At 62.1% G+C, this 110536-nt stretch carries 112 protein-coding genes, 3 tRNA genes and 1 pseudogene (2 of these 116 cut by a window edge); 55 read left to right on the top strand and 61 right to left on the bottom strand.

Translation table 11 applies throughout. The features are described from left to right. The 14 genes from LDZ23_RS05320 to LDZ23_RS05255 all read right to left on the bottom strand — a co-directional run. Positions 1-285 carry the 5' portion of a MerR family transcriptional regulator gene (locus LDZ23_RS05320; RefSeq protein ID WP_008350188.1) on the bottom strand. It extends 96 nt beyond the left edge of the window, so only the first 285 of its 381 coding nucleotides appear in the window; its start codon is at positions 283-285; the stop codon falls past the left edge of the window. A gap of 89 nt (positions 286-374) precedes the next feature. Continuing rightward, entirely contained in the window at positions 375-779 is a 405-nt protein-coding gene (locus LDZ23_RS05315) for an integration host factor subunit alpha (RefSeq protein ID WP_008350190.1), read from the bottom strand. A 65-nt stretch (positions 780-844) separates the two neighbouring features. Next, complete coding sequence (gene pheT, locus LDZ23_RS05310; RefSeq protein WP_244807940.1) at positions 845-3277, bottom strand: phenylalanine--tRNA ligase subunit beta; 2433 nt, start codon at positions 3275-3277, stop codon at positions 845-847. Between the two features lie 77 nt (positions 3278-3354). Beyond that, on the bottom strand, positions 3355-4368 hold the full coding sequence (gene pheS / locus LDZ23_RS05305; RefSeq protein WP_033537244.1) for a phenylalanine--tRNA ligase subunit alpha: 1014 nt from the start codon (positions 4366-4368) through the stop codon (positions 3355-3357). A 203-nt stretch (positions 4369-4571) separates the two neighbouring features. Continuing rightward, complete coding sequence (rplT, locus tag LDZ23_RS05300) at positions 4572-4931, bottom strand: 50S ribosomal protein L20 (RefSeq protein WP_008350196.1); 360 nt, start codon at positions 4929-4931, stop codon at positions 4572-4574. A gap of 25 nt (positions 4932-4956) precedes the next feature. Next, on the bottom strand, positions 4957-5154 hold the full coding sequence (gene rpmI / locus LDZ23_RS05295) for a 50S ribosomal protein L35 (RefSeq protein ID WP_004191477.1): 198 nt from the start codon (positions 5152-5154) through the stop codon (positions 4957-4959). 234 nt (positions 5155-5388) lie between these two features. Continuing rightward, a complete protein-coding gene (gene infC / locus LDZ23_RS05290; protein WP_075583511.1) occupies positions 5389-5916 on the bottom strand; it encodes a translation initiation factor IF-3 in 528 nt (175 codons plus the stop codon). Between the two features lie 47 nt (positions 5917-5963). Continuing rightward, positions 5964-7871, bottom strand: a complete 1908-nt coding sequence (gene thrS, locus LDZ23_RS05285; protein WP_244807939.1) for a threonine--tRNA ligase — start codon at positions 7869-7871, stop codon at positions 5964-5966. Between the two features lie 291 nt (positions 7872-8162). Further along, positions 8163-8239, bottom strand: a tRNA-Val gene (locus tag LDZ23_RS05280). Positions 8240-8338: 99 nt separating this feature from the next. After that, positions 8339-10561: a RelA/SpoT family protein gene (locus LDZ23_RS05275; protein WP_034472050.1), complete on the bottom strand. Its 2223-nt coding sequence runs from the start codon at positions 10559-10561 to the stop codon at positions 8339-8341. A 32-nt stretch (positions 10562-10593) separates the two neighbouring features. Beyond that, a complete protein-coding gene (locus tag LDZ23_RS05270) occupies positions 10594-10947 on the bottom strand; it encodes a RidA family protein (protein ID WP_008350311.1) in 354 nt (117 codons plus the stop codon). A gap of 73 nt (positions 10948-11020) precedes the next feature. Then, a complete protein-coding gene (locus tag LDZ23_RS05265) occupies positions 11021-11941 on the bottom strand; it encodes an alpha/beta fold hydrolase (RefSeq protein WP_244807938.1) in 921 nt (306 codons plus the stop codon). Positions 11942-12143: 202 nt separating this feature from the next. Next, complete coding sequence (locus LDZ23_RS05260) at positions 12144-12785, bottom strand: CoA transferase subunit B (protein WP_008350316.1); 642 nt, start codon at positions 12783-12785, stop codon at positions 12144-12146. A gap of 2 nt (positions 12786-12787) precedes the next feature. Next, on the bottom strand, positions 12788-13492 hold the full coding sequence (locus LDZ23_RS05255; protein WP_008350318.1) for a CoA transferase subunit A: 705 nt from the start codon (positions 13490-13492) through the stop codon (positions 12788-12790). A 217-nt stretch (positions 13493-13709) separates the two neighbouring features. Here LDZ23_RS05255 and LDZ23_RS05250 point away from each other — a divergent pair, with 217 nt between their 5' ends. Then, positions 13710-14255, top strand: coding sequence for a LuxR C-terminal-related transcriptional regulator (locus LDZ23_RS05250; protein WP_244807937.1), 546 nt, complete (start codon positions 13710-13712; stop codon positions 14253-14255). A gap of 10 nt (positions 14256-14265) precedes the next feature. Here the strand turns inward: LDZ23_RS05250 and LDZ23_RS05245 are convergent, their stop codons facing one another. Further along, positions 14266-14703: an acyl-CoA thioesterase gene (locus LDZ23_RS05245; protein WP_008350323.1), complete on the bottom strand. Its 438-nt coding sequence runs from the start codon at positions 14701-14703 to the stop codon at positions 14266-14268. A 17-nt stretch (positions 14704-14720) separates the two neighbouring features. Next, a complete protein-coding gene (locus LDZ23_RS05240) occupies positions 14721-15500 on the bottom strand; it encodes an SDR family oxidoreductase (protein WP_008350325.1) in 780 nt (259 codons plus the stop codon). Positions 15501-15703: 203 nt separating this feature from the next. Here LDZ23_RS05240 and LDZ23_RS05235 point away from each other — a divergent pair, with 203 nt between their 5' ends. Next, positions 15704-17377: an electron transfer flavoprotein-ubiquinone oxidoreductase gene (locus LDZ23_RS05235; RefSeq protein ID WP_244807936.1), complete on the top strand. Its 1674-nt coding sequence runs from the start codon at positions 15704-15706 to the stop codon at positions 17375-17377. Between the two features lie 42 nt (positions 17378-17419). Here the strand turns inward: LDZ23_RS05235 and aroC are convergent, their stop codons facing one another. From aroC to LDZ23_RS05220, 3 genes are all read right to left on the bottom strand, one after another. Continuing rightward, entirely contained in the window at positions 17420-18526 is a 1107-nt protein-coding gene (gene aroC / locus LDZ23_RS05230) for a chorismate synthase (protein WP_034472056.1), read from the bottom strand. A 52-nt stretch (positions 18527-18578) separates the two neighbouring features. After that, a complete protein-coding gene (locus tag LDZ23_RS05225; protein ID WP_244807935.1) occupies positions 18579-20519 on the bottom strand; it encodes an MFS transporter in 1941 nt (646 codons plus the stop codon). A 183-nt stretch (positions 20520-20702) separates the two neighbouring features. Next, positions 20703-21155 (bottom strand): CBS domain-containing protein, encoded by a 453-nt coding sequence (locus tag LDZ23_RS05220; RefSeq protein ID WP_008350333.1) that lies wholly within the window; start codon positions 21153-21155, stop codon positions 20703-20705. Positions 21156-21404: 249 nt separating this feature from the next. On the opposite strand from LDZ23_RS05220, the gene LDZ23_RS05215 reads away from it, so the two are divergent. The 3 genes from LDZ23_RS05215 to LDZ23_RS05205 all read left to right on the top strand — a co-directional run bounded on the left by LDZ23_RS05215 (position 21405) and on the right by LDZ23_RS05205 (position 24025). After that, positions 21405-22742, top strand: a complete 1338-nt coding sequence (locus LDZ23_RS05215; protein WP_244808108.1) for an O-acetylhomoserine aminocarboxypropyltransferase — start codon at positions 21405-21407, stop codon at positions 22740-22742. After that, a complete protein-coding gene (locus tag LDZ23_RS05210; RefSeq protein ID WP_244807934.1) occupies positions 22739-23581 on the top strand; it encodes an alpha/beta fold hydrolase in 843 nt (280 codons plus the stop codon). Before LDZ23_RS05215 ends, LDZ23_RS05210 begins: the two co-directional genes overlap by 4 nt. A 123-nt stretch (positions 23582-23704) precedes the next feature. Beyond that, complete coding sequence (locus LDZ23_RS05205) at positions 23705-24025, top strand: Mpo1-like protein (protein WP_244807933.1); 321 nt, start codon at positions 23705-23707, stop codon at positions 24023-24025. Between the two features lie 18 nt (positions 24026-24043). Here LDZ23_RS05205 and LDZ23_RS05200 read toward each other — a convergent pair whose 3' ends face one another. Continuing rightward, a complete protein-coding gene (locus LDZ23_RS05200) occupies positions 24044-25351 on the bottom strand; it encodes a YihY family inner membrane protein (protein ID WP_244807932.1) in 1308 nt (435 codons plus the stop codon). 94 nt (positions 25352-25445) lie between these two features. Between LDZ23_RS05200 and wrbA the strand changes: the two genes are divergently transcribed. From wrbA to LDZ23_RS05175, 5 genes are all read left to right on the top strand, one after another. Further along, positions 25446-26066: an NAD(P)H:quinone oxidoreductase gene (wrbA, locus tag LDZ23_RS05195; protein WP_034472067.1), complete on the top strand. Its 621-nt coding sequence runs from the start codon at positions 25446-25448 to the stop codon at positions 26064-26066. Next, complete coding sequence (locus LDZ23_RS05190; protein WP_008350344.1) at positions 26063-26458, top strand: DUF2069 domain-containing protein; 396 nt, start codon at positions 26063-26065, stop codon at positions 26456-26458. Before wrbA ends, LDZ23_RS05190 begins: the two co-directional genes overlap by 4 nt. 160 nt (positions 26459-26618) lie before the next feature. Next, on the top strand, positions 26619-28073 hold the full coding sequence (locus LDZ23_RS05185) for an FAD-binding oxidoreductase (protein WP_244807931.1): 1455 nt from the start codon (positions 26619-26621) through the stop codon (positions 28071-28073). Beyond that, entirely contained in the window at positions 28070-28873 is an 804-nt protein-coding gene (locus LDZ23_RS05180; RefSeq protein WP_244807930.1) for a metallophosphoesterase, read from the top strand. Before LDZ23_RS05185 ends, LDZ23_RS05180 begins: the two co-directional genes overlap by 4 nt. A gap of 28 nt (positions 28874-28901) precedes the next feature. Further along, entirely contained in the window at positions 28902-29612 is a 711-nt protein-coding gene (locus LDZ23_RS05175; RefSeq protein ID WP_244807929.1) for an SOS response-associated peptidase, read from the top strand. Positions 29613-29630: 18 nt separating this feature from the next. Here LDZ23_RS05175 and LDZ23_RS05170 read toward each other — a convergent pair whose 3' ends face one another. Next, positions 29631-29789 carry a hypothetical protein gene (locus tag LDZ23_RS05170; RefSeq protein WP_244807928.1) on the bottom strand — a complete coding sequence of 53 codons (159 nt, stop codon included), beginning with the start codon at positions 29787-29789 and terminating at the stop codon, positions 29631-29633. A gap of 124 nt (positions 29790-29913) precedes the next feature. Then, positions 29914-30852 carry a LysR family transcriptional regulator gene (locus LDZ23_RS05165; protein WP_244807927.1) on the bottom strand — a complete coding sequence of 313 codons (939 nt, stop codon included), beginning with the start codon at positions 30850-30852 and terminating at the stop codon, positions 29914-29916. Between the two features lie 167 nt (positions 30853-31019). Here LDZ23_RS05165 and LDZ23_RS05160 point away from each other — a divergent pair, with 167 nt between their 5' ends. From LDZ23_RS05160 to LDZ23_RS05145, 4 genes are read left to right on the top strand one after another with little or no spacing between them, the layout of a single operon-like run. Then, positions 31020-32531: an efflux transporter outer membrane subunit gene (locus tag LDZ23_RS05160; protein WP_244807926.1), complete on the top strand. Its 1512-nt coding sequence runs from the start codon at positions 31020-31022 to the stop codon at positions 32529-32531. A gap of 2 nt (positions 32532-32533) precedes the next feature. Continuing rightward, positions 32534-34735, top strand: coding sequence for an FUSC family protein (locus tag LDZ23_RS05155; RefSeq protein WP_244807925.1), 2202 nt, complete (start codon positions 32534-32536; stop codon positions 34733-34735). Next, positions 34722-34925: a DUF1656 domain-containing protein gene (locus LDZ23_RS05150; RefSeq protein ID WP_008350357.1), complete on the top strand. Its 204-nt coding sequence runs from the start codon at positions 34722-34724 to the stop codon at positions 34923-34925. Before LDZ23_RS05155 ends, LDZ23_RS05150 begins: the two co-directional genes overlap by 14 nt. Positions 34926-34966: 41 nt before the next feature. Next, positions 34967-35830 (top strand): efflux RND transporter periplasmic adaptor subunit, encoded by an 864-nt coding sequence (locus LDZ23_RS05145; RefSeq protein WP_244807924.1) that lies wholly within the window; start codon positions 34967-34969, stop codon positions 35828-35830. 66 nt (positions 35831-35896) lie between these two features. Here the strand turns inward: LDZ23_RS05145 and LDZ23_RS05140 are convergent, their stop codons facing one another. The 13 genes from LDZ23_RS05140 to LDZ23_RS05080 all read right to left on the bottom strand — a co-directional run bounded on the left by LDZ23_RS05140 (position 35897) and on the right by LDZ23_RS05080 (position 49729). Continuing rightward, complete coding sequence (locus LDZ23_RS05140) at positions 35897-36700, bottom strand: ABC transporter substrate-binding protein (protein WP_244807923.1); 804 nt, start codon at positions 36698-36700, stop codon at positions 35897-35899. Positions 36701-36823: 123 nt separating this feature from the next. Further along, entirely contained in the window at positions 36824-37840 is a 1017-nt protein-coding gene (astE, locus tag LDZ23_RS05135; RefSeq protein ID WP_244807922.1) for a succinylglutamate desuccinylase, read from the bottom strand. After that, positions 37824-39164, bottom strand: a complete 1341-nt coding sequence (gene astB, locus LDZ23_RS05130; RefSeq protein ID WP_244807921.1) for an N-succinylarginine dihydrolase — start codon at positions 39162-39164, stop codon at positions 37824-37826. Before astB ends, astE begins: the two co-directional genes overlap by 17 nt. Positions 39165-39179: 15 nt before the next feature. Continuing rightward, positions 39180-40652: a succinylglutamate-semialdehyde dehydrogenase gene (astD, locus tag LDZ23_RS05125; protein ID WP_008350362.1), complete on the bottom strand. Its 1473-nt coding sequence runs from the start codon at positions 40650-40652 to the stop codon at positions 39180-39182. A gap of 12 nt (positions 40653-40664) precedes the next feature. Continuing rightward, entirely contained in the window at positions 40665-41696 is a 1032-nt protein-coding gene (gene astA, locus LDZ23_RS05120; protein WP_244807920.1) for an arginine N-succinyltransferase, read from the bottom strand. Continuing rightward, on the bottom strand, positions 41693-42739 hold the full coding sequence (aruF, locus tag LDZ23_RS05115) for an arginine/ornithine succinyltransferase subunit alpha (RefSeq protein WP_244808107.1): 1047 nt from the start codon (positions 42737-42739) through the stop codon (positions 41693-41695). Before aruF ends, astA begins: the two co-directional genes overlap by 4 nt. 16 nt (positions 42740-42755) lie before the next feature. Next, positions 42756-43982 carry an aspartate aminotransferase family protein gene (locus tag LDZ23_RS05110; protein ID WP_034472090.1) on the bottom strand — a complete coding sequence of 409 codons (1227 nt, stop codon included), beginning with the start codon at positions 43980-43982 and terminating at the stop codon, positions 42756-42758. A 110-nt stretch (positions 43983-44092) separates the two neighbouring features. Continuing rightward, entirely contained in the window at positions 44093-45064 is a 972-nt protein-coding gene (locus tag LDZ23_RS05105; protein WP_235366349.1) for a GlxA family transcriptional regulator, read from the bottom strand. A gap of 43 nt (positions 45065-45107) precedes the next feature. Continuing rightward, the gene (locus LDZ23_RS05100) at positions 45108-45935 is read right to left on the bottom strand and encodes an ABC transporter ATP-binding protein (protein ID WP_051996525.1); all 828 of its coding nucleotides are present in this window, start codon (positions 45933-45935) and stop codon (positions 45108-45110) included. Positions 45936-45956: 21 nt separating this feature from the next. Next, positions 45957-46688 carry an ABC transporter permease gene (locus tag LDZ23_RS05095; RefSeq protein ID WP_008350370.1) on the bottom strand — a complete coding sequence of 244 codons (732 nt, stop codon included), beginning with the start codon at positions 46686-46688 and terminating at the stop codon, positions 45957-45959. Between the two features lie 23 nt (positions 46689-46711). Beyond that, on the bottom strand, positions 46712-47401 hold the full coding sequence (locus tag LDZ23_RS05090; RefSeq protein WP_008350371.1) for an ABC transporter permease: 690 nt from the start codon (positions 47399-47401) through the stop codon (positions 46712-46714). 281 nt (positions 47402-47682) lie between these two features. Beyond that, entirely contained in the window at positions 47683-48081 is a 399-nt protein-coding gene (locus tag LDZ23_RS05085; protein WP_033537211.1) for a hypothetical protein, read from the bottom strand. A gap of 61 nt (positions 48082-48142) precedes the next feature. Continuing rightward, positions 48143-49729 carry an EAL domain-containing protein gene (locus LDZ23_RS05080; protein WP_008350376.1) on the bottom strand — a complete coding sequence of 529 codons (1587 nt, stop codon included), beginning with the start codon at positions 49727-49729 and terminating at the stop codon, positions 48143-48145. Positions 49730-49999: 270 nt separating this feature from the next. On the opposite strand from LDZ23_RS05080, the gene LDZ23_RS05075 reads away from it, so the two are divergent. From LDZ23_RS05075 to rpsU, 4 genes are all read left to right on the top strand, one after another. Continuing rightward, entirely contained in the window at positions 50000-50539 is a 540-nt protein-coding gene (locus LDZ23_RS05075) for a GNAT family N-acetyltransferase (protein WP_175979942.1), read from the top strand. Between the two features lie 54 nt (positions 50540-50593). Continuing rightward, on the top strand, positions 50594-51187 hold the full coding sequence (locus LDZ23_RS05070) for an IMPACT family protein (RefSeq protein WP_175979941.1): 594 nt from the start codon (positions 50594-50596) through the stop codon (positions 51185-51187). 26 nt (positions 51188-51213) lie between these two features. Then, on the top strand, positions 51214-51522 hold the full coding sequence (locus LDZ23_RS05065; RefSeq protein WP_244808106.1) for a 2Fe-2S iron-sulfur cluster-binding protein: 309 nt from the start codon (positions 51214-51216) through the stop codon (positions 51520-51522). A 164-nt stretch (positions 51523-51686) separates the two neighbouring features. Continuing rightward, positions 51687-51899 (top strand): 30S ribosomal protein S21, encoded by a 213-nt coding sequence (gene rpsU / locus LDZ23_RS05060; RefSeq protein WP_006999077.1) that lies wholly within the window; start codon positions 51687-51689, stop codon positions 51897-51899. Between the two features lie 330 nt (positions 51900-52229). On the opposite strand, the gene LDZ23_RS05055 is transcribed toward rpsU, so the two are convergent. From LDZ23_RS05055 to LDZ23_RS05040, 4 genes are all read right to left on the bottom strand, one after another. Beyond that, positions 52230-52306 (bottom strand) — tRNA-Met (locus LDZ23_RS05055). Between the two features lie 39 nt (positions 52307-52345). Beyond that, positions 52346-53890: a peptide MFS transporter gene (locus LDZ23_RS05050; RefSeq protein WP_008350387.1), complete on the bottom strand. Its 1545-nt coding sequence runs from the start codon at positions 53888-53890 to the stop codon at positions 52346-52348. Positions 53891-54310: 420 nt separating this feature from the next. Beyond that, positions 54311-54943 (bottom strand): LysE family translocator, encoded by a 633-nt coding sequence (locus LDZ23_RS05045; protein WP_008350388.1) that lies wholly within the window; start codon positions 54941-54943, stop codon positions 54311-54313. A 66-nt stretch (positions 54944-55009) separates the two neighbouring features. Continuing rightward, positions 55010-56179, bottom strand: coding sequence for a porin (locus tag LDZ23_RS05040; RefSeq protein ID WP_244807919.1), 1170 nt, complete (start codon positions 56177-56179; stop codon positions 55010-55012). A gap of 217 nt (positions 56180-56396) precedes the next feature. Here LDZ23_RS05040 and LDZ23_RS05035 point away from each other — a divergent pair, with 217 nt between their 5' ends. Then, entirely contained in the window at positions 56397-57137 is a 741-nt protein-coding gene (locus LDZ23_RS05035; RefSeq protein ID WP_244807918.1) for an SDR family oxidoreductase, read from the top strand. A 12-nt stretch (positions 57138-57149) separates the two neighbouring features. Here the strand turns inward: LDZ23_RS05035 and LDZ23_RS05030 are convergent, their stop codons facing one another. Next, the gene (locus LDZ23_RS05030; protein WP_244807917.1) at positions 57150-57821 is read right to left on the bottom strand and encodes a ribonuclease HI family protein; all 672 of its coding nucleotides are present in this window, start codon (positions 57819-57821) and stop codon (positions 57150-57152) included. Between the two features lie 110 nt (positions 57822-57931). On the opposite strand from LDZ23_RS05030, the gene LDZ23_RS05025 reads away from it, so the two are divergent. Further along, positions 57932-58438, top strand: a complete 507-nt coding sequence (locus LDZ23_RS05025; RefSeq protein WP_008350394.1) for a PRC-barrel domain-containing protein — start codon at positions 57932-57934, stop codon at positions 58436-58438. 50 nt (positions 58439-58488) lie between these two features. Here LDZ23_RS05025 and LDZ23_RS05020 read toward each other — a convergent pair whose 3' ends face one another. Beyond that, on the bottom strand, positions 58489-58731 hold the full coding sequence (locus LDZ23_RS05020) for a hypothetical protein (protein ID WP_008350396.1): 243 nt from the start codon (positions 58729-58731) through the stop codon (positions 58489-58491). Between LDZ23_RS05020 and LDZ23_RS05015 the strand changes: the two genes are divergently transcribed. After that, a complete protein-coding gene (locus LDZ23_RS05015) occupies positions 58730-59041 on the top strand; it encodes a hypothetical protein (RefSeq protein ID WP_372492530.1) in 312 nt (103 codons plus the stop codon). The genes LDZ23_RS05020 and LDZ23_RS05015 overlap by 2 nt on opposite strands. A gap of 62 nt (positions 59042-59103) precedes the next feature. Here the strand turns inward: LDZ23_RS05015 and LDZ23_RS05010 are convergent, their stop codons facing one another. Further along, a complete protein-coding gene (locus LDZ23_RS05010; RefSeq protein WP_244807916.1) occupies positions 59104-59811 on the bottom strand; it encodes a DUF2968 domain-containing protein in 708 nt (235 codons plus the stop codon). Positions 59812-60139: 328 nt separating this feature from the next. Then, on the bottom strand, positions 60140-60715 hold the full coding sequence (locus LDZ23_RS05005; protein ID WP_008350403.1) for a hypothetical protein: 576 nt from the start codon (positions 60713-60715) through the stop codon (positions 60140-60142). 237 nt (positions 60716-60952) lie between these two features. Between LDZ23_RS05005 and LDZ23_RS05000 the strand changes: the two genes are divergently transcribed. The 3 genes from LDZ23_RS05000 (at position 60953) to LDZ23_RS04990 (ending at position 63546) form a co-directional block, all read left to right on the top strand. Next, positions 60953-61228, top strand: coding sequence for a hypothetical protein (locus LDZ23_RS05000; protein WP_244807915.1), 276 nt, complete (start codon positions 60953-60955; stop codon positions 61226-61228). A gap of 169 nt (positions 61229-61397) precedes the next feature. Next, complete coding sequence (locus LDZ23_RS04995) at positions 61398-62855, top strand: esterase-like activity of phytase family protein (RefSeq protein ID WP_244807914.1); 1458 nt, start codon at positions 61398-61400, stop codon at positions 62853-62855. Positions 62856-63027: 172 nt separating this feature from the next. Continuing rightward, positions 63028-63546, top strand: coding sequence for a hypothetical protein (locus LDZ23_RS04990; protein WP_244807913.1), 519 nt, complete (start codon positions 63028-63030; stop codon positions 63544-63546). Between the two features lie 11 nt (positions 63547-63557). Here the strand turns inward: LDZ23_RS04990 and LDZ23_RS04985 are convergent. Further along, positions 63558-65143 (bottom strand): annotated as a pseudogene (locus LDZ23_RS04985) (inorganic phosphate transporter). A 262-nt stretch (positions 65144-65405) separates the two neighbouring features. Here LDZ23_RS04985 and LDZ23_RS04980 point away from each other — a divergent pair. Further along, positions 65406-65546 (top strand): hypothetical protein, encoded by a 141-nt coding sequence (locus LDZ23_RS04980; protein WP_160297417.1) that lies wholly within the window; start codon positions 65406-65408, stop codon positions 65544-65546. A 121-nt stretch (positions 65547-65667) separates the two neighbouring features. Beyond that, positions 65668-66042 (top strand): hypothetical protein, encoded by a 375-nt coding sequence (locus LDZ23_RS04975; protein ID WP_144403848.1) that lies wholly within the window; start codon positions 65668-65670, stop codon positions 66040-66042. Positions 66043-67527: 1485 nt separating this feature from the next. On the opposite strand, the gene LDZ23_RS04970 is transcribed toward LDZ23_RS04975, so the two are convergent. Further along, the gene (locus LDZ23_RS04970) at positions 67528-67998 is read right to left on the bottom strand and encodes a ribbon-helix-helix protein, CopG family (RefSeq protein ID WP_244807912.1); all 471 of its coding nucleotides are present in this window, start codon (positions 67996-67998) and stop codon (positions 67528-67530) included. 283 nt (positions 67999-68281) lie between these two features. Between LDZ23_RS04970 and LDZ23_RS04965 the strand changes: the two genes are divergently transcribed. The 12 genes from LDZ23_RS04965 (at position 68282) to LDZ23_RS04910 (ending at position 78812) form a co-directional block, all read left to right on the top strand. Continuing rightward, positions 68282-68479 carry a hypothetical protein gene (locus LDZ23_RS04965; protein ID WP_244807911.1) on the top strand — a complete coding sequence of 66 codons (198 nt, stop codon included), beginning with the start codon at positions 68282-68284 and terminating at the stop codon, positions 68477-68479. A gap of 38 nt (positions 68480-68517) precedes the next feature. Further along, positions 68518-68745 carry a hypothetical protein gene (locus LDZ23_RS04960; protein ID WP_244807910.1) on the top strand — a complete coding sequence of 76 codons (228 nt, stop codon included), beginning with the start codon at positions 68518-68520 and terminating at the stop codon, positions 68743-68745. A 69-nt stretch (positions 68746-68814) separates the two neighbouring features. Continuing rightward, complete coding sequence (locus tag LDZ23_RS04955; protein ID WP_244807909.1) at positions 68815-69240, top strand: hypothetical protein; 426 nt, start codon at positions 68815-68817, stop codon at positions 69238-69240. After that, positions 69237-69623, top strand: coding sequence for a hypothetical protein (locus LDZ23_RS04950; protein ID WP_244807908.1), 387 nt, complete (start codon positions 69237-69239; stop codon positions 69621-69623). The genes LDZ23_RS04955 and LDZ23_RS04950 overlap by 4 nt, the downstream gene beginning before the upstream one ends. A gap of 588 nt (positions 69624-70211) precedes the next feature. Continuing rightward, entirely contained in the window at positions 70212-72818 is a 2607-nt protein-coding gene (locus LDZ23_RS04945; protein ID WP_244807907.1) for a phage tail tape measure C-terminal domain-containing protein, read from the top strand. Beyond that, positions 72818-73123: a hypothetical protein gene (locus LDZ23_RS04940; RefSeq protein WP_244807906.1), complete on the top strand. Its 306-nt coding sequence runs from the start codon at positions 72818-72820 to the stop codon at positions 73121-73123. Before LDZ23_RS04945 ends, LDZ23_RS04940 begins: the two co-directional genes overlap by 1 nt. A 418-nt stretch (positions 73124-73541) precedes the next feature. After that, positions 73542-75101 (top strand): HK97 family phage prohead protease, encoded by a 1560-nt coding sequence (locus LDZ23_RS04935; RefSeq protein WP_244807905.1) that lies wholly within the window; start codon positions 73542-73544, stop codon positions 75099-75101. A gap of 87 nt (positions 75102-75188) precedes the next feature. Further along, entirely contained in the window at positions 75189-75479 is a 291-nt protein-coding gene (locus LDZ23_RS04930) for a DUF916 domain-containing protein (protein WP_244807904.1), read from the top strand. Between the two features lie 58 nt (positions 75480-75537). Then, positions 75538-75711: a hypothetical protein gene (locus LDZ23_RS04925; RefSeq protein ID WP_244807903.1), complete on the top strand. Its 174-nt coding sequence runs from the start codon at positions 75538-75540 to the stop codon at positions 75709-75711. A 301-nt stretch (positions 75712-76012) separates the two neighbouring features. Next, entirely contained in the window at positions 76013-76486 is a 474-nt protein-coding gene (locus LDZ23_RS04920) for a hypothetical protein (protein WP_244807902.1), read from the top strand. A gap of 1000 nt (positions 76487-77486) precedes the next feature. After that, positions 77487-77888, top strand: coding sequence for an HNH endonuclease (locus LDZ23_RS04915; protein WP_342346274.1), 402 nt, complete (start codon positions 77487-77489; stop codon positions 77886-77888). A gap of 120 nt (positions 77889-78008) precedes the next feature. Further along, entirely contained in the window at positions 78009-78812 is an 804-nt protein-coding gene (locus LDZ23_RS04910; RefSeq protein ID WP_244807901.1) for a hypothetical protein, read from the top strand. A 629-nt stretch (positions 78813-79441) separates the two neighbouring features. On the opposite strand, the gene LDZ23_RS04905 is transcribed toward LDZ23_RS04910, so the two are convergent. Further along, on the bottom strand, positions 79442-80857 hold the full coding sequence (locus tag LDZ23_RS04905) for a KAP family P-loop NTPase fold protein (protein ID WP_244807900.1): 1416 nt from the start codon (positions 80855-80857) through the stop codon (positions 79442-79444). Between the two features lie 256 nt (positions 80858-81113). On the opposite strand from LDZ23_RS04905, the gene LDZ23_RS04900 reads away from it, so the two are divergent. Then, a complete protein-coding gene (locus LDZ23_RS04900; RefSeq protein WP_244807899.1) occupies positions 81114-81854 on the top strand; it encodes a hypothetical protein in 741 nt (246 codons plus the stop codon). A 53-nt stretch (positions 81855-81907) separates the two neighbouring features. Here LDZ23_RS04900 and LDZ23_RS04895 read toward each other — a convergent pair whose 3' ends face one another. Next, on the bottom strand, positions 81908-82882 hold the full coding sequence (locus LDZ23_RS04895) for a DUF4062 domain-containing protein (protein WP_244807898.1): 975 nt from the start codon (positions 82880-82882) through the stop codon (positions 81908-81910). A gap of 184 nt (positions 82883-83066) precedes the next feature. Further along, positions 83067-83408 carry a hypothetical protein gene (locus LDZ23_RS04890; RefSeq protein WP_244807897.1) on the bottom strand — a complete coding sequence of 114 codons (342 nt, stop codon included), beginning with the start codon at positions 83406-83408 and terminating at the stop codon, positions 83067-83069. Positions 83409-83709: 301 nt separating this feature from the next. Between LDZ23_RS04890 and LDZ23_RS04885 the strand changes: the two genes are divergently transcribed. Further along, a complete protein-coding gene (locus tag LDZ23_RS04885) occupies positions 83710-84903 on the top strand; it encodes a site-specific integrase (protein ID WP_244807896.1) in 1194 nt (397 codons plus the stop codon). A 48-nt stretch (positions 84904-84951) separates the two neighbouring features. On the opposite strand, the gene LDZ23_RS04880 is transcribed toward LDZ23_RS04885, so the two are convergent. The 4 genes from LDZ23_RS04880 to acs all read right to left on the bottom strand — a co-directional run bounded on the left by LDZ23_RS04880 (position 84952) and on the right by acs (position 89491). Next, positions 84952-85041 (bottom strand) — tRNA-Ser (locus tag LDZ23_RS04880). A 43-nt stretch (positions 85042-85084) separates the two neighbouring features. Then, on the bottom strand, positions 85085-87109 hold the full coding sequence (locus LDZ23_RS04875) for a sodium:solute symporter family protein (protein WP_244807895.1): 2025 nt from the start codon (positions 87107-87109) through the stop codon (positions 85085-85087). Then, the gene (locus tag LDZ23_RS04870) at positions 87106-87432 is read right to left on the bottom strand and encodes a DUF4212 domain-containing protein (protein WP_008350418.1); all 327 of its coding nucleotides are present in this window, start codon (positions 87430-87432) and stop codon (positions 87106-87108) included. Before LDZ23_RS04870 ends, LDZ23_RS04875 begins: the two co-directional genes overlap by 4 nt. 76 nt (positions 87433-87508) lie before the next feature. Beyond that, positions 87509-89491, bottom strand: a complete 1983-nt coding sequence (gene acs / locus LDZ23_RS04865) for an acetate--CoA ligase (protein WP_008350420.1) — start codon at positions 89489-89491, stop codon at positions 87509-87511. A 333-nt stretch (positions 89492-89824) separates the two neighbouring features. Between acs and LDZ23_RS04860 the strand changes: the two genes are divergently transcribed. The 9 genes from LDZ23_RS04860 to LDZ23_RS04820 all read left to right on the top strand — a co-directional run bounded on the left by LDZ23_RS04860 (position 89825) and on the right by LDZ23_RS04820 (position 97348). Continuing rightward, a complete protein-coding gene (locus LDZ23_RS04860) occupies positions 89825-90724 on the top strand; it encodes a DMT family transporter (protein WP_244807894.1) in 900 nt (299 codons plus the stop codon). Positions 90725-90927: 203 nt separating this feature from the next. Beyond that, entirely contained in the window at positions 90928-91518 is a 591-nt protein-coding gene (locus LDZ23_RS04855) for a TIGR00645 family protein (RefSeq protein ID WP_033537207.1), read from the top strand. 54 nt (positions 91519-91572) lie between these two features. Continuing rightward, positions 91573-93096 (top strand): fumarate hydratase, encoded by a 1524-nt coding sequence (locus LDZ23_RS04850; RefSeq protein ID WP_008350426.1) that lies wholly within the window; start codon positions 91573-91575, stop codon positions 93094-93096. A 205-nt stretch (positions 93097-93301) separates the two neighbouring features. After that, positions 93302-93778, top strand: a complete 477-nt coding sequence (gene bfr / locus LDZ23_RS04845) for a bacterioferritin (protein WP_008350427.1) — start codon at positions 93302-93304, stop codon at positions 93776-93778. Between the two features lie 4 nt (positions 93779-93782). Continuing rightward, a complete protein-coding gene (gene murI, locus LDZ23_RS04840; RefSeq protein WP_244807893.1) occupies positions 93783-94664 on the top strand; it encodes a glutamate racemase in 882 nt (293 codons plus the stop codon). 175 nt (positions 94665-94839) lie between these two features. Further along, positions 94840-95076, top strand: a complete 237-nt coding sequence (locus LDZ23_RS04835; protein WP_008350432.1) for a (2Fe-2S)-binding protein — start codon at positions 94840-94842, stop codon at positions 95074-95076. A 320-nt stretch (positions 95077-95396) separates the two neighbouring features. Continuing rightward, positions 95397-96128 (top strand): energy transducer TonB, encoded by a 732-nt coding sequence (locus tag LDZ23_RS04830; RefSeq protein WP_034472124.1) that lies wholly within the window; start codon positions 95397-95399, stop codon positions 96126-96128. A 32-nt stretch (positions 96129-96160) separates the two neighbouring features. Then, positions 96161-96907: a MotA/TolQ/ExbB proton channel family protein gene (locus LDZ23_RS04825; protein ID WP_008350435.1), complete on the top strand. Its 747-nt coding sequence runs from the start codon at positions 96161-96163 to the stop codon at positions 96905-96907. Between the two features lie 18 nt (positions 96908-96925). Continuing rightward, complete coding sequence (locus LDZ23_RS04820) at positions 96926-97348, top strand: ExbD/TolR family protein (RefSeq protein ID WP_008350436.1); 423 nt, start codon at positions 96926-96928, stop codon at positions 97346-97348. Between the two features lie 338 nt (positions 97349-97686). On the opposite strand, the gene LDZ23_RS04815 is transcribed toward LDZ23_RS04820, so the two are convergent. Further along, positions 97687-98649 (bottom strand): LysR family transcriptional regulator, encoded by a 963-nt coding sequence (locus LDZ23_RS04815; protein WP_008350437.1) that lies wholly within the window; start codon positions 98647-98649, stop codon positions 97687-97689. A 172-nt stretch (positions 98650-98821) separates the two neighbouring features. On the opposite strand from LDZ23_RS04815, the gene LDZ23_RS04810 reads away from it, so the two are divergent. From LDZ23_RS04810 to hemP, 4 genes are all read left to right on the top strand, one after another. Further along, positions 98822-99694 (top strand): pirin family protein, encoded by an 873-nt coding sequence (locus LDZ23_RS04810; RefSeq protein ID WP_244807892.1) that lies wholly within the window; start codon positions 98822-98824, stop codon positions 99692-99694. 128 nt (positions 99695-99822) lie between these two features. Then, complete coding sequence (locus LDZ23_RS04805; protein WP_244807891.1) at positions 99823-100221, top strand: OsmC family protein; 399 nt, start codon at positions 99823-99825, stop codon at positions 100219-100221. A gap of 40 nt (positions 100222-100261) precedes the next feature. Then, positions 100262-100750 (top strand): SRPBCC family protein, encoded by a 489-nt coding sequence (locus tag LDZ23_RS04800; RefSeq protein ID WP_244807890.1) that lies wholly within the window; start codon positions 100262-100264, stop codon positions 100748-100750. Positions 100751-100898: 148 nt separating this feature from the next. Then, positions 100899-101147: a hemin uptake protein HemP gene (hemP, locus tag LDZ23_RS04795; RefSeq protein ID WP_008350441.1), complete on the top strand. Its 249-nt coding sequence runs from the start codon at positions 100899-100901 to the stop codon at positions 101145-101147. Positions 101148-101406: 259 nt separating this feature from the next. On the opposite strand, the gene LDZ23_RS04790 is transcribed toward hemP, so the two are convergent. The 6 genes from LDZ23_RS04790 to uvrB all read right to left on the bottom strand — a co-directional run bounded on the left by LDZ23_RS04790 (position 101407) and on the right by uvrB (position 107518). Continuing rightward, a complete protein-coding gene (locus LDZ23_RS04790; RefSeq protein ID WP_008350442.1) occupies positions 101407-101820 on the bottom strand; it encodes a GlcG/HbpS family heme-binding protein in 414 nt (137 codons plus the stop codon). A gap of 38 nt (positions 101821-101858) precedes the next feature. Beyond that, entirely contained in the window at positions 101859-103262 is a 1404-nt protein-coding gene (locus LDZ23_RS04785; protein WP_200889199.1) for a 4Fe-4S binding protein, read from the bottom strand. Beyond that, positions 103259-104110, bottom strand: a complete 852-nt coding sequence (locus LDZ23_RS04780) for an FTR1 family iron permease (protein WP_008350446.1) — start codon at positions 104108-104110, stop codon at positions 103259-103261. Before LDZ23_RS04780 ends, LDZ23_RS04785 begins: the two co-directional genes overlap by 4 nt. A 66-nt stretch (positions 104111-104176) precedes the next feature. Then, positions 104177-104485 carry a cupredoxin domain-containing protein gene (locus tag LDZ23_RS04775; protein WP_404989938.1) on the bottom strand — a complete coding sequence of 103 codons (309 nt, stop codon included), beginning with the start codon at positions 104483-104485 and terminating at the stop codon, positions 104177-104179. An 88-nt stretch (positions 104486-104573) separates the two neighbouring features. Next, positions 104574-105119: an iron transporter gene (locus LDZ23_RS04770; protein WP_008350449.1), complete on the bottom strand. Its 546-nt coding sequence runs from the start codon at positions 105117-105119 to the stop codon at positions 104574-104576. A 302-nt stretch (positions 105120-105421) separates the two neighbouring features. Then, positions 105422-107518, bottom strand: coding sequence for an excinuclease ABC subunit UvrB (uvrB, locus tag LDZ23_RS04765; RefSeq protein WP_008350451.1), 2097 nt, complete (start codon positions 107516-107518; stop codon positions 105422-105424). A 332-nt stretch (positions 107519-107850) separates the two neighbouring features. On the opposite strand from uvrB, the gene LDZ23_RS04760 reads away from it, so the two are divergent. Then, on the top strand, positions 107851-109050 hold the full coding sequence (locus tag LDZ23_RS04760) for an amino acid aminotransferase (RefSeq protein ID WP_244807889.1): 1200 nt from the start codon (positions 107851-107853) through the stop codon (positions 109048-109050). Between the two features lie 75 nt (positions 109051-109125). On the opposite strand, the gene LDZ23_RS04755 is transcribed toward LDZ23_RS04760, so the two are convergent. After that, the gene (locus tag LDZ23_RS04755) at positions 109126-109344 is read right to left on the bottom strand and encodes a hypothetical protein (protein WP_244807888.1); all 219 of its coding nucleotides are present in this window, start codon (positions 109342-109344) and stop codon (positions 109126-109128) included. Between the two features lie 272 nt (positions 109345-109616). Here LDZ23_RS04755 and LDZ23_RS04750 point away from each other — a divergent pair, with 272 nt between their 5' ends. Further along, the gene (locus LDZ23_RS04750; protein WP_008350459.1) at positions 109617-110147 is read left to right on the top strand and encodes a hypothetical protein; all 531 of its coding nucleotides are present in this window, start codon (positions 109617-109619) and stop codon (positions 110145-110147) included. A gap of 55 nt (positions 110148-110202) precedes the next feature. On the opposite strand, the gene LDZ23_RS04745 is transcribed toward LDZ23_RS04750, so the two are convergent. Then, positions 110203-110536: the 3' end of a lactate utilization protein B gene (locus tag LDZ23_RS04745; RefSeq protein WP_244807887.1), read on the bottom strand. 1079 nt of this gene lie beyond the right edge of the window; 334 of the gene's 1413 nt are visible here — the last part of the coding sequence; the start codon falls outside the window, past its right edge; the stop codon is at positions 110203-110205.

Below are 110536 nucleotides of genomic sequence, written 5' to 3'. Positions count from 1 at the left end.
CATGTCCGCATCGTCGTCGATTGCACGTCCCTGCGAATCGAGCCGGTTACGCGCACCGTTGATCGTGAAGCCCTGCTCGTACAGCAACTCGCGGATGCGCCGGATCAACAAGACTTCGTGATGCTGATAGTAGCGGCGATTGCCACGCCGCTTCACCGGCCTCAGCTGCGTGAACTCCTGCTCCCAATAGCGCAGCACGTGAGGCTTGACGCCGCACAACTCGCTGACTTCGCCAATCGTGAAGTATCGCTTGGCGGGGATCGGAGGCAAGACGACTTTTTCCATCGTCGATCAACCATCGTTATAAGTGATGTCGATTGAAGCACGGTGGCCAAGCAACGCGACGCGCGAGTCATTCGCGCGCCACCGGGAAATCAGCGAGTGAGATCGGTCTCCGCTCCCGTTTCGACCAGCGCCTTCAGCTTCTGACTTGCATGAAACGTGACGACCCGCCGCGCGGCGATAGGAATGGCCTCGCCCGTCTTCGGATTGCGGCCGGGACGCTGAGGCTTGTCGCGCAACTGGAAATTGCCGAAGCCGGAAAGCTTGACGCTCTCGCCGCTCTCCAGCGCATCGCGGATGACTTCGAAGAAGGCTTCGACCATGTCCTTGGCTTCGCGCTTGTTCAGACCGACATGGTCGAACAGCATCTCCGCCAACTCGGCTTTGGTGAGCGTCGGCGTATCGCCGGGCGCGCTCGAGGTCGGAATATCTCGGGTCATGGCGCTACGCTGCGCCGAAAGAAGGGCTTCGAAATCACTCGAGTTCATTTGGTTCATATCGGTAAAACGGCGCTTGCCATATTTAAGACTTGGCGATTAAGACGGAAAGGGCCAACTGAAGGCTATCCGCGCAACCGCGCGCCGTGTACTCGAGCCAGGCGATCCACCAGCGTTTTGATAGCCGTATCGACCGTTTCGTCCTGAAGCGTGCCGCCAGTATCTTGCAACGTTACACGGAAGGCAAGACTTTTCTCATGCGCTCCCAAGCCACCGGAAGTATTTGATTTTGGACGAAATTCATCGAAAAGGGCAACCTTCGTGACGTACCTGCACGCCGCTTCCGCGCGCGCGCTTTCGAGCTCGTCGAGCAGCGCCTGAACCGCCACGTTTTGATCCACGACAATCGCGATATCGCGACGCACCGGCGGAAATTTCGACACTTCGGACGGCGCCGGCAATGCGCGATCCATCAACGCGTCGGCGTCGATTTCGAAGAGGATCGGCGCGTTCGGCAGGTCGTACTTTTGCAGCCAGCGCGGATGCAGTTCGCCGATCCAGCCGACCGCGCGCCCCGCCACCTCGATGCGCGCGCTGCGTCCCGGATGCAACGCCGGATGCTCCGCCTTAACGAAGCGCGGCACGACGGGCGCGAAGAGCGCTTCGACATCGCCCTTCACGTCGAAGAAGTCGACGTTGCGCGTGGCCACGCCCCACTGTTCCTCGACCACCGGACCATACGCGAGCCCGCCGATCATCTTCGGTTGCGCGAAGCCTTCGACCGTCAGTTCGCCCGCTTTAACCGTTGCGTCGCGATGGAACACGCGCCCCGCTTCGAACACGCGCACGCGGTCTGCGCGGCGATTCAGGTTATGACGCAGCACTTCGATGAGGCTGCCGAACATGGTCGAACGCATGACCGAGAGCTGGCTCGCGATCGGGTTCAGCAGCTTGATCGGATTATCGTTGCCGGCGAAGTCCTTCTCCCACTCGGCATCGACGAAGCTGAAGTTCACCGTCTCCGAGTAGTCGCGCGCGGCGACTTCGTGGCGCAGCGTATGGATCGAGCGCTTCGTTTCGTTCGTGATGCGCATCTCGCTGCGCGCGACCGGCGGGCGCGCCGGAATCTTCTCGAAACCGTAGATGCGCGCGACTTCCTCGATCAGGTCTTCCTCGATCTCGATATCGAAGCGATACGGCGGCGGCGTGACCTTGAAGGTGTCGCCGTCGCGCTCGAACGCGAGGTTCAGACGCGTGAAGATCTGTGCGATCTCTTCCGCGCCGATCTCTACGCCGATGATCCGATGCGCGCGCGACACGCGCATCGACACCGGATTGCGATCCGGCACGTTGACGATCTGATCGTCGACCGGACCCGCTTCGCCGCCGCAGATGTCGAGGATCAGGCGCGAGATGCGTTCGATATGCTCGACGGTCGTCGAATAATCGACGCCGCGCTCGAAGCGATGCGCCGCATCGGTCGAGAAGTTGTACTTGCGCGCGCGGCCGCGGATCGCGTCCGGCCACCAGAACGCGGCTTCGAGATAGATGTTGGTGGTGTCGAGCGAGACGGCCGTGCTGTCGCCGCCCATGATGCCCGCGAGACTTTCGACGTGACGATCGTCGGCGATCACGCCGACGGTTTCATCGAGCTCGACGGTGTTGCCGTTCAGGAGCTTCAGCGACTCGCCCTTCTTGCCCCAGCGCACTTCGATCCCGCCGTGAATCTTATCGAGATCGAACACGTGCGTCGGACGGCCGAGTTCGAGCATCACGTAATTGGAGATGTCGACGAGCGCGGAGATGCTGCGCTGGCCCGCACGTTCCAGACGCTCGACCATCCATTGCGGCGTCTTCGCGCGGGCGTTCACGCCGCGAATCACGCGGCCCGAGAAGCGCCCGCACAGATCGGGCGCGAGCACCTTGACCGGCAGCTTTTCGTCGAGCTTCGTTTCGACGGCCGGCATGTCCGGTTGCTTGAGCGGCGCGCCGGTGATCGCGGCCGTCTCGCGCGCAACGCCGAACACCGACAGGCAGTCTGCCTTGTTCGGCGTGAGCTTGATTTCGAAGACGGTGTCGTCGAGGTTGAGCGCCTCGCGAATGTCCTGGCCGACCTTGGCATCGGTCGGCAGGATCAAGAGACCGCTGTGATCTTCCGACAGCTTGAGCTCACGTGCGGAGCACAGCATGCCTTGACTGTCGACGCCGCGCAGCTTCGTCGGCTTGATCGCGAAGGGCTCGCCGCCCGCTTCGGCCGGCGGCAGCACGGCGCCGATCAGCGCGACCGGCACCTTGATGCCCGGCGACACGTTCGGCGCGCCGCACACGATATTGAGCGTCTCACCCGTGCCCGCATCGACCTGACAGACGTTGAGCTTGTCGGCGTTCGGATGCTTGGCGACTTCGAGCACTTGGCCCACGACGATCTTCGTGGTCGGCGGCGCGACCGGGCGCAGGTCTTCGACTTCGAGGCCGGCCATCGTCAGCGCGTGCGCGAGTTCGTCGGTGGAGAGCTTGGGATCGACGAAACTGCGGAGCCAGGATTCTGGGAATTGCATGTGTGTCTACGTTCGAAATGTTTGGAGTCTCACGATCGCCGCTTATCGAGGAGCGATCGTCGCGGGCGCTAAGTGCTTTACGCGAACTGACGCAGGAAACGCAGATCGTTCTCGAAGAACAGACGCAGATCCTGCACGCCGTAGCGCAGCATCGTCAGGCGCTCGAGGCCGCTGCCGAACGCGAAGCCGATATAGCGCTCCGGATCGAGGCCCATGTTGCGGATGACGGTCGGATGCACCTGCCCCGAGCCTGAGATTTCCAGCCATTTGCCCGCGTTCTTGCCGTGTTCGAACATCATGTCGATCTCGGCGGACGGCTCCGTGAACGGAAAATACGACGGGCGGAAGCGCACGAGAATGTCGTCGCGCTCGAAGAACTTCTTCAGAAAATCGGTGTAGACGCCCTTCAGATCCGCAAAGCTGATGTTCTCTTCGATCCACAGGCCTTCGACCTGGTTGAACATCGGCGAATGAGTGGCGTCGCTGTCCACGCGATACGTGCGGCCCGGCACGATCACCTTGATCGGCGGCTTGTTCATGCGCGCGTAGCGCACCTGCATCGGGCTCGTATGCGTGCGAAGCAAAAGCGGACGGCCATCCGCGTCCTTGCCGTCGACGTAGAACGTGTCCTGCATCGAGCGCGCCGGATGGTTCTCCGGGCTGTTCAGCGCCGTGAAGTTGTACCAGTCGGTCTCGATTTCCGGACCGTCGGCGACATCGAAACCGATCGTGCGGAAGATTTGTTCGACGCGCTCCCACGTACGCATCACCGGATGCAGCGTGCCCGCACCCGCGCCGCGTCCCGGTAGCGTGACGTCGATGGCTTCCGACGCGAGACGCTGATTCAGCAGCGCGTCGGCCAGCGCCTGACGGCGCGCGTTCAGCGCGGCTTCAACCTGCTGCTTTGCCTGATTGATGCGCGCGCCTTCTGTCTTCTTCGCTTCCGGATCGAGCTTGCCCAATCCCTTCAGCAATTCGGTCAGCGCGCCGGACTTGCCGAGGAACCGTGCCTTCTCGTTTTCGAGCGTGGTGGTATCGGCGGCGTGTTCAAAGGCGCTTTTCGCGTCGGCGACAATCTGGTCCAGATCCATTGATCCCATCTTTTAGCGTCGAAATTCAATCTGAGGTTCGGTTTTGCTCATCCACGCTCCACGATGGGCATGAGATGCGCAAAACCGTCCGACCAACAAAAACGGGGCTCGGTGAGAGCCCCGTTTTCTGCCTTCGCGCCGCCGTCAACGTATTTCTACGATGCGGCGACGAGGAGGCGAACCACGCAGTACTAATTTCGCAATTAGGCTGCAACGGCGGCTTTCACCTGCTTCACGATCGCAGCAAAAGCAGCCTTGTCGAACACAGCCATGTCAGCCAGAACCTTGCGGTCGAGTTCGATCGAAGCCTTCTTCAGGCCGTTGATGAACACGCTGTAGGTCATGTCGTGCTGACGCACCGCCGCGTTGATACGCGTGATCCACAGTGCGCGGAACACACGCTTCTTGTTGCGGCGATCGCGGTAGGCGTACTGGCCTGCGCGCATGACCGCCTGCTTGGCGATGCGATAGACGTTATTGCGACGGCCGCGGTAACCCTTGGCCAGACGGATGATCTTCTTGTGACGGGCCCGTGCGGTAACCCCACGTTTTACTCGAGGCATGTTGCTCTCCTTAAGTTAGATGAGGTTAGGCGAACGGCAGCATTGCGCGGACGGAGTTCAGATCGGAATCATGAACGGCCGTGGCGCCACGCAGATGGCGTTTGTTCTTGGTGGTTTTCTTGGTAAGAATGTGGCGCTTGAAGGCCTGACCGCGCTTGACGGTACCGCCCGGACGCACCACGAAGCGCTTTGCAGCACTCTTCTTGGTCTTCATCTTCGGCATGAAACAACTCCAGTTTATTAGATGGTCATGGGTGTGCGGATGATCCGCCGATACTGCCCGCGAACCCCTTCCCGCCCTTCGAAACCCACGCTCCACTTGTGTGCGAACGGTTCGGTGAAGAACCGCCGCTTTTCATGACCGGCGTCACCGAAATGACGCCGGCCTGAAACCGCCGGCAATGCCGCGCCGACCGCCTTTCGACGGCGCGCGATCCATCGCCCTACTGCTGTTCGGTTACTTGCCCTTCTTCTTCGGGGCAAGCACCATGATCATCTGACGCCCTTCCATCTTCGGCATCTGCTCGACCTGGCCATATTCGTCCAGATCGGACTTCAGGCGCTCGAGCATACGCATGCCGATTTCCTGGTGCGCCATTTCGCGACCGCGGAAACGCAACGTGATTTTCGTCTTGTCGCCGTCTTCGAGGAAGCGCGTGAGGTTGCGCAGCTTGACGTTGTAGTCACCGTCATCCGTGCCGGGGCGGAATTTGACTTCCTTCACCTGCACGATCTTCTGCTTCAACTTCGCTTCGTGCTGCTTCTTCGCTTCCGAATACTTGAACTTGCCGTAATCCATCAAACGGCAGACAGGCGGCGAAGCCTGCGGCGCGATTTCGACGAGATCCACGTCGAGTTGCTCCGATTGACGGAACGCCTCGGCCAGTTTCACGATTCCGAGCGGCTCGTTGTCCACTCCGACCAAACGCACTTCCGGCGCGGTAATCTCACCGTTGATGCGATGTGACGACTTATCAGTAGCGATGTTACGTTTCCTCTAAAAATGAAAAAACAAGCCGCGCTGCGAGTGACTTACTTGAACGTCCGCACTTCCTGCTGCAGACGTTCGAGGAATGCGTCGACCGGCATCACGCCCAGATCGACACCGCCACGAGCACGCACGGCTACGGTTTGTGCATCACGCTCCTTGTCGCCGACGACCAGCAAATACGGCACCTTTTGCAGCGTGTGCTCGCGTATTTTATAGCTAATCTTCTCATTGCGCAAATCGGACTCTACTCTAAGCCCTTGTTTTTGCAACGATTGAGCCAGATTTCCGGCATATTCGGCCTGACTTTCAGCAATATTCAGCACAACGGCCTGGATCGGCGCGAGCCACGGCGGCATTGCGCCGGCGTGATGCTCGATCAGAATGCCGAGGAAACGCTCCATTGATCCGACGATTGCGCGATGAAGCATCACCGGACGGCGGCGGCTGTTGTCTTCCGCCACGTACTCCGCGCCGAGACGCTCCGGCAGCACCATGTCGAGCTGCAGCGTGCCGCATTGCCACGAGCGGCCGAGCGCATCCTTGATGTGATACTCGATCTTCGGACCGTAAAACGCGCCCTCGCCCGCGAGCTCTTCCCACTGCAGGCCGCAGGCGGTCAGCGCTTCGCGCAGGCCCTGCTCCGCGCGATCCCAGGTTTCATCGGTGCCGGCGCGCTGTTCCGGACGCAGCGACAGCTTGATGTCGATGTGATCGAAGCCGAAATCCTTATACACGCTCATCGCGAGCGTGTTGAACGCGATCGATTCCGCGATGAACTGATCTTCGGTACAGAAGATATGTGCATCGTCCTGAACGAAGCCCCGCACGCGCATCAGACCGTGCAGCGCGCCCGACGGCTCGTTGCGATGGCACGAACCGAACTCCGCGTAACGCAGCGGCAAGTCGCGGTACGAGCGCAAGCCGTGATTGAACACCTGGACGTGGCCCGGGCAGTTCATCGGCTTGATCGCGTAGTCGCGCTTTTCCGACTCGGTCGTGAACATGTTTTCACGATAGTTCTGCCAGTGCCCCGATGCTTCCCACAGCGAACGGTCCATCACCATGGGAGTCTTGATTTCGAGATAGCCGGCTTCGTTCACGCGGCGACGCATGTACTGCTCGACCTGCTGCCATAGCGACCAGCCCTTCGGATGCCAGAACACCATGCCCGGCGCTTCGTCCTGCAGATGGAACAGGTCGAGCTGCTTGCCGAGCTTTCGGTGATCGCGCTTCTCGGCTTCTTCCAGCATGTGGAGGTACTGCTCCTGGTCTTCCTTCTTGGTCCACGCGGTGCCGTAGATGCGCTGCAGTTGCTCGTTCTTCGAATCGCCGCGCCAGTACGCGCCCGCGACTTTCATCAGCTTGAAAACCTTGAGCTTGCCGGTGGACGGCACGTGCGGGCCTCGGCACAGGTCGATGAAATTGCCGTGCGCGTAAAGCCGGATCTCGTCGCTTTCCGGAATCGATTCGATGATCTCGGCCTTGTACGCCTCGCCGATGCTCTTGAAGTACTCGACGGCCTCGTTGCGCGAGACGACGCGGCGCGACACCGGCTCGTCCTTCTTCGCGAGCTCCTGCATGCGCTTCTCGATCTTTTCGAGATCTTCGGGCGTGAACGGACGGCTGTACGAGAAATCGTAGTAGAAGCCGTTGTCGATGACCGGCCCGATGGTTACTTGCGCCTCGGGGAACAGATCCTTCACGGCATAGGCCAGCAAGTGCGCGGTCGAGTGACGCACGACATCGACGCCTTCCGGGTCTTTGTCGGTGACGATCGCGAGCGACGAATCCTTGTCGATCAGAAACGAGGTGTCGACGAGTTCGCCGTTGAGCTTGCCGGCGAGCGCCGCCTTGGCGAGGCCCGCGCCGATCGATGCCGCAACTTCCGCGACGGTCACCGGGTGGTCGTATTGTCGGACCGACCCATCAGGCAAACGTACCGAAACCATATCGTTCTCCAAGACGCCGGCACATGCCGGGCGATTCGATTAAGCATTGCCACGCGATTTCGTTTGAAATCGCAAGACAAAAAAAATGCGGCCCCGCTATCGAGGGGCCGCATTCACTTTTCACACATACCGCGAAACAATTTGGCAGAAGGCGAATATGGTCCTCGACTAGCGTCGCTCCGAAGTTGTTTCGGTCAACGTTCGACGTGCCATGTTTTTTCGCCTTTTGCGCTGCGCGCTTCTTGCGGTTTGAAACCCCGCGAACCGAAGTCCGCTGGATTTCGTTTTCGTTGGTAGGCTCGATTGGACTCGAACCAACGACCCCCACCATGTCAAGGTGGTGCTCTAACCAGCTGAGCTACGAGCCTGAAAGAAGTGAGATTATATGGAGTGTTTCAGATGTTGGCAAGCGCTTATCTTCAGAAAAATCGAAAATATTCGCCAATCCGTTCAATCCCTTCTAGATGCTACGCGCGACGCGAAGCGCGAATCACGCCCTGCACTTCGCCGAGCAGCGTGCATGCGCGTTGAATCTGCGCTGCACTCGACACTTCCACGGTGAACTGCATATACGCGACATTCCTGCGGCTCTGGCTCTTCACGCCGATCACGTTGATCTTCTCGCGCGCGAACACTTCGGAGATGTCGCGCAGCAAGCCCTGGCGATCCGCCGATTCAACCGAAAGGTCCACCGGATAAACGGACGAGCCACGCCCGTTCATCACCTCGGCGGACCAAGTCGTGTGCAGCACGCGTTCGGGCGAGCGCTCGGCCATGCGCTTGAACGTCTCGCAATCGGTCCGGTGCACCGACATGCCTTTGCCGCGCGTGACGAATCCCGCGATCGGATCGGGTGGCGCCGGGCGGCAGCAACGCGCGAGTTGCGTGAGCAGCGCATCGACACCGACGACGAGCACGCCCGTCGACGCTCCGTGCGCCACGCTTTGCCCGCTGCTGCGCTTCTCGAACTGCTCGGGCGCTTCGGGTTCGGGCTCGGGCGGCGGCGCATCGGAAAGCGCCTGCTCGATGTTGCGCAGACTGAACTCGTCCTTCGCGACGAGTGCGTAAAGCTCCTCGGGCGCCTTGAAGCCGAGTTTCGCCGCGAGCTGTTCGAGACTGACCGATGTCTTTCCCTCGCGCTGCAAGGTCTTCTCGACGATGCTCCGTCCGGCCGCGATGTTCTCCGCCGCATCCGCCGCGAGGAACCACGAGCGCACTTTCTGCCGCGCGCGGGCGCTATGCAGATAGCCGAGCTGCGGATTGAGCCAGTCGCGCGACGGACCGCCCTCCTTCACCGCGACGATCTCGACCGTCTGTCCGTTTTGCAGCGGCGTGTTGAGCGGCACCATCGCGCCATCGACGCGAGCGCCCCGACAACGATGTCCGAGCTCGCTGTGCAGGTGATATGCGAAATCGACGGCTGTCGCGCCTTGCGGCAACGCGATCACGCGCGCCTGCGGCGTCAGCACGTAGATATGGTCGTCGTCGAGCGTCGCGTCGCGCAGATGCTGCCAGCCGGGATGCTCGCCTTCGACGTCGTCCTTCCACGCGAGAAGCTGACGCAACCATGCGATCTTCTCGTCGTATTTCTCGCTCGCGGTCACCTGCCCCGCATAGCCACGCGCGCCCGCTTCCTTGTACCGCCAGTGCGCGGCCACGCCGTACTCGGCGAACTGATGCATCTCGTACGTGCGAATCTGGACTTCGAATGCGCGCCCGTCGTCGCCGATCACGACCGTATGCAGCGACTTGTAGCCGTTGGGCTTGGGACGCGAGATGTAATCGTCGAACTCACGCGGCACCGGCTGCCACAGGTTGTGCACGATGCCGAGCACGGTGTAGCAATCCTTGATGTCGCCGACGATCACGCGAAATGCGCGCACGTCGTTCAGTTCGGCGAAATCCAGCTGCTTGCCGCGCATCTTCTTCCAAATGCTGTAGATGTGCTTCGGCCGTCCGCTGACGTCCGCCTTGATGTGCGCGGTTTCCAGTTCCTTCTGCAGACGAGCGATGGCCTCGGTCACATAGGTCTCGCGCTCGACGCGCTTCTCGTCGAGCAGCTTCGCGATGCGTTTGTACGTGACCGGATCTTCGAAGCGAAACGACAGGTCTTCGAGTTCCCACTTCAGTTGCCAGATGCCGAGCCGGTTGGCGAGCGGCGCGTAAATCTCCAGCGTCTCGCGCGGCACGTCGGGCGACGGTTCGATCTTGTGCGCGGCGTAGTAGCGCAGCGTCTGCACGCGCGAGGCGAGCCGGATCAGCACCACGCGAATGTCCTGCGCGAACGCAAGCAACATCTTGCGCAACGCTTCGACCTGCGCACGGCGCGCGGCCTGCGCGTCGCGCGTGTTTTCAGGCAGTTCCGCGAGCGTCGCGCGCGAGCTGACCGAACCAAGCCGCAACAGCTTGCGTACATCGCCGACGAGCCGCTGCACTTCCGGGCCGAAGCGCTCCGCGATCACCTTCTCCGGATCGTCAAGATGCGGCGCCAGCACGAAGAGCGCCGCGGCGGCGACCGCGTGCGAATCGACGTTGAGCGTCTGCATGATGCGCGCGGTGCCGGCAGCGTGGTCCGCGAGCAGTTCGCCCGTCGAGACGCGCGCGTCCTTCGCGTGCTCGCGCACGAACGCGAGCGCGTCGTCGATGGACGGCTCGGGCAACGTTTCGGTGGGGACGGCGGTCTCGGTCATTCGGGCGATGCCAATACTTCAGACGACTCGATTCAGTTGCGCTGTGCGGCGATCACGACGATTTCCACGAGGCACGCCGGATTGGCGAGCTTCGCTTCGACGGTGGCGCGGGGCGGCGTGTTGCCTTCCGCGACCCACGAGTCCCACACGGCGTTCATGCCGGGGAAATGGATCATGTCCGAGATATAGATCTGCACCGACAGCAAGTGCGACTTGTCGCTGTTCGCCTCTTCGAGCAGGCGGTCGATGTGACCGAGCACTTCGCGCGTCTGACCGGTGATGTCCTGGTCCGTGTCCTCGGCGATCTGGCCGGCGAGATACACCGTGCCGTTGTGGATCGCGGTTTCGGAAAGGCGCGGCCCGACGTGATGACGAATGACTGCCATTGTTTGTTCCTGATCGGTTATGGTGAGAAAGGAAGCGCAAGCGGCGCGCAAGCACCTTATGTTCAGCCCAATATTATGCCCCGCTCGCGTCATCGCCGAGAAAGAACCCCCTGGCGATGGCGATTTGATCTTCGACAAGAAAGGCCGGCGCGTGACCCGCGCCCGGGATCTCGGCGCTCGTCACGGCCTGACCTTTCTCGACCATTTGCGCGACCGTCTCGCGCGACAGCAAATCCGAGCTCTCGCCGCGCACGACGAGCACCGGCGTCCTGATCGACGCGAGCGAGCGCCAAAGAAACGCCTCGCCGGCCGCATTCTGCTCATCGGTGGCCGACGTGAACGGCGTCGCGATGCCCGGGTCGTAGCGAAAGCCCCACGCACCGTCGCGCTCGTGCAGGAGCGGCGTGTTGATGCTCGCCCACTCCTCGTCGGTCAGCGGCCCGAACGACGCCGCGAGCGCCGCCGCGTGCCGCACGCCTTCGTCGAGCGATGCGAAACGCGCCGGCTTGCCGAGATACTCGCCGATACGCTGCAGCGCGACCGGTTCGATATGCGGCCCGACATCGTTGAGCAGCATCTTTCGGATCGGCGTGTTCGGCAAGCCGCCGAGCGCCATGCCGATGAGACCGCCCATCGACGTGCCGAACCAGTCCACCGTCTCGACGTTCAACCGCGCGATCAGCGTTACCATGTCCGCGACATACTGCGGCACGCCGTAGTAACGCGGATCCGCGAGCCAGTCGGACAGTCCTCGCCCGACCACGTCCGGACACACCACGCGATAGTCCCGCGCGAACGCTTGCGCGAGCTTGTCGAAGTCGCGTCCCGAGCGCGTCAGGCCGTGCACGCACAGCAGCACGCGCGGATTGGCCGGATCGCCCCACTCCGTATAGGCGATGCGATGCAGACCCGCCGGGCTCGCGCATTGCACGAAGCGCTGGCGCGGCTCGCTCAGATCGGAATGCACGGCTTCGGCGACGATGGATGCGGTCATGGAGAGGTCCTCGTGGAAGTGTCGAAACGATTGTAAAGCGCATCTCACCGGATCGAGCGGGCCTATGCCGAACGGACGACCCCTTCCCGCGTGCACAGATGCGGGCGAAACCCGCAAAAGCAAAGCGGGCGAAGCTCCGAAAGCTTCGCCCGCCCGTGTTCGCGCTCACGCCGAGAGAACCGGCGTTCGTGTCACGCCGCTATCACTTCACGCTCGTGACATCGAGCGGCGCGCCCGTCTTCTTCTGAATTTCCTCGACCGTCACGCCGTCGGCCAGCTCGACGAGCTTGAGGCCATTGTCGGTGACGTCGATCACGCCGAGATCGGTGATGATGCGATCCACGACGCCCACGCCCGTCAGCGGCAGCGAGCACTCTTCGAGGATCTTGTGCTGGTCGCCCTTCGCGACGTGTTCCATCAGCACGACGACTTTCTTCACGCCGGCGACGAGGTCCATCGCGCCGCCCATGCCCTTGATCATCTTGCCGGGGATCATCCAGTTGGCCAGATCGCCCTTCTTGCTGATCTGCATTGCGCCGAGGATCGCCAGGTTGATGTGGCCGCCGCGGATCATCGCGAACGAATCCGCCGACGAAAAGATCGACGAGCCCGGCAGCGTCGTCACGGTCTGCTTGCCGGCGTTGATGAGATCGGCGTCGACTTCGTCTTCATACGGCGACGGCCCGATGCCGAGCAGACCGTTTTCCGACTGCAGCCACACTTCCATGCCGTCCGGAACGTGATTGGCGACGAGCGTCGGCAAGCCGATACCCAGGTTCACGTAGAAGCCGTCCTGCAGTTCCTGCGCCGCGCGCGCGGCCATCTGGTCACGAGTCCAAGCCATGATTACTCTCCTTTCGCGCGGACGATGCGTTGTTCGATGCGCTTTTCCGGCTGCGCATTCAGCACGAGGCGCTGCACGTAGATGCCGGGCAGATGGATCGCGTCCGGATCGAGTTCGCCCGTCTCGACGATTTCTTCCACTTCGGCCACGGTGATCTTGCCGGCCATCGCGCACATCGGGTTGAAGTTGCGCGCGGTGCGCCGGAAGATCAGGTTGCCGGATTTATCGGCCTTCCATGCCTTGACGAGACCGACGTCTGCCGTGAGCGAATGCTCGAGCACGTAATGGTTCTCGCCGAACTGGCGCGTTTCCTTGCCTTCCGCGATCACCGTGCCGAAACCGGTGTTCGTGAAGAACGCCGGAATGCCCGCGCCGCCCGCGCGCAGCTTCTCGGCGAGCGTGCCCTGCGGCGTGAATTCGAGCTCGAGTTCGCCGGCGAGGTATTGGCGCTCGAACTCCTTGTTTTCGCCGACGTACGACGAAATCATCTTCTTGATCTGGCGCGTCTCGAGCAAGAGACCGAGGCCAAAGCCGTCGACGCCCGCGTTATTGCTGATGCAGGTGATGCCCTTGACGCCCGTATCGCGCAGCGCGGCGATGAGCGCTTCGGGAATGCCGCACAGCCCGAAACCGCCGACGGCGAACGTCTGCCCGTCCTTGACGATGTCCTCGAGCGCGGCTTTCGCGCTGGGATAGACCTTGTTCATCTGTGTGTCCCTTCCATGTTGAAACCAACTGAAAATCGGTTTTTTGATGCCGCCGATGCACTGTTCGAGCGCATCGCGCGGCCTTTTGACGTGGCACAAGCGTACTTTGTGCCGATGATCCGGCACAATACGCAAAAATACATAAGTCTTTGCCCGCGCGCGTTGGTTCCCGGCGCTTTTCGCCGCGATACGCAAGGCGCCGCGCGCCCGATCTCACATGCGTGCACTGGATTATCAAACCGCGTTTCAACTTGCGCCCGTCGGGCTCGTGCTTTCGCGCGAGCGCACGATCGAAGACTGCAACGAGCAGCTTTGCGCGATCTTCGGTTCCATGCGCGAGGCGCTCATCGGCAAGTCGTTCGAGGTGCTGTATCCCTCGCCGGACGAGTTCGCGCGCATCGGCGAGCGCATCGCCGCGCATATCAGCAAGGAAGGCACGTACAGCGACGACCGCATCATGAAGCGCAAGAACGGCGAACTGTTCTGGTGTCACGTCACCGGCCGCGCGCTCGACCGGACCGCGCCTCACGCGGCGGGCGTCTGGACATTCGAGGACTTGAGCGCGACGCGGCGGGTCGCGATCGAATTGACGCCGCGCGAGCGCGAGATCGCCGCGCAGCTCGTGACGGGCAAGACGAGCAAGCAGATCGGCCGCGTGCTCGATATCAGCCCTCGGACGGTTGATATCTACCGCGCGCGGCTCATGAGAAAGTACGACACGGGCAATGCGACCGAACTGCTGCAACGGCTGCTCGGCACCTGACCTGCGCGCTTTACGGCGCGACGGGCGCGGCGGTCTCGATGATCTGCCGCAACATGTCCGGCAGCGGCACGGACTTGCCCGCCGCGTAGTCGATCCAGACGATTTTCGCTGCGCCGCGCGCATACAGTGCGGCGGGTTCATCGGCGCGATACAGCTCGAAGCGCGTATCGAGACTGCTGCGCCCCGGCTTGCCGACGGACATGCGCCCGATCACGTCGCCGGGATACTGAAGCTGCTTCAGAAACTCCATCGACGCGTTTACGATCACCGGCCCTTGCCCGTCGCCATTGCCGCCGACGAGACCGATCTCTTCGAACCACGAGATACGCACCTGCTCCATGTAGCGGAAATAGACGGTGTTATTGACATGCCCGAAGGCGTCCATGTCGCCCCAGCGGATCGGCATGGAAAGTTCGAAGACGGTGTGGAAATCGTTATGCGTGGTCATTGCGTGCGCTAAAAAGTTCAAAGCGAAAAACCGTCGTCCGCCGAGATGACCGAGCCGTTCATGAACTGCGATTCGTCGGCGGCGAGCAGCAGCAAAAGACCGTCGAGATCGTTTGGCGAGCCCACGCGGCGGCGCGGCAGCAACGAAATGAGCTTTTGCCCCTGCTCGGTCTTCCAGTGGTGGTGGTTGATCTCGGTATCGATATAACCCGGGCAGATCGCGTTGACGTTGATGCCGTGTCGGCCCCATTCGAGCGCCATCGCCTTTGTCATCTGCACGACGGCGGCCTTGCTCATCGAGTAGAGGCCGATCTGCGGAAACACCCGCAAGCCTGCCACCGACGCCACGTTGATGATGCGATAGGCCGGCTTGGCCGCGCTGTTGCTGTTGCCGCGCATGATCATGCGCTTGGCGACCTCTTGCGCGACGAAAAACGCGCCGCGCACGTTCGTGCCGAACACGAATTCGTAGTCCGCGGGCGTGACCTCCGTCAGCTTTTGCGTGGTCGACACGCCCGAGTTATTCACGAGGATGTCGATGGTACCCGCTTCGGTCTCCGCATGCGCGATCGCCGCTTTGATGCTCTGGTAATCGGTGACGTCGAGCGAAACGACGTGCGCGGCGCCGCCCGACGCCTCGATTTCGGCGCGCAGCTCCTTCAGGCGCTCCGTGCGCCGGCTGGCGAGCACCACTTTGGCGCCCGCCTGCGACAGCACTTGCGCGAAACGCTTGCCCAAACCGCTGGACGCGCCGGTAATCAGCGCGACCTTGCCTTCCAGGTTGATCGAACGGCCCATTGTGCTTCCCTTTTTATGGTTGGCTCAGCCCGGGCAGGCACGCGGCGCGCCGATGCGGGCAATAAGCGTCAACACCGATAGCGCGGGTGTCGTGAATAATAGTACGATCGTGCTAAATTAGCGAGCTTTGGTTGCGGCCCGCTTCACCTTCCCTGAAAATACGCGATCCCGAAAGGGCATTCTAACGGCACATAGGAGCATTGATGACCCCGGCGAGCCTCAGCGAGCAATACGGTCCCCGCGAATCGATGGAATACGACGTCGTGATCGTCGGCGGCGGACCAGCCGGTTTGTCGGCGGCCATCCGGTTGAAGCAACTGGCGGAAGAAAAAGGCGTCGAAATCGGCGTGTGCGTCCTGGAGAAAGGCTCCGAAATCGGCGCGCACATCCTGTCCGGCGCGGTCATGGATCCGCGCGGCCTGTCCGAGCTCATTCCCGACTGGAAGGAAAAAGGCGCGCCGCTCGACGTCGAAGTGACCGAAGACCGGTTCCTGTTCCTGTCGCAAAACGACGCGAAGCAGGTGCCGAACTGGCTTCTCCCCGACAATTTCAAGAATCACGGCAATTACGTCATATCGCTCGCCAATGTCACGCGCTGGCTCGGCCAGCAGGCCGAGGCGGTGGGCGTCGAGATCTTCCCGGGCTTCCCGGCCGCCGAAGTCTTGTATGCGGACGACGGTTCGGTGCGCGGCGTCGTCACCGGCAACATGGGTGTCGGCAAGGACGGCGAGCCGACGGAGAATTTTCAGCTCGGCATGGAACTGCACGCGAAATACACGCTTTTCTGCGAAGGCGCGCGCGGGCATCTGGGCCGTCAGCTCATCGAGAAATTCAAGCTCAACAAGAATGCCGATCCGCAGGTGTACGGCATCGGCATCAAGGAATTGTGGGAAATCGACCCGGTCAAGCACAAGCCCGGTCTCGTGATCCACACGGCCGGCTGGCCGCTGGAACCCGACACCTACGGCGGTTCGTTCCTCTACCACATGGACAACAATCAGGTGGTGGTCGGCTTCGTCGTCGGGCTCGGGTATTCGAATCCGTATCTGTCGCCATTCGAGGAATTCCAGCGCTACAAAACGCATCCGTCGATCCGCGCGTTCCTCGAAGGCGGCAAGCGCATTTCCTACGGCGCGCGCGCGATCACCGCCGGCGGCCTGATGTCGCTGCCGAAGCTCGCGTTCCCGGGCGGCGCGCTTGCCGGCGACGACGCGGGTTTCCTCAACGTATCGCGCATCAAGGGCAGCCACGCGGCGATCAAGTCCGGCAAGATGGCCGCCGAAGCCGCGTTCGAAGCCGTTCAGGCGGGCCGCCAGAACGACGAACTCACGGCCTATCCCGAAGCGTTCGACAGTTCGTGGCTCAAGACCGAACTCTACCGCGCGCGCAACTTCAAGCAGTGGATGAGCAAGGGTCTGTACCTCGGCACGTTCATGGTCGGTCTGGAGCAAAAGGTGATGGGCGGCAACGTGCCGTGGACGCTGCATCATCAGCACTGGGATCACGAGATGCTGAAGCCGGCGTCGCAATGCAAGCCGATCGTCTATCCGAAGCCGGACGGCGAGCTCACGTTCGACCGTCTCTCGTCGGTGTTCATCTCGAACACGAACCACGAAGAGAATCAGCCCCCGCATCTGACGCTCAAGGATCCGAGCGTGCCGGTCAACGTGAACCTGCGCACGTATGCCGGTCCTGAAAGCCGCTACTGCCCCGCCGCCGTGTACGAGTTCGTCAAATCGGACGACGGCAACGAGCGCCTGCAGATCAACGCGCAGAACTGCGTGCATTGCAAGACCTGCGACATCAAGGATCCGACGCAGAACATCGTCTGGGTTACGCCGGAAGGCGGCGGCGGGCCGAACTATCCGAACATGTGAGGTCTGAAACGACAAAGGGCGCCAAATCGGCGCCCTTTTCTTTTATTTCGACGGCGCTTGAGCCGCGATCTTCGGCGTTCCGACGACCACATCGCCGCATTGCGCACGATGCCGCAGCGCGTGATCCATCAGCACCAGCGCGAGCAGCGCTTCGGCGATCGGCGTCGCGCGGATGCCGACGCACGGATCGTGACGGCCGAAGGTCTCGACCGTCGCACTGGCGCCGTCCTTGTCGATCGACTGACGCGGCGTGCGGATGCTCGACGTCGGCTTGATGGCGATCGACACCGTGATGTCCTGCCCGCTCGAAATGCCGCCGAGGATGCCGCCCGCATTGTTCGTCGCGAAGCCTTCGGGGGTCATTTCGTCGCCGTGCTGCGAGCCGCGTTGCGCGACGCTCGCGAAGCCCGCGCCGATCTCGACGGCCTTCACGGCGTTCAGGCCCATCATCGCGTGGGCGATATCGGCGTCCAGGCGATCGTAAAGCGGCTCGCCGAGACCGACCGGCACGCCCGTCGCGACGACTTCGATGCGCGCACCGACCGAATCGCCGTCGCGACGCAGGTTGTCCATGTATTCCTCGAGCTGCGGCACGATTGCTTCGTTCGCCGAGAAAAACGGATTCTCGGGCACGTGGCGCCAGTCGACGAACGGAATGTCGATTTCCCCGAGCGCGCTCATGCGGCCGTGCGTTTCGAGACCGAACTTCTCACGCAACCACTTCTTCGCAACCGCGCCGGCGGCGACGGTCGGCGCGGTCAGACGCGCCGATGACCGGCCACCGCCGCGATAGTCGCGCACGCCGTACTTCTGCCAATAGGTGTAGTCCGCGTGACCAGGACGGAAGGTCTGCGCGATGTTGCCGTAGTCCTTGCTGCGCTGATCGGTATTGCGGATCAGGAGCGCGATCGGCGTGCCGGTCGTCACGCCCTCGAACACGCCGGAAAGAATCTCGACCTGATCCGCTTCCTGCCGCTGCGTGACGTGACGCGACGTGCCGGGGCGGCGCCGGTCGAGTTCGATCTGAATATCGGCTTCGCTGAGCGCCATGCCCGGCGGGCAACCATCGATCACGCAGCCGATCGCCGGACCGTGCGACTCGCCGAAATTCGTGACGGTGAAGAGCGTGCCAAGGGTATTGCCGGACATGAGCGTCGACCTGAAAAAAGTGTCGGGGAAACCGCTATTATGCCAGCGCCGTCTACCGCCGCGCGCCGCGCAAGACCGACACGGCTTCCTGCAGATGCGCGGGCGTCGCGTCCTCTGGCGCGATCGGTTCGCCGACCGCGAGCGTCAGCCGCGTCATCGCCCCACGCTGGATCGGACGCGGCCATTGCGCATCTTCGTGGCGCGAGAACACGCTGCCCCACAGACCGCGCAGCGCCATCGGCACGACGGGCGCCGGATGGCGCCGCAGAATCTCCGAGATGCCGTGCCGGAAGGGATTGATATCCCCCGTGCGCGTCAGCTTGCCTTCGGGAAAGATGCAGACGAGATCGCCGTCATCCAAAGCCCGCGCGCAGGCGGCGTACGCGCGTTCGAGCATGTCGGCGTCTTCGTGTGCGGGCGCGATCGGAATCGCCTTCACATGCCGGAACATCCAGCCGACGAACGGCGTGCGAAAGATGCGGTGATCCATCACGAAGCGAATCGGCCGCGGACTTTCGGCCATGATGACGACCGCATCGACGAAGCTCACGTGATTGCACACGAGCACGGCCGCGCCATGCGCCGGGATGCGCTCGGCGTCGACGAGACGGATCCGATAGAACGTGTGCACCAGAATCCACGCGATGAAGCGCAGCAAGAACTCCGGCACCAGCGAATAAATATAGACCGCGACGACGACGTTGAGCAGCGCGGTCGTCAGAAAGAGTCCCGGAATGCCGACGCCCAACGACGTAAGCGCGAGCGCCATCAGCGCCGACACGATCATGAAAAACGAATTGAGGATGTTGTTCGCCGCGATGATGCGCGCGCGATGAGTCGGCTGACTGCGCGCCTGGATCAGCGCGTAGAGCGGCACGCTGTAGAAGCCGCCGAACATGGCGAGCAGAAAGAGGTCCGCGAGAATGCGCCAGTGCGGCAGCGTCATCAGGAATTCGCCGACGTTGAGCAGATGCCCGGCCGGCGCGATGCGATGGCTCGCGAAGAACAAATCGATCGCGAACACGCTGATGCCGATCGAGCCGAGCGGCACGAGCCCGATCTCGACGCGCCGCTTCGAAAGCCGCTCGCACAGTAGCGATCCCGTGCCGATGCCGATGGAAAACGTCGCGAGAAGGATGGTCACGACGTCGGGATCGGCGGAAAGCACGTCCTTCGCGAAATTGAAGAACGATGTGAGAAAGGTTGCGCCGACGAACCACAGCCACGAAATGCCGAGCAGGCTCAGAAACACCGTGCGGTCCTGCTTCGCGAGCTTCAGATTGCGCCATGTCTCCGAGACCGGATTCCAGTTGATGCGCAAGTCCGGCTGCGATGCATCCGACTTCGGCACGAACGCCGACGCTACGCGCCCGATGACAGCGAACGCGATGCACGCGATCGCGAGGAGCATCGCGCCGTGTTCCGACGCGCCCGCCGCCGCCCCGCCGATGATCGTGCCGATCAGGATCGCGACGAAGGTGCCCATCTCGACGAGTCCGTTGCCGCCGACGAGTTCATGCGAATCGAGATGCTGCGGCAGATACGCGTATTTCACGGGGCCGAAGACGGTCGAATGCACGCCCATCAAAAACGTGCACACGTAAAGCAGCGGCGCGCTGTGCAGCAGAAAACCCGCGCCGCCGATCAGCATCACGACGATCTCGAAGCTCTTCACGAGCCGCGCGAGCACGGCCTTGTCGTACTTGTCGGCGATCTGGCCGGACGTCGCGGAGAACAGCAAGAACGGCACGATGAAAATCGCGGAAATGAGAAACGCGGCGGTCTTCGGATCGACGCCGGAGAAGCGCGCGGCCTGAAACGTCACGAGCGACGTGAAGCCGACCTTGAAGACGTTGTCGTTCATTGCGCCGAGGAACTGCGTCCAGAAGAACGGCGCGAAACGGCGCTCGCGCAACAGGCGAAACTGGCCGTCGCCTTCGGCTTGGGAACGTCGGGAAGCGCGCGGCGAGGCGCGCAGCGGTTTGTCACTCATGTCTTGCGCAATAGTTGAGTTCGGCGTTGATCGCGCAATGTCCGCGGTCGAATCCGAATGGAAGGGAAACCGGGCGAAATGCTAACCCTCCCACTTGGGCCAGACGTAAAAAAGCGCGCCATGAGGGCGCGCTTCGGTGGGTCCGATGCACGCGAAGCGCGACGCCTCGCGACATCGACATGCTCAGCGTGCTTCTTCCTGCTGCTCCGGCCAGTCGCGGATATACGCCTTCAGCATGCGATTTTCGAAGCCCTGCTCTTCGACGACCGCCTTGGCGACGTCATAAAACGAGATGACGCCCATCAACTGACGCTTTTCCATGACCGGCAGATAGCGCACGTGATGTTCGAGCATCATGCGGCGCACTTCGTTTACGTCCGTTTCGGGCGTGCAGGTGAGCGGATGGTCGTCCATGACCTTGCGGATGGTCGTCGCGCCGACCGAGCCGCCATTGTTGTGCAACGTCAGGATGATTTCGCGGAAAGTCAGCATGCCGACCAGATCGCCGTACTCCATGACGACGAGCGAGCCGATATCGTGCGCGGCCATCGTGTCGATTGCGTCGGAGAGCGGCGTGTCCGGTGTCACGGTGAACAGCGTGTTGCCCTTAACTTTCAGAATGTCGCTGACTCGCATGACTGTCTCCTAGCGAAATGCCTGTTCGATTGGCCGAACGATGATGAAACCATAGGCCGATGCTATCGGAAAGGCCCGCAAAAGGAAAGCGAACGGGACGACGGTTCGCCCGCATTGGCCGAACGGACAAGGCTTTGCGCGATCGAAGGCCGCGCGTTCGCCCTAGGTTTGGGCGCGCGCATCCGATGTTAGGATGATTGACCCTCATTTTCGCCGCACGCCGGCCGTCTCGCGCGCCGGCCGCCTATGATGCCAGCCAACCGTTTCGACACGCTCGCGCTGCACGCGGGCGCCGCGCCCGATCCCGTCACCGGCGCGCGCGCGACGCCGATTTATCAGACGACGTCGTTCACCTTTCGCGACAGCGATCACGCCGCCGCGCTCTTCAACATGGAGCGCTCGGGGCACGTGTACTCGCGCATCTCGAATCCGACCGTCGCGGTGTTCGAGGAGCGCGTCGCGGCGCTCGAAGGCGGCGTCGGCGCCATCGGCACGGCGAGCGGCCAGGCCGCGCTGCATCTCACGATCGCGACGCTGATGGGCGCGGGCTCGCACATCGTCGCGTCCAGCGCGCTCTACGGCGGCTCGCACAATCTGCTGCATTACACGCTGCGGCGCTTCGGCATCGAGACGACATTCGTGAAGCCGCACGATCTCGATGCATGGCGCGCGGCGGCACGGCCGAACACGCGGCTTTTCTTCGGCGAAACGCTCGGCAATCCGGGGCTCGACGTGCTCGACATTGCGGGCGTCGCGGAAATCGCGCACGAGCACGCCGTGCCGCTGCTCGTCGATTCCACGTTCACGACGCCGTATCTGCTGCGTCCGTTCGAGCACGGCGCGGATCTCGTCTATCACTCCGCGACCAAGTTTCTCGGCGGACATGGGACGACGATCGGCGGCGTGCTCGTCGACGGCGGCACGTTCGATTTCACCGCGAGCGGACGCTTCCCCGAGTTCACCGAGCCTTACGACGGCTTACACGGCATGGTGTTCGCCGAAGAGAGCACCGTCGCGCCGTTCCTGTTGCGCGCGCGGCGCGAAGGCTTGCGCGATTTCGGCGCGTGTCTGCATCCGCAGGCGGCGTGGCAACTGCTGCAAGGCATCGAAACCTTGCCGCTACGCATGGATCGGCATGTCGCGAACACGCGCAAGGTGATCGAGTTCCTGCTGAGTTCGCCGGCAGTGGAAGGCGTGGCCTATCCCGAACTGCCGACGCATCGCGATCACGCGCTCGCCGGACGTCTCTTGCCGCGCGGCGCCGGCGCGGTCTTCAGCTTCGATCTGAAGGGCGGCGTGCCGGCGGCGCGCAAGTTCATCGAAACGCTCACGCTGTTTTCACATCTCGCGAACGTCGGCGATGCGCGCTCGCTCGTGATTCATCCAGCATCGACGACGCACTTCCGCATGGATGCCGCCGCGCTCGAAGCTGCGGGCATCGGGCCGGGGCGCATCCGTCTGTCGATCGGACTGGAAGATCCCGACGATCTCATCGACGATCTCAAGCGCGCGCTGAAAGCCGCGCAGAAAGCGGCAGAAAGCGCTCCGGACGCGAGCGCCGCCGCGCTGCTCGGGAGCCGCGCATGATCCTCGACGTCCACGGCCGCGCGGCCTATGCCTACACCGGCGGCAAGCCTCTCGACGCGACGCGCCCCGCCGTCGTGTTCATTCACGGCGCGGAACACGATCACAGCGTCTGGGCCTTGCAGACGCGCTATTTCGCGCATCACGGTTTCGGCGTGCTGGCGCTCGATCTGCCGAGTCACGGAAGAAGCGCCGGTCCCGCGCTTTCGACCATCGGCGAGTTCGCCGACTGGGTCATCGCCGTGCTCGACGCGGCCGGCGTGCAGCAAGCGCTCTTCGTCGGCCACAGCATGGGCTCGCTGATCGCACTCGATGCCGCTGGCCGCTATCCCGACCGCGCGGCGGGTCTCGCCCTGCTCGCGACGGCCGCGCCGATGGCCGTCTCCGATACGCTGCTCGACGCCGCACGCGAGCACGAGCCCGAAGCCATCGCGATGGTCAACCAATGGTCGCATTCGACGATCGCCGCGAAGCCGTCGAGTCCCGCGCCGGGCTTCTGGCTGCAAGGCGTGAATCAGCGGCTCATGGAACGCGTGAGCCTGCGCGGCGAAGCGCTGCTTTTTCACACCGATTTCAGCGCCTGCAACACCTACGCCGACGCGCTCGAACGCGCGGCCGCCGTGCGTTGCCCGGTGTGCATCGTGAGCGGCAAGCGCGACCTGATGACGCCGCCGCGCGCTGCCCGTCCGCTCGTCGATGCCTTCAGGAAAGCCGGCGCGTCCTTGAAGACCGTGGAACTCGATGCGGGCCACGCGATCATGACCGAGCAGCCCGACGCGACGCTCGATGCGCTGTTCGCTTTCGCGCTCGCGTGCGCCAGCGCGAAAGCGCCGTCGGCCTGAAAACGCGCGTGCGGCGGGCCGCGCAAGCCCGCCGTGGCTGCTTGCATGGCGCGACTGGCAGTCGCAGAATGATTCTTGCTGGCTAATCTTCAGACACCGGCACGCATCATCAGGGAGGCCGTCATGGCGCACACCGCACATGGTGAACATTTCGCGAATTTCGCCGAGTTTTATCCCTATTACCTCGAAGAGCATCGCAACCCGGTGTCGCGCAGGCTGCACTTCATCGGATCGCTGGGCGTGATCGGCTGCCTCGCGATGGCGATCGCAACCGGCGACTGGCTCTGGCTGCCCGCGGCCGTCGTCTGCGGTTACGGCTTCGCGTGGATCGGCCATTTCTTTTTCGAGAAGAACCGCCCCGCGACGTTTCGCCACCCGATCTACAGCCTGATGGGCGACTGGGTGATGTTCAAGGACATCTGCGTCGGCAGAATCTCGCTTTGATATGCGTCGAACGAAGGCTCAGGCCGGCTGCTCCGGCATCGACGAGCGCGGCACCTCGCGCAGACGCGCGCTCGTCAGCGCAGACGCGCGTGCCGCGATCAGCGAGCCGAGCGTGATTTCCAGCTTCTCGTTATCCAGCGCGTTCATCAACGCGCCGCAGTCGACCTGCGCCGCATCCAGCTTCAGTTGATATTCGAGTTCCGCGCGATCGATCACGAACTGCTCGAAGAGCATCGTCACCGTGATCTGATTCGGATTGGCGATCAGCACATAACGCGGCATGCGCGAATCCTCCAGCCTGCCGATCCAGCCGAGCGCGTCGAGCCGCGCGATCAGCCTCGTCGACGTATCGAGATCGCAGCGCGCCAGGGTCGAAAGCTGCAAGGACGTGTAGCCGGGCTTGCCCTCGTCCCGCGCATCGACGAGCCGCGCGAGGATCTCGAGTGCATCGAGCAGATCGCTGCCCGGAAAATCGCGCCGATGATATTGCCCCGTGCGAATCGCAGGCAGCGCGGATGTGACCATCGCGCCGATGAGCGCGAACATCCAGCACAGATACACCCACAGCAGAAAGACCGGCAGCGCCGCGAACGCGCCGTAGACGGCGGTGTAGGTCGGAATGCGCCGTACGTAATAGCCGAAGCCGCGCTTGCCGAGTTCGAACGCGACGGCCGCGATCAGCCCGCCGACGATCGCATCGCGCCATTCGACCTTGCAGTTCGGCATATAGACGTAGATGAACGTGAAGGCGAGCGCCGTCAGCGGCAGCGAGACGCCTGTGAGCGCCCATTCGACAATCGGCGGCATCAGGTTGTGCGAGCCCGCGAACGCGACCGAATGCGCGAACACGTACGAGGAGATCGACAGGCTGCAGCCGAAGAGAATCGGCCCGAGCGTGATGATCGACCAGTAGACGAGCACGCGCTGCGCGATCGGGCGCGCCTTCTTCACGCGCCAGATCACGTTGAACGCGGACTCGACCGTCATCATCGTCATGACGGAGGTCACGAACAGAATGATCATGCCGACGGTCGTCAGCCCCTTCGCCTTCGACGCGAACTGGTTCAGATACTTGAAGATCTGATCGTTGATCTGCGGCGGCATCAGGTGCACCGCGAGGAAGTCCTGAAGCGACGCCTGGAAGGAGCCAAAGATCGGGAACGCGGTGAAGAGCGCGAACGCGACCGTGGCGAGTGGCACGAGCGACAACACGCTCGTGAACGTGAGGCTGCCCGCCACTTGCGCGACGCGGTCTTCGCCGATGCGCCGCGCGACAAAACTGGCGAGACGCCTGACCGCCGCGAGATCGATAAAAACGTGCTGCAAACGCGTTCTCCCGTCATGGCGCCCCGCGTGCAAAGCCGCTTCTCGCCACGAAAATCACCCAATACCTATAATAGCCGTTCACTAAAAAAGCCTTATGAACGACATCCTCGTGCTTTACTACAGCCGCCACGGCGCGACGCGCGAGCTCGCACTCGCAATCGCCCAGGGCGTCGATAGCGTGGCCGGCATGCAGGCGCGTGTGCGAACCGTGCCGCCGGTTTCCACGGTCTGCGAAGCGACCCAGCCCGACATTCCCGCCGACGGACCGCCCTACGCCGAATTGCGCGATCTCGAAGAATGCGCCGGCCTCGCGCTCGGCTCGCCTACGCGCTTCGGCAACATGGCCGCGCCGCTCAAGTACTTCCTCGACGGCACCACGCCGCAATGGCTGTCCGGCGCGCTTTCGGGCAAGCCTGCCAGCGTGTTCACGTCCACCGGCAGCCTGCACGGCGGCCAGGAAAGCACGCTTCTTTCGATGATGCTGCCGCTGCTGCACCACGGCATGATGATCGTCGGCATCCCGTACACCGAATCGCGGCTCACCACGACGCAAAGCGGCGGCACGCCCTACGGCGCGTCTCATCACGCCCGCGCGGGCGGCGACGAAAATCAGCGGCACGGCATTTCCGCCGACGAGAAGGCGCTCGCAATCGCGCTCGGCGCACGGCTCGCACGCACCGCGCTCAATCTCGTGCGCGGCGCCCGTTCCGCATGACCACGCCGATCTCCACAGCACGTCCCAACGGCGCGCTCGCATCGGGCGCGCTTGCGAGCCTCGTGGCGCTCGTCGTGCTCGCGCTCGTCTGGGAGCTCTGGCTCGCGCCGCTGCGTCCGGGCGCATGGGCGCTCGCGCTGAAGGCGCTGCCGCTCGCGTGCGCGCTGCCGGGCGTCGCGCGCAAAAATCTCTACACGCTGCAATGGGCGTCGATGCTCGTGCTGCTGTATTTCGCCGAAGGCATCGTGCGCGGCATGACCGATGCGCGCCTCCCCGCGTCGCTCGCCTGGCTGGAAGCAGCGCTCGCCCTCGCGTTCTTCGTCTGCGCGCTCGCGTACGTCGCGCCCTTCAAACGCGCGGCCCGGTTGAACGCTCGTGCGGAAAAAATCTGAAACGTTCGCTTTTTTCGCCCGCGTTCTGCCCGGACGTGATGCTTTGTAGCATGAAACCTCACCGTGCGCGCGTGCCTATGCCATTCGGACGAGGGTCGCGCGCCGCTCGCCTGCGCGATACTGTGCACTACGCTCTACCGGATCCTTTGCCCATCTGCCCATGACCGCCACTCAAGCTTTCATCGCCGCGTGCGCCGACGCTCTCGGTGCATCGCATGTCCTGACCGACGCCTTCGATACCGAGCCGTACCTCGTCGACTGGCGCAAGCGCTATCGCGGCACTGCGTGCGCCGTGCTGCTGCCCGCCGATACCGCGCAGGTCGCGGCCGTGGTCCGGCTCGCTCGCGAGCATCGCGTCGCGATCGTGCCGCAGGGCGGCAACACCGGTCTCGCAGGCGGCGCAACGCCAGATTCGAGCGGGGCGCAAGCCGTCATCAGCCTGAAGCGGCTCAATCGCGTGCGCGGCGTCGATCCGCATAACAACACGATCACTGTCGAAGCGGGCGTCGTGCTCGCCGAAATCCAGGCGCGCGCCGAAGAAGCGCAACGGCTGTTCCCGTTGAGTCTCGCCGCCGAAGGCAGCTGCACCATCGGCGGCAATCTCTCGACGAACGCGGGCGGCACCGGCGTGCTGCGCTATGGCAACACGCGCGAGCTGTGTCTCGGCCTCGAAGTCGTGACGCCGCAGGGCGAAATCTGGGACGGCCTTCGCGGGCTGCGCAAGGACAACACCGGCTACGATCTGCGCGATCTCTTCATCGGGGCGGAAGGCACGCTAGGCATCATCACGGCGGCGGTCATGAAGCTGCATCCCGCGCCGGTCGCGAAGGTCACGGCGCTGGCCGGGCTCGCTTCGCCGCATGCCGCGCTCGACTTTCTCTCGCTGGCGCAGCATCACGCGGGCGCGCTTCTGACCGGCTTCGAGCTGATGTCCGATTTCTCGATGCGCCTCGTCGGCAAGCATTTCCCGCAACTGCGCTATCCGTTCGGCGAACCGCACGCGCAAACCGTGCTGCTCGAACTTTCCGACAGCGAAAGCGACGAGCACGCCCGCGCCCTCTTCGAGCGGCTGATGGAAGAAGCGCTCGAGAAGGGCATCGTGGAAGATGCCGTCGTCGCGGAAAACCTCGCGCAGTCGCAGGCTTTCTGGGATCTGCGCGAGCATATTCCGCTCGCGCAGGCCGAGGAAGGTCTGAACATCAAACATGACATCGCCGTGCCCATTTCGAGCATCGGGCGGTTCATCGAGGAAACCGATGCGATCATCGCGAAGACAGTGCCCGGCGTGCGCATGGTGACGTTCGGCCATCTCGGCGACGGCAACCTGCACTACAACGTGCAGGCGCCCGAAGGCGTCGACCCAAAGCGCTTCCTCGGCGAATTCCAGACGCCGATCAACGCGCTCGTGTATGACCAGGTGCACCGGCACCGCGGCAGCATCAGCGCGGAGCACGGCATCGGCCAGTTGAAGGTGGATGAAGCGATGCACTACAAGTCGCCGGTCGAAGTCCGTCTCATGCAGACGATCAAGGCCGCGCTCGATCCGGACAACCTGATGAATCCCGGCAAGGTCGTGCGCTGGAACGCGACGCTCGCCAAGGAGAACATCGCATGAAGATTCGCGTGCTGTCCGACCTGCATCTCGAATGCGACGAGCCGCTGGCGATTCCGTATGCACAGGCCGATCTCGTCGTGCTGGCTGGCGACATTCACAACCACGCCGAAGGTTTGCGCTGGGCCGCGGAAAATTTCGATTCCGACGTGCCCGTCGTCTACGTGCCCGGCAATCACGAATACTACGACGCCGAGTTCGGCGCGATGGAAGCGGCAATGCAGGACGCCGCGCGCAGCGTCGACAACGTGCACTATCTGAACAACGCGTCGCTGGTGGATCGGCGCGGCGCGTGGCGCGTGCTTGGCACGACGCTGTGGACCGACTTCGCGCTGTTCGGCTCCGGCGATGCGCAAATCGAAAACGCCAAGGCCGCGTGCACGAAAGTGATGCTCGACTATAAGGGCCTCATTCAACTCGCGTGGCCCGAGCCGGACGGCGAACCGCGCGAATTCGCACCGGACGATTCCCTCGCGCTGCACGAACAGTCGCGCGCATGGCTCGAGAGCGAACTCGCGAAGCCGTTCGCAGGGCAAACGATCGTCGTCACGCACCACGCGCCGATGCGCCAGAGCCTCGCGCCGCGTTACGCGGAAGATCTCGTGTCCGCGGGCTTCGTGAATCATCTGCCGTCGCTCGCGCGCGCGCCCGCGTCGTTGTGGATTCACGGCCACACGCATACGTCGTTCGATTACGAAGTGGACGGCACGCGCGTCGTGTGCAATCCGCGCGGCTACTTCAGCCGCCGCGAGCAACGGTGGGAGAATCCGGATTTCGCGTGGGACAAGGTCGTCGAAATTTGAAACGTCGCGGACTTTGCGGAGGAACGCCATGTGCGGCCGAATCAGCCAGTACCGACTGCCGATGCATTACGCGCAGCGTCTGCATCTGAGAAATCCGTTCGTGCTGGTCGATGCCGCCGACAGGCGTCCCGGCTATAACCTGTCGCCCGGCACGCATCCGCTCGCCGTCTATCCCGACGAAACCATCCGCGCGGTGCATTGGGGCTATTGCCCGCCGTGGGCGATTCAGAAGAAGCTGCCGCAGACCATCAACGCGCGCGTCGAGACGGCGGCGACGAGCGCGTATTTCAAGCATTTATGGAAGAAGGCGCGCATTCTCGTGCCGGCCGATGGCTGGTTCGAATGGCGTATCGAGCCACGCCCGGGAGACCCCGCCGCGAAGCCTTTCAAGCAGCCCTACTTCATTCAGCGCGCGGACGGCGAGCCGATGTACCTCGCCGCGCTGACGAGCATCATGCGCGACGACGACGCTGCCGCGCCCGGCGCGGGCTTCGTCATCGTGACGGCGGCGGCGGACGAAGGACTCGTCGACGTGCATGACCGGCGTCCGCTCGTGTTCGCGGCGGCAAACGCGCGCCGCTGGCTCGATCCGGACGCGTCGCCCGACGATCTCGCGGCGCTCGTCAAGTCGGACGGCGTGCCGGCGTCGCACTTCGTCTGGCACCGCGTATCGGCCGATGTGAATCGCGCGACCAATGATGAGCCGCGACTCATCGAGCCGCTCGAAGCCTCGCTGTGAAGGCTGTGTGAAGTTCGTTTAGCGCCGCGGCCGATCGTCGTCGATACGGATCGGCACCAGGCGCCGCTTCGCCTCGCGCTCCGACTGCGCGCGCATGGCGTTGAACAGATCGCGCGACGCCGGAACGGCGATCAGGACGAGAAGCGCGGCGAGTGCGAGCAAAAGAGGCGTACTCATGTGACTTATCCCGGTCAAAGATGCGTGAGAACCAGTGCAGAAAGTATCAAGCTGCGGACAAATCGTGAGTAAGCAAGTGTTGCGCCGCGGCTTTTTTCGTAACTGAACGCAGCTTCATCCGTGTTCAGGCGACGACGAATTCCTTGAGCGATTCCGCGTCGGCCGCGAGCGTGTCGGGCAGCGCCTCGCGCAGGAACTCGACCCACGTGCGGATCTTGGCATCGAGATACTGCCGCGACGGATAGAGCGCGTACACGTTCAACTCCTGCATCGTGTATTGCGGCAGCACGCGCACGAGCGTGCCCGCGCGCAAGCCCGGCAGCGCGGACGACGTCGGCAGCACGCCAATGCCCATGCTTTCGCGGATCGCGGCGACCATCGCCTCGGCGACGTTGACCGTGAACGAGGACGGCCCGAGACTCACCGTCTCCTGACCGTTCGGGCCGTCGAAAACCCAGCGGTCGGCCGGAAACACCGGCGTCATCAGATGCAGGCAGGTATGGCGCACGAGATCGGAGAGCACGTGCGGCGCGCCGTTCTTCTCGATGTACGCCGGCGACGCGCACGCGATGCTGTACACCGAGCCGAGACGCGCCGACACCAGACCCGAATCCGGCAGATCGGAAGCGAGCACGATCGACACGTCGTAGCCTTCGTCGAGCAGATCGGGCACGCGCTGCGCGAGCGTCAGATCGACCTGCACCGAAGGATGCCGCTGCTGATAGCGCGAAATCATCGGCACGACGTAGTGCTGGCCGAAGCTCGTCATCGAATGGACCTTGAGCTTGCCGGACGGACGCGCGTGCGCATCGCCGGCCTCGGCTTCCGCCTGATCGACATAGGCGAGGATTTGCTCGCAGCGTTGCAGATAGCGCTCGCCCGCTTCGGTGAGCGCGATGCGCCGCGTCGTCCGGTTCAGCAAGCGCGCGCGCAAGTGCGCCTCGAGGTCGGATACGGCGCGCGATGCGTAAGCCGTCGTCGTATTCAGATGCTGCGCGGCCGCGGTGAAGCTGCCCGCTTCCACGACCCGCACAAATACGCGCATGTTCTGAAGCGTGTCCATGCCGCTAATTCCGTCTTAAAAATCGTTCGTGACTCGGATTGTTACACGCGTAACAACAACGATTATCACATCCCTCGTAAAAATGCTTTGCATCCTTACGGGTTATTCGACAATCTGCGCAAAAATATAATCGCTTCTCGGCATCTAATTCATTTTAGGAGTGAATCGTGCGGGGACGACTGTCCAGAAGCGCTGCAGGCGCGGCCGTTCTTGCAGCACTATTAACAATCGGTGGATGCGCAAGCACGGGCAAAATCGCGCCGCAGGATTCCCTCACGGACGCGGCGACGCTCGATGCCGGCAGCGCCATTCGCGCCGCCAACGCAGACGCCCAATGGCCCGCCGAGCAATGGTGGCGCGCCTATCGCGACCCGCAACTCGACGCGTGGATCGCACGCGCGACCGCCGGCAGCCCCACGCTCGCGATGGCCGCGGCGCGCGTGCGCGAAGCGCAGCAACAGGCGGGCGTCGCGCACTCCGAGTTGCTGCCGCACGTCGACGGCTCGATGAGCATCGCTCGCAAGAACTGGCCCAACAACGATTTCTACGGCCCGGGCACGTACGCCGACACGACCACCTGGGACAACACCGCGGGCCTGTCGCTGTCGTACAACCTCGATCTCTGGCATCGCGACGACAACAACGCCGAGCGCGCACTGGACGTCGCACACGTTCGGGCCGCCGATGCCCGCGCCGCGCAACTCGAACTAGAAACGAACGTCGTGCGCGCGTATATCGGCTTTTCGCAGTCGTTCGCGCTGCTCGATATCGCGGAGCAGACGCTCGCGCAGCAGGAGCGCATCGCGGATCTCGCGCGGCGACGTTTGAAAGGCGGGCTCGGCACGCAGCTCGAAGTCAGCCAGGCCGAAGCGCCCTTGCCCGAGTACGAACGTCAGGTCGATGTCTACAAGGAAGAGATCCAACTGGCGCGCAACCAGTTGGCGGCGCTCGCCGGCGACGGCCCCGGCGCGGGCGAAGCGCTCACGCGTCCCGACCTGTCGCTCGCCACGCCGCTCCCCCTGCCCTCCGCGCTGCCGGCGGAACTCGTCGGACATCGGCCGGATATCGTCGCGGCGCGCTGGATGGTGGCCGCGCAAGCGCGTGGCATCGATGTCGCGAAGGCCGGGTTCTATCCGAACATCAATCTCGCTGCGTCGCTGACGCAGGCGTTCGCGGGCGGCGCGCTGCTCTCGTTCCTGACGCGCGACGCATCGGGCTACAGCTTCGGCCCCGCGATCTCGCTGCCGATCTTCGAAGGCGGACGCCTGCGCGCGCAGCTCGGCGCGGCATCGGCGCAATACGATCAGGCCGTCGATCATTACAACGCGACGCTCGTCGCCGCGCTCAAGGACATCGCCGATCAGGTCGTGCGCGTGCATTCGCTCGATACGCAGCTCGAAGCGTCGGGCCGCTCCGTCGCCGCCGCGCGCAAGAACTACGTTCTCGCGAACGAAGGCTACAAGCGCGGCCTCACCGATTATCTGAACGTGCTGATCGCGCAGACGCAATTGCTCAAGGCGCAGGACGGCGAGGCGCGCGTGCGCGCGCAACGCCTCGCGTCCTACGCGACGTTGACGTCGGCGCTCGGCGGCGGCATCGACGATCCGTCGAACGGGCCGCAGCAGACCGCGCTCGCGCCGTCGAAGCATATCGGGCCGTCCAGCAAGGCACGGGATTGAGCATGTCGACGCCCGCTTCTCTCATCGGACGACAGCCGCTCAAGGAGGTCGTGCTCGACTGGGCGCGCACCGACGGCCTCGCGTGGATCTACATCTTCAAGGCGGTGCTCGCGGCGCTGCTGTCGCTGTGGATCGCGATGCGCCTCGACATGGCGCAGCCGCGCACCGCGATGACCACCGTGTTCGTCGTGATGCAGCCTCAAAGCGGCATGGTGCTCGCAAAGAGCTTCTATCGTTTCTGCGGAACGATGGTCGGTCTCGTCGTGATGATGATCTTCATCAGCCTGTTCTCTCAGCAGCCGGTGCTGTTCCTCTCGGCGACGGCGCTGTGGGTCGGCGTCTGCACGGCGGGCGCGGCGCGCAATCGCAACTTCCGCTCGTACGGCTTCGTGCTCGCCGGTTACACGGCCGCGCTGATCGGCATTCCGGCGGCGCAGCATCCGGAGGCCGCGTATCTGTCGGCGCTCACGCGCGTCGGCGAAGTGACGCTCGGCATCGTGTGTTCCGGCGCGGTGAGCGCGCTCGTCTTTCCGCAGCACGCGGGCGAGCAGGTTCGCACGACGGTGCGCCGCCGCTTCGCGCAGTTCGTCGATTACGTGTGCCGCGCGCTGTCGGGCAACATGGAACGCGCGCAGATCGAGCGAACCAATCTCGCGTTCGTGTCGGATATCGTCGGCTTCGAGGCCGCGCGCAGCGTCGCCGTGTTCGAGAATCCCGAATCGCGGATGCGCGGCGGGCGGCTCGCACGTCTCAACAGCGAGTTCATGAGCGCGTCGACGCGCTTTCACGCGCTGCATCAGTTGATGAACCGGCTGCGCGAGAACGCATCGGCGACGACGATCGCCGCGCTGGAGCCGTTCTTTCGCGAAGTGCCGCCGCTCTTCTCGGTATCGGGCGAACCGGTGAAGAATGCCGCCGATGCCGCGCACGCCGCCGCGCAACTGCGCGACTACAAGGCCGCATTGCCCCGGCGCGTGCGCGCGACGCGTGCCGCGCTCGAAGCGGATCCGGACTTCGCGCAACTGGAGTTCGATACCGCGACGGAACTGCTGTATCGCTTCGTCGACGACATGCTCGCCTATGCCGAAACGTATGCGTCGCTGAGCTCGCCGTCGCACGAACGCGAGCGCTGGATCGCGCGCTACGTGCCGAAGACGAACCTGCTCGCCGCGGCGATTTCGGGCCTGCGCGGCGCGATCGTGATGTTCGTCCTGTCCGCGTTCTGGATCGCGACGGCGTGGCCGAGCGGCGGCACGATGGTGCTCAACGCGGCGGCCGTGTGCGCGCTCGCGTCGTCGTCGCCGCGTCCGACGCTCATGTCCGCGCAAATGGCGCTCGGCACGATGCTCGCGGCCGTCGCCGGGATGATCGTCGTGTTCGGCGTGTTTCCGCATATCGAGGGCTTCGCGATGATGTGCGCCGCGCTCGCGCCCGCGCTTTTGCTCGGCGCGTATCTGAGCACGCGGCGCGCGCTCGCCGGCGTGGGCATCGGCTATTGCATCTTCTTCTGCTTTCTCGCGGGGCCGGACAATCTCGTGCACTACGATCCGACCGGCTATATGAACGATGCCCTCGCGCTCGTGCTGTCGATGATCGTCGCGGCGGTCGCCTTCGCCGTCCTGCTGCCGACCGATGCGCCGTGGCTGCGGCGTCTCCTGCTCGGCGATCTGCGGCGCGAAGTCGTGAGCGCGCGCCATGGACGTCTCACGCGTCTCACGACGCACTTCGAAAGCCGCACGCGCGATCTGCTCGCGCAAATCAACGCGCTCGCGACCGGACGTCCCGACTTGCAGCGCGATGCGTTGCAATGGCTCTTCGCCGTGCTCGAATTCGGCAACGCGGTGATCGATCTGCGACGCGAGATCGCAGGGCTGTCGAACGCGCCGCAGTACGCGGCGTCGATGCCGTGGCGCCGCTCGATCGACGCGACGCTCGACGCCATCGCGCGCCTTTTCGATCGCCCGAATGCGCAGCGCTTCGACGCCACGCTCGCCGCGACCGAACGCGCGATCGACGATACGCGGAATGTGCTCGCGCGGTTCGATCTGCCGCGCGAGGAAAAGCATCGGCTGCAGCGCATCGCCAGTCATCTTCATTTTGTCCGGACCGCGCTGCTCGATCACGAATCGCCGTTCGCGCCCTTCGTGCACGGTGCGCCGGTTCGGAAACACACGCCAGAAGGAGCGGACCATGTTCCCGCGTAACGTCGCGATCCTCGAAGCCTATGTGCCGACGATCCTGCTGCTCTTCATCGCCGGCGCGATGATCACATGGGTCGTCGACCGCGCGCTCGCGCTGACGGGCCTTTATCGCGTGGTCTGGCATCCGGCGCTGTTTCGCGCGAGTCTGCTCGTCTGCATTTGCGGGACGCTCGGGCTCATCGCGTATCGCTGAATCGACATCACCTTCATACAAGCTGAAAAAGAGTTCGCATCATGATTCTCAGGAAAATCATCGGGCTGGTTTTGACGATCGCCATTTTCGCGGTCGCGCTCGTCATCGGGCGCGTGCTGTGGGTGCATTACATGGACGAGCCGTGGACGCGCGATGGCCGCGTGCGCGCGGATGTCGTCAACGTGGCGCCGGACGTGTCGGGCGCGGTCGTGCAGTTGCCGGTTCGTGACAATCAGTTCGTGAAGAAGGGCGATCTGCTGATGGAGATCGATCCGTCGCATTACCGGATCGCGGTCGAGCAGGCGCAGGCGAACGTCACCGCGCGCGCGGCCGAATTGCGCATGCGCCGTGCGGACGCCGCGCGCCGCGCCGACATGGACAGCCTCGTCGTATCGAAGGAAGCGCGCGAAAACGCGATGCAGACCGCATCGACCGCCGAAGCGCAGTTGCAGCAGGCGCAGGCCGCGCTCGATGCCGCGAAGCTCAATCTCGAACGCACCAAAGTGTTCTCGCCGGTCGACGGCTACGTCACCAACCTGAACGTGTTTCGCGGCGACTACGCGACGGCGGGCGCCGCCAAGCTCGCGATCGTCGACAGTCATTCATTCTGGGTCTATGGATACTTCGAGGAAACGAAGCTGCCGCATGTGCGTGTCGGCGACAAGGCATCGATTCGCCTGATGAGCGGCGGCGAGCTGAAGGGGCACGTCGAGAGCATTTCGCGCGGCATCTATGATCGCGACAATCCGCAAAGCCGCGAGCTGCTCGCCGACGTGAACCCGACGTTCAACTGGGTGCGGCTCGCGCAGCGCGTGCCGGTGCGCGTGCATATCGATGAAGTGCCGGATGGGGTGCTGCTGAGTGCGGGGACGACGGCGACGGTGATCGTCACGCCGTCGATGTGACCTAAAAAAAGCCCGCTCCCGGGACCACTCCCGAAGCGGGCTTGTCACATCCGGCAAACCGAAGCCTTACTTCAACACCACCTTCACATCGAAATACTTCTGCGCGAAGCGATCGATCGTCCCGTCGTCCTTCAGCTCCTTCAGCGCGCGATTGAGCGCATCTTTGAGCGCCTTGTCGTTCTTGCGCACACCGAAGCCGACGCCCGAACCCAGCAGCTTGTCATCCGCCACGGCCGGGCCAGCGAACGCGAAGCCCGCGCCCTGCGGCTGCTTCAGAAAGCCCTTCGACGCCGCTTCGGCATCCTGGAACGCCGCATCGAGACGGCCCGACGCCAGATCGGCATAAATCTGGTCCTGCGCCTGATACGACTCGACATCGATGCCCGCCGTCGCCCACTTCGCCTTCGCGTAGGTTTCCTGGATCGAGCCCTGCAGCACGCCGACGCGTTTGCCCTTCAAACCGTCGACCGTGGGCTGAATCGCGCTGCCCTTCTTCGCGATCAGCTGATTCGGGATCGTGTAGATCGGATCGGTGAAGTCGATGGCGAGCTTGCGCTTGTCGGTGATCGTCATGTCCGAGTTGATGCCGTCGAACTTGCGCGCCTGCAACGCGGGAATGAGACCGTCGAACGAATTCTCGACCCACACGCACTTCATCTTCAGCTTCGCGCACACCGCGTTGCCGATGTCGATATCGAAGCCCTGCAGCTCGCCGCTCGGCGACTTCGATTCGAACGGGGCGTAAGACGCTTCGACGCCGAAGCGCAGTTGCTTCATGTCATCGGCCGCTTGCGCGTTCGACGTGACGACGGCGGCGCCCAGCACCGCCAGCGCGGCGAGCTTGCGACCGATCAGATGCGATTTCTTCAACTTCCATCTCCTTCCATTGCGGTTCGATACAGGTGTGATGATCCGACACCGGGGCGCGATTGTAGCGCGCACCCGCGGTGCGTCGGATAAACATCGGGAAGTGAATCGATGAACCGTTGCCGGTCAATCGAGAGAGGCGAGCGTCGAATCGGTCGTATCGACGACCATCAAGCCGGCGCGCAGGCCCGGCTTGACCTTCGGATTCGGAAACACGATGCGCTCTTCGTCGTGCGACACGCGATAACGATAATCGCCGTCGCGCGCGAGCTCGGTGCCGGCGGCGAACGCGGTGAAGTTGGGCACGTCGCTCGCCACGTTCAGCACGAATTGCTCGCTCTGCTTGTCGATTTGCGCGACGACCGTGAACACGCGCAGCGGCGCGCTTTCCTTCGCCGCCTCGCCCGCAATCAGGCGACGCAACGCCGCATCCGATGCGGCAAAACGCGCGAGATCGTTCTGACCGAACGGGCGCACCTTGCCGAGTTCGAGCGTGCAGGCGAGCGCCCCCGCGTGCTGCGCAGTGAAGTGCGTGAACGTGTTGCCCTTCTCGCGATGCAGGAGCACCGCCTGCAGACGCGCATCGCGCAGCCAGTCGAACATCGCGCGGGCGAGCGGCGCGCCGGTGTGCGGCAGTAACGCGAACTGCTCGAACACCGACGCGCGAATCGCCGTATGCATGTCGATGTGCCATTTCCGATGCGTGACGCCATCGAAGAACTTCAACGCGGCGTCTTCCAGTTCAGCGGCGCGCGGTGCTTCGCGGCTGTCGCGCAAATCCGCATGACGGCTGCTGAACAGGCGATTCAGGTCGTCGTCGAGATAGCGGTCGGCGGCACGCATCGCGTCGATGTTGCCGAGGATCACGAGCATGCGCGCGACGAGCGGCGCGCGGCCGTTCGCGATATCCGCGACAAGCGAGCACAGCATTTCGATCGGCGCGGTTTCGTCGCCGTGAATGCCCGCCGACGCGAGCACGCTATGCGTCGGTTCTGTCGCGGGTTCCAGCAGCAACACGCCCTCGCCCTGCCAGGTCCAGCGCACGCCCGAAGGCGCGACGCCCTGTGCGACGGAAGGGCGCCCGCCGTTGAGCGTGAAGGCGAGGAAGTCTTCGAGCAAGGACGAATCAGCGCTGAAAGTCATAGACGGCACCGAGTCCGAGGATGGTCGTCAGTTCGTCGAGCGCGCCGCGCGATTCGGCGAGCAGTTTCGGATCGGCGAGATCGGCGGGCGCGAGGCGATCGCGGTAATGCCTGTCGATCCACGCGTCGAGTTGCGTGAAAAGCGCGTCGTTCATCCACACGCGCGGGTTCACCGCGGCGCGCTCGGCGTCATTCAGCACGACGCGCAGACGCAAACAAGCCGGCCCGCCGCCGTTCTTCATGCTTTCGCGCAGATCGAAGACGAGCACTTCGTCGATCGGCGTCTTGCGGCCGCCGAGGGAATCGAGATACGCCGCCACGCGCGCGTTCTCGCGGCATTCCTGCGGCACGACGAGCACTTGCCTGCCGTCCTCGCGCGACAACAACTGGCTATTGAAGAGATACGACGAAACCGCATCCTCGACGCTCACTTCGCTGTCCGGCACTTCGAGCGCGTGAAACGGCGTGCCTTGCGCGCCGAGCTTCTCGCGTAGCTCGTCGTAGACCTTGTGCTGATCGACGAACGCGCGCTCATGGCAAAAGAGCGTCGTGCGATTGCCGACCGCGATGACGTCGTTGTGGAACACGCCCGCATCGATCACATCGGGCGATTGCTGCGCGAACACGGTCGCATCGGCGGATAAACCGTGCAGGCGCGCGACCGCGCGGCTCGCTTCGAGCGTCTGACGCGCGGGATAGCGCTGCGGCTGCGAACCCTGGCCGTACTCGCTGCGCCCGTACACGAAGAACTCGACGCCCTTCTCGCCGTACTCGCGCGCAAAACGCGTATGGTTCGCCGCGCCTTCGTCGCCGAGCGCGGGCGTGCCGGGCAGCGCGTGATGAATGCGAAAGCGCGCTTCGTCGGCGAAGATCGCGCCAAGCGAGCGGCGCGTTTCGCCATGCTCGATCGCGCGATGCAGCTTGGCCGCGAGATTCGCCGGCGTGAAGTGGACGCGCCCGTCTTTCGTATCCGCGGACGGACTCACGGTCGCCGCATTCGCGGTCCACATCGCCGATGCGGAGCTCGCCGCCGCCAGCAGTTCCGGCGCTTCACGCGCGGCGCGGGCGATCACGCTGGCGTCGTCGCCGGAAAAGCCGACGGCGCGCAACAGCCTGATCGACGGGCGTTCGAGCGGCGGCAACACGCCCTGCCGAAAGCCGAGATCGGCGAGCCGCTTCATCTTGCGCAAGCCCTGCTTCGCGGCGGCCTTCGGATTGGCCACCGACTTCTCGTTGTTGCGCGACGCGACGTTGCCGAACGAGAGTCCCGCGTAGTTGTGCGTCGGGCCGACGAGCCCGTCGAAGTTCGCTTCGGTTGCAAGCATGTTCATTTCCGCCGCTTAGAACGTAAGTCCCGGCGATACGCTCGCCGGCATCTGCAATTGCGCGCTTTCCACCGAGGCCATCGGATACGAGCAATAGTCCGCCGCGTAGTACGCGCTCGGCCGCTGATTGCCCGAACGTCCGATGCCGCCGAACGGCGCCGCCGACGATGCGCCGTTGGTCGGCCGGTTCCAGTTGACGATGCCCGCGCGGATCGTGCGCTGGAAATGCTTCCACGCGGATTCGTCGTCGGCGAGCAGGCCCGCGGACAAGCCGTAAGCGGTGTCGTTCGCGCGCTCGATGGCTTCGTCGAACGTCTTGTAGCGCGTGACCTGCACCATCGGGCCGAAGTGCTCTTCGTCGGGGACGTCGCGCGCGTTCGTCACGTCCAGGATCGCGGGCGAGACAAAGCCGAGATGCGCCGCGCGCTGCTTCATTTCGAGCGCGGGCTTCGCGCCGGCTTCGATCAGACGCGTCTGCGCATCGACGAGACGCGCCGCCGCGCGCGCCGAGATCACGGCGCCCATGTACGGCTGCGGCTCATCGTCGTATTTCCCGACGCGAATGTTCGCGCTCACTTCGATGAAGCGCTGCATGAAGCGCTCGCCGACGGCATCGTCGGGGACGAAGAGACGGCGTGCGCAGGTGCAGCGCTGGCCCGCCGACAGAAACGCCGATTGAATCGCGTGATGCACGGCGGCATCGACATCCTCGACGTTCGCGACGACGAGCGGATTGTTGCCGCCCATCTCCAGTGCGAGCACGATTTCGGGACGTCCGCCGAACTGCTTGTGCAAGAGCGTGCCGGTATCCGAGCTGCCGGTGAAGAAAAGCCCGTCGATCTGCCGATGATTCGCAAGCGCGACGCCCGTGTCCTTTTCGCCTTGCACGAGATTGAGCACGCCTTCGGGCAAGCCAGCCTGAATCCACAGCGCGACGGTTGCGGCCGCGACGCCGGGCGCGAGTTCGGACGGCTTGAACACGACCGTATTGCCCGCGATGAGCGCCGGCACGATATGTCCGTTCGGCAGATGCCCCGGAAAGTTGTACGGCCCGAACACGGCGACGACGCCATGCGGACGATGCCGCAGCACCGCGACGCCATCGGCCATCGGCGCGCGCTTTTCGCCGGTGCGCTCGTGATACGCCTGCACGGAGATATCGACCTTCGCGGCCATCGACGCCACTTCCGTGCGCGCTTCCCACAGCGGCTTGCCGGTTTCGCGGCCGATCGCGTTTGCGAGCGCTTCCTTGTTCTCGTTGAGCAAGGCGGCGAAGCGTTTGGCGACCGCGACGCGCTCGTCGAACGACAGCGCCGACCACGACGCGAACGCGCGCCGCGCCGACGACACCGCGCGATCCACGTCTTGCGCGGATGCGCTCTTGCCCTGCCACACGGTTTCATCGGTGCCGGGATTGCGCGATGCAAACGCCGCGCCCTTGCCGTCCTGCCACTCACCGCCGATATACAACTGGTTCGAAATATCCATGTCGTGTCTCATTTACTTGGCGCGCGGATGAGAAGTCAGCACGCGCACCTGATCGCCTTCCTTCACGCGCAACGCCGCGGCTTCTTCCGCCGTCAGCAGGAACGCGCCGTCCTCGACCGCGCCCGTCGTCGCGCCGCAGCGGAAATCTTCGAGCAAGGTGTTCGATACGAGGCTTCTGGCATCGCTGCCCGTGTCGCTTCGATCGCCGATACGCACGCTCGCGATCACGCTCTCGCGCACCGTGCGCAAGTCCGCGATGTGGCATTCGAGCACCGGACCGGCATCGAAGATATCGACGTGATTCTCGTAACGCAGCCCTTCCGCCTCGAGCATCTTGCGTGCGGGCGCGGTGTCCCTGTGCGTGACGCCGACCGCCTGTTGCGCGGTCTCCGGCAGCAAGTCCAGATACACCGGATAGCGCGGCATCAGTTCGGCGACGAACGACTTCTTGCCGTGCGAGCTCAGGTAATCCGCTTCGTTGAAATCGATCTGATAGAAATGCGAGCCGACCGCGTTCCAGAACGGCGACTCGCCGTTTTCGTCGAAGTGGCCGCGCAATTCCGCGCACAAACGCTGCGGAAAGCGATCCGCGAACTGCGCGATGAACATGAAGCGCGAGCGCGACAACAGGCCGCCCACGCCCGCCGTGCGATAGCGCGGGCTGAGAAAGAGCGAACAGACTTCCGCATAACCCGTCAGATCGTGCGAGATATTGAGCAGCGACATGCGTGTCCACACGCGCATGTCCTGGCTCGCGTGCACGACCGTCGATACGCGATAGTTGTAGAACGGCTGCTCCAGCCCGACTTCCGTTTCGATGCCGCACACGCCCGCGACATCGCCGGTCGCGGTGTCTTCCATCACGAAGAAATAGCCTGCTTCGAAGGCTTGCGCTTCACCGGTCAGCGTGCGGCGCGCGCGTTCGACGCGTGCCGCGAGCGCGCCGCGATCCGGCTTGAACGTGGTGAGGCCCGGGCCCGTTTCCTGGGCGAGCGCGACGAGCGCGTCGACATCGCCCGGCTGCGTGCATCGCACGACGATCATTGCAATTCTCCCGATGCCTGATGCAACGGCACGCAACGCACCGTGTCCTTGTCTTCGACGCCGAGCGCATCGCGCGCCTGTGCGGTCAATTCGGCGCCGTCCGCGCGCGTGCCCGCGAGTCCCGCGACGATGCAACGGAACGCATGCGCGCCGCCCGCCGCGACGAGATACGGCGCGCCGCTTTCGACGGCGGCATCGCGCACGGCGCGCAATTCGCCCGAACTCGCCGACGCGCTTTTGTCGACGGCGATCGTCAGCACCGGACCGGCATCGAAAATATCGACGTAACGATCCGGCTCGAAGCCTTCCTCGAGATGAATCTCGTAGGCGAGCAGCGTGCTTTCGTTCGGCTCGCCGAGCACGCGCTGCGCATCGCCGGGCAGCAGCGGCACATAGAGCGGATAGCTCGGCATCACTTCCGCGATGAACGTGCGGCTGCGTCCGCCCGATTCCGATTCGACCTGTTCGAAGTCGCGGCCGAAGAACTTGCGTCCGACCGCGTCCCAGAACGGCGACGCGCCTGATTCGTCGGTGACGCCCAGCATCAGCGAGAAGACTTCGCTGGAGAAGCGCTTGCGATTCGCCGCGATGTAGATCATGCGTGCGCGCGACAAGAGATGCGCGGCCGCTTCGTTCGCTTCGTCGCGCAACGACGGATCGATATAAAAGCCCGTCAGACGGCTCTTGCCCGTCAGTTCGTGCGACATCGTGAGCGCGTGGATTTTTCGGTTTACCTTGAGTTCGCGCGAGGCGTGAATCAGCGCATCGTTGCGAAACGCGTAGAACGGCTCGGAATACCCCGCCGACGCGACGATGCTCGACGTGCCGAGCAACTTGCCTGTCTGCGAGTCTTCGAGCACGAAGAGATAGAACTCCTCGCCGGGAAATTCCACTTCGGCGCGAAACGAGTCTTCCGAGAGCGCGACGCGCGTTTCGAGCGCGCGCCGGTCGCGCGGCAACGAGTGCAGCACGGGCAGCGCGGCGCGCGCCATGCGTTCGAGCTCGTCGAGATCGGAGAGTCTTGCGGGGCGGACGAAGAGCATCATCGGATTCCGTTGGTCACTTGACCGCAACCGTGCCGACGACCTGCTCGATCGCCTTTTCGATGCGCGCGAAGCCTTCGTCGAGATCGGCCATCGGCATGATGAGCGACGGCGCGAAGCGCAGCACGTTCGGCCCCGCGATCAGCATGATGACGCCGTTCGCGGCCGCCGCGTTGAGCACGTCCTTCGCGCGGTCTTTGTAGCTGTCGTTCAGTTCCGCGCCGATCAGCAGGCCGCGTCCGCGTATCTCCCTGAACATGCCGAAGCGCTCGTTGATGCGCTCCAGATGCGCCTTGATCGCTTTGCTGCGTTCGGCGACACCTTCGAGCAGCTTCGGATCGCTGATGAGTTCGACGACTTTCTCCGCGATCGACGCGCCGAGCGGATTGCCGCCGTAAGTCGTGCCGTGCACGCCGACCTTGAAGTGCGCGGCGATGTCGTTCGTGGTCAGCATCACGCCGATCGGAAAGCCGTTGCCCAGCGCCTTCGCGCTCGTCAGGATGTCCGGCGTCACGCCGTACTGCATGTACGCGTAAAAGGTGCCGGTGCGGCCGACGCCGGTCTGCACTTCATCGAAAATCAGCAGCGCGCCGTGCTTGTCGCAGGCTTCGCGCAAGCCCTTCAAAAACGCGGGATCGGCGGGCAGCACGCCGCCTTCGCCTTGCACCGGCTCGACGATGACCGCGCACGTCTTCGGCCCGATGGCTTCCAGCGCCTTCGGCAAATCGTTGTACGGCAGATGACGGATGCCCGCCGGCTGCGGACCGAAGCCTTCCGCATACTTCGGCTGTCCGCCGACGCTCACCGTGAAGAACGTGCGCCCGTGGAACGACTGGGTGAACGAGATGATTTCGATCTTGTCGTCGCCGTGATTGTCGATTGCGTAACGGCGCGCGAGCTTCAGCGCCGCTTCGTTGGCTTCCGCGCCCGAATTCGCGAAGAACGCGCGGTCGGCGAAGGTGAGATCGGTCAGGCGTTTCGCGAGGCGCAACACCGGCGCGTTCGTGTAACCGTTGCCGATGTGCCAGAGCTTCTCGCCCTGCTCGTGCAGCACTTTCAGCAGTTCCGGATGACCGTGGCCCAGCGCCGTCACCGCGATACCGCCGGCGAAATCGACATAATCGCGGCCTTCGGTGTCCCAGACGCGCGAGCCGCGGCCCCGGTCGGGCACGAAATTGGCCGGCGCGAACACCGGAACCATTACTTCGTCGAACGTACCGCGATTCACATTGATGTCGGTCATGAGCCACTCCTCGGTTTGAGCATTACGTCGATATTAGGCAATCGCCCGCGTTCCGTCTTGCGCGTTCGCGACATGCTTCGATGAGCTTTTCCGCAGATACCGTGCAGCTTCTATGCCGCGCCGGGCGGCTCGATCAGCGCGCCGCCGCGCGGTTCGTCGATCGCGCCGCCGCGCTGCTTTTCGATCCAGTTACGGCGCTCCTCGCGCGGCGTCACGCCGAAACGGTCGCGATACGCATTGGAAAAATGCGCCGCCGATGAAAACCCGCACGCGAGACTGATCTGCACCACCGATTTGCTCGTGCGCTGCAGTTGCGTGCGCGCCTTCGTGAGACGCAGATTGAGGTAATACTTCGACGGCATCGCGCCGAGATACTGACGAAAAAGCCGCTCCAGCTGCCGGCGCGAAATGCCGACGAGATTCGCGATTTCATCGGTGGCGAGCGGGTCTTCGATATTCGCTTCCATCAGTTGAAGCGCGTCGTTCAGGCGCGGATGCCGCTCGCCCGGCGCCGTGACGAACGGAATGCGCTGACGCTCCGTGCCCGCGCGCAAGGTGCCGATGCCGAGCGAATCCGCGATGCGTTCGGCGAGGTCCGGGCCGTGATCGCGCGCGATCATCGCGAGCATGAAATCGATGGCCGCTTGCCCGCCGGAACAAGTAGCGCGATCGCGGTCGATTTCGAAAATCTGCTGGCTGACGATCGCGCGCTCGAACTGCTCGGTGAACTGCTGATACGTTTCCCAGTTCACCGCGACGCGATATTGCGAAAGCTGCCCGGCCATCGCGAGCCACCATACGCCGTGATGAATGCCGGAAACGAGCGGCGTACGCGGCGCGACGCGCGCGAGGCTCGCGAGAAAGAGCCGGTAATCGGCGAACTGCTGATAGCGCTCCGACACGACGATGAGCCAGTCGCAACGCACGGCGTCGTTGAACGCGCAATCGGCGGGAAGCTGTGCGCCGCCCGAAAGCGGCACCGGACGGCCGTCCCACGAACAGATGCGCCATTCGTAGAGACGATGCCCGTCGATTTCATTGGCGAGCGAAAGACTGTCGATGATCGGCCCAATGCCGCTCATCGACACCGGCGGCAGCGCGACGATCGCAACTTGCAGCGTCACGTTACTTGAGGCTGCCCGACAGGAACTGGCGCAGACGCTCGCTCTTCGGCGCGCTCAGCACTTCGGACGGCGCGCCCTCTTCTTCCGTGCGTCCCTGATGCAGGAACATGACGTGATTCGACACGTTGCGCGCGAAGCCCATTTCATGCGTGACGACGATCATCGTGCGGCCTTCTTCGGCGAGACGCTGCATCACCTTCAGCACTTCGCCGACGAGCTCGGGATCGAGCGCGGACGTGGGTTCGTCGAAGAGCATGACATCCGGATGCATCGCGAGCGCGCGCGCAATCGCGACGCGCTGCTGCTGACCGCCCGACAGATGCGACGGATACTGCTTCTCGACGCGCGGCGGCAGGCCCACTTTCTCGAGATATTCGCGCGCACGATCCTCGGCTTCCTTCTTCGATATGCCGAGCACATGCAGCGGCGCTTCCATCACGTTCTCGATGGCCGTCATGTGCGACCACAGGTTGAAGTGCTGGAAGACCATCGCGAGCTTCGTGCGTACGCGCTGCAACTGCTTGTGATCCGCGACTTCGAGATTGCCGGATTTATCGGTCTTGGTGCGAACGGCTTCGCCATCGACGATGATCTGCCCCGCGTTCGGCCGCTCCAGGAAGTTGATGCAGCGCAGAAACGTGCTCTTGCCCGAGCCGCTCGCGCCGATGATGCTGATCACATCGCCCGCTTTGGCCGCGAGCGAGACGCCCTTCAGCACTTCGTTGTCGCCGTAGCGCTTGTGAATGTCCTCGGCGACGAGCTTGGTCGCGACGTCTTTGGCGGTTGGCTGCAACGCTTTCTCCTCGGGTGATGACAGGGTGTGACGCATGGCTTCGAATTTTACCGCTCGTTAATGACGCACAGCGCGCACCGCGCCCGCCGGCCGCAGATACGCGAGCCAGCGCCGCTCGGCGCGCCGGAATGCCGCGACCAGCGCGAACGAGATCGCGACATACAGCAGCGCCGCGATGCCGAACGATTCGAACGACTGATAGGTCGCCGAATTCGCATCGCGCGCGACCTTCAGGATGTCCGGCACGGTCGCGGTGAAGGCGACGGTCGTCGCGTGCAGCATCAGGATCACTTCGTTGCTGTACAAAGGCAAGGCGCGCCGCAGCGCGGACGGCAGGATGATGCGGCGATACATCGTGAAGGTGCTCATGCCGTATGCGCGCGCCGCTTCCACTTCGCCGTGCGCGATGCCGCGAATCGCGCCGGCGAAGATTTCGGTGGTATAGGCGCAGGTGTTGAGCGCGAACGCGAGGATCGCGCAATTGAAGCCGCTTTTGAAAAACGCTTCGAGCAGGGACTGCGTGCGCACGAATTCCAGGCTGTACATGCCGGTGTAGAGCAGCAGCAGTTGCACGTAAAGCGGCGTGCCGCGAAACACGTACGTGTAGAGGCGCACGGGCGTCGAAAGCCAGCGGTTGCGCGATACGCGCGCGCAGGCGAGCGGCACCGCCGCGCAGAAGCCGAGCGCGATCGACGCCGCGAGCAGCCACAACGTGACGACGAGGCCCGACGCGCGCATGCCGTCGGAATACAGGAACGGACGCCACCATTCGGCGAAGATCTGGATCATGGCTTTTTGCTCGCTGGCAGGAGTCAGAGTTCGGCGTGCCGCACGCCGATCGAATAGCGGCGCTCGAGCGCCATCAACACGAGGTTCGATGCGCTCGTGATCGCGAGATAGATCAGCGCCGCGATCAGGATGAAGAAGAACATGTTGAACGTGCTCTTGCCCGCGTCCTGCGCCGCCTTGACGACATCCGCGAGACCGATGATCGACACGAGCGCCGTCGCCTTCACGAGCACCTGCCAGTTGTTGCCGATGCCCGGCAGCGCGAAACGCATCATCTGCGGAAAGAGAATGCGGCCGAACACGCGCATGCCGCTCATGCCGTACGCACTGCCCGCTTCGAGTTGCCCGCGCGGCACCGCCAGAAACGCGCCGCGAAACGTCTCGGTGAAATACGCGCCGTAGATGAAGCCGAGCGTGAGCACGCCGGCCGTGAACGGATCGATGTCGAACTGACTCCAGCCGAAGGCATCGGTGACATTGTTGATCGCGATCTGAATGCTGTAGAAGAGCAGCAGCATCAACACGAGGTCGGGAACCGAGCGGATGAGCGTCGTGTATGCGGTCGCGACGGCGCGCAAAGGCGCGTGACGCGAAAGTTTCGCGGATGCGCCGGCCAAGCCGAGCAGCACCGATACCGCGAGAGACAGCACCGCGAGCGCGAGCGTCTCTTTGGCGCCCGCCCAGAGGAGCGGGCCGAAGCCGTACAGGATCAAGAGTCGCCTCCATCGTCTTCGTTGAAAGAAGCGGAGCGCGACTACGAGCGCTCCGGCGATTGGCGGCGATACTCGCAAGCGAAAATTAATCGCTCAATTGTGATGAAACGTCTTTGCTGCGATGCAGCACGACGACGCGGTGAGCCGTCACGCGGCCACGGGCCCGCCGCGCAACGCTGTTCGCACGCGACAGACAGGAAAACCCCGATGCGCGCGGAATCCGGAAATTGCGGTTTTCAGGTCGCATTTTCGATAGACCGCGCGCCCGTCGATCACGCCATTTACGCGCGCGCGACGTCCCGCACGCGTTGCGCGACCTGCCCGTTCGCCACGGCGATCTCCGGGCTGTCCTGCAGCAAAGGCAGGAATTGTTCGGCGAATGCCGGGTCGCGCGTGCCGGCGCTGAACATGTCGACGACGGCTTGCGCGTGCGCGATGCGCGCGTCGGCGGTGGCTTCCTCGTCGTCGAGGACGTCGTCGATGGCGGCGATGAGCGTCGAGAACGGCGTAAGCCAGCGATACGCCGATCCGTTGATCACGATCTGCAGGAATTCGCCCGGCGACGTCGGCCCGAACTCGGCCTCGTGGCGCGCGCGCAAATGCGCAAGCACGCTGCGATGAAGCACGAGCAGCGGATGCCGCACGTCGCGCAGGAAAGCGGTGGCGGTCGGGTCGTTCATCGGAGTGGTCATGATCGGGCCTCGTCAGGAAACATCGTAGATAAGGACGAATCGAGGCCGATCAAGCGGCGCGCGTCTTGCCCGCGTAGCGGATGAATTCCGCGGCCGTGAGCGGCGCCGAAAACAGCCAGCCCTGCCCGAACCGCGCGCCGCGCGCGAGCAGATACGCAGCCTGTTCCTCACGCTCGATGCCTTCGGCGATCACCTGCACGTCGAGCGTCGCGGCCATGTCGATGATGTGCGACGCGACGCTGCTCGACGCCGCGTCCTGCCCGACGGTATCGACGAACGACTTGTCGATCTTCAGGCCGTCGATGCGAAAGTTTTGCAAGTGCGAGAGGCTCGAATAACCGGTGCCGAAATCGTCGAGATAGACGGCATGGCCCGCTTCGCGAAACGCGCCGATGACTTCCTTGGCGGCATCGGCGTCGAGAAAGCTGCGCTCGGTGGCCTCGATGTGAATCTGCTCCGGCCGCACGCCCTGCTGCGCGATCGCGGGGCCGAGCACGTCGAGAAAGCGATGCGTGGTGAGATCCGGCGCGGACAGATTCACCGACACGTAGTACTCCGGGTAGCGCTTAAGAAAGTCGCCGAGTTCGAGCAGGATCGTGTCGAGCACCTGATCGGTGATCGCCTGGATCAGCCCCTGATGCTCCGCGAGCGGGATGAAATGATCGGGCCGCACGATGCGATCGTGATACTTCCAGCGCACGAGCGCCTCCGCGCCGACGCAGCGCCGCGTGGCGAGATCGACGATCGGCTGATACGCGACGATGAACTGGTGCCGCCGCACCGCATCGCTCAACTGGCCGCGCGGCGAGAGCCGTCGCACGAAGAAGAACGCCGCCCAGCTCGCGAGCGCGAGCCCGACCACGACGCCGCCGAGCAGCCAGCCCCACGGCAGCGTGCGCAGGCGCTGGCGCAGCGTCTGATGCGGCGCGCTCACGACGACCGCGAGCGGCATCGACACGGAACGGCGCACGACGTACGGCGAGTCGTCGCGCACGGGCGGCTCGGTGCGATAGACGGCGAGGATCGCGTTGGCGTCGGTGGCGGGCGTGGTCGCGATCACGCGGCTCACTTCCGTGTTGATGACGGCGACGCCGCTCGCGACCTCGTCGTTCGCGTCGAGCGTGTCGACGTAAAGCGATGGATCGGCGGCGACGTAGAAGCCGTTGCGCCCCATCACGAGCGAAGACTTGCCGCCCGGCAGACGCGACAGCCCGTACCACGCCATCACGCCGTCGCGGGAGCGCCAGTCGGGCGGCGGCAGCGTGAGGCCGTCGAGCACGCCCGCCGACACCGCGCCCAGGAGCGACGAACATTGCCAGCGGCCGTCGCGATCGTAAGCGCCGGCGTCGCGCACCTGCTCGTGCGTGAGCGCGATGCGTCGCAACTCCTGCAGATACGGCGTCGAACACGGCACGGCCGCCACTTTGCCGATTTCCCCGAGCGCGCCCGACAGCCGCCGCGTGACATCTTCGGCGCGAAAGAGCGCGGCGGCCGCGACCGTGTTCAGGCGCGCGGTCTCGTCATGCCGCTGACTGCGCTGCGCGAACAAAAAGCCGATCCCCGCCGGCGCCAGCGCCGCGATTCCCACGATGACGATCAGAAGCGCCGCCAGCGCCCCACGTTGAATTTTGTTCATTGCGTCTTATGGACCGCGGCGCAAAGACTGTCGCGCGCGCGTTGTGTATTTCCTGCCCGACGTGGCCGGCGTGCGTTGCGCCGCGCCCGAGTCTCGGACAAACGACTTAGTGTAGGGGTCGCGCATCGCTCGATTCAACGTTTTCTTTGCCCGAAAACGCTGCCTTTTGGTGGTCTTCCGCACGGCCCGCGCAAGCTTTTTTTGCCGCCGATGCACCGTGCGAAAATGGCCAGACCAGAAACCGCGTTTTCCTTGCATCGAACGACAGACATGGCCTCCGACGTTTCCTCCCGACCGCTCGTGCGCGACGCCGCGCAAGGCGACTTCGACGCCATCGCGCGCATTTACTCGCACTACGTCGAAAACGCGCTCGCGACTTTCGAAGAGATCGCGCCGTCGGTCGACGACATGCGCGCGCGTCACGCGGCCATCGCGGCGGCGGGCTTGCCGTATCTCGTCGCGGAGCTGGACGGACGGCTGGCGGGCTATGCGTATGCGTCGGCATACCGGCCGCGCTCGGCTTACCGGCATACGATCGAAGATTCGGTCTACGTCGCCGATGGTTTCGGTCGCCGCGGCGTCGGCCTCGCGCTGCTCACGGCGCTCATCGAACGATGCGAGCGCGGACCGTGGCGGCAGATGATCGCGGTGATCGGCAACAGCGGCAACGCCGGCTCGATCGCGCTGCATGCGCGGCTCGGGTTCGAACATGTCGGCGTGCTGCGCGACGTCGGCTTCAAGCACGGACGATGGGTCGATACAGTGCTCATGCAGCGCGCGCTGAAAGACGGCTCGGACGTGGCGGCATGACCGGCCGCGTCGAGCGGCTATGATTCGATATTTGCCTCCCGCGCGTTTTCCGCTTTGCCAACGTACACTCTCGCCGCTTCCGTCAGCGCTGAAATCGACATCCGCAAGAGCCGCTTCATCGCGCTCGCGATACCCGTCGCGGATCGCGACGAAGCCATGCGCGAGCTCGAGCGTCTGCGCGCCGAGCATCCGGGCGCGACGCATGTCTGCTGGGCGCTGCTCGCGGGCGGCCAGTCGGGCATGTCCGACGACGGCGAGCCTTCCGGCACCGCCGGACGGCCGATTCTCGAAGTGCTGCGGCATCACGAAGTCGATGGCGTGCTGGCCGCGGTCGTGCGCTATTACGGCGGCATCAAGCTCGGCGCGGGCGGCCTCGTGCGCGCCTACACCGATGCGATCGCAAGCGCGATGCAGTCGGCCGAGCGCGTCGAGCGCATCGAGCGAGGGCTGATCGGCATCGACATCGACTATGCCGACGAAGCGCGCGTGCGCCGATGGATCGAGCAGCACGACGCCGAACTCGTGCAAAGCGAATATGGGATGACCGTGCGCCTCGTCGTGCGGATGGCCGCGATCGCGCGCGAGCCGGCCGCCGCCGAATTGCGCGATCTCACCAACGGCCGCGCGAACGTCGAGGTACAGGCGTGAATGACGACGAGCCGCGCGCCTTCGCGATGGTCATCGAGCCTGCCGGACACTTCGTCGCGGTGAAAGGCGGCGAGACGCTGCTCGAAGCCGCGCTGCGGGCGAATCTGTCGCTGCCGCGATCGTGCCGCAACGGCACCTGCCGTGCGTGCATCTGCCGGATCGTCGAAGGCGAGATCGCGTATCGCGTGGAATGGCCGGGACTCACCGCGGAGGAAAAAGCCGAACGCTGGATTCTGCCGTGCGTCGCGCTCGCCCTGTCCGACGTGACGATCGAGCAGCCGGACGCGCGCCAAGCCGAGCCCGATCGAAGGCCTCCTCGCTCGCGCGGATTCTGAGCGCGGGTATTCCGGGATTGTCGTCTCGATTCAACGACCTACGATGTGATTCCAACGTCCGCATATGCATGCTTTCGTACAAAGTGCGTGCAGGGTCACGCTCAAAAAGTGTACAATTGCGTTTTGCCCTAAATTCTGGCAGGGCCAGATCAACCGAGATTTCAATGACTAAAGTACTGTTGAAAGAGAACGAGCCTTTCGACGTCGCCATGCGTCGTTTTCGCCGTACCGTCGAACGCACGGGCCTGATCCAAGAGCTCAAGTCGCGCATGGCTTATGAAAAGCCCACCACCGAGCGCAAGCGCAAGAAAGCTGCTGCTGTCGCTCGTCTGCGCAAGCAGATCCGTCGCGCGCAACTGCCGAAAAAGTTCTATTGATCGACGCAGGGCATCGCGCCCTCGTCTGCTTAGGCAAGATCGGCATCGCAACCTGAGATCGATCGGGTCGCGGTTTCACGCGCAGGTCGCGTGAAAGCTCGCGGATTCGCGCACTATCGTAGCGCCCCAATCGATTAAAGCTGGCAAGATCGCACAAGGCCTGCATGAGCACAAAGCTCATGCAGGCTTTTCGTGCTTGGGAAGGAAATTTTCGGTCGGATGAGCGGTCGCGCTTTTTCGCTGCCGGACCCTGCGCCATTGAGAACGAAGAAGAAACGAACGCACAAAAGCGAAGAGCCCGGCTGAACCGGGCTCTTCGCTTTTTGAAACTGGTTGCGGGGGTAGGATTTGAACCTACGACCTTCGGGTTATGAGCCCGACGAGCTGCCAGACTGCTCCACCCCGCGTCTGAAGAATTAAATTATAGACCGAAGCATTCCCCGAAGTCAAACGTTGTTTGTACTCAACGTTGCTGCCGGCGTCGCGCGTTCGTTCGCGGCGGCGTTGACGGCCTGCTCCACCGCCTGCTGATGCGCCCGCGACAGTCTGCCGAGCACCGGCAGGAGCGCCATGGCGACCGCCGCGCCGCCCGCGGCCAGCCAGCCGAGCCCGAAAAAGAGATGCGTATAAAGCGGCAGCGATTGCACCGGTTCGAGGTTGCCGGACGGCATGCGCGCAAAATTGGCGACGACGCTGCCGAGATACTGCGACACGCCCGTCGCGACGAAATACGCGCCCATCATGAAGCCGCTCATGCGCGCCGGGACGTAGCGCGCGATCATCGCGAGGCCGAGGCCCGACACGAGCAGTTCGCCGAGCGAATAGAGACCGTAGCCCGCCACCATGAACCACGACGACACACGCCCATCCACCGCGTAACGCCCGCTCAGACCGAACACGAAGAATCCGATCGCCACGACGACGAAGCCGAGCGCGTACTTCAAGGCCACCGACATGCCGCGGCCGCGCTGTGCCTGTCGCGTGTAAAGGAACGCGAGAATCGGGCTCAGGAGCATGATCCAGATCGGGTTGAGCGCCTGAAACTGCGCCGCGCTCCACGTGAACAGCTCTGCGTTGCCGATCGAGAACGACGGATCGACGTTGCGCAGCGCGAACAGCGTGAGCGATGTCGACATCTGCTGGTAGAACACGAAGAAGAGAATGACCTGCAGCGTGAGGATCAGCGCGGCGACGAGGCCCGCGCGCTCGCTGCGGTCGCACTTGATCAACATGTAGCCGAAGATCGCCAGAATGGCCACGCCCGCCGCGTAGACACACGCGACCGCCACGGTCTTGTGCTGCAGGATGAATACGGTCGATGCCGCCAGCGCGATGCTCCCCGCCGCAACCGCGAACGCGTGCTTCCAGCGAATCGGCTGGTCGTCCGGAGCGGAACCGATGTGCGCGAGCGTGCGGCGCATCACCGCGAAATTCAGCAGGCCGAGCACCATGCCGCCGCAGCACACGGCGAACGCCGCGTGCCAGCCCCAGTGATCCTTGATCCACGGCGTCGCGAGCATCGAAAACGTCGAGCCGATATTGACGGCCATGTAATAGATCGTGAACGCGCTATCGATGCGCGCGTCATCGCCCTCGTAGATGCGGCGCACGAGATTCGCCGCGTTGGACTTGAAGAGCCCGTTGCCGACGACGATCACGCCGAGGGACGCATACATGAAGCCGAGCGTGTCGACCGGAAGCGCGAGCATCAGATAGCCGAGCGCCAGCACGAAAGCGCCCGCGGTCATGGTGCGGCGCGCGCCCAGTATCTTGTCGCCGATCCAGCCGCCGATCGACGGCGCCGAAAACACGAGCGCGGTGAACGCGCCCCAAGTGAGATTGGCCTGCTCATCGGCGAAACCGATCTTGTCGACCATGAACAGCACGAGCAGCGCAGCCATGCCGTAATAGCCGAAGCGCTCCCACATTTCGATCAGAAAGACGGTCGTGAACGAGCGCGTCTGCGAGGCGCGGGACGAGTGAGTTAGCATCGGAAAAAATCCTTCAAACGGCGTGAGCGAATCGGCGCATTTCGAGATACCGATTGCACGTAATGACGAAACGAGCGAATAGTCCGCGAAATGGTCAGATGAATAGCTGGGCGATTATCCGCGGCAAACACGCGATTATCGCAAATCGGAGACATTCGATTGCTATCGAATCCTGAATCAGCGGCGCACGCGCGGCGTTCGCTTTCCTCGACGCGCGAGGCAAGGAAGTATCGGGTAATCGGCAAAATCCGGCGCGCGACGTTTCGTCGCCGCTTTCTCGCATGGCGGGTAAATCAAGCGAAACGCAAAGTTCTCGGATTCTGCGATTGGCGTAATTTGTCGCGAGAATTAATGCGCAGTTATCGACTATGACTCAATGTAATAATTCGCGCGATTAATTCGATCCCGAAAGTCGCTGAATCAGGTCGCGGGCCGCCGCACGAACGCGAGCATCACGCCGAAGCCGATCATCAGCGCCCCGCTCACGCGATTGAACCATGTGAAACCGCGCGCGCCGCGCGAAAGCGAGCCAAGGCGCGCGCCCAGCGCGGCGTAAATAAAGATCGCCACCAGTTCGAGCAGCAGGAACGTCGCGCCGAGAATGGCGAAGCTCGTCGCGTACGCGCTGCGATCGACGAATTGCGGGAAGAAGGCCGTGAAGACGAGGATCGCCTTCGGATTGCCCGCCGCGACCCAGAATTCCTGTTTGATGAGCCGCGCGAGATTCATCGGACCGCGCGCCGCGCCCTCTTCCTTGACGACGAGCGACGGTCCGGAGCGGATCAGCTTCACGCCGATCCACACGAGGTACGCCGCGCCGGCGAACTTGATCGCCGTGAAGAGCGTCTGCGATGCGAGCAAAAGCGCGCCGAGCCCGAGCCCGGCGATGGCGATCATGATCGCGAAAGCGACGATCCGCCCGAACGACGCCAGCACCGACGCGCGAACGCCATCGCGCGCGCCGTTCGACAGCGACAGCACGTTGTTCGGCCCGAAGGCCATGTTGATGGCGAAGCACGCGGGCAGGAACAGCGAGAAAGTCTGGAGCGACATGGGACACCTGCGGATCGGCGCAAAACAAACCGCAAAATTAGCACGCGCGCGACGCCTGCAGAATGGTCAGAAACGATGACGGATGCCCGTGCTCAACATCAGCTGATTGCGGCCGCTCGACGGATCGTTGGTGTTGATCACCGCCGGCGCGCCCGACGAAGCGCGCTGATAGATCGACTCCAGATACACGTCCGTGCGCTTGGAGAGCAGATAGTCCACCTGCAGCGCGCCCTCGTGCCAGTGCGCGCCGCCGCCGTTGGTGTACACGTACATTCCGGAGATCTGAATCGCCGGCGTCAGCTTGTAGATGCCGTTGATCTCGTAATTGTTGAGCGCGAGCGATGGCATCAGCTCGCCGGTGTCGGCATCGGTGACGCCGGAATTGATCGCGCGGGAAAATGCGCCGCCCAACGTGAATTCGCCGATCTCGTAGCTCATGCCGACGCCGAACGTGTTCTGCCGCTGCACGTTGGCGTTGAATATCGTGTTGCCCGGGCCGGGCAGCGCGAGCGAATCGTATGCGCCGCTCGTCGTGTTGCCGCGCCCGTTGTTGTGCAGATAGGCGGCGCCCGCGTTGAAGGAGCCCGCCGAATAGTTGGCCCCGACGCTGTACGCGCGATTGTCCGAAAATCCGCCCGCTTGATTCGAGAACGCGTAGAGACCGCCGAAACTCAGGCCGCCATAGTTTCCACTGGTGTATTTGACGGAGTTCGCCGCGAGGAACGAGTTGTTCGCGTTGTCGTTGTCGAGCAGATGCGCGAACGCCGTGCCGCCCGTGTTGCCGGTCAGCGTGAAGGTCTGGAAGTAATCGTGGATCGAGTCGTATTGATGGCCGAAGGTGAGCGTGCCGAGCGTATCGGTGCCGATGCCGACATACATCGGATGATCGTTCAGCCCCTCGCCCGTCGCGACGGACAAGCCGCGCTCGAGCCGGAAGATCGCGCGCGCGCCGCCACCGAGATCCTCGGTGCCTTGCAGTCCCCAGTAACTTCCGTCGATGGTGCCGCTCGTCAGGCGATATTGCGAGTGGCCGCCGACGTTGTTCGTATAAGCGATGCCCGCGTCGAGTTCACCGTAGAGCTGCACCGAGCTCTGAGCCCACGACGCCGCAGGCAAGCCGATGAAGGCCGCGCAAGCCGCGATGCAGCAAGTCAGCGAGCGATTGTTGCGCGCGGCAAGGTGATCGGACTCGGAGATCGACGACGCAGCTCGGGATGCTTTGCGGCGATTCGGCATGGCAGGCTCCGATGATTCTTGTTTGAGATCGATTGTCAATTTTGTGAAGAAGCTTGTCAGTCAAAAGAAGATGCCCGATCGCATCTGTGTCCAGGAACCAACGAACGACCGTATTCCCCGCTCGCTCCTGTTGCGGGAATGACGCGTTTTGGCGTAGCCGGCGCCCCGCCGCGCTTGTCGATAGAATCGGACGACTTCAGCCAACCCGACCACGCTCATGTCCGAACCGATTCGCGTCATCCTCACCGGCCACACCCGCGGACTCGGCGCCGCGCTCGCTTCGCTGCTGCTCGAGCAAGGCGCGCAAGTGCTCGCGATTTCCCGAAAGCGCAACGACGAACTCGCCGCGCGCCATCCCGGTCAGTTGCACGAAGTCGAGCTCGATCTCGCCGATCTCCCGAAGCTCACCGAATGGCTGTCGGGCGACGCCCTGTCCCGCTTCGTGTCCGGCGCGCAACGCGTGGTGCTCGTCAACAACGCGGGCCTGCTCGCGCCGGTCGGCAGTCTCGCGGATCAGAAGCCGGCCGACGTCGCGCGCGCGGTCAGTGTGAACGTCGCCGCACCGCTGATGCTTGCGTCGGCGGTGGCGCAGGCGGCCGGGCCGTCGATCGACACGCGCATCGTGCATATTTCGAGCGGCGCGGCGCGCAACGCTTACCCCGGCTGGAGCATCTACTGCGCGACCAAGGCGGCGCTCGATCATCACGCGCGCGCGGTCGCGCTCGACGGCAATCGCGCGCTGCGCATCTGCAGCGTCGCGCCGGGCGTCGTCGACACCGACATGCAGGCCGAAATCCGCGGCACCGCGCTCGAACGCTTCCCGATGCGCGAGCGCTTCGACGCGCTCAAGCGCGACGGTCAGCTCGCAACGCCCGAGGCGTCGGCGCGCAAGGTCGTCGATTATCTCCTGAGCGACGCATTCGGCGACACCCCGACGGCGGACGTCCGCGATTTGTAATGATTCCGCAAGTCAGGCCGCTTCGACCGACGCGCGCGCCGCGTCGAGCGCCTGACGCGACAGCGCATCGGCGCGGGCGTTGCGCGCACGCGGAATCCACTGCAGACGCACATCGCCGATCTGCGCGATGAGCGAGCGCACGCGCGCGGCGTGATGCGCGAGCGAGCGGATGCCGGCGTTCTCCGATGCGCTGACGTCGTCGATGACGACGCGGCTGTCGCCGTAGATCACCACTTCCGCTGCACCTTCGCGCAGCGCCGCTTCGAGAACCGCGATCAGCGCGAGATATTCCGCCGCGCTGCTGTCGCCGATGCCCGCGGCGATGCTGATCTCGACCGTCTCCCCGAGCGGACCGACGAGCACCCCTCCCATTCCCAGCCGCCCGGGATTCGGCAGCGCGGAGCCGTCGAACCAGCCGCGCCATCCTGTCGCTTCGGGCTCGGTCCTACGCGGCCTGCTCCGTTCGGCTCGCCGGGCGTCGCGTGAGCGCAGCGCATCGGCGTTTCGGATTTGCTCGGCGCGGCGCGCATCGACGAAATCTCGCAAGGATTGCTCGCCCGCCGCCTTCTGCAACGTCCTGACGAGCGCCGCGTGCTCGGTGAGCGCCGCGCCTTTGGCGAGACGGCGGCTCTGCATGCGCTCCTTCTTGTAGGCGACGGCCAGCAATTCCTCGAAAGCGATCATGGGCAGCGGACGGAATGAACGAATTCCGAGCTTAGCAGAGCGCGATGACACGCCATGGGTACGGCCGTTGCTCACCATAACGTGTCTCACGATGGTCAAAGGAGCGGATCATGAGTCAATCGATGGAACCGGCTTCCGCGGGCGCGAAGATCGTCGGCAAGGGCGCGGCGACGGCCGCCGGCCCCGGACCCGATGTCATGGCGGCGAGCACGCTCGACGGCAATTCGGTCAGAAGCAGCGACGGCCAGGATGTCGGATCGCTGAAGGAAATCATGCTCGACGTGACGAGCGGACGGATCGCTTATGCGGTGCTGTCGAGCGGCGGCTTTCTGGGCATCGGCGACAAACTGCTCGCTGTGCCGTGGAGCGCACTCACGCTCGATACGGACAACCACTGCTTCCGGATCGACGCGACGGCCGAGCAGGTGCGCAACTCGCCGGGCTTCGACAAGGATTCCTGGCCTTCGATGGCGGATCGCGTCTGGGCGAGCACGGTGCATCAGCACTACGGACGCGAGCCGTACTGGTCGAGCGACCGGACGAGCGACGTCGGCCCGGGCGGCGCGATCCCGCCCGGCGGCGTGGATGCGCCCGAAGCGGGCGGCGTGAAGCTATAGCAAAGGGGAATCGCCGCCGATGGGCGGCGTTTAAGACGCGCGGCGCGCGGTCAGTCGAGCGGCCGCTCTCCGACCTGAATATTGACGCCTTCGGTTTCGCCCATCAGCGCGCGCAGGACATCGCCTGCGAAATCCTCGATGGCGAAGTGCCATTCGAGCGAGCCGACCGGGAAGTCGTTGGGGCTGCACTTGCCTTGTGCACGGCGAATCGCACCGACCGAGAGGCTCAGCGCGCGAGCGTGCTGAAAGTGCGGATCGTCCGAGTCGAGGAACGGGAATTGGTCTTTATCCATGACATCCTTAACGGTCCCCGCCGACGAAACTTTAGGCCTGCTACGAGCGCGCAATCGTTTGCGTACGTTCGAGTTTGAAGACACCATGCAGCCTTATCGAAATATTGCCGGCAATTCGGGCGTCGAAGCATTCGACATCCTGCACGACGGCATCAAAGTGCGCTTCGTCAACGGCGGGACATACCTGTATGACTATCGCGTGCCCGGTCGCGCGCGCGTCGAGGAAATGAAGCAACTGGCCCGCGCCGGACGCGGGCTCAGCACATACATTGCGAAGTTCGGTGGGGAGTATGCCGAAAGAATCGACTAGCTGCCCGAAGGGGCGATTCTACGCGAGATCGGGAAGTTTTCTTCGGACGATTGAATGTGGCGTCATCGAACGACAGGCAGATTCGGCACGTTCTCGTTGACCGCCGTGTTGAGTTGGTGAAGCTGGCGCTGCAGTTTGTTGAGTTGCGCCTGCGCCGCGGCGCGCCGTCCTTCGAGTTGCGCCAGCTCCTTGCGAATTTCCTGCTGCTTGAGCGCAACCTCCTGATCGTGCCGCCCGCCTCGCTGCAAATCGACGCGCACGCGCTCGATCTGCGCGTCCGATTCCGCGGTGAGACGTTCGATCTGCTCGTTCTGCGCTTCGAGATGCGCGCGCCGCATTTCGGCGTCGGCAAGCCGCATCGCCTGTTCGACGAAATGACGGAACGCCGATTCCGCCGCGCCGAGGTCGCCGGCCTTGAGCACGCGCCAGACCGCATCCTCGTGATGGAGCACGGCGTAATAGATCAGATCGCGCGGATAAAACAGCAGGCTCGCGGAATAGGCGAAGCTCTGAAACGTGCGAAACGTCGAAAGCGCACCTTGCTGAACGAGCCATTCGACTTCCGCGAGATGCGCGGCCTGCACGGCTTCCTTGCCGGATTGCTGGGTGGCGGGAACGACCCCGGGCCGCAGCGGCGTGACGCGCGTCGAAAGCTGAACCGGGACGGACTCCTCCCCGGACAGGACTTCGGCGTGGATCTCCGGCGCGGTGAAGCCGCGTGGAATGTTGGCTTTTTGACGCACGAGAAACGATGGTGCGTTGTCGAGCAAGCTCCCTCTTCTGCTCAGCAGGCTTTTCACGATGGCTCCCTGGCCAGTCTTTTCCAGCACTGGCCGTCATGCATTGAGGTTGGTTTAAATTCGGTACCGCGACAGGCGTTATTCGATTCGAATGAATACCGGCGCAACCATTCTGCATGACGAACGGAATCTGCTTTCTTTCGCTCGAATAAGCTATCGGATCAAGTATAGGCGAGACGTCCGGCGATTCAAACGATGCAGAAAATGCCGCCGACGCAGTGCGCGGATTCCGTGAGAAAGAGGATAAAAATGTAACGCGATGAAAAAATCGGAATGCGCCGAATGCAACGATCGAAAATCAAGAGTGGCGATAAAACGCTTGCGTCCCGTTCATCCTCATCCTGGCGATTTGAGCGGAGCGCGCTTTCGACATCAAGGCGACCATACGCATGATCCTGATGCCCTGAAGACCGCACGCAATGCCCGGCGTCTCAGCGACGCGCGACTCGAGCGAACCCATGACGCCATGCAGATTGACGACAGGCGTCGGCAATCCGGGCATGCCGATCTGCGTCGCGGGCCTGTGCAGCGGCGCGTGCGTCAGTGCGGCTTCGCGCCGATCGTCCGCGAAGAAATCTGACAGAACCTCTGGCGTTTCGACATGAGGCGCGCCTTCGTTTCGATTCTGAAAAAATTCGTCAATCGATTCCAAATAACGAACCGGCGTTTCTTCGACACGCCGTGCAATTGCCGCGCAGCGTTGCAGTTTCCAGTTTTCGCGCTGACTGACTGCCGCGATCGAATCCGCGATACGCGCGCGCATTTCCGCTTCGCGACGCGCAATCAATGCGTTCAGCATGTGCGCTTCCTCGCCCGACTCCTCGGGCAATTGATCGCGCCATTTCAATAATTCGCTCAGTGCGATGATCGACATGAAGTACTCCGTGGCGTGCAGACTTTCGAACGGGAAACAGGCAATTCGATATTGTTTGGATCGCGAATTGTAATAGACCCGCGCCCTGGATCGCCTGTCAAATATCCTATCCGTTTATCGGCCATTTAGCGTCGCTTAAGACATAAATAAGGACAGTCCTAATCGCGGCGCACGCGGCACGTTCGATGCTGACGGTTCTGTAAGCGGCGCGCCTGGCGCCGGCTCAAGGAGACAGATATGAAAACCACTACCGCGATCGCTGGCGCGCTCCTCGCGCTGGCCAGCAGCAGCGCGCTTTCGCAGGAAATGTCGCGCGATCAGTTGATGCAGCGTCAGCAGCAGATGCAGCCGGGCAAGAATGAACCGATGCCCGCCCCGCGCACGGGCGACTCGTCGCAAGGCGGCGTGCAGTCCGGCACCTCCGGCGGCGGCACGCTGATGCAGCAGCGCGAGCAAGGGATGTCGCCGGCTCAGCCGGGTGACTCCAAATCGACCGGGACGATCAAGCAGTAGCCGCGCACTTTCGTCCACGACGCCGGCCTTGCGCCGGCGTTGTCGTTTCGGAATCGCGCGCTCGCATCGGTCGGATATGGCTCGAAGTAAAGGATCGCTTCCTTAGTCATACGAACGTCACTTGCCGCTCGCAATAATGCGCGGGCAATTCCATAGAAAGGAGACGTTCATGGTTCTAGCGCGTGCATGTGCCTTGTCGTTCGGTTTTTTAGCGTTGACCATCGCGGGTTCGTCCGCTTGGGCGAGCGTCGATCTCATCGCGATCGGTCAGTTGAGCGGCAATGCCGTCGATCGCTCGAAGGCGACGGCCGCGCCGCTCGAAAACGGCGCGCCGGGCAATCTGCTCGGCGGGCTCGGCTCCGGACTCGCGTATGCCGGCTGCGACACGTTTCTCGCCGTGCCCGATCGCGGCCCGAACGCGATCTCGTACAACAAGGCCATCGACGACACCGCGTCGTACATCAACCGTTTCCAGACGCTGATCCTGCGCCTCCAAGCCGGCGCGAAAGGCGGCACGTTGCCCTACACGCTCGATCCGACACTCGTCGACACGACGCTCCTCCATGCGCGCGAGCCGCTCGTGTACGGCGACGGCGCCGCGGCGAACGTCGGCAACGGCGCGCCCGCGTTCAACGCGAAGAAGCACACGCACTACTTCACCGGCCGCTCCGACAACTTCGCGCCGACGCGGCCGTCGACGTATCCGCGCGACGCGCGCTTCGATCCGGAAAGCATCCGCGTGGCGCGCGACGGCGCGAGCGTCTTCATCTCCGACGAATACGGCCCGTACATCTATCGCTTCGACCGGCAGAGCGGCGAGCGCATCGCGGCGTACGCGGTGCCGGCGTCGTTCGCGGTGACGGCGCTCTCGCCCGTCGGCAGCGACGAGATCGGCGCGAACGCGTCGGGCCGCGTCGCGAACAAAGGCATGGAAGGCCTCGCGATCTCGCCGGACGGCGACGCGCTCTTCGGCGCGATGCAAAGTCCGCTGCTGCAGGACGGCGGCACCAATGGCGCGTACACGCGCATCCTGCGCATCGATCTGCGCACCGGCAAGTCGACGCAGTTCGCCTATCCACTCACCAACATGGGCACGGCCGACAAACCGAACTATCCGACGATCAGCGATATCGTCGCCGTGAACGACCACGAGCTTCTGCTTGACGAGCGCGACGGCAAGGGCCTCGGCGACGATTCGAGCGCGGCCGTCAAGCGCGTGTATCACGTCGATATTTCGGGCGCGCAGGACGTGAGCCAGACGAGCGGCGCGAGCGGCCTCGCGCCTTTCGCGCTGCAGAAGACGCTGTTCCTCGATGTCGTCAAGGCGCTGAACGCGCACGGCATCGCGTCGACCGACATTCCGGCGAAGCTCGAAAGCCTCGCGTTCGGGCCGGACGTGCGCGTCGGCGGCGCGCTCAAGCACACCTTGTTCATCGCGAACGACAACGACTTCGTCGGCACCGTGACGGACACGAACCATCCGGACGGCATCGATAATCCGAACCAGTTCTTCGTCTTCGCGATCGACGATGCCGATCTGCCGGGCTATGTCGCGCAACGTCTCGACGACAAGGCTTGCCGCTCCCGCCACGACGACGATCACGGCCATCGCGGTCATGACGATTGACGCGGCCCCTTCGCGCGCTTATCCACAGTTTCGGTGGACAAGCGTGTAGATAAGTCGAGGGCCGCGCGTCTATCCCGTTGATGCGACACGCGTTTCGCGGATGCGTCCGGCGAACGCGCGCCTCCTTAAACCGTATATACTGTTTTCTCCACATACGACGGGAGAGAACGGGATGAGCACACCGCAAGTCAAGGCGCCGACGAAGAAGGCGTTTCATTTCCCCAAGGGCGCAACGGAAGCCGCGCCCGCTCCCACGAAGCGCGGGGCCAAGGCCAGCAAGAAGACGGCTAAACCCGCAGAGCAGACCAAGGCCGCGGCCACGACGCCGAAGACCGCGAAGAAGCCGGCCGCGAAAGCGCCCGTCGCAAAGAAAGCCGGGAAGACGCCGACAGTCGAAGCCGCTGCCGCGAAGAAAACGGAGAAGACCGTCGCGAGCCAGCCGAACGCCGACGCGAAAGCCCGCCGCGTGAAGAAGGAAAAAGTCGTGCGCGACAGCTTCACGATGCCCAAGTCCGACTACGCGAAGATCGCCGCGCTCAAGGAGAAGTGCCAGAAGAACGGCGTGCGCGTGAAGAAGAGCGAACTGCTGCGGGCCGCGCTCGCGATGCTCGACGCCGCGCCCGAGAAACGCCTCGTCGAAGCGATCAAGGCGCTCGAAAGGGTCAAGACCGGCCGCCCGGCGAACGCCTGAACGTCACGCACTCAGAAGAGATTTCTGAACGCCCAGTAGAGACCGGCGGCGAGCGCGATCGACGCCGGCAACGTCAGCACCCACGCGAGCACGAGGCTGCGCACGGTGTTCCATTGCAGCCCCGAGCCGTTGGCGGCCATCGTTCCGGCGACGCCCGAAGACAGCACGTGCGTCGTCGAGACCGGCAGGCCGTAGGCATCCGCCGCACCGATGGTCAGCATCGCGATCAGCTCCGCCGACGCGCCCTGCCCGTACGTCAGATGCTTCTTGCCGATCTTCTCGCCCACGGTCACGACGATGCGCTTCCAGCCGACCATCGTGCCGAGCCCGAGCGCGATCGCCACCGCGACCTTCACCCACGTCGGGATAAACTTCGTCGCGTGGTCGAGCTGCTTCCTGTAGTTGTCGATCACGGCGCGGTCCGCGGGCGCGAACGCGGGCGCGTTCGCCTTCTCCATCAGGCGGATCGCTTCGGACGCGAGATACATGTTGTTGCGCACGTTATCGACGAGGTTCTGCGGCACCGCCGCGAGCGATCCCGACGCGCCGACCTGGTTCGCGATGATGTCGGTCAGTTGCTTCAGCGCGGGCAGCGTCGCGGGCGAAAGCTGGCGCGTACGCACGTAGGATTGAACGTCTTCGCGTGCATCGGCGGATGGTGGCGCATCGTTCAGATATTTCGCGAAGCTCGCCGATGCCTCGTGCGCCACGGCTACGAAGTTCTGCGTTTCGGCGGGGCTCACCGCCTTGTTGAGCGCGTAGGCAGTCGGCACCGTGCCGATCAGAATCAGCATGATGAGACCCATGCCTTTCTGCCCGTCGTTCGAGCCGTGCGCGAAAGATACGCCGGTGCACGTCAGAATCAGCAGTGCGCGAATCCAAAATGGCGGCGGATGATTTTTCTTCGGTTCCTTATAGAGCGCCGGCACGCGCACGAGCGCGTTCAGCAAAAGCAAGAGGAGTCCCGCGCAGATGAAGCCGACGATCGGCGAGAACAGCAGCGACTTGCCGACGCCCGCCGCCTGCGACCAGTCGACGCCGCTCGTGCCGTTCGGCCCGCGCAAAGCTGATTCATGAGACCGACGCCGATGATCGAGCCGATCAGCGTATGCGAGCTCGACGACGGCAGGCCGAAATACCATGTCGCGAGGTTCCAGATGATCGCGGCGATGAGCAACGCGAAGACCATCGCGAAGCCTGCGCTGCTGCCGACCTGAAGTATCAGCTCGACGGGCAGCAGTTGCAGGATGCCGAACGCGACCGCGCCGCTCGAAACCAGCACGCCGATGAAATTCCACGTCCCGGACCAGACCACCGCGAGGTTCGGCGTCAGCGAGTGCGTGTAGATGACGGTCGCGACCGCGTTGGCGGTGTCGTGGAAGCCGTTGACGAACTCGAATCCGAGTGCGATCAGCAGCGCGACGGCGAGCAGGAAATAAGGCAGTGCGGAACTCAGCCGGACGGATTCGAGATCGTTAGCCAGATGCAATCCGACATAACCGATACCGCCGAGAAGTATGAGACCGAAAACGATGAGACCGGTCCGGCGCGTGCGTTCGCTCACGCCGCCCTGCTGAGGAAATGCGATGTCCGGCATGGTTGCCTCGCGTTCACCGTAGCGGAGCAAAGGATACGGTCCGTCGACCTTTCCGACTGTGAACCCTTTGTGTCAACAGTTCATGTAAAACTTTCGCTGCGCGCATGCTGACGCGCGTACCCCTCCTTTCGCCCATGTCCGCATGCAAAGCGCGCTCCCCGCGTCATGCGGGTTTTGCGCTCGCGGAAGCATCGGCATCCTGAACGCATCGGAGTCGCTCACGTGACGCCGTTCGCCATCGATATCCGCAAAGGGGGCTGCCATGTACTTCGGGACACTCGTCGCTCGGTCGCGCGACGATCAGGAAAACGCGAACTGGCAGCGCGACATGGATGCATCGCGCGTCGTCACGGCCGGCCGTTGCCGCGCGTTCTGGCGCTGGCTCGCACGATGCTTCGCGTGAGCGGAAACATCCGAAAGTAAAGGATCGTCGCGCACCCGAGGTAATAGGATTCGTCCGAGCGTTTCCAAGCGCCGGAGCGGCTTAAATGCAGGCCTTCCGTTATTACAAGAGGCTTTTCAAGATGAATGACCTGCATATTTCCGTCGATCCGAACGGCCACGCGACGCTCTCGCAGTCGGTGCAGATCAGCGAACATTGCAACAATCGCGCGCGACTGCTTACGTCGCTCGTGAACATCGTCGCTGCGCCGGGTGGCTTCGAGCACTTCTGCGCTTATCCCGAAGCGATGCGGCGCGACATCCTGAATTTGCTGCGCTCGGTGGCAGAGGAGCAATTGCCGCTTATCGCCGCACTCGAGGAGCACGCGACGAAGGCCGGTTATGAGCGAGGTGCTCAGGCGGCGCGCGAAGTGCTCATTCAGGAACAGCAGGCGGCGAACTCGGCGCTGCACTACGACGCCGAGAATCACGCCGCTCAGATGATTCTCACGCACTGAGCTTGCAATGCGATGCCCCGTGTCTTACGCGGGGCGTTTCTTTCTCGGTGGGTCGGCCGCCGCGCGCAACCGTTTAAAGTCCGTTGCACCGCCGCAAAGCAAGAAGGCGACCCGCGAAGCGGCGGCACGATCCGCAGTCACCACGACGGAAACGGATCGAATTGCAGCGTTTGCCGGCAAGCCGGTGCATCGTTGAACGATTGCCGCTTACATAACGCGATTAATCCGATTTCTTTCCTGGCCGCATCGTCTATCCTTCTGAATGTCGTAAGAGATGGGCTGCATGGGCCGCTGCGCCCTGCCATGTGCGAGAGTTCATCGAGCATTATTAGAGGCGCAACCGTACCAGCGCTCATGACTCTTACGACAACTCTTCTCGCTCCCCTCCACTTGTTGTCCGCATGCTCGACGCTCGATCGACTGCGCGCCGCCATGTTCAATCAGTTATCCGAATCTATGATGTCGAAGCGCGAGGAAAAGGACGAAGCTTCCTCATTTTCGATTTGAACCACTTGAGATTCGAAACAACGACGGGCCGCGTTTCGGATTTTTTCGGCATACGGGCCTTTTACAGCGCCCGCGTCAATTCTGAGAACAAAAAAGAAAAGCCCTTGAAGATCAAGGGCTTGAGGTTCTGGCGGAGAGAGGGGGATTCGAACCCCCGCCTCCCCTTGCCGCGTAAGGCTTTGCGGTCCGATGCTGCGATGTTCGTGCGATTAGTTGAGTCTAGGTTGGTCAAACTGAAATCCGACCCGCCCGCCGAACATAAGCATACCGCTGACCGTCGTCGGCCCGGGGGCACCTGGAGGCGTGAAACGCAACTCACTTGCGTCTCCGGAGAATGCCCATCCTAGAAACTTGGACTCGATTCGTTCGACTTCAATATGCTGGCGTGGAATTAGGATGAGGACCAAAGACGGCTGTCGCGCCGCATCCCAAATTCTTATTCGCGTCCCCTCAGTGGTGATGTCCCAATTCGTTGGCCGTAGAAGGACGTTGTTTCTCTGAATTACCAAGCTTACTTCGCCACGCGTATTACTGAAGAACGCGGAAATCAACACAGGTGCCTCCGCTTCTGGCGGGCGTTCCATCATAACGATGGCGTAGTCTGCCACTCGAACGGGTATGGCGCACTCTTCGAATTCGGACCCCGCGAAGCGAACCCTCGGCGCGGTAGCTCCATAGTCCACATCAGTGAATGCCGGGCCGTGCTCCAAGCAATAGGGGCGTTGCATGTGTTCGCGTATCTTCTCGTCCGAATATGTTCCCCGCGTCGCCCTGTCGTGACAAGTCGCGCAAAGAATCGTGATCTTAGCGGGGTCATGGAACCGTGCGTCTGCAAAGGCAACGTCCGCGTGGTGATACTGGATGAACGGGCTGCCGCAAACGACGCAACCAAAACCGCATCGCTGGCGGACCTCGCGTTTAACTGATTCAGGGATGGGGCGACCTAACCCAAACTGGTTGTTACGTTGCATAGCCGCCCTATTTGTTCTGTTTCCCATCGGATCGCTGAGTCCGAGTGTCTCGCGGCTTGTCGTGCTCCGCTTGTTCCGCCGCCCATTCGTCGTCCGTGTACCAATCGGGTTTCTCCTTAAGGCCCGTAGGCTTGAGGTACTTCTCACCGCGCAACCAAGCTAGGGTGCGCTCCGCACTGGGGTGGTTCTCCGCAACGTACCCGTTAGCCTGTACGGTGCTCCGCAGGATATCTAGCTTGTGCCCCTTGGGCCACTTCGTCAGAGCATGAGCTATATAAGCGTCCACCAAGTCCCGGATAACGTCGCTGGAACTACGGTCTTCTTGCTCTGCAATCTGCTTGAGCACCTTCACCTGTGCCTTGAGCATTCGAATTTGGACCGGTTGTGTGTCCCGCTCGGTCTTCACGCCGTTCCGTATGCGCTGTGCCTCGGCACCCTGCGTTTCCGGCGTCGCGTTCCGATTAATTGTTCCTCTCATAGGGCCTCCTTTTTCAGCATTCTGGTAGTGTAGCACCTAAGCAACAGAGGATGGAAGCAAAAGAAATTTACAGATTTCGCTTGCTGGTAGTGAAGCATGCATGTCATACTCTGCCTCAAGTTGGTAGTGAAGCAGTACAGAAAGCCAGCGACGAGACGACCGAGCGATACAGGTTGACACGCGATGAATCCCCGACCGGCGAGCGGGGCGTAGCCAAAAGCCGAAGTACCCAAAGGCCCTACCAAAGTGGAGCCTTCGGCTACTAACCCAACGGAGGCCACGAATGGCTAACAAAGCGAAACACGCAGCACGTTACGCGGCTTTCCTGGCCCGCGTTGAGAAACACCAAGAAATGCGCCAAGGCATGATGTTCGGCGCGGACGGAAAGCGCACCTACGGCGGCCCGGAGAAAGTGGACTGCCGCAACAGCGCAACCGCCGTGTACGTGAAGCCCCGCCGCGTAACTCATTTGCCGATGTAACCAACACGAACAGAACCGCCGCATACCGAGGACAGACCATGAGCACGCGCCTTATCATCCGCACCGCCGACACCTCCCGCGCCCACTGGAACGCCATGCGCGTTGCCTTGAACCGCCAAGGTTTAGAACTCCACCGCTATCACGCGGGTATCACGGACGGCGTAATGACCATCATCGCGGACGCGTACCATCCGGACGGTGGCGAGGAACCGCGTGCCCATGAGGCCCTCGCGTCTACGTCTGCCTCTCTGTACGTGATGCACTGACGTGGGTTTCTCCGAACACCCTAACCGGGTACGATATACGCTTTCGACACCGAGAATTAGGTACGCGGCATGGCCGATCTAGACGCAGTTCCCGACGAGGAAAGTGCAGTCCCCCTTGTTGACGACACGACCGTCAAGCCCAAATTGAAGGCGCTCTCGCGGATCCGGCGAGACCTTACAGACGACGAACTTCAAAGCTCCGGTGTACAAAAGCTTTTGATCGACAAATATGAGGACTCTCAAGAGCTAGTCCAAGAACTGAAGGCGTATCGGGACAAGTTTGCAGAGGCTGATAAAGGGTTGGCTGTGGCCGAGCACAAGCTTCAGCGGAATCGGGCTTTCGAGATATTGTCGGGCACCGGTCTAGCAGTGGGGGCGGCTATGATTGGTTACGCGCCTAACGCTTGGAGCTCACAGCCGACCGGTTACATGATTTTAGGATTTGGAGTTGTCTTGACTATCGGCGGAATCGGCGCGAAGGTGATAGACCAATGAAGCTAGAAATCAAATCTTTCGCGGATTCTGGAGACCTCGAAAAAGAGCGTTTAGTCTTGCGAGCGACGGCAGACGGCGACATAGGCAGTTTTATCGTCCTCCGCTCGCAATCTGCGGACGACGGCGTATCCCCCATATCCGGGACAAAAAACGCGTACTGGCTGCCCGACAGAACCGTCAAGAGCGGTGACCTCATTGTGGTTTATACGAAAGCGGGGAAATCGAGCAGGAAACAACTAAAAACTGGCGCTACTGCCCATTTCTTCTATTGGGGCCTTAAATTAGACATATGGGGCAGCAGCCGAAAAAATGTCGCCGTTATTCTCGATGCCCGAGATTGGACGAGCGCCGCCCCACCTTCCAAAAACGTTGAGGCGCAGTAACGGATTCTATTAGCTGCATCCGAGCCCGCCCGCGCCGAGCCTTGCCAGCAAGAATCTTTCTAGCGGTTTTGTTTTCGAGATACCCTATGCAATCGTGCAGCCCGCCGCTGTGTTCTGAAAGATCGCATGCAAAGGGACTACGCAGGCGTTGCTAGGACAAACAATACGCGCTTTATCTGCCGGACGCCTACGTGCTGCGCGTGGCGGACCTCTCCGACGACACGCCCGCCGAACTTGCCGAATTAGATCGGTAGATAATCCAATTTCGCAGAGAGGTTAGAAAGCGTAGCTAGCTGGCCTCTGCCCGAATCCGAGCGCAAGCTCGGTACCCTGCCCGCCCACGGCGTTTCCCTCCCGGGATGCGCCCAGGCGGGTTTTCTTTTGTCGTTTGGTTTACCTTCTCTTTTACGAGGTTCTACATGCCTAAAGGCGTTATTCCCACAAAGCCGTACGCGGAGGATCGCACTATCTCCGCCAAAGTCTCCCCCGAGTTCGTTAAGCGACTCAAGCAGGTTGCGCTTGATAAGGACACGAGCGTATCCGTAATCATCAAAACCGCCGTTTTTAACTATATGGCCGGCGCGCAAGTTGGCCGATAATCGTACAACCGTCAAAATTTCGGCTGACGCATCAGGTTATACGGCCGAGTTAGACCGCGCCAGGAAGTCCGCGCAAGCCTTCCAACAAACGCAAGACCAAGCAGCACAACGCATTAAAGTTGCACAGGAGGCAATCGCAGAAGCGGCCACTAATGGCTCTAGCGCCTCGGCCCGTGCGATAAACTCCTTTGTTAGTCAGTTGCAGCGCACAGCGGCGGCGGCGGGTCAAACACAGGCCCAAATGCTGCAAATGAAAGCCGCGCAGTTAGGCGTAACCGATTCGGTATCCGGCTATATTGCGCAAATCCAAAAGGCTAGCGAGCATACGCACGAGTTCAATCTCAATACCACCGCGTCCCGCCGAGAGCTTATGGTGCTCGCCCACGAAGCGTCGCAAGGTAGTTGGTCCCGTTTCGGCGGGTCCGCTGCGCAAATGGCGGAAATGTCTAACGGATTGCAAACGGGTTCGACTAACCTTAAAGCCGTCCGTGAAGCAATGGCGCAGGTAGCCGCTACTGGAGCTTTCACCGCCGATAATCTCCAACTCGCCACGCAGGCCGCTATTGCTATGTCGTCGGACATTGGCGTAGGTACGGATAAAGCCGCCGAGAGTTTGGCTACGATTCAAGATGATGTGCTTAAGTGGCTTGCCGAGTATCAACGGGCACACCATACTTTTAGCTCGGGTCAAGTTGAGGAGATTGATAACTTTGTCAAGCTCGGAGACAACGCCAGTGCGGTTAAGGCCATTATGCAGGACTTGGCTAAATCTCACGCTGCGGTAGAGGCCGATGCAAATAAGCATATGGGCGTAGTCGTTGATTGGTGGAATCAACTTGCTTACTCGGTAACTCGGGCCAAGAATGCCATTATGGGAATTGGCGTTCCGGATAGCATTGATAAACAGGTGGGAGACCAATATGCAAAAGTTGAGGCGGCAGAGCGTAACCTTGCTCAAGCTAAATCAATGGGTGCAATGGGGAACCTTGCCTCCGCTCAAGAGTTGCTTGATAAGGAAAACGCCCGCTTAGACGTTCTCCGCGCGCAACAGGGAGTTATCAATACGCAGCAACGAGCACGAGAGGCGGCAGCTAAAGGCGGGGACGCTAAGGTTGCTGTGGATAGTTATCTCCGCTCCGATAAATACGCCTCTCCGGGCCAGAAACATAGCCTTGAGCTTGACGAGGAGAATAAGGCGTTTGCTAAGGCTACGGCGGGTATCGATAAAGGCAGTGCGGATTATCAGGCGGCCCTTAAGCGACACTACGATAACGTAGCCAAAATTAACGACGACTACGCTAAATCTCAGAAGAAATCGCGGGGTAACGCTGAGGCGTTCCACGGCGCGCTAACGGCAATGGTTGCGGCTAATCAACTTATCGAGGCCGAGGATAAACGTTCGCAGACTGCCCTTAAAGCTCAGTATGACGCCGGGCTTATCGACAGGGAAAGCTATTTCCAGAAACTCCATGACCTGCAAGCTAAGGCCACGGACGAAGAAATTGCAAACGCTCAAAAGCGGGTCGATATTGCCAAAGCCAAGCCGGAGTCCTCGGCATATCAAGAGGCACTCAAGACCCTGCAAAACCTCACGGTGCAGCGTAAGCAGATTGACCGATCGCTAACGGATAGCCTCCGAGGACTCGCGGCGCAGCGCAGCAGCGATATTGCGAAGTTTGCCGATCAGCAATCTAGCGCGCTCCGCAGGACGCAGGCGGCGCAGCAAGAGGCGTACGCCACGATGTTCCTCGGCCCGCAGGCCAAGGCGGACGCGGACGCGGCCTACCAACTCCTCGCCAACTTCGAAGCGGAAAAGGACGCCCTGCGTAAGCAATACGACTCGCCAACGGCGGACCAAACGGAGTACGCGGCGAAACTAGCCATAGCACAAACGTACTACGATGCGTCATTGGCCCAACTCCAGGTGGACCAAGCCAAACAAATGGCCGTGCGGCAGTCTTACGCCGACCAAATGCGCGTCGCTATGGTGAGCCTTGCCGGGAACGCGCAGACCAACGCCGAGCTTGCTGCTACCGCATTTACAACGTCGTTCGAGGACTTGAATACGGCTCTGGAGCAGTTCGTTACAACGGGCAAGTTCTCGTTCTCGTCGTTCGCCTCTAGCGTTATGGCGGATATGGCTAAGATTGCTCTCAAGGCCGCAGAGACCCAAATCTTTAACTCGGTTCTCTCGACGTTTAGCACGGGCGGCCCGGTCGGCCATTACGCGGACGGCGGCCATATCGTGGGCGCGGGTACGGGTACTAGCGACTCAATCCCGGCCATGCTCTCTAACGGGGAGTTTGTAGTTAATGCCGCGAGCACCAAGAAATACCGCTCGTTGCTGGAGAGTATCAACTCGGGGCAGGCGCAGCACTTCGCCACGGGTGGGGCCGTTGGTTCGGTCTCGGGCGGCGGCGGCACCTTCGTAACCAACCATGTGCAGTTGAGCTTGGCGGGTAACGGCGGCGGGCTCACGCAAGAGGACCTCGTGGCACTCGCTCCGGCTATCCAGAACCTTGTAGATAAGCAGATCACTAAACGTTGGCGCGGGCAGGGAGGCCTGGCTTACGATCTTAAATACGGGCGTATCTGATGGCTGCGGGCTTAACCATATGGGATGCGAGCGGAAATATCGTGCTCGATGCGAGTCACCGCACCCTCCGCATTATCGATTCTGTCGTGCTGGATGGTTCTAACGGTAGCCGCTCCGATCCGAGCATGGTTAGCGGCGGGTTCGTTAGTTTCCAGTCGGACCGCTATATCGGGTGGTTGTCGGGTGGACTGATACATCCGCAGTTCTCTTTCAATAACGGCACGCTCACCTGGACGTACTCGGCTAAGAACAGCGCGCAGTATGACGAGTACCAGACCGGGATTCTTTTCTACGGGGCCTATTGATGATCCTTGCACCATTCATCGCGCCAAACACCGGCGCAGAAGCGGACGCGCACGTTATTCAGCGCCTAACGTTGGACTACGCGGCGGGTACGCGCACTACGGCCCTCCTCGCCTCGTACCTCTCGCAAGAGGCATTTAGCGAAGGTCTGTTCCCGCTCTATATGCAGGAGGTCCGCTTAGACGGTGTTCTCCCGCCTCCGGACCAGGACCCGCTCTTGTGGGCCGAATCGCAGCTAGTCCAAGCCGCACCGGACGACACGTCGGCAGTCGGCAATCGCTACGTGTTCGCAGGCGGCGAGGTAGTAGCCAGCTAAGCATCTAGGGCCGTCTGGTCCTACAAATATAGGCGGGCCGCCGATTGACCCAATGGCCTAGCCGCTACCTCCTCCGGGTCTCAACCCTAATCTCTTAGGAGTACATGGAAACAAAAGCATTCTCCGCCATCACAATCAAGACCGTCCGCGAGGAACGGCGCGAGATTGAGGGCATGGCAAGTACCCCGGCGTTAGACCGGGTTAAGGACCAGGTGGACCCTATGGGCCTCCAGTTCGCAAAGGAAGTTCCGCTCCTGCTGAATCACGACCACGCAAGCCCCGTAGGAACGGTCACGTTCGGTAAGCCCACGGCTAAGGGCCTCCCGTTCAAAGCGACTATCGCCAAAGTGGACGAGCCGGGAACCGTTCAGACGAGGACAAACGAGGCGTGGCACAGCGTTAAGTCGGGGCTAATCAAGGGCGTGAGTCTCGGATTTCGGCCTATCAAGTCGGAACCAAACGCGGACGGTGGTATTAACTTCAAATCCGCAGAGGTACACGAGCTTTCCCTCGTAGCGATCCCGGCGAATCCCGAGGCGTTCATTAGCGCATTCAAGAGCCTCGGCATTGAACCGCGAGCCGTCGAGCCCGCACTACCGAAATCCGTCCCATCACCCGCCGAGACCAAGGCCGTTGTCCATCAACCGGCCCGCGCAGCAGTTCAAATCAACCACACCAATAAGGAAGTTACCGAAATGCAGAACACGAACCACAACATTTTCATCCGCCGCCTGATTCTCCGTGCGATGACCGATGGCAACGAGGCGGCAGCAGCGTCGTACGCCGAAAAGCGTTGGGGCGCAGCGGCAGGGATTAACAAGGTCCTGAAGGCGGTAATGAACCCGTTGGGAACAGATAACGCGGCTGCCGCGCTCGCCTCCGAGACGTTGGACCGTGACCGGTTCGTCCAGGCGGTATTTAGCAATTCAATCCTCGGTCAGTTGCAGGGCCTTACCCGCGTCCCCGCTTTGGCCCGTGTGAACGTCGAAACCGCGCCGATTTCCGCGAGCTTTGTGGGCGAACACATGCCGACGAGGGCGTATCAAGGCGCGTTCGGCGTCACGCTGACCGACAAGCGTAAGGTGGGTCTTATCACGGTCCTCTCCGCAGAGCTTATCCGCATGAGTGGGGACGCAGCGGAGGCGTTCATTGCGGCGCAGCTTCAGCGTGCGTTGAGTCGCGGTCTCGATAACGCATTCCTCGGTAGCCAAGCACGCGACGAGGTTACCCCTGCCGGCCTTGGCGCGGTGGCCTCGCAGGCTAATTCGCTCGGGGAAGGCTTGGAGGCTTTCACGGGCGACCTGACCACGGCTACCGTCCTCGTCAACCCGCTTACGGCGGTGCGCCTCCGTAGCGCAAGCGAAACGCAGATCACGGCGAGGGGCGGTATTTACGGTGGTATGCCTGCTATCTGTTCGTACAGCGTCCCGGTTGGAAAGTTGTTCGTTGTTGATGCTTCGCGGGTCCTGGCGTTCCTCGGTACCGTAGAACTCGACGTAGCAACCGCCGGTATGTTCCCGGTCGATGACGGTACGGGCACGGTTACGACTATGCAAACGGGCATGTTTCAGACGAACGAGCAAGCAATCAAAGGCGTCCAGTACGCCGATTGGTCGTTTGTGGACGGCGCGGCATTCGAGACGGCTGCTACGGTCTCGGCGTAACGCAGCGAGAGCGGGCGTTACGCTCCCAACCGAGACCTACCCTACAGACCCGAGCGGCCACTTACCTAACGAAACAAAGAAATCGACATGACCAAACTCGCAGCCCCTGTCGCAGCACAATCCGGCGTCCTCCGCGAGGCGTACGGCCCTAACGCCGTTGTTTTGGACAAGACCCTCGCAATCACGCGCGAGCAGTTTGTGGACGGCGTGGACTTCACGGTCACACTTCCGAACGGTAGTACCGAAACTGTCCGCATTGAGTCGGCTCCGGCCTCCGCTGTGGATAGTGACACCGTTGTAGCGATTGTCAGCGTTTCTCCCGGCTTTAGTTGTGCCCCGCATCCGGGCGCGGCGTGGTCTGTCGTTAGCGCGGAATAAGCCACAGACCCCGACACGGGCGGCGCAGGCCGCCCTTAACTAATAACGAATCCTTATAATGAAATTCATCATCGACCCGAACGCCTCCAACGAGAACCTTAACGCGATGGTCTCCGCCGCCGAGGCGCAAATCATCGACTATCGTAAGGCGGTGGCGCAATTGGAACAAATCCGCGACATGGCAAAGCTCAAGCTCTTGGGCCGCCAAATCGCAGAGGCAGAAGTAGAGTGAGCGCGCTGTATCAGGACACGGCATTCCGTTTGAGTACCGCCGCTGTCGCACGACTCCGAGATAACGCAAAGCGGGCCGGTATTCCGGTCCCGCGCTACTTTCGTATCATTGCGGGCCAACTTACGCGCATTGCTAATCCTGCGTTCGACCTCTCCGGGGGCGAGCTTAATTGCCGCGTGGACGTTGGCTTGCATTACAAGGTCCTCAACGGCCTGCACCAGATGTGCCGAGACCTGGGCGTACCTGAGGAAGCGTCGGGGGAGCTTGTGGCGTGCGCCACGTTTGAGCCGAAGCTGTCCGCATGAGTTACCTGTCGGACTACAACGCACAGCGCCGACACCTTAGCCGCTTAGCGCGTGCGCTTGACCTCCCGCTATCCCGTCACAACGGAAAGCGCCGGGTACCGCTCGGTAACGACGAGCTACGCGTATCGATCCACGACGCCTGTCTCGGGCCGAATTGGGATGACGTAACGGACGGCCAGAATGCTGCACAGATGGACCTTTACCTTGGCCGCACGGTTGACACGGCACACATGCAGAACGGTTACGAGTTGGCCGTGGCTCAGGCATGTATCCGAGCGGGCAAGCACGAGGCCCGTATGGCGCGGGCGGATATGGCGATCCTCCGAGACAGCAAGGGCCGAACGGTTTTCCGACCTATGACGCACGCGCACCGCATGGCTCGATTCAAGGCCGCGAGTGAGTTCTATGCGGCGGCCCGGGAGTATCAAGAGAAGCATGAGGAGGCACGCCGTGCAGCAAACCGGGGATAACAACGTGTGTCCAACCTGTGGGGAGCGGTTCCGCTCCTCGCGGGCGTTCGACGCACACCGAACCGGGCCGTATGGTTCCGTAGGCCCGAGAGGTACCTATCTACCCTCGCAACGCCGATGCAAGACGGTTGCCGAAATGGAAGCCGATGGAATGCAGAAGAATCGACGGGGACTATGGATTACCAAAGGGTTCGGAATGCCGCTCCATTTGCATCAAGGAGCCGCTCCCGATGCCGAAGTAATGAGCGTGTAGCCGGAAGCAATGCCGGCCCGTCCTAGCCTCGTGCGCGTTACGCGCGCGCACAAGAGAAGTCGGCTATCGTTGTCTGCGCCCCACGGCATCGCCTGCGATGGATTAAGGAGGCTGGTATGCAAAACGACTTTAGGGAAACCATAGCGGATCCAAGCATCTACCGTCCATGCTTCGAAATTGTCTACGCTGCGTGCGCGGTTCTCCTTATCTTTCTATTTGTCGATTTATGGCGAGGAAGCGCACAGCTTTTTCATCGATCAGGTGCCTTGGCTGTGTTTATGGTTGCGGTCGCACAATTTATGTTGTTATCGCGTAGGCAGAAAAAGCTAGACAAGAATCTGAGCGAGGCCATGCATGGTGGGCCAATCAGCCTATTATCACCGACTTATAGGGCTTTAGAGTGGCGTATCTTTGTCGTGGGTTTAATCGGGACGATTGTCAACGCGTACGGAGACCTTTTCACGCAGTGGTTAATATCTCTTAAATAATAATAGTATATATTTTGCACCAGTCCCTTGGTTCCGCGCGATTCGCAACGTTTCTTTGGACTTAGCGATAGTTTTCGACTGACCGGTCGGATTCGAGGCCGAAAGCCTCCACAGTTCGAGATACCCCCCCTTAGCTACAAGCCTTACTCGTTGTCAATAGATACTGGCAGGAGAATCGTTGGCCAATCTAGAACCCCTTCTCATGCTTTGGCCGAGTATTTAAAGTTACGGGCCGACTTGTTATTAATTAAGGATAATCATGAGTGATTGCAACAAGCATCCGCAGTGGCAACCCGTAGGTATGGAGTGGCGTTGTCCACACTGCGCCGCCGAGAGTAAGATTGAAAATAAATCCAAGAGTACATACAGGCGTAAGCCCGATTATGGCAGTCCAGATAAGCGCCTTAGCGGTTCTGCACGCCTTAAGCGTAACGACCGGATTAGGGAGCGAGACGGCTTCAAATGCAAGCACTGCAACGTTGCGGTTAGGCGCGGCGAGGTGGACCATATAATCCCGCTCAAGGATGGCGGGACAGAGGATGACAGTAATTGTCAATTGCTTTGCTCTACCTGCCACGCTGATAAGACGAATAGAGATATGGGGTACCGGGTAAAGCGGCATGTTGGGGTGGACGGAATCCCGCTTGATGGGAGTTGGTGATTCGGAAAATATGACGAAATTCGTCACTTTTGAAAAGCTCAAACCCTTATACGATAAGGCTCTCAGCGATTCTGCCTAATATATAGAAAGCGTTCTTCACGGAGGTAATCACGGGACCACATGACGCACAACTTAGACCAAGTAATTGCAGAGGCGGCGGCGAATGCAATCGACCCGGATAGAATAAAATATCCTCACCTGTTCAAAGAATACCGATTCACGCAAGACGAGATAGACAAGCATCAAGCCGCTTATAAGGAGAAAACAGCCAGAGTAGAGCATCCCTATCAATATCTCGGCAATCTAGCTAGAACGAGACCTAAGTACATTAAGCTGGAGGAGACTAGGTATATTCCTTGGTCGGGTAAATACAAGGTCGTTCCTCGGTCTAGACTTAAACAGGCCGGTTGGATTCTAAATAAGCAGGTCGGGCGCTCCGCCGTCACTTACCTAGAGCCTGATACATGGCTAGATACAACTACAGGGGAGTTGATTACGAAGGCGTCTGCCCGTAAGGACGGTATCCGTATCTCTCTATCTAAATCCATATCGGACCGGATGCTGGATACAATTGGCCGGGTTAAGCAATGTGCTCCTAGTGAGCAAGAGTTCGTTGCTTATGTGCTCAAGATGCGTAACCGTAGAGGGGGTCTAGTGGTTGATCTTGATAAGGTTATCTCGCTTTGGATCTCCCATACACAACCGGCCAGCAATGCAACGAACAAGTCCCGGGTCCGAAGGCGGTTAGCCGCAATTCTTGAGAAACGGAGGATTATGGTTAATAGTCAGACCTTGGCTAGTGACCTACAGGTGCTGGGCAATCCGACCAAGCAGGAGATAATCGAGGAGTCGGCCCGGGTTTACGAGGTGCTTAAACCCAAGGCAAAGCCGGGCTGCGGTTTGACAGACGGCGCATCAAATTAAAATTTACGCCGTGTTTGATCGATCTTGTCACAATTTCCGCTTATTGTTGTGACGGGTCCGTTCGTCGTGTTCAAGATGTAGACCATGTCTCCGGTGTTCCTATCTAGCATTATCTGCTGTTGGGTTATAACGCCTTTTCGATCAACGGAATTGACCATGTCCCATTTCCCGGCATCGCTAGTATCCAGTACGCTGCTAATTCCGGGCAATCGTTGGTTGGTTATAAACAAATCCAGATCGCTTGACGTCCCGCTTATGGATGTTGCCTGTCCGTCAACAGCAATCTGTAGGATAATCCTGCCCGTTTGCTTTGTTTCGCGGCTCTCCGGCGTCACCTGACGGTAGTTGCAGGCTAATTTTATCGTCTCTGCATGCGCGGTGTAGCAAGGGAAAAGGAGCGCCGCTAACAGAATTGAATTTTTCACTTTGCGAGACCTGGTAATGCGTGGATGGTGTACCTGCTCGTGGCCTCCACCCTCGGGGCCACGGGTAGGACAGGCCGAACTAGCCAAGCTGCGCTATCCCGGCCTCGGACAGCGTACGTGACCCGATGTATGACTCCTAGTTGTCGGCAATGTGTTGGCATCTAAGAAAGCCGTCAAAGGCCAAATTGGATCGCCGGTCCGTGTTCAGGCACTGTAGTGCCCTGCTAATGCTACGGCCTTATGGTACTCACGAAGAGGCGCAAACCGAGATTCGGTTCTCATGCTATCGATTATAGCGAGTCGAAGGCCGATCCAGTTTTCTCTGTTATCATGGGGTTTACTAGACCAAATACCGTCAACGTATCGGCACAGCCATTCTATTACACCTGCCTGGATGGGGCGACTTCCCCGATAGTGCGGGTCAGTTTCTTCTCTCTCATTGAACGAGATTCCGACGTCTACCTTACCCTCAAGCGCTTTCATCAGTACATTTCGCGTTCGATTTCCTACGTATAGCTCGAATGCTCTTGGATGAGAAACGTACAACATTGTGATGAAGGTGAGGAAGATTATTTCAATCTGACCACGCGTTGATGTTATGCGAATCGAATCGATTATATCAATACAGCGCTCCAAGTCCCGAGTAGTCACCTTCAGCGCCCGGGCCATCAGCGCGATAACCTCGCCGGTGCCGTCCGGTCCGTATAAATCCTTGAGAGGGTTGATAAAGCGCGGGTCCTCGTTCATCCTGCGCACCTCCAGTAGAGCGGCGACGAGACGCTTGAATTCTGGCTCGTCTAGTCGCGATTCGTGGTCGAAAAATCGCCTTAAGTATTTTCGAGCGTCGAACTCGCTTCCATAAATCGCCTTGATCGAATTTGCCAGCTGTTCCGAATCGGTGGCGACTACCGTATAAACGTTTGGAATACGAAACACGTGTTTAATATTTTCCAACAGCTCGATTGCGTAAGTCGGTCTACACCGATCCAATTCATCAACAAATAGAAAGATTGGAAGATTGGCATCCCCGTCCGTATCCACCGCGCTCGCGAAGTCAGCAAACACCGATTTGAATGCAGTGATCGCGGCCCGTATGTCCTTGTGTTCTTCCTCCAAGTCGCGTCTTATGTCCTTGAGCGCATCAAGACCCGCGTCGGTTGCAATTTCGGCGATTTTCTGTCCATCGAGTCCAGTGAAGTTCTTAACAACCGCTATTGCTATAGAAGGAGCGGCGGCGCGTATTATTCGCCCCCCGGCGGATACAACCGACTTAGCTGTTTTCGCGAGATTTAATTTTGGCGGGAGGCCGAGCGTAAGTTGCGACTCAACCTCACCTAAGAAGCTCACAAATGGATTTGAAGAGAAGTCGTTAGACCACGCGTCAAAATAGACGACAGGGTGCCCGTCATTTCGAAGCATTTTGGCCCACTCGGTGAGAAAATAGGTCTTTCCTAAGCCCCACTCCGCGTTCACGTTGAGTACAAAGCTCTCATTGCCGGGAACGCTGCCCGCGACGCGATGACGCCCAACAAGGTAGCGAGTGAGGAACTCGGCGGCGGCCTTCCGTCCCAAGAGGTCTTTCTCGAATGGAATTCCCGGGTTTTCTTTTGCTTCGGTCATGAGTTTGCGTGTAGTTATTTTGTGAGGGAACCCGAGTTTGGTTGCTCGTCTGCTTATGATATTACGGATAAGCTCGCGCGGGACGGGGAATTGGCGTTACTCGGTCGCTGCCCGCTTGCAAGTCTTTCGTAGATCTCGGGTACGCACTTGCTGTCCATCCATTTGAATAGCTACTGACACCCTATTAGTACCTCGAAATAAAACTGGCAGTTATCGCGCTTCGCGTGTAGCGTATCGGGCCCTACCAGGAGCACCCATGACCGACACCCAACGCCCGTACGACCTCGCCGCGCTAATCGCAGAAGCCGCTAATACCGGCCCGGATATGCGTTTTCCTATGGTCTCAAACGCCTATGTGCCGCCGCCCCGGGGTTTCGCTGGAGCACGCCTCGTTGGTTACTTTGAACTCGGCAAGCACGAGGAGGAGTTTGAGGGCCGCAAGCGTGACCGCGAAAAGGTAGATTTCGTGTTTGAGCTTTCCGGCCCGAACTATGAGCCGCGTAAGTTGGATGACGGTACGTTGGTGCCGCACCGCATTACGATTCAGGAAACGCTATCGCTAGCTCCCGACTCGCGGTTTCTTGGCCTGTTTGCGGCTATGAACGCGGCGCACGGTGGTACGGCGACGCACATGGTCCAACTCCTCGGCAAGCCCTTTACGGTTGAGGTGTTCCACCGCAAGAGCAAGGATGGAACGAAGTTATACGCAACCCTCAAAGGACCGGGCGGCTATAACGTCAAGGGGACCACGGTGCAGAACCCTATCGACGGCTCCGTTGTGACGCTGGACGTCGCGCCCGCTATCACGGAGCTTAGGGCGTTCGTGTGGAGCCTCGCCAATAAGGGCATGTGGGACAGCATCCATATCCCGGGGGAGTTCGAGGAGCGCAAGAACGAAAAGGGCGAGGTGATTAGCCCCAAACGTTCACGTAACGTGCTGCAAGAACGGATCATGCGGGCTAAGAACTTTGCCGAGATTGAATACTTGAATACTTAGGAGCACGCTGTGTATCGCGGGACTTATTAGCTACTACGGCCAAAGGTCGGCCGTTAGAACGGTATATCGTCGTCATCAGCAAACGCGGCCTTTTGGGTCTCAGCAGGCCTGAACTGAATCCAGTCATCGCTCCAGCCCGAGGGAGAAAACCGTAGCAAATCGCCGCGGTCATCGAAAATTGCCCTCTTGAACTCAATCCATCCAGCTTTCTCTCTAAACCATTCCTCTACGCTGTCCTCTGAGTGAAAAGTAGAATCTTGAGCGGCGTAACCGCGCACAGCTAACCAAGCGGACATTTCGTCGTGGTTTGTGAAGAAAACTCTGTAAGGTGTTTTGGTTATCTGCGCAAGGCGGTGGAATACGGGATTGTTGAAAGAGATTATCGACTTGAGCGCCTCGTCTTTATCTTGATGGGAGGCAGAAAGATAGTCCACCATTTCTTTTAGCGTTGCCGCGACTCCCTTCATATCCTGGATAAGAGAAAGCTCGGTCGCGCGCTGCTGCTGGCTTAGGTACCGTTGAAACAATCCTGCCCACTGATCTTGCAAAAACGATGTAACGTCCGCAACCGTCTTGAAACCGGTAATCGGATTGTTTTGCGGGAGAGCGTGCAGTTGGTCCAAGAACACGTATATGCGCGGGTCGTCCGCATATCTGTATTTCATTGACGCGTTGTCTTTGTTTATTTTCCAGATATGGTATTCCGTCAGGGTGTTTTGCTCGACAAAAATATAGACCTGTATCCCCTTCTCAAGGGCACGCATTATTTCATTCTGAGTAATCGAGGCCCCTGCTACGTCTTTGGACTCGGTGCCGAACTTGCCGCCGATAATAGTCACCAGCATGTCGCATAGCTCGATCTCCCGGTACGCAGACGCCTCTAATCGAGCGTCTCGCGTGTACGGAATGGCTCCAGTCTCGTGTCGGATGCAATCATATCCGAGAGACCGAACGAACCGCTCGATGTCTTCCCTGGACTGGTACAGGTCGTAATAAGTCGAACTGAGAAAAATGCGAGGTTTGGCCATTGTGCTTGTAGCTTTACTGACAGCGGTTACTTTGAGGTTCGGAGGTGCGGTGCTAGGAGGGCCTACACTGCTCACCCCTCCCCCGCCAAACCAATTTTTAACGCAAACAACAGATAACGTGACCGAACAGGCCGCAATTGACGTTGCTGTTAAAGACAGTCGCGCTCGATGTGGCACAACGTCATCAATCCCGCTGAGTCTCCATCCGGGAAAACGTCTTTTCGTCCCGCAGCGCGTTGATACCCGCGCAGAACTCTGTGTCCTCCTGCAAACCTTGAGGCAGGTCGGAAATCGCAGCGTTTAGCACCGCTGCGAGGGCGTCTCTGCTCTCGTTGGACGAGAACCTAACTGCTGATGCGAGCGCAGCCAGAGCATATTTCAATCCGATGTGCTCTTTCTCTAACGTAATTACACGCTCGTTCAACCCGTTGATGAAATCAATCTGTTTGGCGAGTTTCGCCTCCAGCGCGGCATTCACCTGCGCTTGTGCTTCAACAGCACGCCTTGCTTTGTCATCCCCGAACATGACTGCCTCATTTTATTGTTGGACATTTAGGGTATCACACCGAGACGTGCCGCAGATCGGCGCAAGGCCCGTCTCAATACACCAAACATCCAAGGGAGTTCAGTATGCGAGCAAAGCACCAGACCACCGCGAGAGGCCTGTGAGTGGGCCTGCGTTACCTCACTATCTCCAAATTCTCGGAAAAGTCGGGATTTTCGGAGAGCGCCATACGCACGAAGATCGCACGAGGCGTTTGGGCAGAAGGCACCGTTTGGCGCTGGGCGGGCGGGCGACAACTAATTGACGTTAAGGGGTATGAAAAATGGGTAGAGACGGGCGGGGAGTTAGGAAGGTTTCAGACAGCAGTATACAAATCTCCTTCACATACAAGGGCGTAGTTTGTCGCGAGCGGTTGCAGATCAAACCAACCACGTCAGGCCTCAAGCAGGCTGAGCGCATCCGGGCGGAGATTCTGCTCAACATCGAGCGCGGCGTATTCAACTACGCCAAGGCGTTCCCGGGTTCGTCCCGGGCCGCCACGTTCGCGGAATTCAAAGGCGAGCTAAAGACGGTCTCCGACTACCTAGAGGCGTGGCTTGAGCGACAAAAGAAGCACCTCAAGTCCAGCACCGTAGACGGGTACCGCAAGATTATTGAATACCTCCTCGTCCCCTGCTTTGGTAAGAGCACCTTGGCAGACCTCACACGCGCAGGGTTTCGGGACTGGCTTGACAGGATGGATTGCACGAACAAACGCCTGTCTAACATTCAGAGCGTAGCCCGCAAAGCGTTGGACGATGCCGTACAGGATGGCCTCATTGCAAGCAACCCGCTGTACGGGTGGACGTACCGAAAGAAGGAACCGCCCAAGGAGCAGGACGACATAGACCCGTTCGACGCTAACGAGCAGCGTGCCATTATCGCCGCCCTCCCCGCTCAGGCCGCTAATATGATCCAGTTCGCGTTTTGGTCGGGCCTGCGTACCTCGGAGCTTGTGGCGTTGGATTGGTCGGACGTGGATTGGACCAAGCAAGAGGTCATCGTGCGGCGTGCGCTGACGCAGACCGCAGACGAGGCCGAGGACACCAAGACTAAGACGAGCCGCCGGGTAGTAAAGCTCCTGCCCCCGGCCCTCGCCGCGCTCCAGGCTCAGAAGGCGCACACGTTCCTAGCGAATGCCGAGGTGTTCCAAGACCCGCGTAACCTAGCTCGTTGGACTGGAGACTCTCCTGTGCGGATCGTATGGACTCGGGGTTTGCGCAACGCGCAGGTGCGGTACCGCAAGCCGTATCAAACTCGGCACACGTACGCGTCTATGATGCTCTCGGCAGGCGAACACCCTATGTGGGTAGCAAGGCAGATGGGCCACGCAAACCAGAATACTACCGTGCGTATTTACGCTCGTTGGATGCCGAGCGCGGACCCGAATGCAGGCGGTAAAGCAGTGGAGAAATTCGCGGCAGAGGTGCTGCGATTAGCGTGCGATTCGGAGACGAAAATAGCCAAAAATAGCTAAATAAATCGCAGCGGGGAATTTCTAAGTGTTTGATTTTTTAGGTTAATCTGGCGGAGAGAGGGGGATTCGAACCCCCGATAGGTTTTACCCTATACACGCTTTCCAGGCGTGCGACTTAAACCACTCATCCATCTCTCCGGAAGACCGCGATTATACCAAGTTCCCGCGCCTGCGCCAGCCCCTACGGATGGCGAATGTAATCGACGAGCGCGCGCGTGTACGCATCCGGCTTCCGATCGAACAGACTCACAACGATCGCCACCGCGAATCCGGCCGGCACCCCGAACACGCCCGAGCTGATCGGCTCGATGCCGAACCAGCGCGGCCCGGCGAAACCCGTCAACTGCACGAAGAACGGATACGTCGACACGATGTAATACACGCAGACGACGAGCCCCGCGATCATGCCCGCGACGACACCCCGCTGCGTCGTGCGCTTCCAGAACACGCCGAGTACGAGCGCCGGAAAGAGACTCGACGCTGCAAGCGAAAACGCCGCGCCGACCAGAAACAGAATGTTGCCCGCATTCAGCGACGCCACATACGACGCGAGCAGCGCCACGCCGAGCAACAGAATCTTCGAGATCGTCACGCGCCGCTGGCTCGTCGCGCGGCGATCGACCATGCAGTAATACACGTCGTGCGAGAGCGCATTCGCGATCGTCAGCAGGAGCCCGTCCGCCGTCGACAAAGCCGCCGCGAGCGCGCCGGCGGCAATCAGCCCGGAAATCACATACGGCAATCCCGCGATTTCAGGCGCCGCCAGCACGACCATGTCCGGCTGCATCTGAATGCCGGCCCAGCGCACGATGCCGTCGCCGTTCACATCGCCGATGCGGATCAGATACGGCTCCACGCGCCGCCATTGCGTGACCCACTGCGGCAGATCGGCAAAGCGATGCCCGACGAGCCCCGTCAATATTTCATGCTTGATGAGCACCGCGAGCACCGGCACCGTCAAATAGAACAACGCGACGAAGAACAGCGTCCAGCCGACCGAGCGCCGCGCCGACGACACCGACGTCGTCGTGTTGTAGCGCGTGAGGATGTGCGGCAGGCTCGCCGTGCCGATCGACAGGCACAGGAGCAGCGACAGAAAGTTGATCTGATGCACGCGCGGGCTCTCGTCACCGGCCGAGCCGGGCGCGAACGCCTCGGCCATCGGCACGGGCGCGGCGACGCGCTCGATCAACGCATCGCGTTCGCGCGACCATTTGGCGTGCGCATCGGCGGCATCGCGTGGAAAAGCCGCGAGTTCGCGCTCGCGCTCGTTGATCTCGCGCAGCGGCCCGTTGCGCCGGCGCAGTTCCGCGATCTCCGCGGCGAGGCGCGCGTGCTCGGCATGGAACGACTGCGGCAGCGCGTCGATGCGTTGCTGAATCAGCGCGGCCTGCCGCTGATAATCGGCGCGCACGCGCGCTTCGTCGGGCGACACGGCGACCGCGCGTTCGAGCGATTCGACGCGCTCCATCACGCGCCCGTAGTTGAATTGCGGGAACCACCCGAGCCCTTCGCGATGCGCGATCATCGACACGGGAATCAGCATCGCGCTGATGAGGATGATGTATTGCGCGACCTGCGTCCACGTCACCGCGCGCATGCCGCCGAGAAACGAGCACACGAGAATGCCCGCGAGACCGCAGAAGATGCCGATCGAAAACTCGATGCCGATGAACCTCGACGCGATCAGCCCGATGCCCTGGATCTGCGCGACGAGATAGACGAACGAACAGAGAATCGCCGCGAACGCCGCGAGCCCGCGCACGAGGTTGCTGGAGAAGCGCGTGCCGAGAAAATCCGGAATCGTGTAGCGCGCGAGTTTGCGCACGTACGGCGCGAGCAGGAACGCGACGAGGCAATAGCCGCCGGTCCAACCCATCACGTACGCGAGGCCGTCGTAACCACTTGCGTAGATCGACCCGGCAAGCCCGATGAACGATGCCGCCGAAAGCCAGTCGGCGGCCGTCGCCATGCCGTTGAACGCGGACGGCACGCGCCGTCCTGCCACGTAGTATTCGACGAGATCCGACGTGCGCGACAAAAGACCGATCACCGCGTACACCGCAATGGGCACGAACAGGAACACATAGCCGATCCACGTTCCCGGCCCCGTCGTGCGCTCGATGCGCTCCATCAGAAAGATGAACAGCAGGAAGCCGACCGTATAGAGCGCGTAGGAGAGGATCAGCCGGTTCGTGAGCTTCATGCGGCGTCGCCCTGTTCGGCGCGGGCGGCGCGGGCAAGACGCGCATCGGCCATCTGCATCAGCACGATATAGATGAGGATCAGCGCGATGTAGACGAGAATCGCGCCCTGCGCGCCGAAGTAGAACGGCAGCGGAAAGCCGGCGACGCGGGCATGCTGGAAGCGTTGCGCGAAGAGCGGCAGGCCGAAGGAGACGACGAAGCCGATGGTCATCAGCACGCCGATCAGCGCGATATTGAAGCGCCAGTAGCGCCGATGCGCGCGCGCCATCGCCGCCGATACGGGCGGCGGCGAGGCAGGCGTCGGGTTGGAAGAATCGGACATGCGGTTTTTTAACAAAACCGCATGTCATCGGCAATAAGGATCGACCGCTGCCGCGCGAGGCAGCGGTCGCGGACGATCAGCGCGCTTCGCCGAGCTGATCCAGAATCGCGGGATTTTCCAGCGTGGAGACGTCCTGCGTGATCTCCTCGCCCTTCGCGAGCGAGCGCAAGAGCCGCCGCATGATCTTGCCGGAGCGCGTCTTCGGCAGGTTCTCGCCGAAACGGATGTCCTTCGGCTTCGCGATCGGACCGATCTCCTTGCCGACCCAGTTGCGCAGTTCGGTGGCGATCTGCTTCGCTTCGTCGCCTTCCGGGCGCGCGCGCTTCAGCACGACGAACGCGACCACGGCTTCACCCGTCGTATCGTCCGGACGGCCGACGACCGCGGCTTCCGCGACGATCGGATTCGCGACCAGCGCCGACTCGATTTCCATCGTGCCGAGGCGGTGGCCGGAGACATTCAGCACGTCGTCGATGCGGCCCATGATCGTGAAGTAGCCGGTTTCCTTGTCGCGCACCGCGCCGTCGCCGGCGAGATACAGCTTGCCGCCGAGTTCTTCCGGGAAATAGCTCGTCTGATAGCGCTTGGGGTCGCCCCAGACGTTGCGCAGCATCGACGGCCACGGGCGCTTCACGACCAGAATGCCGCCTTGCCCGTTCGGCACGTCCTGGCCGGTTTCATCGACGATCGCGGCCATGATGCCCGGCAGCGGCAGCGTGCAGGAACCCGGCACGAGCGGCGTCGCGCCCGGCAGCGGCGTGATCATGTGGCCGCCGGTTTCGGTCTGCCACCACGTATCGACGATCGGACATTGCCCACGGCCGACGTTCTCGTGATACCACATCCACGCTTCCGGATTGATCGGTTCGCCGACCGTGCCGAGGATGCGCAGCGTCGACAGATCGAAACTCTTCGGATGAACCTTCGCGTCCGCTTCCGATGCCTTGATGAGCGAGCGGATCGCCGTGGGCGCCGTGTAGAAGATCGTGACCTTGTGGCGCGCGATCATCTCCCAGAAGCGGCCCGCGTGCGGATACGTCGGCACGCCTTCGAACATGACCTGCGTCGCGCCGATGGCGAGCGGCCCGTACGCGATATAGCTATGCCCCGTGATCCAGCCGATATCCGCCGTGCACCAGAAGATGTCGCCCGGCTTCATGTCGAAGGTCCACTTCATGGTCTGCGCGGCCCACAGCAGCGTGCCGGCCGTGCTGTGCTGCACGCCCTTCGGCTTGCCCGTCGAGCCGGACGTGTAAAGGATGAAAAGCGGATGCTCCGCGCTCACCCATTCCGGCTCGCACTTCGCCGATTCGTTCTCGACGATTTCATGCAGCCACGCGTCGCGGCCTTCGGTCCATGCGACCTTGCCGCCCGTGCGCCGATACACGATGACGTCCTTCACCTTCTCGCAGCCGCCCGCGGCGAGCGCTTCATCGGCGATGCTTTTCAGCGGCAGCGCCTTGCCGCCGCGCATCTGTTCGTCGGCGGTGATGAGCGCGACCGCGCCGACATCGACGAGACGTTCGTTGAGCGACTTCGACGAGAAGCCGCCGAACACGACCGAATGCGTCGCGCCGATACGCACGCACGCCTGCATCGCGACGACGCCTTCCACCGACATCGGCAGATAGATCACGACGCGGTCGCCCTTTTTCACGCCGCGCTTCTTGAGCGCATTGGCGAGACGCGAGACGCGGTCCAGCAGATCCTGATAGGTGACGTTGGTGACGGTGCCGTCGTCGGCTTCGAAGATGATCGCGTTGTCGTTGCCGCGGCCCGCTTCCACATGACGGTCGAGACAGTTGTACGACGCGTTGAGCTCGCCGTCCTCGAACCACTTGTAGAAAGGCGCCTTCGATTCGTCCAGCACCTGCGTGAAGGGCTTGTGCCACGTGAGCGTCTCGCGCGCGATGCGCGCCCAGAAGCCTTCGTAGTCACGTTCCGCTTCCGCTACAAGCGCCTTGTAGGCGTCCATGCCGGAGATTGCCGCACCCGCGCTTGCCTTGGCTGACGGCGGGAACACACGTTTTTCCTGAAGAACCGATTCGATCGCAGACATCGACAACCTCTCCTGATGGTGTTTCCGAAATCCGGCGGCGCGCGCATCGCTGAATGGGTTGCGCGCGCCGCATGTTTATGAGGTTCGAAAGCGGCGAACGCGCGGCGTTCCCGGCTTCGACCTTGTCTCCTTTCTACCGTACCGGAGCGGCACGGAAAAATGTCACGGCACATTCGCATACCGGCGACATCCTGCATTGAATTCAAGATAAGCCGCTCAACTTACCCGCTTCTTACGTGGCCGGGCCAACAGGCACGGGGTATACACGGAGTCCGCGCGGCTTCTACAATGCGTCCCCACAATCGTAACTGAACTCCCAGCGCGGTATCCAGCTTGAATCGCTACGCCCTTCTTTTGATTGCAGCGATGCTGCTCGTCGGAAGCAACGTCGGCATCGGCAAATCGATCGTCGCATTCGTTCCCGTTCCGCTCTTCGCGCTGCTGCGCTTCGTGATCGCGCTCGCGGTGCTCTGGCCGCTCTTGCGCTGGTCGAAGATGAAGCGCGTCGCGCGCGGCGAATGGCTCAACCTTTTCCTGCAGGCATTCTTCGGCACGTTCGGCTTCACCTTGCTGATGTTGAACGGCGTCGCGCGCACGAGCGCCGTCGCGGCGGGCGTCATCACGAGCACGATTCCGGCCGTGGTCGCGCTCTTCGCGTGGATCTTCCTCAAGGAGAAGCCGGGTCCGCGCGCGCTCGCGTCGATCGGACTGGCGATCGCGGGCGTGCTCGTCATCAACGTCGCGCAGGCCGGGGATGCGGGCGCGAGCTCCCTGCCCGGCAATCTGATGGTGCTCGGCGCCGTGTGCTGCGAATCGCTCTATGTGATCCTCTCGCGCCGTCTCACGCAGACGCTGCCCGCCATCGACATCTGCGCGTACACGCACGCGATCGGCCTGTTGCTCATGCTCCCGCTCGGCGCAACATCGCTCGCGCACTTCGACTGGACGAGCGTCGCCTGGAACACGTGGGCGCTCGTCCTGTGGTACGGGCTTTCGGCGAGCATCTTCTCGTTCTGGCTGTGGATGAAGGGCATCCGTCACGTCGACGGCAGTCTCGCCGGCGTCTTCTGCGCCGTGCTGCCGGTCGCGGCGGCGCTCTACGGCATCGCCTTTCTCGACGAACGTCCGACGCTCGCGCACGGCATCGCGCTCGCGTGCGTCGTGACGGGCATCGCGCTCGCAAGCTTGAAGGCGCGCGCCCGGGCTTCCGTTTCGGGCGAAACCGGCGCCTAGAACGGGTTCAGCGGATTCTGAAAGCATTTGGGAAGTCCGCGCGACGACACGCTACAATAGCGGGCTTCCCGACACCGCGAATGCGCCAATACCCGCCGCTCGCCGGCGGATTGCCAACGCTCCGCACGCACTTTGCACGTTCCGGTTCGTCATATTCGCCAGTCATCATTCCGGTTCGACCCGCCCCGACTGAAAAGCCGCCCATGTCCGCTCCCAAGCATTCTCCCGCCTCGCCCAAGCAGCCCGGCTCGATGAAACTGCTGCCGAAAGTCATCTTCATGAGCCGCTGGCTCCAGGTGCCGCTCTATCTGGGCCTGATCGTCGCGCAAGCCGTGTACGTCGTCCTGTTTCTGAAGGAAGTCTGGCATCTCGTCACGCACGCGATGACGCTCGACGAAACCAATATCATGCTCGTCGTGCTCGGCCTGATCGACGTGGTGATGATCTCGAATCTGCTCATCATGGTGATCGTCGGCGGATACGAGACGTTCGTGTCGAAGCTCGGCGTGGAAGGCCATCCCGACGAGCCCGAGTGGCTCGATCACGTCAACGCGGGCGTGCTGAAGGTGAAGCTGTCGATGGCGCTCATCAGCATCTCGTCGATCCATCTGCTGAAAACCTTCATCAACCCCGACCAGCACACGTTTCACACCGTGTTGTGGCAGGTGATCATCCACGTCGCGTTCCTCGTTTCCGCGCTCATCATGGCGTATGTCGACCGGCTGACCACGCATACGCATCCGCGCCATTTCCACGACGAGTCCTTTGCGCCGCCGAAAAACGCCGTCGAGTGAAGCGTCCTTCAGAACGCCCGCAGGAAAAAATTCAGTCCCCCAGAGCCCAAAGCCATGACAGTCATCAAGCAGGAAGACCTGATTCAGAGCATCGCTGATTCGCTGCAGTACATCAGCTACTACCATCCGCTCGACTATATCCAGGCGCTCGGCCGCGCCTACGAGCTGGAAGAAAGCCCGGCCGCGAAGGACGCGATCGCGCAGATCCTGACCAACAGCCGCATGTGCGCGGAAGGCAAGCGTCCGATCTGCCAGGACACGGGCATCGTCACGGTGTTCGTGAAGGTCGGCATGGACGTGCGCTGGGACGGCGCGACGATGTCGGTCACCGACATGATCAACGAAGGCGTGCGCCGCGGTTATCTGAACCCGGACAACGTATTGCGCGCATCGATCGTGAGCCCGCCCGAAGGCGGCCGCAAGAACACGAAGGACAACACGCCGGCCGTGATCCACTACGAGATCGTGCCGGGCGACAAGGTCGACGTTCAGGTCGCGGCCAAGGGCGGCGGCTCGGAAAACAAGTCGAAGTTCGCGATGCTGAATCCGTCCGATTCGATCGTCGACTGGATTCTCAAGACCGTCCCGACGATGGGCGCGGGCTGGTGTCCGCCGGGCATGCTCGGCATCGGCATCGGGGGCACGGCCGAAAAGGCGATGGTCATGGCGAAGGAATCGCTGATGGACCCGATCGACATTCAGGATGTCATCGCGCGCGGCCCGCAGGACTGGATCGAAGAACTGCGCGTGGAACTGCACGAGAAGGTGAACGCGCTCGGCATCGGCGCGCAAGGTCTCGGCGGTCTTTCGACCGTGCTCGACGTGAAAATCATGGCCGCGCCGACGCACGCGGCATCGAAGCCGGTCGCGATCATCCCGAATTGCGCGGCGACGCGCCACGCGCACTTCACGCTCGACGGCTCGGGCGCGGCGAAGCTCGAAGCCCCGCCGCTCGACGCATGGCCGAAGGTCACATGGCAGCCGAACACGGAGACGAGCAAGCGCGTCGATCTGAACACGTTGACGCCGGAAGAAGTCGCATCGTGGAAGCCGGGCCAGACGCTGCTCTTGTCGGGCAAGATGCTGACGGGCCGCGACGCCGCGCACAAGCGCATTGCCGACATGCTGGCGAAGGGCGAGAAGCTGCCGGTCGATTTCACCAATCGCGTGATCTATTACGTCGGCCCGGTCGATCCGGTTCGCGACGAAGCGGTCGGTCCGGCTGGCCCGACCACGGCCACGCGCATGGACAAGTTCACCGAGATGATGCTCGCGCAAACCGGCCTCATCTCGATGATCGGCAAGGCCGAGCGCGGCCCGGTCGCGATCGAGGCGATCAAGAACCACAAGGCGGCGTATCTGATGGCGGTCGGCGGCGCGGCGTATCTCGTGTCGAAGGCGATCCGCGAGGCGAAGGTGCTCGCGTTCGAAGACCTCGGCATGGAAGCGATCTACGAGTTCGACGTGCAGGACATGCCCGTGACGGTGGCAGTCGATTCGAGCGGCACGTCGGTTCACAAGACGGGCCCGGCCGAATGGCAGGCGAAAATCGGCAAGATTCCGGTCGCGACGGCTTGATCGCCGCTTAATGGCGGTTTATCACCGTGACTGAACGACGAGAGCCGGGCGATGCGCCCGGCTCTTTTCTTTGAACCGCCGCCAGTCGAGAAGCGTTTTCATTCTCAGTTTCGTCTGAAACAAAAAAATTCTACCTAACCTTGGCATCGGCACACTCAAGGTTTATCTTTCCAACAGCCCCACGTTACGAACAGGAAACAAAATCATGCAAGGCGACGCGAAAGTCATCGAATATCTGAACGCGCAGTTGAAAAACGAACTGACCGCGATCAACCAATACTTCCTGCACGCGCGGATGTACCAGCACTGGGGCCTCGAAAAGCTCAACAAGCACGAATACGACGAATCCATCGGTGAGATGAAGCACGCCGACTGGCTCATTCAGCGCGTGTTCATGCTCGACGGCCTGCCGAACCTGCAAGACCTGCACAAGCTGCTGATCGGCGAAGAGACCAAGGAAATCCTCGAATGTGACCTGAAGCTCGAGCAGATTTCCCAGTCGACCTGCAAGGAAGCCATCGCGTATTGCGAGTCGGTGCGTGATTTCGTCTCGCGCGAAATCTTCGAAAAGATCCTGCACGACACCGAAGAGCACATCGACTGGCTGGAAACGCAGCTGGATCTGATCGACAAGGTCGGCATCCAGAATTACCAGCAGACCATGATGGGCGATCACGAATAATCGGATGTCCCGCGTAGCGCCCTTCCCGATGCCGAACGAGCGTGCCGCGTCTGACGCGAGCGCGCCGGTCGGCATTTTCGATTCCGGCCTCGGCGGATTGTCGGTGCTGCGCGCCGTGCGCGCGATTCTGCCGCACGAGCGTCTGATCTACGTCGCCGATTCACTGCATGCGCCCTACGGCGAACGCGACGACGATTTCATCGTCGACCGCACGATGGCAATCGGCGAGTGGCTCGTCAGTCAGGGCGCGAAGGCGCTCGTCGTCGCGTGCAACACGGCCACCGCGCAGTCGATCGCGCTCGTGCGCGAGCGTCTGCCGATTCCGCTCGTCGGCGTGGAACCGGGCGTGAAGCCGGCGGCGGCGGTCTCGAAGTCGCGCGTGGTCGGGGTGCTGGCGACCGCCGTCACGCTGCGCTCCGCGCGCTTTCAGTCGCTGCTCGACCGCTACGCCGGCGACTGCCGCTTCATTTGTCAGGCGGGACATGGGCTGGCGCAGGCTGTCGAGCGCTGCGACACCTCGTCGCCCGCGCTGATGGCGCTGCTCGAAAGCTATATCGCGCCGATGCTCGATGCCGGCGCCGACACGCTCGTGCTCGGCTGCACGCACTACCCTTTTCTCGATCGCGCGATCCGCGACATCGCGGGCGAGCGGCTGCAGATCGTCGACACGAGCGTCGCCATCGCGCGGCAACTCGATCGTCTGCTCGACGCGCACGCGCTCAAAAATCTCGGCGCGCCGTCCGACGATATGCCGCGCTTCTGCTCCACCGCCGACGGCGAATCGCAGCGTCAACTCGCCGCCGCGCTCCTTCAGCTCGATGCCAAAGTCGAGCACGTCGACATCCCCTCGCGCCGAACGCGCCTCGCCGAACCCGACATCGTCTGAGGGTTTCTCACGCGCGTTGGCAGTTCCATCGCGCGCTTTGCCCCGTCAGACAAGGCGCCTAGCAATAAACCCGCTAACTTTCGCCCTCTGTTACAAAAAACACGGTCCTGCGCTTGCAAAGGCGCCAATACCGAATGATAATAATTCGCATTAACGCTAACTATTGCGAACGATCATGATTGTCTGCGTCTGCAAATCAGTGTCCGACCGAAAGATTCGAAGCGCCATCGCCGAAGGGGTGGACTCCTTTGATGAACTGCAGTTCGAACTCGGCGTCGCGCTGTGCTGCGGCAAGTGTGAAGAAAGCGTTCGCGACGTAATGGCACAAAGCGGCGTCTGCGCGTCGCGATGCGGCGTTCAGCAGCGCGAGCACGTTGCGCCGCTGACGTTCTACGAGCGCCAGGCTGCCTGAAGCAATTCGCGCGGCGTCGCCGCGCTCAACCGGCGACGCCGATGCTCCGGATGCGCCGCCCAGTCGTTTTATCGCCTCCAGCAAGCCAGGTTACCTTCGTATTTCCGGTCACTTTCAGCCAGCCGCGCAACCCTTACCCCTGGAGGGAAAGATGGAATTGCTGATTGGTTTTGTGACTACCCTGTTTATCTCCCTGCTGATTTTCCGAAAATGACGTCGTCTGGTTTCTTCCGCACCGTGCCTGTGCGCTCGTTGGACAGCGAACTCGAAGGCAGCGTTATCAGCAAGCATTCACGCAGCATCACAAGCAGCCAATAACGATGCAGTCCCCGACCACTTCTCCCGCCGCATTCCAGACCGCGCCGACAGCAAATGCGAATCCGCGCGTGATCGCGGCGTGCGTCGCCGTCGTCGCCATTCACGCTGCGTTGCTGGGCGTCGCGCTGACGATGAAGAACGAGCCGCCGCCCCGCCCGATCGAAGCCAAATCCATCACCGCGCAACTGATCAGCGAGACACCGCAGCCCGCGCCGCAGCCGGTCGCCGTCGAAACGCCGCCGCCGCCCAAGCCCGTGCCGCAGCCCGTTCCGAAGCCGCAGCCCAAGCCGAAGGTGAAACCGAAAGTCGAGCCGAAGCCGACGCCGATGCCGGTCACGGAAGCGCCTTCGCAGATCGCCGCGCCCGCGCCGGAACCCACGCCGCCCGCTCCGGCTCAGCCTGCGCCGCCGCCGGCCGCGCCCGCGATCGGCAAGCCGAGCATGGATCTCGCCGCGCCGAAGAACGTCGCGCACCTGAGTTGCAACATCGCGCAGCCCGACTATCCGGCGATGTCCAAGCGCCGCGGCGAAACGGGCACGGCCGTCATCCGTCTGACGGTAGGCCTGTCGGGCAAGATCGAAAATGTCACGCTGCAAAAGAGCAGCGGCTCGTCGCGCCTCGATGACGCGGCGCTCGACGCGGTGCGCGGCAGCGCGTGCAGCCCTTACAAGGAAAATGGCGAAGCGATTCGTGCTAGCGCCACGGTGCCATTCGTTTTCAGTCTGAACGACTGATCGTTTATTTAGATACAAGGAAGGAAACAGAAATGGAAAACTACGGGATTGCGCACGTCTGGGCGCAAGGCGACTTCGTGACGCGGGGCATCGCGCTCGCGCTCGTCATCATGTCGGTGCTTTCGTGGACGGTGATCGTCGTGAAGGCGTGGAACGTCGTGCGCCTGAAGCGCCTCACCAAGAACGCCGAACAGGCGTTCTGGCACTCCGACGACTTCAACGACGGCATCAAGAAGCTCGGCAGCCAGTCGTCGAGCCCGGCGGACAACCCGTTTCTCGCGCTCGCGCTCGCCGGCCAGGAAGCCGCCGACCATCATCATCAGACGCAGCCGCATCTGCACGACCGCATGGACGTGTCCGACTGGATCACGCGCTGCCTGAAAGACGTCATGGACGAAGGCGTCGGCCGCATGCAGGCGGGCCTCGCGATCCTCGCGTCGATCGGTTCCACGTCGCCGTTCGTCGGCCTCTTCGGTACGGTCTGGGGCATCTATCACGCGCTCTTGACCATCGGCGCGACGGGACAGACGTCGATCGATCAGGTCGCCGGTCCGGTCGGCGAATCGCTCATCATGACGGCGTTCGGCCTGTTCGTCGCGATTCCCGCCGTGCTCGGCTATAACGCGCTGACCCGCGCGAACAAGGGCATCGTCACGAAGCTGAACCGCTTCGCGCACGGCCTGCACGCGTTCTTCGTCACGGGCTCGAAGCTTTCGTCGACCAAGCGCGCGACGAACGCCGCGTCGGACAACCTGCGTCTCGCGACGCGCGCGTCGTAAGCCGGGGAGGTCCGCATCATGGCCATGAGCCCTTTCGCCGGAGACGAAGACGACGGCATGATGAGCGAGATCAACATGACGCCGCTCGTCGACGTCATGCTGGTTCTGCTGATCATCTTCCTCGTCACGATTCCGGCCATGCATCACGCGGTCAAGATCGACCTGCCGCACGCGAGCAGCCAGCCGCAGGACGAAAAGCCCGCGCACGTGAACATCGCGATCAAGGCTGACGGCACCACGCTCTGGGACGATCAGCCGATCGACGAAGCGGCGCTCAACGCGCGCATCGCGCAGGCGGCGCAGCAGAACCCGCAGCCGGAGATTCATCTGCGCGCCGATCGTCAGGTGGCGTACGAAAAGGTCGCCGATCTGATGTCGGCGGCGCAGGCAGGCGGATTGACGAAGATCGGTTTCGTCACCGAGCCGAAGAGCGGCAAGTAACAGCCCGACGCGCCCTCTTCCGGGCGCACAAAGTAAAAGGCCTTCATCGTCGGATGAAGGCCTTTTTTCGTGCGCGCTCGGCGCATTCGGGTGAGGCGGTCACTTTGGGTTCGAATAGCCAGAACCGGAAGTTCCGTCGCATGCAGCAGCCGTGGTCGACACGGACAGTGCAATCAACCCTATCAGGCTAACTATCAGAGCAGCCGTCAGTTTTCGCATAAGGAGCTCCTTAGCGAAGGAGGCTTCAATATACCGCCACAAATTGTGACGATCAATTGAATCTGTCCATCGCAAGCGCGCGCTTCAATGCCATAAACCAATGACAAACGCCGATGCGGTCAAACTGTTTCCCGTTCCGGCTGTTCGTGAACAGGACATTCTCCCGGAAAGCGCTGGCCGCTACCGATCGACTCGACGAGAAAATCGACGAATGCGCGGACGGCCGGGACCATGCCCTGACGCGACAAAAACACCGCGTAGAGTTGCGGCGACGGAAACGTCCAGCCGGGCATCACCGGCGATAGCTGCCCGGAGCGCAGCGGCGCGCCGTACATCATCTCGGGCAGCGCCGCGATGCCGACGCCGCGCATGACGGCCTCGCGGATCATCGACAGATCGGCTGTGACGAGGCGCGGCTCGTGCTCGAACTCATGGCGCGTGCCGTCCGGCGCGATCAGGCGGTAGACGTGGCGGCCGTCCGCCGACGGCGTGTCGATCGTGTCGTACTGGGCGAGTTCGGCGGGTGTCATCGGCGGCGCATTCGACTTCAGCAGCGATGGCGCCGCGACCAGCATCTGCTCCGTGCGCCACAGCGGCCGCGCGACGACGTTCGAGCTCGCGGGCGGCTCCGAGCGCACGCGCAGCGCGACATCGACGGCATCCTCGAACAGATCGACGACACGGTTCGTCACGCGCATGACGACGCGCACTTCCGGATAGCGGTGCATGAAATCCGGCATCACGGCGGACAGGAACGTCTGCGCGATCGTGACCGGAACGCTCACGCGCACCGTGCCGCGCGGCGAATCGCGCAGGCTTTGCACGACGTTGACGGCCGCCTGTGCCTCGGCGAGCATCGCCTGACAATGCTGATAGAAAAGCTGCCCGGCCTCGGTCAGCGCGAGCTTGCGCGTCGAGCGCTGCAACAGACGCACGCCGAGCGACGCTTCCAGCTCCGACACGCGCCGCGACAGCCGCGACTTCGAGATGCCGAGCACGCGCTCGGCGGCGGAAAACCCGCCGTGCTCGACGACGTGCGAGAAGTACATCAGATCGTTCAGGTCATGCGAGTCGGCTTTCATGAGTCGCCCGGTGGGACTGGAAGAGATGAACATCGACGCGGTTCGTTATCCCCAGCGGGACAATCCATTGCGCCGCGACGGCTTTTACCGCGAAATGCGGCCCATATAATAGCTCTGTGTTTCAAATTTATCGCTATTCCCCTCTTTTCCGTATTCCCGACGCGAGGCAATAATGTCCACCAGCCGCAGCATCGAACGCATCATTCCGGCGACCCGCACTGTCGAAGGCGGCGGATTCGTCGTGCATCGCCCTTTCCCGACCCGTCTTCTGATGGATTTCGATCCGTTCCTCCTCCTCGACGAGATGGGCCCAGCCGACTACGCACCCGGCGAGGCTAAAGGCGCGCCGGACCATCCGCATCGCGGCTTCGAAACCGTCACGTACATGCTCGAAGGCGAGTTCGGTCACAAGGATTCGGCCGGGCATTCCGGCACGCTGCGTCCCGGCGACGTGCAATGGATGACCGCGGGCGCGGGCGTCGTGCATAGCGAGATGCCCGCCGAGGAATTCACGCAACGCGGCGGCCGCGTGCACGGCCTGCAGCTTTGGGTCAACCTGCCGCAGCGCTACAAGATGATCGCGCCGCACTATCAGGAGATTCCGTCCGTGCAGATTCCCGTCGCGACGAGCGAGGACGGCAAGGTCAGCGTGAAGGTCATCGCGGGCGAGGCGCTCGGCGTGAAGGCCGCGATCGAGACGCGCACGCCGATTCTGTATCAGCACTTTTCGCTCAAGCCGGGCGCGAAGATCGAACTCGCCGTGCCGCGCGATTACCGCGTGTTCGCCTATCCGCTGTCGGGCACCGCGCTGTACGGTCCGCAAAGCCAGCCGGTGCGCGCGCAGCAGATGGTGATTTTCCGCGACGACAGCGATACGATCGCGCTCGCCGCCGGCGATGAGCCCGTCGAGCTGCTGCTGATCGGCGGCGTGCCGCTGAAGGAGCCGGTCGTGCGCTACGGCCCGTTCGTGATGAACACCGAGGACGAGATCCGCCAGGCCGTGATCGACTATCAGGCGGGCCGGATGGGCGCCATCGCGCATTGATCTGGTCACAGCGAAAACCGCGAAACGGTGCGGCACTAACGGACACATTGCGTCACAATGACCGTTCTTGCCGCGCCGTTTCGGCTTTGTCGTCAATCTTGCAGTCTCAACTTCAACCAGGAGCACGCATGGCCGGACCTTCCGTGACCGCCAGCATCGGCAACATCGACTATCAGGTCCGTCTCGGCGACGGGACGCATTCGTGGGTCGCGGACGAGCCGGCGGCCATCGGCGGCGGCGATACCGGACCGGAACCCGCGTCGCTGCTGCTCGCGAGCCTCGGCGCATGCACGTCGATCACGTTGAAGATGTACGCGAAGCGCAAGGAGTGGCCGCTCGAAGGCGTACACGTCGAGTTGTCGATGACAAGCACCGCCGACGGCACGAACATCGACCGGCGCATCGCGCTCACGGGCGCGCTGTCCGATGACCAGCGGGAACGGCTCTTGCAAATTGCCAATGCGTGCCCGATGCACAAGGTCCTGTCCGGCGCGATTCACATCGAATCCGGACTCGCGCCGCAGTGACGCATCGCGGGCACCACGAACGTCCAAGGGAAACGTCGTCTTGAATTTCGAACACCTGATCCAGATCAACGATCCGCACAATCCGCTTCTCGAATCGCTGACGCGCGAGCAGCTCTGGGAAGGCCTCGTCCTGCGCGCCGAGCAGCCGCAACTATTCGTGATCGGCCTGGATAGCTGCGACATCCTCGCGCGCGATGGCGACACGATGGAACGCGAACTCCACTACGGCCAGGCGACCGTGCGCGACCGCGTGACGCTCACGCCCGGCACCAGCGTGCGCTACGACATTCTGCCGACCGCCGATTACGTCGGCGGCTCGCTCACGATGGCGATCGAGCAGCCCGATGCGGTCCAGCTCTTCCTGCGCTTCACTTACGCCACGACGCTGCCCGAGAACGAAAACGCCACGCCCGATGAGCGTCAGACGCAGGAAATCGTGAAGTCGGCGTATCGCGAGTCGGACATCGACACCGTGCGGCTCATTCGCCAGTTCGCGCACGGCCGCAGGGACGAGAGTCCGCTGCATTGAGCCTCTGACGGATGCGGTGGCGAATGTTTCGCGGCCGCATCGAGACTGGCTATCGAAAGAGGCGCTTCAATCGGAAAGTCTAGTCGCAAATAGGAATAGTTATCATTTACTATAGACCCATCGAATCAACGAACGCACATTTTCCGACATGACCGATACGCCGCGATCCTCCACGCTCAGGCTGCGCCGCCCGGCTGTCCGCGACGCCGCGATCACCCGCCCGAAGGCGACGACCGTGACAACGGTTCATGTCGCGCACGCGGGGGACAGCACCGGCGAGCGATCGCTGAAAAGCGACGCGCTGCTGCAGGGACGCAGTCACGTGAGCATCGTGCATAACGGAGAGACGTACCAGTTGCGTGCGACGCGTTTGGGCAAACTGATCCTGACGAAATGACGCGCAGGCAAGAACAGCCGTAGTACCGGGTATTGTGGGGACCACCTCGCCAAGAGGTGTTTGGCCTTAGCCAGCGAGGACGACTTGCACGCGAGAAATTAGACCCCTTCGTGCAAACACCAGCCAGTCGTCGATAGCAAGCGAAGCCGCTTTTTTTGGTTCCTGCTTGGGTCACGATGCGCGCCGACGAGCGCTGCATCCGAAAACAGAATGGCACGTCTTCGTTACGAGGACGTGCCATTTTTATTGCGCGAATGCTTCAGACGTTCTCGATGCCGAGCGCCGCGATGCCCGCCTTCGCGATCTGCGCATCCTGATCCGATTTCACGCCCGACACGCCGACGGCACCGACGATGTCCGTGCCCACGAAGATCGGCACGCCGCCTTCGAGCATTGCGGTCATCGGCGCGGAGAGGAACGCCGTGCGGCCCTGCTTGATGGTGTCTTCGTAGACCTTGGTTTCGCGACGGCCGAGCACGGCGGTGCGCGCCTTGCCCGTCGCCATTTCGGCGGTGCTCGCGCCTGCGCCGTCGAGACGATGCAGATGCAGCAGATGTCCGCCATCGTCGACGATCGCAATCGTCACGTTCCAGTTGTGTTCTCTCGCATGCGTCTCGGCGGCCGCGGCCATCGCCTTGACGTCTTCGTCGGTCAGTACGGGTTTGGTTCTCACTTCTCGCTCTCGTTGCCGCGCTTGACGGCGTCGACGGTTTATCGGCTGAAGCCCCAGAACATCAGGTACCACGCGCTGTCCGCAACGGCCAGCGCAGCGACAAACCATACCATCGCAAGAAGGCGCGGAACAAGTGACGATGCATGGCGCCCCGTCACGCGCCAGGCAAGCCACGCGCTCCAGAGATTCGCGGCCGCGAGCAAGCCGAGCCGCAGACCCGGCACCCACCACAACGGCAGATGCTCGGCGCGCAGCAGCGATACCGTCGTCGCGGACAGGCCCAGGAACACGCCGACGCCCGCAATCGGGATCAGGGCGAGCGTCAGGTGATGCAGGCGCGTCGCGTTCATCTTGCCGAGCATGCGCGTGCCGATGGCGAGCAGGCCGAGCAGCGCCGTGCCGTACACGAGCCCAGTCGCGACGATATAGCCGATGACCATGGTGCCGTCGAGCCACGAGAAGACGTCGTTCTGTTCCGGGTAATGCGTGAACAGGAACCACGGCGCGTTGGTGTCGAGCGGCCAGAGGATGTCGTGATCGATCAGCCAGGCGGCGAGAAATTGCTTCAGATCGACGAACCAGGTGCTCACGGTCCAGTGGAACGCGCCGATCGCGATGCCGAGCAGGCCGTACAGAATGAGCGCGGTGTCCCACGGATTCGCGGCCTTGTCGCCGAGCTTCACGACTTCCTCGGACGGCGAGCGCCACGTGAGCGCGATGGCGTCGCGATGGCCGCTGCATCGGCCACACATGTGGCAGTCCTGTGCGCCCTTCATGTTGCGCAGCGGGACGAGCGGCGCGCAGTTGATCGGAATCACGCGATGGCCGTGCTCGCCCTTCGTGTACGAACGGCGCCACGCTTCTTCGTCGACCTTGTAGTGAAACGGCGCGAGGCGCGCGAGCAGCGAGAACACGCCGTTGACCGGGCACAGATACTTGCACCACACGCGCTTCTCGCGGCCATACAGCACGCCGATGATCATCGCGCCGACGGTCGAGCCGCCGAGCACGAGCAGCACCGCCTTCGGATACTGATAGACGCTGACCATCTGCCCGTAGATCGTCGTGAGCCCGAATGCGACGAACGGCCAGCCGCCCCAGCGCATCCAGCGCGGAATCGCCCAGCCGCGGCCGAACTTGCTCGCGAACTCCGACAGCGCGCCTTCGGGACACAACACGCCGCACCAGACGCGCCCGAGCATGACCATCGACAGCAGCACGAATGGCCACCAGATGCCCCAGAACACGAACTGCGCGGCGAGCGTGAGATTGTTCCACAGATGCGCGGCGCCGTCCGGCAGCGGCATCACGGCGGGAACGATGATCAGAAATGCATACACGGCAACGACGACCCACTGAATCATGCGGATCGTGCTGCCGTGACGTTGCATCCAGTGGCCGGCTTGTTGAAGCCGGCCCGGTCTACGCATTACGGAACTCATGCTGGACGGCTTGCCGCCTTTTGTTTTTGCGCCATCTGGGTGTTCGAACGGCGCAGCAGAAGATAGATGACGACCCAGTACACCGCATACGCGACGAGATTCATGCCCGCGGGATGCGCGCGATAACCGGTGAGCGTAGCAACGAGCGATCCGAACGTACTCGAATCATCGAGCAGCCACGACGTGTTCCACACCTGATTGACGATGACCGGCAGCACTTCCATGTCGATCAGCTTGTCGACGCCCGTTTCGAAGAGGCCGGCCGCCAGGAACAGCAGCATGATTTCGGTGACGCGAAAGAACGAGCGCCACGAGAAGATCTTGCCGCCGAGCTGCAGGATATAGAACGTCAGCAGCGCGAGACCGAAGCCGAGAATGATCGCGATGTACTGCGACGCGTCGACGTGCCCCGACTGACCGAAGCCGACGCCGTAGAGAAACACGGCCGTCTCGCTGCCTTCGCGCGCGATCGCCAGCGCGACGAGCACCGCGATGCCCCACCAGTGTCCGTCCTGCGTGCTCTTTTGCAGCGATGTTTCCATGTCGCGCTTGAGCGTGCGTCCGTGGCGCTTCATCCACAGGACCATCTGCACGATCAGCACGCAGGCGATCAGCACCATCGCGGTCTGGAAGTAATCCTGTGCATCGCCCGACAGCACTTCCGTGAAGCCGATGAGCGCGGCGCCCAGCGCCACCGCCGCAAGCAGGCCGATGACGACGCCGGCCCACAGATAAGGCAGGCCCCGGCGCGCCTGATGATCGCCGTTCTTCAGCCACGCGTAGAGAATGCCGACGACGAGCAACGCCTCGACGCTCTCCCGCCACACGATGAAAAGTACCTGCCCCATACCCGACCTCCAGCAATTCCACTTCAAGCGGCCGCGCGCGGTGCGAACATCGCGCGGCACATTCCGTTACTTCGCGACGATCACGCCTTGCGCGGACTGATGAAAATCGTCGAAGAACTTGTATTCACCCGGATCCAGCGGTGCGATCACCACGAACGAATCCGCCCCCGGCGCGAGCACTTTTTCCTTGCGCAACTGCACGCTTTCGAACTCGGCGGCGCCCTTGCCGACGTTATGCACTTCGATCTTGATGCGCTGCCCCGCCGGCACTTCGATGCGCGCCGGATTGAGCTTGCCGTCGTTCATTTCGAGCTTGAACGTCGGCAGGTCGGCGGCGTGCGCCAAGTTCATCCCGGCAAAGGCAAACGCGGACATCGCGAGCGCGGCCACCTGATTTTTCAGCTTCATGCGTACTTCCTGAGAGTGAATGCGCCCGGTCCGGGATGCCGGGCGCCACGGACGATCAGTAACCGCCCTTCTTTCCGATGCCCGCGAACGGGAAGTCGTACTCGATCGTGAACGGCTTGAACCACGGACCGACGCCCGTTTCCTTGTCGGTGTGACGGCCGAACGCCATGTGGCCTTCCTGCGACGGCGGCGAAATATGCAGCTTCAGGTGATACTTGCCCGGCCCGAAGAGCTTGACGTTGTCGCCGTAGTGCGGGCCGTCGCTCGCGACCATCGGCATCAGGTCGCCCTTGATGGTCTGCGTCGTGCCGACCTTCGTGAGTTCATACGTGACTTGCAGATACGGCATCCAGTCGCCTTCGGCGAAACCGGTCGGGTTGTTCTTGACCGCGTGGATATCCGCCTCCAGGTGGATATCCGAATCCGACGCCTTGCGCATCATGCCTTCCGGCGACATCGTGATCGGCTGCAGATACACGGCGCCCGTTTCCATGCCCGCCTCGATGTGCTGCTTGCCGATCGGATATTCGGCTGCCGACGCTGCCATCATCGCCGTGAGACCTGCGGCGGCGACAAGGCCGCGCATCAACGTTGAACCCATCAGAAAACTCCTTGTTGTTATCGATTGGCACGCGTGCCACGCGAGCCTTGCCACTGAGATACCGGAGCGCCGCTCGGTCGGCGGCGTTAGCACAACTCTGTGAACGTTAATACGAACCATTCTCAATGTTCGTCAGTTTAGCATCGTTCGATTCCCGCAACAATTTGAGCGAGCTTACAGACCTAGGCGCAGTAAGGCTTTTCGCCGACTCGCACGATCGCGGCGGGCATAAAAAAGGCGCGGCGAACCGTCCGATTCGCCGCGCCTTTCGAATTAAGCCTTGAAAATCACTTACATATTGCTTACTTACCGCCGATTCCGCTCACGTGATCGCCCACGTTCGCCCCGAACACGCGCTGCCGCAGGAGCGCCAATTGGTCGCGGGTCTGCGCCGCTTTTTCGAATTCGAGATTCTTGGCGTGATCCATCATCTGCTTCTCGAGGCGCTTGATTTCCTTCGCGATCTGCTTCTCGGACATGTCTTCGAACTTCGCGCGCGCCTGCGCTTCCTTCAGCTCGGCGCGGGCGTCGTCGGCGTTGTAGACGCCATCGATGATGTCCTTGATGCGCTTCTCCACCCCGCGCGGCGTGATGCCCATCTTCTCGTTGTGCGCCATCTGCTTGGCGCGGCGCCGCTCGGTTTCGCCGATGGCGCGCTTCATCGAGTCGGTCATGTTGTCGGCGTAGAGAATCGCCTTGCCGTTCACATTACGCGCCGCGCGCCCGATGGTCTGGATCAGCGAGCGCTCGGCGCGCAGGAAGCCTTCCTTGTCGGCGTCGAGAATCGCGACGAGCGAGACTTCGGGAATATCGAGACCCTCGCGCAGCAAGTTGATGCCGACGAGCACGTCGAACGTGCCGAGCCGCAGATCGCGGATGATTTCCACGCGCTCGACCGTGTCGATATCGCTGTGCAGATAGCGCACCTTCACGCCGTGATCGGCGAGAAACTCGGTCAGCTGCTCGGCCATGCGCTTGGTCAGCGTCGTGACGAGCACGCGCTCCTGCACCGCCACGCGCGCGTTGATTTCCGAGAGCACGTCGTCGACCTGCGAGCGCGCCGGACGCACTTCGATTTCCGGATCGACGAGACCCGTCGGCCGCACGAGCTGCTCGGCCACCTGCCCTGCCTTCTGCTGCTCGTAGTCGGCGGGCGTCGCGGAAACGAAGATCGCCTGGCGCATCTTGCGCTCGAACTCGTTGAACTTGAGCGGCCGGTTATCGAGCGCGGACGGCATCCGGAAACCGTAGTCGACGAGATTTTCCTTGCGCGCGCGGTCGCCGTTGTACATGCCGTTCAACTGGCCGATCAATACGTGCGACTCGTCGAGCAACATCAGCGCATCGGGCGGCAGATAGTCGACGAGCGTCGGCGGCGGCTCGCCAGGCGCCGCGCCCGAGAAGTGCCGCGAGTAGTTCTCGATGCCCTTGCAGAAACCGAGCTCCTGCAGCATTTCCAGATCGAAGCGCGTGCGCTGCTCCAGCCGCTGTGCTTCGACGAGCTTGCCCTCGCTGTGGAAGAATTCGAGCCGCTCGCGCAATTCGAGCTTGATGGTTTCGATCGCGCGCATGACGGTGTCGCGCGGCGTCACGTAATGCGACGACGGGTACACGGTGAAGCGCGGAATCTTGTTGCGCACGCGTCCGGTGAGCGGATCGAAGAGCATCATCGATTCGATTTCGTCGTCGAAGAGCTCGACGCGCACCGCCATTTCCGCGTGCTCGGCCGGAAAGATATCGATGGTGTCGCCGCGCACGCGAAACGAACCGCGCTGAAAATCGGCTTCGTTGCGCGTGTACTGCATCGCGATCAGGCGCGCGATGACGTCGCGCTGGCCGAGCTTGTCGCCCGTGCGCAGCGTGAGAATCATCTTGTGATATTCGGACGGATTGCCGATACCGTAAATCGCGGACACCGTCGCGACGATCACCACGTCGCGCCGCTCGAGCAGGCTTTTCGTGGCCGAAAGCCGCATCTGCTCGATGTGCTCGTTGATCGACGAGTCCTTCTCGATGAAGAGATCGCGCTGCGGCACGTACGCTTCCGGCTGGTAATAGTCGTAGTACGAGACGAAATACTCGACGGCGTTGCGCGGAAAGAACTCGCGGAATTCCGCGTAGAGCTGCGCGGCGAGCGTCTTGTTCGGCGCGAAGACGATCGCCGGACGGCCGAGCCGCGCGATGACGTTCGCCATCGTGAAGGTCTTGCCCGAGCCGGTCACGCCGAGCAGCGTCTGAAACGAGAGACCGTCCTCGACGCCTTCGACGAGCTTCGCGATGGCATCGGGCTGATCGCCCGCGGGCGGATACGGCTGATACAACTGAAACGGCGAGCCTTCGAACGTGACGAACTTCGATTCGTCCAGTTCTTCCGGGGATGCGATGAGAGTGTCGGACATGAGAAATCGAGAAAGTCAGCGCCTGAGGCAAACAATCATTCTAGCGTCGTACGCGATGCGCGCGCTCGCCTGGACGTGACCGGGATGTGGAAGCGTAGTCTCCATCAGATTGGGCATGGTTCGCCGATCTCAAGCGCACCGGCTCACGCCCTTTTTTATCGCGCGCTTTTGGCGTGTTCGCGGAATTAAGGGCCAAAAAGCACGCGCATTCGCGCCATATTCGGCCGAAAAGCCGCGCCGGATTCGCTACAATGTGCGACTGGGCTCGACGGCATGATGCCGTCGTCGCCACGCTTCCCCGCCGCACGTCTTTCCTCCACTGCCGATAGATCATGTCTCTTTTCTCTGCCGTCGAACTCGCTCCCCGCGACCCGATCCTGGGCCTCAACGAAGCCTTCAACGCCGATACGCGCACGACCAAAGTCAATCTGGGCGTCGGTGTGTACACGAACGAAGAAGGCAAGATTCCGCTCCTGCGCGCCGTGCGCGAAGCCGAGAAAGCGCGCGTCGATGCCGCGCTGCCGCGCGGTTATCTGCCGATCGACGGCATCGCCGCCTACGACGCCGCCGTGCAGAAGCTGCTCCTCGGCAACGATTCGCCGCTGATCGCCGCGGGCCGCGTCGTGACGGCGCAGGCGCTTGGCGGCACGGGCGCGCTCAAGATCGGCGCGGACTTTTTGAAGCGCCTGAACCCGAACGCAGTCGTCGCGATCAGCGATCCGAGCTGGGAAAACCATCGCGCGCTCTTCGAAGGCGCCGGTTTCGAAGTGGTCCACTACCCGTACTACGAAGCCTCCACGCACGGCGTGAACTTCCACGGCATGCTCGCCGCGCTGAACAGCTACGCGGCGGGCACCGTCGTCGTGCTGCACGCGTGCTGCCATAACCCGACGGGCGTCGATCTGTCGGACGAGCAGTGGAAGCAGATCGTCGAAGTCGTGAAGGCGAAGAACCTCGTGCCGTTCCTCGATATGGCGTATCAAGGCTTCGCGGAGAACATCGACGCGGACTCCGCCGCCGTGCGTCTCTTCGCGGCATCGGAACTGAACGTGTTTGTGTCGTCGTCGTTCTCGAAGTCGTTCTCGCTGTACGGCGAGCGCGTCGGCGCACTGTCGATCATCACGACGAGCAAGGAAGAATCGGCACGCGTGCTCTCGCAACTGAAGCGCGTGATCCGCACGAACTATTCGAACCCGCCGACGCACGGCGGCTCGATCGTCGCGGCCGTGCTGGCGTCGCCGGAACTGCGCGCGACCTGGGAGCAGGAGCTGGGCGAAATGCGCGATCGTATCCGCGCAATGCGCAACGGTCTCGTCGAGCGACTGAAGGCGAGCGGCGTCGATCGGGACTTCTCGTTCGTCAACAAGCAGCGCGGCATGTTCTCGTACTCGGGTCTGACGGCTGCGCAAGTCGATCGTCTGCGTGAAGAATTCGGCATCTATGCCGTGAGCACGGGCCGCATCTGCGTGGCCGCGCTGAACACGCGCAACCTCGACGCCGTCGCGAACGCGGTCGCCGCCGTGCTCAAGTGAGCAGTTCGGCCGCGTCCAAATGAAAATGGCGCCCTTTGCGGGCGCCATTGTTTGTGTGCGTCGAAAACCGGCGGATCAGAGCGTCTTTTCCGCCGAGACGGCAGCGGGTTGTGCGTCTTCGTCGTCGACGAAGCCGAGCGAAATCGCGCGCGCCAGTTCTGCGCTCACGCCCGCGACGCTGGTTTCTTCATGGCGCATTGCCGCGTCGCTGCCCTCGCCGGCGTGCATGCAGAACGCGAGCGCGATCGGAAGCAGGATGGCGACGGGCCAGTAGGTCGATATTGTCTTTCTCATGGGACTGCCTTTGGTCGATGTGTCGCAGTGGGCATCGGATCAAGGGAACCCACTGATGGACATTTCGAATTTTACGGACTTGTCCCGACCTTAAAAAGCCGTTGAAAAGCAAAGGATTGTTGCGCCCGGGACAACAAGCCGTTTTGATGAACGTCGCGACCGCTCGCGCCTTTATGACAGCTTGCCGTCATAAAGGCTTACAAAGTTGTTCGCGACATCCACGCGTCGATGATGTCTTATTCAGTAATGGTTCTACAGAATTTCCCACGATCATGAAATCCGCAGTCGCTGGTGTCTTGCTTGCTTCGTCTGCCGCACTTCTCGGTGGTTGCGCGGCGTATCCCGATGCGTCGGCCTATGGCGGCGGCTACCCTGCTGTCTACGACGACCCGGGCTACGGATACTACGGTGGCCCGCCGCCGGGCGTCGTCGTAGGCGGCGGTTACTACTCCGGGCCGGGCCCGATTTACTACGGTCCGCCTAACCGATATTGGGACGATGGTCCCGGCTGGCGTCGTCCGCCGCCGGGCGGATGGCGCGGCGGGCATCCGCCGCGCGACCGGGGTCCGGGCGGCCCGCCTCCGCAGGCGGGCGGCGGACATCCGAACGGTCCGCCACCGCAAGCAGGCGGCGGCCGTCCTCCGGCAGCGCAGCCCCCGCAAGCAGGCAACTCGCCGGCGCCGCAGTCCGTGGGCGGTCGGCCGCCGGGACCGAATCGCGCCCCGCCACCATCCGCGAATGGCGGTGGGGGCAATTCGCAGGGCGGCAATTCGCGCGGCTTCCTGGGACGGTACGGCGGATAAAAGCGCTTCGACGACGAAGGCCGCGCCCGATCGAAAGATCCGGCGCGGCCTTGTTTTATCCGAGATGCGAATGCTGCGCCTTGTACAGCTCTCGGAATGTGCGCCCGACTGGCGCGGGCATGTCGCGCGTGTCGGTCCATCCGGCGCCGAACGGAAGTCGTGAAATCGTCTTCTTGTTGCCGCCGATGCGTTCGAGCACGCGCACCGCGAGCTTCGTGAAAAGGGCATAGGCGAGCGGCCGCTTCGCGAGATAGCCCCACGCCGCGAGCGCGGCGCGCTCGTTCCACGGACGCAGCCGACGCTCCATCTGCTTCTCGCGTAGCTTGCGCAGCAGATCCGACAACGGAATGCCGACCGGACAAACACTGTTGCACTCGCCGCAAAGCGTT

Origin of the sequence: Caballeronia zhejiangensis (assembly GCF_022879815.1) — a bacterium.
Classification (GTDB): Bacteria; Pseudomonadota; Gammaproteobacteria; order Burkholderiales; family Burkholderiaceae; genus Caballeronia; species Caballeronia zhejiangensis.
The sequence above is the reverse complement of the archived record's forward strand: the minus strand, read 5'-3'. Positions and strand labels throughout refer to the sequence as shown.

What these genes read in the sequence shown, in the direction of transcription:
- LDZ23_RS05315 (WP_008350190.1), bottom strand. Translation starts at nt 779, where the DNA reads ATGAACCAAATGAACTCGAGTGATTTCGAAGCCCTTCTTTCGGCGCAG.
- pheT (WP_244807940.1), bottom strand. Translation starts at nt 3,277, where the DNA reads ATGCAATTCCCAGAATCCTGGCTCCGCAGTTTCGTCGATCCCAAGCTC.
- pheS (WP_033537244.1), bottom strand. Translation starts at nt 4,368, where the DNA reads ATGGATCTGGACCAGATTGTCGCCGACGCGAAAAGCGCCTTTGAACAC.
- rplT (WP_008350196.1), bottom strand. Translation starts at nt 4,931, where the DNA reads ATGCCTCGAGTAAAACGTGGGGTTACCGCACGGGCCCGTCACAAGAAG.
- rpmI (WP_004191477.1), bottom strand. Translation starts at nt 5,154, where the DNA reads ATGCCGAAGATGAAGACCAAGAAGAGTGCTGCAAAGCGCTTCGTGGTG.
- thrS (WP_244807939.1), bottom strand. Translation starts at nt 7,871, where the DNA reads ATGGTTTCGGTACGTTTGCCTGATGGGTCGGTCCGACAATACGACCAC.
- LDZ23_RS05275 (WP_034472050.1), bottom strand. Translation starts at nt 10,561, where the DNA reads ATGACCGAGACCGCCGTCCCCACCGAAACGTTGCCCGAGCCGTCCATC.
- LDZ23_RS05270 (WP_008350311.1), bottom strand. Translation starts at nt 10,947, where the DNA reads ATGGCAGTCATTCGTCATCACGTCGGGCCGCGCCTTTCCGAAACCGCG.
- LDZ23_RS05265 (WP_244807938.1), bottom strand. Translation starts at nt 11,941, where the DNA reads ATGACCGCATCCATCGTCGCCGAAGCCGTGCATTCCGATCTGAGCGAG.
- LDZ23_RS05260 (WP_008350316.1), bottom strand. Translation starts at nt 12,785, where the DNA reads ATGGCTTGGACTCGTGACCAGATGGCCGCGCGCGCGGCGCAGGAACTG.
- LDZ23_RS05255 (WP_008350318.1), bottom strand. Translation starts at nt 13,492, where the DNA reads ATGAACAAGGTCTATCCCAGCGCGAAAGCCGCGCTCGAGGACATCGTC.
- LDZ23_RS05250 (WP_244807937.1), top strand. Translation starts at nt 13,710, where the DNA reads ATGCGTGCACTGGATTATCAAACCGCGTTTCAACTTGCGCCCGTCGGG.
- LDZ23_RS05245 (WP_008350323.1), bottom strand. Translation starts at nt 14,703, where the DNA reads ATGACCACGCATAACGATTTCCACACCGTCTTCGAACTTTCCATGCCG.
- LDZ23_RS05240 (WP_008350325.1), bottom strand. Translation starts at nt 15,500, where the DNA reads ATGGGCCGTTCGATCAACCTGGAAGGCAAGGTCGCGCTGATTACCGGC.
- LDZ23_RS05235 (WP_244807936.1), top strand. Translation starts at nt 15,704, where the DNA reads ATGACCCCGGCGAGCCTCAGCGAGCAATACGGTCCCCGCGAATCGATG.
- aroC (WP_034472056.1), bottom strand. Translation starts at nt 18,526, where the DNA reads ATGTCCGGCAATACCCTTGGCACGCTCTTCACCGTCACGAATTTCGGC.
- LDZ23_RS05225 (WP_244807935.1), bottom strand. Translation starts at nt 20,519, where the DNA reads ATGAGTGACAAACCGCTGCGCGCCTCGCCGCGCGCTTCCCGACGTTCC.
- LDZ23_RS05220 (WP_008350333.1), bottom strand. Translation starts at nt 21,155, where the DNA reads ATGCGAGTCAGCGACATTCTGAAAGTTAAGGGCAACACGCTGTTCACC.
- LDZ23_RS05215 (WP_244808108.1), top strand. Translation starts at nt 21,405, where the DNA reads ATGCCAGCCAACCGTTTCGACACGCTCGCGCTGCACGCGGGCGCCGCG.
- LDZ23_RS05210 (WP_244807934.1), top strand. Translation starts at nt 22,739, where the DNA reads ATGATCCTCGACGTCCACGGCCGCGCGGCCTATGCCTACACCGGCGGC.
- LDZ23_RS05205 (WP_244807933.1), top strand. Translation starts at nt 23,705, where the DNA reads ATGGCGCACACCGCACATGGTGAACATTTCGCGAATTTCGCCGAGTTT.
- wrbA (WP_034472067.1), top strand. Translation starts at nt 25,446, where the DNA reads ATGAACGACATCCTCGTGCTTTACTACAGCCGCCACGGCGCGACGCGC.
- LDZ23_RS05190 (WP_008350344.1), top strand. Translation starts at nt 26,063, where the DNA reads ATGACCACGCCGATCTCCACAGCACGTCCCAACGGCGCGCTCGCATCG.
- LDZ23_RS05185 (WP_244807931.1), top strand. Translation starts at nt 26,619, where the DNA reads ATGACCGCCACTCAAGCTTTCATCGCCGCGTGCGCCGACGCTCTCGGT.
- LDZ23_RS05180 (WP_244807930.1), top strand. Translation starts at nt 28,070, where the DNA reads ATGAAGATTCGCGTGCTGTCCGACCTGCATCTCGAATGCGACGAGCCG.
- LDZ23_RS05175 (WP_244807929.1), top strand. Translation starts at nt 28,902, where the DNA reads ATGTGCGGCCGAATCAGCCAGTACCGACTGCCGATGCATTACGCGCAG.
- LDZ23_RS05170 (WP_244807928.1), bottom strand. Translation starts at nt 29,789, where the DNA reads ATGAGTACGCCTCTTTTGCTCGCACTCGCCGCGCTTCTCGTCCTGATC.
- LDZ23_RS05165 (WP_244807927.1), bottom strand. Translation starts at nt 30,852, where the DNA reads ATGGACACGCTTCAGAACATGCGCGTATTTGTGCGGGTCGTGGAAGCG.
- LDZ23_RS05155 (WP_244807925.1), top strand. Translation starts at nt 32,534, where the DNA reads ATGTCGACGCCCGCTTCTCTCATCGGACGACAGCCGCTCAAGGAGGTC.
- LDZ23_RS05150 (WP_008350357.1), top strand. Translation starts at nt 34,722, where the DNA reads ATGTTCCCGCGTAACGTCGCGATCCTCGAAGCCTATGTGCCGACGATC.
- LDZ23_RS05145 (WP_244807924.1), top strand. Translation starts at nt 34,967, where the DNA reads ATGATTCTCAGGAAAATCATCGGGCTGGTTTTGACGATCGCCATTTTC.
- astE (WP_244807922.1), bottom strand. Translation starts at nt 37,840, where the DNA reads ATGACTTTCAGCGCTGATTCGTCCTTGCTCGAAGACTTCCTCGCCTTC.
- astB (WP_244807921.1), bottom strand. Translation starts at nt 39,164, where the DNA reads ATGCTTGCAACCGAAGCGAACTTCGACGGGCTCGTCGGCCCGACGCAC.
- astD (WP_008350362.1), bottom strand. Translation starts at nt 40,652, where the DNA reads ATGGATATTTCGAACCAGTTGTATATCGGCGGTGAGTGGCAGGACGGC.
- astA (WP_244807920.1), bottom strand. Translation starts at nt 41,696, where the DNA reads ATGATCGTCGTGCGATGCACGCAGCCGGGCGATGTCGACGCGCTCGTC.
- aruF (WP_244808107.1), bottom strand. Translation starts at nt 42,739, where the DNA reads ATGCTCTTCGTCCGCCCCGCAAGACTCTCCGATCTCGACGAGCTCGAA.
- LDZ23_RS05110 (WP_034472090.1), bottom strand. Translation starts at nt 43,982, where the DNA reads ATGACCGACATCAATGTGAATCGCGGTACGTTCGACGAAGTAATGGTT.
- LDZ23_RS05105 (WP_235366349.1), bottom strand. Translation starts at nt 45,064, where the DNA reads ATGAGCGGCATTGGGCCGATCATCGACAGTCTTTCGCTCGCCAATGAA.
- LDZ23_RS05100 (WP_051996525.1), bottom strand. Translation starts at nt 45,935, where the DNA reads ATGCGTCACACCCTGTCATCACCCGAGGAGAAAGCGTTGCAGCCAACC.
- LDZ23_RS05095 (WP_008350370.1), bottom strand. Translation starts at nt 46,688, where the DNA reads ATGATCCAGATCTTCGCCGAATGGTGGCGTCCGTTCCTGTATTCCGAC.
- LDZ23_RS05085 (WP_033537211.1), bottom strand. Translation starts at nt 48,081, where the DNA reads ATGAACGACCCGACCGCCACCGCTTTCCTGCGCGACGTGCGGCATCCG.
- LDZ23_RS05080 (WP_008350376.1), bottom strand. Translation starts at nt 49,729, where the DNA reads ATGAACAAAATTCAACGTGGGGCGCTGGCGGCGCTTCTGATCGTCATC.
- LDZ23_RS05075 (WP_175979942.1), top strand. Translation starts at nt 50,000, where the DNA reads ATGGCCTCCGACGTTTCCTCCCGACCGCTCGTGCGCGACGCCGCGCAA.
- LDZ23_RS05065 (WP_244808106.1), top strand. Translation starts at nt 51,214, where the DNA reads ATGGTCATCGAGCCTGCCGGACACTTCGTCGCGGTGAAAGGCGGCGAG.
- rpsU (WP_006999077.1), top strand. Translation starts at nt 51,687, where the DNA reads ATGACTAAAGTACTGTTGAAAGAGAACGAGCCTTTCGACGTCGCCATG.
- LDZ23_RS05050 (WP_008350387.1), bottom strand. Translation starts at nt 53,890, where the DNA reads ATGCTAACTCACTCGTCCCGCGCCTCGCAGACGCGCTCGTTCACGACC.
- LDZ23_RS05045 (WP_008350388.1), bottom strand. Translation starts at nt 54,943, where the DNA reads ATGTCGCTCCAGACTTTCTCGCTGTTCCTGCCCGCGTGCTTCGCCATC.
- LDZ23_RS05040 (WP_244807919.1), bottom strand. Translation starts at nt 56,179, where the DNA reads ATGCCGAATCGCCGCAAAGCATCCCGAGCTGCGTCGTCGATCTCCGAG.
- LDZ23_RS05035 (WP_244807918.1), top strand. Translation starts at nt 56,397, where the DNA reads ATGTCCGAACCGATTCGCGTCATCCTCACCGGCCACACCCGCGGACTC.
- LDZ23_RS05030 (WP_244807917.1), bottom strand. Translation starts at nt 57,821, where the DNA reads ATGATCGCTTTCGAGGAATTGCTGGCCGTCGCCTACAAGAAGGAGCGC.
- LDZ23_RS05025 (WP_008350394.1), top strand. Translation starts at nt 57,932, where the DNA reads ATGAGTCAATCGATGGAACCGGCTTCCGCGGGCGCGAAGATCGTCGGC.
- LDZ23_RS05015 (WP_372492530.1), top strand. Translation starts at nt 58,730, where the DNA reads ATGACATCCTTAACGGTCCCCGCCGACGAAACTTTAGGCCTGCTACGA.
- LDZ23_RS05020 (WP_008350396.1), bottom strand. Translation starts at nt 58,731, where the DNA reads ATGGATAAAGACCAATTCCCGTTCCTCGACTCGGACGATCCGCACTTT.
- LDZ23_RS05005 (WP_008350403.1), bottom strand. Translation starts at nt 60,715, where the DNA reads ATGTCGATCATCGCACTGAGCGAATTATTGAAATGGCGCGATCAATTG.
- LDZ23_RS05000 (WP_244807915.1), top strand. Translation starts at nt 60,953, where the DNA reads ATGAAAACCACTACCGCGATCGCTGGCGCGCTCCTCGCGCTGGCCAGC.
- LDZ23_RS04995 (WP_244807914.1), top strand. Translation starts at nt 61,398, where the DNA reads ATGGTTCTAGCGCGTGCATGTGCCTTGTCGTTCGGTTTTTTAGCGTTG.
- LDZ23_RS04990 (WP_244807913.1), top strand. Translation starts at nt 63,028, where the DNA reads ATGAGCACACCGCAAGTCAAGGCGCCGACGAAGAAGGCGTTTCATTTC.
- LDZ23_RS04980 (WP_160297417.1), top strand. Translation starts at nt 65,406, where the DNA reads ATGTACTTCGGGACACTCGTCGCTCGGTCGCGCGACGATCAGGAAAAC.
- LDZ23_RS04975 (WP_144403848.1), top strand. Translation starts at nt 65,668, where the DNA reads ATGAATGACCTGCATATTTCCGTCGATCCGAACGGCCACGCGACGCTC.
- LDZ23_RS04970 (WP_244807912.1), bottom strand. Translation starts at nt 67,998, where the DNA reads ATGAGAGGAACAATTAATCGGAACGCGACGCCGGAAACGCAGGGTGCC.
- LDZ23_RS04965 (WP_244807911.1), top strand. Translation starts at nt 68,282, where the DNA reads ATGGCTAACAAAGCGAAACACGCAGCACGTTACGCGGCTTTCCTGGCC.
- LDZ23_RS04960 (WP_244807910.1), top strand. Translation starts at nt 68,518, where the DNA reads ATGAGCACGCGCCTTATCATCCGCACCGCCGACACCTCCCGCGCCCAC.
- LDZ23_RS04955 (WP_244807909.1), top strand. Translation starts at nt 68,815, where the DNA reads ATGGCCGATCTAGACGCAGTTCCCGACGAGGAAAGTGCAGTCCCCCTT.
- LDZ23_RS04950 (WP_244807908.1), top strand. Translation starts at nt 69,237, where the DNA reads ATGAAGCTAGAAATCAAATCTTTCGCGGATTCTGGAGACCTCGAAAAA.
- LDZ23_RS04940 (WP_244807906.1), top strand. Translation starts at nt 72,818, where the DNA reads ATGGCTGCGGGCTTAACCATATGGGATGCGAGCGGAAATATCGTGCTC.
- LDZ23_RS04935 (WP_244807905.1), top strand. Translation starts at nt 73,542, where the DNA reads ATGGAAACAAAAGCATTCTCCGCCATCACAATCAAGACCGTCCGCGAG.
- LDZ23_RS04930 (WP_244807904.1), top strand. Translation starts at nt 75,189, where the DNA reads ATGACCAAACTCGCAGCCCCTGTCGCAGCACAATCCGGCGTCCTCCGC.
- LDZ23_RS04925 (WP_244807903.1), top strand. Translation starts at nt 75,538, where the DNA reads ATGAAATTCATCATCGACCCGAACGCCTCCAACGAGAACCTTAACGCG.
- LDZ23_RS04920 (WP_244807902.1), top strand. Translation starts at nt 76,013, where the DNA reads ATGAGTTACCTGTCGGACTACAACGCACAGCGCCGACACCTTAGCCGC.
- LDZ23_RS04915 (WP_342346274.1), top strand. Translation starts at nt 77,487, where the DNA reads ATGAGTGATTGCAACAAGCATCCGCAGTGGCAACCCGTAGGTATGGAG.
- LDZ23_RS04910 (WP_244807901.1), top strand. Translation starts at nt 78,009, where the DNA reads ATGACGCACAACTTAGACCAAGTAATTGCAGAGGCGGCGGCGAATGCA.
- LDZ23_RS04905 (WP_244807900.1), bottom strand. Translation starts at nt 80,857, where the DNA reads ATGACCGAAGCAAAAGAAAACCCGGGAATTCCATTCGAGAAAGACCTC.
- LDZ23_RS04900 (WP_244807899.1), top strand. Translation starts at nt 81,114, where the DNA reads ATGACCGACACCCAACGCCCGTACGACCTCGCCGCGCTAATCGCAGAA.
- LDZ23_RS04895 (WP_244807898.1), bottom strand. Translation starts at nt 82,882, where the DNA reads ATGGCCAAACCTCGCATTTTTCTCAGTTCGACTTATTACGACCTGTAC.
- LDZ23_RS04890 (WP_244807897.1), bottom strand. Translation starts at nt 83,408, where the DNA reads ATGTTCGGGGATGACAAAGCAAGGCGTGCTGTTGAAGCACAAGCGCAG.
- LDZ23_RS04885 (WP_244807896.1), top strand. Translation starts at nt 83,710, where the DNA reads ATGGGTAGAGACGGGCGGGGAGTTAGGAAGGTTTCAGACAGCAGTATA.
- LDZ23_RS04875 (WP_244807895.1), bottom strand. Translation starts at nt 87,109, where the DNA reads ATGAAGCTCACGAACCGGCTGATCCTCTCCTACGCGCTCTATACGGTC.
- LDZ23_RS04870 (WP_008350418.1), bottom strand. Translation starts at nt 87,432, where the DNA reads ATGTCCGATTCTTCCAACCCGACGCCTGCCTCGCCGCCGCCCGTATCG.
- acs (WP_008350420.1), bottom strand. Translation starts at nt 89,491, where the DNA reads ATGTCTGCGATCGAATCGGTTCTTCAGGAAAAACGTGTGTTCCCGCCG.
- LDZ23_RS04855 (WP_033537207.1), top strand. Translation starts at nt 90,928, where the DNA reads ATGTCCGCTCCCAAGCATTCTCCCGCCTCGCCCAAGCAGCCCGGCTCG.
- LDZ23_RS04850 (WP_008350426.1), top strand. Translation starts at nt 91,573, where the DNA reads ATGACAGTCATCAAGCAGGAAGACCTGATTCAGAGCATCGCTGATTCG.
- bfr (WP_008350427.1), top strand. Translation starts at nt 93,302, where the DNA reads ATGCAAGGCGACGCGAAAGTCATCGAATATCTGAACGCGCAGTTGAAA.
- murI (WP_244807893.1), top strand. Translation starts at nt 93,783, where the DNA reads ATGTCCCGCGTAGCGCCCTTCCCGATGCCGAACGAGCGTGCCGCGTCT.
- LDZ23_RS04835 (WP_008350432.1), top strand. Translation starts at nt 94,840, where the DNA reads ATGATTGTCTGCGTCTGCAAATCAGTGTCCGACCGAAAGATTCGAAGC.
- LDZ23_RS04830 (WP_034472124.1), top strand. Translation starts at nt 95,397, where the DNA reads ATGCAGTCCCCGACCACTTCTCCCGCCGCATTCCAGACCGCGCCGACA.
- LDZ23_RS04825 (WP_008350435.1), top strand. Translation starts at nt 96,161, where the DNA reads ATGGAAAACTACGGGATTGCGCACGTCTGGGCGCAAGGCGACTTCGTG.
- LDZ23_RS04820 (WP_008350436.1), top strand. Translation starts at nt 96,926, where the DNA reads ATGGCCATGAGCCCTTTCGCCGGAGACGAAGACGACGGCATGATGAGC.
- LDZ23_RS04815 (WP_008350437.1), bottom strand. Translation starts at nt 98,649, where the DNA reads ATGAAAGCCGACTCGCATGACCTGAACGATCTGATGTACTTCTCGCAC.
- LDZ23_RS04810 (WP_244807892.1), top strand. Translation starts at nt 98,822, where the DNA reads ATGTCCACCAGCCGCAGCATCGAACGCATCATTCCGGCGACCCGCACT.
- LDZ23_RS04805 (WP_244807891.1), top strand. Translation starts at nt 99,823, where the DNA reads ATGGCCGGACCTTCCGTGACCGCCAGCATCGGCAACATCGACTATCAG.
- hemP (WP_008350441.1), top strand. Translation starts at nt 100,899, where the DNA reads ATGACCGATACGCCGCGATCCTCCACGCTCAGGCTGCGCCGCCCGGCT.
- LDZ23_RS04785 (WP_200889199.1), bottom strand. Translation starts at nt 103,262, where the DNA reads ATGAGTTCCGTAATGCGTAGACCGGGCCGGCTTCAACAAGCCGGCCAC.
- LDZ23_RS04780 (WP_008350446.1), bottom strand. Translation starts at nt 104,110, where the DNA reads ATGGGGCAGGTACTTTTCATCGTGTGGCGGGAGAGCGTCGAGGCGTTG.
- LDZ23_RS04775 (WP_404989938.1), bottom strand. Translation starts at nt 104,485, where the DNA reads ATGTCCGCGTTTGCCTTTGCCGGGATGAACTTGGCGCACGCCGCCGAC.
- LDZ23_RS04770 (WP_008350449.1), bottom strand. Translation starts at nt 105,119, where the DNA reads ATGGGTTCAACGTTGATGCGCGGCCTTGTCGCCGCCGCAGGTCTCACG.
- uvrB (WP_008350451.1), bottom strand. Translation starts at nt 107,518, where the DNA reads ATGTCCGACACTCTCATCGCATCCCCGGAAGAACTGGACGAATCGAAG.
- LDZ23_RS04760 (WP_244807889.1), top strand. Translation starts at nt 107,851, where the DNA reads ATGTCTCTTTTCTCTGCCGTCGAACTCGCTCCCCGCGACCCGATCCTG.
- LDZ23_RS04755 (WP_244807888.1), bottom strand. Translation starts at nt 109,344, where the DNA reads ATGAGAAAGACAATATCGACCTACTGGCCCGTCGCCATCCTGCTTCCG.
- LDZ23_RS04750 (WP_008350459.1), top strand. Translation starts at nt 109,617, where the DNA reads ATGAAATCCGCAGTCGCTGGTGTCTTGCTTGCTTCGTCTGCCGCACTT.